Genomic DNA, 109246 nt, shown 5'->3' with positions numbered 1-109246 from the left:
ACCTGGCGAATATAATTCGCGGCTACACAAGCAAAACCCGCCTGCGCGGGTTAAATTAATTAGTTCACGGAGGTGGACTTTGCCTTTGTAGTAGCGGTTTCAACCGCCGGATATTTCTAAAACATCTTCTTAACATATACTCTAAAAATCACCCAAAAAAGCGAATCAATAAATAAATTGCCGCTGCAATTAGCTGTAATATTGTTACCGGAATACTGTATTTAAGAAATCCCTTAAATGTAATCCGTCTTCCGTACTGCTGAGCGATTCCTGCGGCAACAATATTAGAAGATGCTCCAACTAAAGTACCGTTTCCTCCTAAACTTGCACCGAACAACATTGCATAAAATAAAGGTAATACGGATGGTGGTAATTGTCCCTGAAAATCTGGTGTTAACACTTCTGTTCCCACTAAACCAACATTAACTAAATACTGTTTTAATAGCGGAATCATTGCCACTACTAAAGGAATATTAGGAACTATACTTGATAGAATTCCGGTGACAAAAACTAATACTATCGAACCAAAAATCATATTAGTTCCGATAGATGTTGCTAAGACACCTGCGAAACTTTGAATTACCCCTGTTTTTTGTAATCCTCCGATTAACACAAAAGTACTCATGAAAAATATTAAAGTACTCCAATCAACATCGCGTAAAATGTTTTCTACCGTATCAACTTTACTTTGATGAGATACAAGCATTGATAAAGCAGCACCCAATAAAGCAACAGCAGCGGGTGAAATTTTGACTGGTAAAGTATCTCCAATCACAAAAAAGAGGATTACAAAAGCAAATATCAAACCACCCATGATTAAAGCTTCTGGGTGCTTAATTTGTGGATGCGGTATGTGTTCTAAATCTTCTAACTTTGTTCGCCAAATTTTGCGGAAAAGTACGGGTAATGTCAGAGCAACTACTGCGATCGCAATTACTCCCCCCAAACTTAAACGTAATAAATAATCTGCGAAACTTAAATTAATTGCATCACCAACTAAAAATGTTACAGGGTCTCCAACTAAAGTTAATAATCCGGCAGCATTCGCCACAAATACCATTAAAATCAATAGCGGAACAAAATTAACGCTTAATTCTTTAGCTATAGGAGGAATTAAAGGTGCTAACAACATTACAGTTGTAGCGTTGGGTAAAAATGCACAAACCGGAACAGTTATGCCAATTATTCCTAATAGTAAACGTTTACCTTCTCCTTTTACTAATAATAATATCCTTGCAGCTAAATAATCAAAGACTTTTGTTGGTTGGAACGCTCTAACCAATATCATGACCCCGAAAAATAATGATATTGTGCCGTGACTTTTAGCTATGTATCCGACTGCTTCTTCTAAAGTCATTATATTAGTAAAAACTAATAGTAATGCTCCGAGTAAAGCTGCTACTGTCAAATTTATCCATTCTGTCATAATTAAACCAATGACAGCGATAAATATGGCACCGCTCAACATTGCTTGCCAATTTCCCATAACAAGCTCCTTTAAATTTAAAAGTAATAATTGCAAATTTCCCATGTCTAAATTAGGTACAAACAAACAGTATTGTTCAACCTAAAATATACGGTAATCAATTGTAGTTCTTTAGACCAAAAAACCGCAATCCCAAATCCTTCATAGCACATTGCGAATGCTTGAATTCTAAATTAAATTTTCAAAATCTTATTCTATTCAGTCAAAAAAATCATGCATGATAATTCACCAGGTAATAATTAAGTACACAAATGACGCGAGTAATATTAGCCTGGGATGACAATGAAAACGAAACATCGTTAAAATGCTGTTTATCATCAATCCCCTCGATGCCTACGAAGTTAGCTGACGGGCTAGGATTGAGAGGTATCCTTTTTACCAAGAAATTGACACTTCTTTCGTAAAATACGCCCCGTAATAGTGGTTCCTCCGCTCCAACTTGAATCAAATAAGCTGGATTAGGCTGACTTGTTTTAACAGACATTAATTATAATACAATCGATTTACTTATTTATAAAATCTATCTAAAGGGAGTTTTCTTTTTTAAGTTGAAGTAATTTGTAAAATAGTACCCTCAGACTGGAAGTCTGGGGCTATACAAACAAAACCCACCTGCGTGGGTTAATAATTCGCATTTTCATATAGGAATAATATTGCATACAATTTAAGATAAAAAGAATGAGGCTTGAAATTATGCAATTAGAAGATTACTTCAATTTTCTTGCTTCTGATGATATTCGTCTCAAAGATTCGCGGATAGGTATCGAAACTATTCTTTATGAATATATTTATCGTTCTCGAACTCCAGAAGAAATCGCTCAAACATACACATCTCTTGGTTTAGAACAAGTATACGCAACAATTTTTTATTACTTGCAAAATAAACAAACTGTGAGTCAGTATATTGCTGATTGGTTGGAATGGGGACATCAACAACGCAAAGCACAAGCATTAAATCCACCTCCAGGTATTGTTCGTTTACGGAAAATTAAACAGGAAAAGGAAGCGATTAAGCAGGGGAATTTATCCTGTGGTTTTGAATTGTGAAATAATTTTTAATTCCTCTTCTTCTTCCTGAAGAACGTAGTACAAATCCCAATTTTGTTGAAGGTTTAACCAAAAATTGGAGCTATTTCCAAAGAATTTTGATAATCGTATTGCTGTGCTAGGTGTAATACCTCGCTTTTGATTTACGAGTTCATTTATTCGCTGATAAGGAACGTGAAGTGCATCTGCGAGTTGTCGTTGAGTTATTCCCATTGGTTCGAGGAAATCTTTTAATAATATTTCACCTGGATGTGATGGGGGTCTATATTTTGGAATTTTCATCTGTTTTTATCTCTTAGCTCGTAGGTTGGGTTAGACACGAAAACCATGTAGGAATTAGTATCGATAACATTAATCGTGTCGTAACCCAACACCGCGATTGCTAATGAATGTTGTTATCAGAAAACAGAATTATTTAAAAATCAATAAGACCATGTTGGGTTACGGCGCATTTTAATTTATCGTCAATAATTAATCTCTTCGTGCGCCTAACCCAACCTACATTTTACATTCTTTAACCTTTAACCTATTACCTCTTTCCTTTCCTCTTCCCCTTCTGATAACTTCCACTATTGGGCTGATTACTAAACTCTTTTTTAGGAAACAATTTCTCTTCTAACTGTTCGTAACTACCTTCAAAATCGCATTTTCCATATAAAGGACATTCTTTACAATAAACCCTATCGGTGTAACGTTCTAAATTCTCGCGATTAAAGAAATAAGGTTTATGACTAAAGGTACTTGCTACCCATTGCCATGACATATTGTTACTTGCGGGGTCGCCATCTAATAAATGTTCTAAAAACCATTTTGCGCCAGCTTGCCAGCCAATTCGCCGCCAATGCACTATATATGCTGCAATCCACATCCGCATATGATTGTGTAAATAGCCAGTTTCGCGCAATTCTTGACTAAAGCTGTCAATACAAACTAATCCTGTAGTACCTTGTGCGATATCTTCGGGTAATTCCGCTGCATAATCGGCGACACCGTAACCCGTCTTATATTCTTCTCTATCTTCCCAGATTCCATCACCGTATTTTACATAAAGCCTTTGCCAATAATCGCGCCAGCCTAGTTCGTTAACTAACTTTGTCGCATCGTCATTATTACTAGCTCTACTTAAGGCAAAGTCTCGCACTTCTCGCAAACTAAGTACACCGTAGCGGAGATAAGCGGAAAGTTTTGTAACTCCTCCAGTTAAAAAGTTACGTGTTTTACCGTATTTTTTAGGGTCTACTTTTTGTAGTGCTTTTTCGGCAGCTTTACGTCCACCCACGGTTTTGCTGACGTGTTCATCTCGTTTTACAGTTTCGGGAAATTCTTGTTTGAGGTAAGCTATCAATTCTTCGCGGTTGTTAAAGTCGCGGCGCATTTCTTTATTCATTGGGAATTGGGAATGGGGATTAGAAATATAACCTCACCCCGCCTTCGGCACCCCTCTCCTTAGTAAGGAGAGGGGAAGGGGTGAGGTTCCTTTACTGGGAGTGTTAAAGTTGATTTACTAAAAAATTAAATGTAACTATTCTTACTTTAAAACAAGTGAATTTGAAATATCAAAATCAAATAAAAATAATTTTGCTTTTAGTTTGTAGCATATCTACAATATATTTTCTACTAGCTCGCTTGGGATTTATTTTTCCCGTTACGGATATAGCGGAAGTTTTATGTCTTAAAGGTTGTAAATCACCGCAAGCGATTCATTCTGCTATTCCTGGAAATGAGTTACTAAATTACAGTCAAACAGTTGATAAATTAATTGGAGAGAACATAGATAAAAGCAAAACTTCGATTTTAATTGAAAAATCAAAGCATCGAATCACGCTTTACTATAATCAAAAGCCGATCAAATCTTATCCTGTAGTTTTCGGTAGCAGTCCAAAAGGAGATAAGTTAAAAGAAGGTGACAGACGTACTCCTGAAGGTATTCATCGGATAAAAGATTTGTATCCTCATTCTTCATGGTCTAAATTTATGTGGTTAGATTATCCCAATGCTGCATCTTGGAGGAAGCATTTTCAAGCTAAAAACCAAGGTAAAATTTCTTGGTTTAATTCTATTGGGGGTCAAGTTGGTATTCATGGTGTACCTCAAGGAAGCGATCAAATGATAGATAATCAAGAAAACTGGACTTGGGGTTGTCCATCTTTAAAAAATCAAGATGTGGATGAGTTATATAAAGTCGTAAAAATAGGTACATTAGTAGAAGTTCTTCCTTAATGCTTGAGAAATAACACTCAATGCCCAATGCCCCATTCCCCATTCCCTATTACCAAGATAATGAGTCTTTGTATAAATCCCCATTGTCCAAAACCCGATAATTCTGACAAGATAATTTTTTGTCTGGGTTGTGGTTCTGAATTGCTGCTACAAGGACGTTACAAGGTAGTAAAATATTTAGGAGGTGGAGGTTTTGGTAAGACTTATGAGATAACTGAACGCAACACTACCCCAAAAGTTCTTAAAATTCTCCATAATAATTTTCCTAAAGCAATTGAATTATTTCAACGAGAAGCTGAAGTTTTATCTCAATTAAATTATCCCGGAATTCCTCAAGTTGAAGCTGACGGATATTTTATTTATCATCCCCGCAACAGTCAGGAAGCTTTGCACTGTTTAATCATGGGAAAAATTGAGGGGATGGATTTATATGAGTACATAAAACAACGCGAATATCGTCCTATTGATGAAAGAATGGCGATGCAATGGTTGCAAGAATTGACAGTTATTCTGCAACAGGTTCACAATCAAAACTTTTTTCATCGCGATATCAAACCACCTAACATTATGCTGCTGGCTGAAGGTGGTTTAGCACTAATTGATTTTGGTACGGCACGAGTAGTTAGCGATACTTATTGGCAAGCACAAGCTCAGGGACAGGTGACGGGAATAATTTCCGCTGGATACACACCACCGGAACAAATGAACGGTCAAGCCATGCAGCAATCGGATTTTTTCGCTTTGGGACGGACGTTCGTTTATTTACTCACCGCAAAAGACCCAAATCAATTTTATAATCCCCAAACTGATGAATTATTATGGCGCGATGCAGTACCAAATATTTCGCCAGAGTTTGCAGACTTTCTCGATTGGATGATGATGCGATCGCCTTCTCAACGCCCAGCAAACACTGAAGAAATTTTACAAAGGTTGTTGGAGATTAAGCCAATTTCATTTTTGCCTACGCTTCAAAGTACTATACCTTCCGCTTCCAATCAAACTGCGAATTTTAACGTTACTAATCCACCGAAAATAGCCCAAGTTGATAGTTCAATAACTCCAATCACAACTATTAATACTGGTTTTTTCTATCAATGGATGTTATCGAATATTGTCGGTATCGGCATTGGTTTATTTATACGTAGTATTTTTAGTGGAGCGGTGTATTCTATTTTTGGTAAGGATGTAGGTTATCACTACGCAATGTTAGCAGCAATTGTTACTTTGGTACCAGTTGAAATTATGCAATGGTTGGTGTTAAGACAGCGAATTATATTTAATTTTTGGTCTTTAATAGAAACTTTGTTTGGCTTTCTCACAGGTTTATTTATAGGAACTTTTACTGGGAGTATATTATTCGGTTCTAAGGGAGAATTGCTATGTGCGGTAATCGGAGTAATAGGAGGAACATCGATAGCTAAATGGTTAACTATACGCCGACAAATAGACAATTCCTTGGGATGGTTGATGCTATCTTTAATAGGTATTTTTGCAAGCGTGTTTTTAGGTTCTTTTATAGGCTTAATTGCTAATTTTTTGTTACACAAAGTTTGGAATCCTGATATTGCTTGGATTGTTAGCTTTGTAATTGGAGTGATAACAACTACTATTTTATCTAGCTTAATTACAGGAATTGGATTGTTAAGATTATTTCGACGGCGAATTAACTAAATATTTAGAAACAATATTATCTCCAAAAATTGCAACTTTAGCAGCATATTGTCCCGGTGCTGCATCTGCATCTATGCGAATTAAACTAGGGTGATCGTGAATGATTTTTATCTGCGGTTTAGGGTTAATTCGTCCGCTTTTAAGGCTTTTGTCATAGCCGATAATTTGCTGCAATCCGTGGGAGTCTATTCCCCAAAGATTAGCTTCTACTAAATGTGTAATTAATGCTGTTTGCGCTTCTGGTGATAAACAATGGGGTTTGAGTACTTGTGTGAGGAAGTTGTGTAAAGTTGGTGGTTGAATTAAGAGGGGTTTGCATGGGATAATTTTTTAAATTTGTAAATCAAGTTGCATAAATCAATTAAATAAATTGTAATGTTGTGTAGCGTTAATCAATAAAACTCTCAAAAAATCTGTTATTATGTAGATACATCGTATATCCTATATAGGATTCGATTGATATTTATATTTAATTTAGATTGATTATGAGTGGAAATATTGCAAAATGGGGAAATAGCCTTGCTATTAGGATTCCGCAACACATAGCGAGAGAGATTAATGTCACCGAAGGTTCGATAGTTGATTTTAGTGTGAAAGATGGGAATTTGACTATTCAACCGAAAAAGCGTAAGCGTTATTCACTTGAGGAACTTGTAAGTCAAATCACCCCAGAAAATAGTCATGGCGAAATTGATAGTGGAGTCGCAGTGGGGAACGAAGTTTGGTAACGCGCGGTAATTTTTATATTCCAAGCCGGGGAGATATTGTTTATTTGGATTTTGACCCAATAAAAGGTCACGAACAAAGAGGTCACAGACCTGCTTTTGTAATTTCACCTTATAAATATAATGAAAAAAACTCCTTGGCTTTATTTATGCCTATTACAAGTAGTCAAAAAAATTACCCTTTTGAAGTAATTCTTCCTCCTGAATTAAAGACACATGGAGTGATTCTTGCAGACCAAATCAAATGTTTGGAATGGAAAGCTCGAAAAGTAAAATTTCTTGAGTCAGTACCAGAGAATTTTATAGAAGAAGTGCAGGCTAAAATTGAGCCATTGATTTTTTGATTTTCGACTTATTCCTAACCTGCAACCACTGATACATGAGCCTTATAAATATCAACAGCTTGATAATTAATTTTCCATGTGTATTCATATCAATTTCCTTTCCATTTCGTATAGACCGCTTGGTTTCCACTTCCCAACCGGATATTCCACCAGCAGGTAATGTTAATTCTTGCAATATATTTGACTCAACTTTCACCTCAAATGGTAATATTTCAATTCCCCAAACACTAGCTGTAACTTCGGCTTTTTCCGGAAATACTTGCAACCGCAATAATAAAGGTGTTTGACTAATATTTCTGACAATCAAATCTTTATAACCATAAGCAACAGTCGCATCTTGACCTAATGTATCACTGGCGCGAAACTGATGAGTCTGCGCTGCCTGCTTTGCCGTGCGTGTAAGCTATTCATTTACCTTTACGTTTTGCATCTTGTCTTACAAGTTCTCCAAGGAAATATCGGCTTTTTTGTGACGAATTATTAATTACGGAATTATGTTAATGAGTGGGCTATTTTGAGTAAGAATTACGCAACTTTACACGAACGGTGTTAGGAGATAAGTTGAACATAACAAATTGGAAACGAGAGTGGTTTTTTAATACCCGGCAAGATATTTTGGCTGGGGCTGTGGTGGGATTGGCTTTGATTCCAGAAGCGATCGCCTTTTCGATTATCGCTGGTGTAGACCCCAAGGTGGGGCTTTATGCTTCGTTTATTATTGCGGTAACGACGGCGTTTTTGGGAGGTAGACCGGCTTCTATCTCTGCTGCTACAGGAGCGATGGCTCTGCTGATGATTGGATTAGTTAAGGATTATGGTTTGCAATTTTTGTTTGCAGCCACTTTTTTGACGGGAATCTTTCAAGTTTTATTTGGAGTGTTGAAGCTGGGACGCTATATGAGGTACGTTCCCAGAGCGGTGATGGTTGGCTATATTAATGCTTTGGCAATATTGATTTTTAAAGCTCAGTTACCCGAATTAATTAATGTTCCGGTAACGGTATACGTCTTGACGGCTTTATCTTTAGCGATTATTTACATTTTGCCTCGCTTTACTAAGGTAGTTCCTTCTCCTTTGGTGGCTTTGGTGGTAATGACGATCGCAGCAATTAGTTTAAAGCTGAACGTTCCCACGGTGGGGGATAAAGGAGAGTTACCAACTGCTTTACCTAGCTTTGCTTTACCTGAAGTGCCGTTTAATCTGGAAACATTAAATATTATTCTGCCTTATTCTGTGACTTTGGCGATCGTTGGTTTATTGGCTTCGTTTTTGACTGCTTCGTTGGTAGATGAATTTACTGATACTCCCAGCGATAAAAATCAAGAAGCCAAAGGACAAGGAATTGCAAATATGATCACGGGTTTCTTCGGAGGTATGGCTGGATGTGGGATGATTGGACAATCGGTAATTAACGTACAGTCTGGGGGAAGAGGAAGATTATCAACTCTCGCGGCTGGTATTTTCCTATTAATTGCAATTTTGGGTTTGCAAGTTTGGGTAAAGCAAATGCCGATGGCAGCGTTAGTAGCCGTGATGATTATGGTGTCAATTGGGACATTCCGCTGGTCTTCGTTTAAGAATATTCGCCGCATCCCCCGCACGGATACCGCCGTAATGTTGACTACAATGCTGGTAATTATTTTTACTAGTAACTTTGCTCTTGGTGTGGTTGTAGGGATTGTGATGAGTACTGTATTCTTTTCCCGTAAAATTGCTCAGTTGGTATTTGTAGATAAAATACTGAGTCAAGATGGCTCCCACTGCACTTATAAGGTAGCTGGACAAATATTCTTTTTATCAAGAGATGAGTTTTTAGAGTATTTTGATTTTACGGAGTTAGTCGAGCGTGTAACAATCGATCTAACTCATGCTCACCTGTGGGATCAAGGAGCAGTAGAGGTACTTGATAAAGCGATACTCAAATTTCGCCGTAATGGAGCAGAAGTAGAATTAATTGGACTCAATGAAGCTAGTGCTACTTTGCTAGATAAATTAACAGACTATCAAAAATCCACAGCCCGCTCATAAGTATGATAATTCCTATCTTACTACTCCCTACTCCCTACTCCCTACTCCCCATGCCACCAAAAAATTCTTTCATTTACAGGGGCTGGAATTACCGTGAAAAATATTTTACTTTGTACCGATGGTTCAACTTTTGCCGAAAATGTCTATAAATACGGGGCTTGGTTTTCTCGCTCCTTTAAAGCTCATATTCAAGTTTTGTCTGTCACGGATATTCGCAGCCAACAAGTAGCTTCGACGGGTAATTTAAGCGGTAGTATTGGACTTGGCGCTACCGAAAATTTACTGAATGAATTAGTAAATTTAGAACATGAAAGAGCCAAGTTAAATAATCAACGGGCAAGGTTAATTTTAGATAATGCAGCCCAGACTTTGAAAGCTGAAGGTATAGAAGATTTTAATTTAATTCATAAAACAGGATTCCTGGTGGATTGTTTGCATGAATTTGAAGACAGTTCAGATTTAATTGTTTTGGGTAAACGGGGAGAAGCAGCGGATTTTGCACGGGGACATTTAGGGGCAAATGTGGATCGGATTGTTCGTAGCAGTCGCAAGCCTTGTTTAGTTACTCCTGCTGAATTTAAACCGATTCAACGCATTTTATTAGCTTATGACGGTAGTTCAACGGGAAAAAAGATCCTGAAATTTTTAGCAAATTCCCCTAACTTTCAAAGTTTAGAAATACATCTATTAACGGTAGTGAAAGATAGTTCGGAGCAAAGTGCAACAGCGATTAATGAAGCCGAACAATCTTTAAAAAGAGCAAGATATCAGCCGATTTGCAGCTTATTAGAAGGTGAATCTGAAAAAGTCATTGCTAAGTATGTTAACGAACAAGATATTAGTCTTTTACTTATGGGAGCTTACGGACATAGCCGCATTCGTAACTTAGTAATTGGTAGTACCACTGCTCAACTACTGAGAAGTAGCAATATTCCTTTGTTATTATTCCGTTAATTTAAGTAAAATTAATAAAAATGGAACATAGATAATTAATTACGTTCACCGGAGGTTTCCCGTTCACCGCAAGGTGTCCCGTAGGGAAGGGTATTACGAATTATTTTCACCCGCTATCTAATTTCAACTTTAATAATATCAGTATCAACTTTTCCATTCATTTCGATTGGATTTATACCGTAATAACCCTTGTTATAATAATATCCGCCGTAACTGTTATCACCAGTAACACCATTGACTACCATACCCAAAACGCGCTGACCGGACTGTTGTAACAACGATTTGGCCGCACTTACGGAGCCAGTATTTGCAACGCCGGGACGTACAACTAATAACATTCCATCTGCTAGTTTACCCAAGTTTAAAGCGTCGGCAACCGCCGTTAAAGGTGGAGCATCAATAATTACAAAGTCATAATCAAGGCTAGCATCTTTTACCAAACTAGCCATGCGCTGAGATTCTAGCAAAGCTAAGGGATTAGGGGGAATTTTCCCGCAGGTCAGCACATCTAATGTTACCAGTGCTTCTGCTACGCTGCCGTGTAAAGTCGCTTGTCCCACCAATACATTGCTCAACCCAATCATGTTGGGTAGATTCCAGATTTCCTGCTGTCGGGGACGACGCATATCTGCATCTATCAATAATACTCGTCGTCCTACTTGAGCGATCGCAACTGCTAAGTTCGCTGAAACAAAGGATTTACCTTCACCCGTGATGGAACTGCTGACTACAATTACTTTTAATGCTTTATCAGATATAGTGAAACCGAGATTTGTCTGAAGTATTTCAAAAGCATTGGTCGCGGGTGAATAGGGATTGTTGAGTACGGGTAATTCTTTTTTCTCTTTGTCTTTTTCATCCACATGAGGAATAGTACCCAATAATGGATAACCCAAAAGTCTCTTGGCTTCATCCAGGGTTTTGAGGGATTTATCCATTGCTTCGAGTATCAACGCGGTTCCTACACCCAACAGTATTCCTAAGAAGCCACCTAGAGCCAGATTCAGCAAGATTTTGGGTGAAATTGCTACATCGGGAACCAAAGCTGAAGCAATCACCCTGGCATTTCCGACATTCTGCTTTTCAACTACCTGAGCTTCTTGGAATTGCTTTAATAACTGTTCGTATGTTGATTGCGCTGCTTGTAATTTCCGCTGCAATTCTCGCTGTTGTTGCTCTAATTTAGGTAAAACCCCTAACCGTGCTTGATTTGATGTCAAAGCTTTACTCAATAAGCCGACTCGATTGATTGCAGCTAAGCGGTCTACCTCAGATTTGACCAGTTCGGCTGTCAGGGCTTGCTTTAATTCACCAATTTGTAAATCTGGTTCTCTTACAGATACTCCATTACCGACAATTTGTCCAACTCGTCCTTCAAGTTGGTTTCTCAAGGCTTGCAATTTCTGAGAAAGATTAATAATTGTCGGGTGTTCGTCAGTTAAACGAGTTCGCGCTACTGCTAACTCATCTTGGGTCTTCTGGAATTCCGTAAGTACTTGCTGTACGGCTGGAGATTGACTCAAACTTGAGAGTGCTACCGCTTGCTGCGTCTGCAATTTCAATTGATTTTTTAAAGCCTCGGAGCGAGTCATCGCTTCCACTAACTGTGCCTGAGCTTGAGTAATATTCTGCGATAGACTATTGAGACTTTCTACCCCAACCCTTGCTTCTTCTTCTAAAGCAACGACACCATTTTGCTCTTTGAATTGACGCAAAGCTGCTTCTGCTTGGACTACTCTCGCTTCGATTTCTGGTAATTCTTTTTGCAAAAATTCCCGCGCTGCTCTTACTTCTGAAGTGTTGTTTTCAACATTATTTTTCAAATAATCGTTCATCAGAGAATTTATCACATTTGCTGCTTCCTTGGGGTCGGTACTTTTATAAGAAAGCTGCAAGACATCGGTACCACGGATGGTTTTAACGCTAAGTTGTTTGAGAAAAGCTTCGTAAGGGAGGGGTTCACCTTCTTTGTTTTTGAGGTCAAATTTAGTTATGGTTTCTCTAATCAGAGGATGGGATTGGATCACTTCAGCTTCCGTATCCAGGGGGTTACTCAAGTTTGTAATACCGCTGAGTTCTCCAATTTGTCCGCCTAAACCTGAAAGGGAAGAGATATTGTTACTCTTATTAAAAAGTAATTTACCTTCTGCTTGATAAACTTGTTTTTGTCTAAAGGTAACGAAAGCTGCTAATCCAATAACAGAGCCAGTTACAAGCACCGCAGGCAGCCAGCGCCTTTTGAGAATCAGCCAGTATTGTTGCAAATCAATATAGTCTTGTTCTTCTTGGTCTACTTGCATCTCATTTGTCATATAACTCACAACTCTCGCTATCGACTTATACTAAATTTTCACTTCTGATAAATTACGGCACTTTCGTGTACCTGATAATATATTCTTTTATAGACGTTTCCTGTTTATCCCTTAGATAACCATGTTCATCTGGGTATATTATTTTAATTTTAATATCTGCTACTAGCATTAATTATTTAACAGTATTCTGCCAATTTGAAAAGTCTGGAGCTATACCTATAAGTTAATATTTACCTTTCTTTTAAAAAGCATTTCAAAAAATGTTGAGAAATTGTATTGTTCCTCACAAATATTATTTCGCGATCGCAGTGTATTTTAATTCAATTGTCACGCACCAACCTTTTGCTTGTGACAATTGCGGTCATTCCTGATTGATTTTTGTTTTAAATCATATACATAGAAATAGATTATATATAAAGTTATTATCTATTCCAAAAAGAAGATGTAGTGTAATTTGGAATACATAAATTATCTCGTTTGTCTATCTACAACAGCTATAAATATTGAAATTAATATAAAAAAATATTTTTATTTGATTAAATGTATTCTATCCGATCTTGATATTTTCTTCCGGAAGTCATATTTTCTATACGTAGTAATACCATTTACTTTAGATATCGCTTGTATTTGCTTTATCTAAGATAATTTGCTGAAAAATCTAGTATAGTTCAACGCTGCGTATAACTTTAAAAAAAACAAAAAACAGAGGAACTACCGACTAATGCAGGAGGCTTTATCTCATAAGGGATCTATGAGTTTAGATTCACAAAAAGTGATCGGAGGTATTCCTAAATTACTTTTACTCACAGATATTATTGGCTTAGTTTCTTCACTAGGAGTTATTTTTTGGCTGCGTTTTAATCAATTAGTTAATTGGTTTAATCCAACTTCTTACGGTTTTATATTTTTAGTTCTCGGATCGCTATATTTAGCTGATACTTATAAACCAGAAAAGCAAATTGCCGGTTTAAGAGCGCCAGCACGGATTATCTTAAGTAATATATTCGTTGCGATCGTCAGTGCAGCAGTCATTTATATATCTGGTGCTTGGAGAAGCAACCCTTTATTATGGCGGAGCGTTTTACTACCAACTCTGGCTGTTTTTACCATTTGGGCAATAATATTACGAATTTGGACGGCTAAATTGATTCGTCAATACGCTCAACAAAGTCGTTGGTTAGTCTTAGGTGCAAATAAGAATACAATTCAATTTGCTCAAAACTTCCAAGCACATAATTCTCTAGGACGTTTGGTAGTTTTAACTGAATCGGATGATTCAGATTTTTCTAAACATTCGTTTCCATTGGAACAAAAATATACAGTAAGTACAATTGCAGATTTACCGGAGTTGAGTTTGCAGCGCTGGACTGGAGTATTGTTAGAAAGCCAAATCGAATTATCAGGTTCGTTGGTACAACAGTTGATGGCAATGCGATTGCAAGGAATTCCTGTTTACAAGCTGCCAGATATTTACGAAAATCTGTGGTACAAACTTCCTTCATCTTTGCTACAAGATACTTGGTTTACTTTCAGTACGGGTTTTAATCTGATGTCTGGTGGGATTAATACCAGAGTAAAGCGAGTCATGGATACGATCGCATCGGCATTGCTGTTGTTGATTCTGTCTCCTTTGATGTTGTTAGTAGCACTATTAATCAAATTAGATAGTCCAGGCCCGGTTTTTTATTCTCAAGAACGTACAGGATTAAATGGTAAAACATTCAAAGTCCACAAGTTCCGCTCGATGTCTCAAGACGCTGAAAAGTCTGGCGCACAATGGGCGCAGAAACGCGACTCCCGAATTACGCGGGTGGGATATTGGTTGCGATTAATGCGAATCGATGAACTTCCGCAGGTGTGGAATGTTTTGAAAGGAGAAATGAGTTTGATTGGTCCGCGTCCGGAAAGACCGCAGTTTGATGCTCAGTTAAAGGAAGCGATTCCTTATTACGAGATTCGCTATTTAGTCAAACCGGGAATAACAGGATGGGCCCAGGTACTTTATCCTTACGGTGCATCCATTGAAGATGCTTATGAAAAGTTATCTTACGACCTTTATTACATCAAGAATTATTCTATCTGGTTAGATATAGCGATATTTTTCAAAACTATTCGAGTGGTTTTATTAGGTAAGGGTAGATAAACTCAATTTTAGATTTTAGATTTCCTATAAGCTATCCCACAACTGATATTTGTCTAATTCTAATTATTTGATTACCCCGTGCTGTAGTAGGGTATATGGCCGTTCTAATGAAAACCGAGTTATTTTGTTTATCAGAAAATTCTGCATATTTTGTATTCCAATTTAAGAATAGGTAAATGAATAAGAAAGTTCTGGTAACTGGAGGAGCTGGATATATCGGCTCTCACGTTGTACGTCAACTTGGAGAAGCTGGCTACGATGTAATTATTTATGACAATTGTTCGACAGGTTCTGCTGAGTCTTTACTTTTTGGTGAATTAATTATTGGAGATTTAGCTGACACCAAACTTCTTTATCAAGTTCTTTCTCAACATAAGTTTAGTGCGGTACTTCACTTTGCGGCTAGTCTGATAGTACCAGAATCTGTTGCCCGTCCTTTAGACTATTACAGCAACAATACTCGCAACACTCTGAATTTACTTGAATGCTGTAGTTTGACAGGTATAAATAAGATAATCTTTTCCAGCACAGCCGCAGTTTATGGCGAACCGGAGCAAATTCCTGTAACGGAGTTGACACCAACGCAGCCTATTAATCCTTACGGACGCTCAAAACTGATGAGTGAATGGTTAATTCAAGATTACGCCGCTGTTTCTAATCTCAACTACGTAATATTACGCTACTTCAATGTAGCCGGAGCCGAGCCTCGCATTAGAATAGGACAAATCTCTCCGAATGCAACCCACTTAATAAAAGTTGCTTGTGATGCAGCTTTAAAACGTAGATCGGAACTATTGATTTTTGGTACCGATTTTTCAACTCCCGACGGTACAGCAATTCGAGACTATATTCACGTTGAAGATTTAGCATCAGCACATTTGGATGCTTTGCGTTACTTAGAAAAAGGCAATCAAAGCGAAATATTTAACTGCGGTTACGGAGCAGGATATAGCGTTCGTGAAGTAGTTGAACGGGTGAAAGCAATTTCTGAAACTGACTTCCCCGTTATTGAAGCTAAACGTCGTCCTGGAGATCCAGCTTGTGTAATGGCTGAATCTGATAAAATTCGTCAGGTGCTTAATTGGCAACCTAAATATAATCAGTTAGACACAATTATTGCGACTACTTTAGCTTGGGAAATGCGAAAGAAAGCCAAGCAAAATCATTTAGTCAGTCGCATATTTTAATGTGTCACCGAATTTTAGATTTTCAATTACCCGCTTACCCCATTTATTTAACACCAAAATTATTTCGACCATTCGTCAATCACGGTCAATATTGTTTTATCCCCCAATCCTTTTACTGAATTAACTACATCGCGATAATCTGTAAATTCTTGGTTTGATTTTTTTTCGCGAGCGTTTACGATCCCTTGAGAAAGCTTTTCCGCACCGGGAATTCTAGAGCGTTGCAATTTTATAAATAACTGTTCTCGATCTAAAGTATTGATCGAAGTTAAGGGATGACTTGGTTGAGGAATTCTATTTTCAAGTTGCTTTAATTCTTCGTCAGTTATTTTTCTTTGTTGAGTTATTTTTGAATTTAATTCGTTAATTTGCTTTTCAAGTCGTAATTCCAGATTTTGTACGCGAGATTCTAAGTTACTTGTATCGGTAGTTGTTTGTACTGACTTTTCAGATGATTCTTTTGGTTCTTTCCTCCTAAGAATAGCGGCTTGTTTGACAACTAAATCTTCAAGTTTGGGTGAAATTACAAATGCATTGACCATTTCACCTTTACGAGCATCTTTTTCCTTTGCTCTCACAGCAGCGTAATATTCAAAATGTCCATCAACTACGGCAAAACTTTCTATCCCTGTGGCTTTAACTACTAACGGTTTAATAATTCCTTCTGCTTCTAAAATTATCTCAGCAAGATTGTCTAAATCTGCTTCAGTAAAATTGGAACGAGGAACATCAGAAGTAATACTTTTTACGTCAAAAAGGCAATTTTAATGACCTCTATAATTCTTTAATCGTAGAAAATAGCCTGGTAATTTATTGATTATCTCATAGCCAGACGTTGTTTAGGTTTAATCAATAGTACTTCTACATTTGTATAATAAATAATATACAATTTACAGTAGATAGGGAGATGGGGAGTATATAAGGGAGCAAGATGTTCTCACTACGGAAATTAATTAGAACGAATATAGTAAATATTTTTTATTAATTAGGACTTACACAGGAATAAGGGAAAATATTGTGTTCCAGACCCTTTCGATCCACCCCCTTAAAAAGAGGGTTTTACGTAAGTCCTGTTAGTAATCTTACAGTGTAGTAAAAGCACATAACGGTTAGGATAAAAAAAAAGGAAACAAACTTAGACCCTTTGCGGTCAGGTATTGCTGACTAATATATAGGCAAAATTACCCATATGGATACGAACGAGTTAAAGTTTTTACTGAAGTTGTTAGGGTGCGAAAATTACCGCTCGACCTTGAGTGGCAATGCTTTCAAATCATTTAAGGGTAAAAACACAATTTGCCAAAATTTGGGCGATCGCGATATCATCGATTATTCTCGCGAGATTGCTACTGTCAAAATTTTACCCCCCGGTCAAGCTTTGTTGGAACTTGATGCGGCGGAGATTCCCATCGAGCAGAAAGAACTTAAGATATTGGAGAATGTCGGTAAAGCTTCAGGTAAAATAGCACCGAGTAAAATCAAATCTTCGTTGAAAGCTGCACAGAAGGAAGAGATATTAAAAAGTTTAGGCGATCGCGGATTAATTGAAACTGAAATCAAGATTAAAAAGACGAAAGCTGAAATTTGGCTGACTGAGCGAGGAATTGAATTTTTACGAGATGATTACAATCCTAAGAAGGGGACTAACCCAACTCTAAGTTTAGATTTACTAAATAATTATCTGCGCTTTTTACGGAAAACTCTACCAAGTAAGTCGGAACAAGCAAGTATTACTACGGAGTCTACTGTAGAAATTACTAATATTACTGACGAAGAAATTTTACAAATCATCCTGAAATTGGATAAAGACTTAGGTACTGAAAATTATTTGCCAATCTTCCATTTGCGGCAGAAATTACAGCCACCACTATCGCGGGATGAGTTAGATAAAGCACTTTATCGCTTGCAAGCTGACGACAAAATTGATTTAGGTACTTTGCAAGAAGCTAGCGCTTACACTCCCGAACAAATTGATACTGGGATTGTACAAAATGCTGGTGGTCCGCTGTTCTATATCTCAGTTGAATAGCTATCTTTTCTTTTAATTCGCGACTCACACCATAGTTTAATCATGACATCTATCGATAATATTATTAAGCGTGAGGTCAATCCTTTTGGTCTCATAAATCTCAAACCGGGTAACTTTTGGGGAGAAAAACAAGATTCAAGTAACAGCGTTGATTCAATTCATCAAGAAGTAATTACTGAAATCGAAGAGCTTCTCGATTTAGTTATTAAAGATAATCGTAGCCGCAGCTTACTACTTTTAGGCGATTCTGGTTCTGGTAAAAGTTATTTATTAGGTCGTCTCAAACGTATTCTTAATTCTAAAGCCTTTTTTGCTTATATTGGTCCTTGGGCTAATAGCGACTATATTTGGAGACACATTTTACGTTCTACCGTTGATAGCTTAATTCAAACACCCGAAGGACAGCAAGAATCGCAGTTACTGCTATGGCTGAAAAACTTATCAGCCTTTACGAAAAGTAACAATAGTTGGTTGTTTTTACAGAGCGATCGCCGTAAATTTATTCAACATCTGAAAAGAACTTATAACATAGCTGGACTCTACAATCCTGACTTTTTTTTTGGAGTGCTGCACGATTTAACAGATCCAGAATTATATCCTATCGCTTGCGAGTGGCTGCGGGGAGATGACTTAAGCGAAGAGTCAATGCAGGCTTTGAAAGTTAGTCGCTGTATTGATTCAGAAGACGAAGCTAAAAATATTTTAGCAAATTTTGGCAGAATTTCAGATCAAACTCAACCGATTGTTTTATGTTTTGATAATTTGGATAATATTCCTCGTTTGTCCCCTGATTATCAAGATTTTCAATCTTTATTTAATGTGAATACAACTATTCATAATAGCTATCTAAAAAATTTTTTGGTTATTATTAGCGTCATTACTGATACATTGAGAAGAAATTTAGATAGCATTCCACTAGCTGATAAACAGAGAATTGATAAAACGGTAAAATTAAAAAAAATTAATTTAGAACAAGTAGAAGCTCTTTGGACTTATCAGCTAAAACCATTACATCAACAAGCTAATTCGCAGCCGACACCAGCAATTTTTCCATTAACTCAGCAATTTTTGACAGAAAGTGTTCGTGGTGGTAAAACTCTGCCTAGAAATGCTTTAACTTTAGCAAAGAATGAGTATCAACAATACAAACTACGGCTGATAGATATTAAAGAAAGACCGTCACAAGACGGCAATGCTAAAAATGTTAAAATTGGCATTGAAATTCCCGGACAGACTAAACCCTCGATAGTTATTACTATTACAGAACCAACCACAGACGGGACAACAATTGCAGCGGAATTTGAGTTGCTATGGCAAAAAGAATATAAGAAAAATCAGGAAAAAATCAAGAAAATAACTTTATTATCAGCACCCGATTTGATTGGAAATTTAAAAGAAGCCTTAGAAGCATTACAAGTACAGGGAATTAAACAAAAGCTTATTAGTGGTAAATATGCGGGTTATTCTTTGAGCTATCAACAACCCGGAAAGCGCGAACGGATAGGAATAGTTTGGACGGAAGATTCTAATATGACCAGCTTTTTTAATATTATGAATGCTTCTCTTAAAGCAATTCAAAATCAGCTTTGTGACAAACTATATCTGATTAGAATTGGTAGCGTTGGAAATGGAAAGCTCAAAGGTTATCAACTATATCAGCAGATATTCACAGGTACAGAAAATATTCATATTAAACCAAATCTACCTTCCGTTCACGTATTAGCTACATATCATAGTTTGGTAAATGCTGCTGAAGCCCAGGAATTAGTCGTAGCCGGTAAAACTATCAAATTACAGGAATTGCAAAAGTTAATTCGGGAATCTCAACTTTTGAATAAATGTACTTTGCTACAGAATTTAGGAATTGTTGCGGAAATAGAAAATACTGTAAAGAATAGAAGAGATTTTAGATCGGTACAAAATTTCCTATTTAATCTTGTCAAAACTGAAAAATGTATGGGAGTTCCTACTTTAATTAAAAATTGTATGGCTGAGTTTCCTGATGTGAGTGAAAGTGATATCGGGTTGTTGATTGAAGATTTATATCAAGCAAAAAAAATTAAAATTATCAACCAAAAAGAGAAGTTACAAGATCGGTTGATTTTGTTGAATGTTTAGGGGTTGTTTGAATTTAATCTGGCGGTTGAAACCGCTGCTACACAAACGAAACCCGCCTGCGCGGGTTTAATTAAATCATTAGTCCACGAAGGTGGACTTTGCCTGTGTAGAAGCGGTTTCAACCGCCGTTTATTTTAAATCCCCGTATACTTAATCAATATATTATCTAAATGCACTACCTTACAGATGCTACTCAAATAAAAACCCAAATTAATCAATTTCGCTCATCTAAAATACTATGGCTGGATACAGAAGTTGCTAACTATTGGACTTCTAATCCTAAGCTATCTCTTATTCAAGTATTAGCTAACCCGAAAGATTCAACGGGTGAATCGGCTTATATTCTCGATGTGTTGGATAAACCAGATTTAGCAGCATATTTTATTAACCAAATTATGGTTAACTCCCAGATAGAAAAGGTATTTCACAATGCCAGTTTTGATTTAAAATATCTGGGAGGAAAGTTAACCCCAAATGTTACCTGCACGCTGAAAATAGCTAGAAAAATTACTCGTTATAAATTACAAACATCTAATTTAAAGCTCAAAACTTTAGCAACAGAATTGTGCAACTTTACTAATGTAGATGCCGACGGAGGAGCGAGCGATTGGGGAAAACGACCTCTTACACAAAAACAATTACATTATGCGGCGATGGATACGGTTTATCTAGCTGCGGTGCATTGCAGTTTATTAAAATTTAATTCCGAAGGTGAAAATAATATTCTTAATATGCCAGTTAATACAAATAAATTTACTAAAAAAACCGATAGTTCATCTTTAACCGTTACTAAAGTTAGAGTTGCATTTGAATGTCCGCGTCTGTTTTATCTCGGCGATAAATTCGGCGGTAATACATTATTTCTTCCCCGCGATACTGTAACTGGAATCGGTAAAATTTTCCACGATCTAGCCGATGAATTTATTAATCTGGCAATTGTTGAACCGAGATTTCAGGAATTATTTAAACCAGAAGCATCGCAGTTACAGACTGAAACTGTTGCTGACGAAATGCAGGAGATTTTTTTTAAAGCTAAATTTTCACCTTACCTGGAACAAATTGTTATAAAAGATAGCAGTAAAGCTCAACCAATGCTGCAAGTTTGGCATGGTTTGCGAGATGTAATTAAACGCTTTGCACAAATATTGCTCGTAAATAGACGCTATTGCAGTGCAGAAAGTGTAATTCGCAATACTTTTATTTCAGAAGAACGTCAATTAGAACATTATTTTGATTTACCAAATGGAACCCGACAACAAGTTAGGGGAGAATTTGACTGTTTGGTATACAATTGCGATCGCAAACGTTTATGCGTGGTGGAGTTCAAAACCTATCAACCCGTCGATCCATCAGCGCAATTAGCCCAAGTTTCTCTTTATAGTTATATGCTGCAACAAAAGCAGCAAGTACCTGTAGATTCGGCGGTTTACTGCGTGTTACCGGAGTTCAAGGAGTATTATTATGATTGGGAACAGTTGGAAAACACGATACATCAGTTGATTCCCTACAAGTTACAGCAAATGCAAGAGTGGTTAATTTCGGAACCACCTCTGGAGGTACCACCAACAAGTCAGCCTTATTTGTGCGAAATTTGTCCGCAGCAGCAGAAATGTCAAAGTTATTTCGGTGATGGGGTAGAGATCCCCCCAACCCCCCTTAAAAAAGGGGGGCTTGAAGAAGAAACGGAAGCACAAGAAGATTATCGATCAAAAAACCGCAGAGACGCAGAGGACACAGAGGAAAGAAATCAAGAGGTATTGTTTAATGCTGATGCAATTGGTGAGGAATTGGTAACTACTTTACAATCTTTTGGGATTAATGTAGATTTTATTGGAACTGTTGTAGCACCTAGTTTTATTCGAGTAAAAATCAAGCCTCAATTGGGTGTGAAAGTTATTTCTATTTTAAAATTAGCCCCAGATTTACAGGTACAAATGGGATTGGAAAATCCGCCGTTAATTGCGCCACAATCTGGATATGTCAGCGTCGATCTACCCAATCCTAACAGACACGCAGCTTTGTTTGATGATTATATAAAGTCACAAAAATTACCCGAAACAGCATCAATAAAAATTGCGATCGGTGTAGATTTAGAAGGAAAATTAGTAGAAGCCGATTTATCAGATCCCAATACCTGCCACTTTTTAGTCGGTGGTACAACCGGAAGCGGTAAAAGCGAATTTTTGCGATCGCTACTTCTAAGTTTACTAGTTCGTTATTCACCGCAACATCTGCAAATTGCTTTGGTAGATCCCAAACGAGTCACTTTTCCCGAATTTGAGAAAATGACGTGGCTGTATTCTCCGGTAGTTAAAGATAGCGATAGTGCGATCGCGCTGATGGAAGATTTGGTAAACGAGATGGAGTCTCGCTATCAGCGTTTTGAAACGGTTGGATGTGCCGATTTAGCGGCTTACAATCAACGTGCCGATAAACCTTTACCCCGCATTGTCTGCATTTTTGATGAATATGCCGATTTTATGTCTGAGAAGGAATCTCGTACAGTCCTAGAACAAAGTATAAAACGTTTGGGTGCAAAAGCGCGTGCTGCTGGGATTCACTTAATTATTGCTACTCAACGTCCCGATGCTACAGTAGTTACACCGTTAATTCGCTCGAATTTACCTGGAAGAGTTGCTTTACGTACCGCTAGCGAAGCTGATTCAAGAATTGTTTTAGGAGGTAAAGAAAATGCCGCTGCTTATCTTTTAGGTAAAGGTGATTTACTATACCAAGTAAATTCTAAATTGCATCGCTTACAAAGTTTATTCGCACAAAATATTAAGTTACCTTCAGTATAAATTTTCTTCAAGCCAGTGGGTTTATCAATAATCAACTCACTGGTATAATCTGACTGCCTTAAATAAGAAAACATTGAAAAATCTTAAATCTCGCTATAATTTTCACTCTTATAGAGATATTCACGTTAACTAACTGGGAATGCGTTAACCGAGGACTTAAAAAATGGGATATGTAATTTCGACGGCTAATATGAAGGGTGGTGTGGGAAAAACGACTCTTACGGTCAATTTAGCGACTTGTTTGGCTAAAAATCACGGTAAGCGGGTTTTGGTGCTAGATTTGGATACTCAAATCAGCGCTACTCTCAGCTTGATGTCACCGATAGAGTTTGCTAAGCTGCGAAAAAAAAGACGGACTTTAAGATATTTAATTGATGATATTGTCAAATCATCGGATAGGACAAAATTGTCAATTGAAGAAGTTATTCAAAAAGACGTTAACCAGCTTTCTGGACTTGATTTACTACCGGGAGATATCGACCTTTACGATGAATTTGTAATATCGGAAATGCTGCATCAACAAGCAGTAAATTTAGGTGAAAACAACTTTGAATCTATTTGGAATCGTTTTGAAAGGGTATTACTGGGCAAGATATTAGAACCAGTTATAAATGAATATGATTTTATTCTTCTCGATTGCGCTCCCGGCTACAATCTTTTAACTCGCAGTGCTTTAGCTACTAGTAATTATTATGTTCTTCCCGCGAAGCCGGAACCCTTGTCTGTTGTAGGTATTCAGTTGTTAGAAAGACGGATTGCTCAGTTAAAAGAAAGTCACGAGAATGAAGCGAAGATAGATATTAAAATGTTGGGAATTGTGTTTACAATGTCTAATAGCAATATGTTAACCGGGAGATATTACAAACAAGTAATTAACCGCGTTTATCAAGATTATGGTGCGGAGAAAATCTGTCAAACCCAAATTCCCGTTGATGTAAATGTTGCCAAGGCTGTTGATAGTTTTATGCCGGTGGTGTTAAATAGTCCTCAGTCGGGAGGTTCAAAAGCTTTTACTCAACTTACTCAGGAATTGTTGCAGAAATTGTAATTGGGAATGGGGAATGGGGAATTGGGCATTGGTAATTGCAATGGGAGCCGGAAAGCTCCCTTAATTTGTTATACTATGTCTAATTATATAATGTCTAATTTATGAAAATCAAAAGTCAAATCAGAAAATGGGGGAATAGTTTGGGGTTAATCGTCCCTAGTTCGATAGTCAACGATCTCAAACTGGAGGTTAACACCAATATTTTGGTAAGTCTAGAAGGCGATCGCTTGATTATAGAGCAAGATAAAACATTGCCAACTTTGGATGAAATCTTAGATAGTATTCCTGAAGATTACAGACATCCAGAAGACTTACAGGACTTTCCTCAGTCTGAACCACAGGAGAGAGAGTTAATTTGAGCGTTCAAAGAGGAGAAATTATCAGAATAAACCTTAATCCAACTTCAGGTAGGGAGCAACAAGGAAAAACCAGACCTTGCTTGGTGATTAGCAACACTAAGTTCAATCATCGGCGCAAGATGGTTATTGTTTTACCCATAACTAACACTATCAAGCCTAAAATTAAAACCTTAGTGTCATTACCAGATAATTTATCTATTACAGGATCGGTCGATACAGAACAGGTGCGAAATTTAGACCTAAACGATCAATGGTGGGAAACTACTGGTGTTGTTATTGACCAATATTTGACTGATTATATGGTGGGAATGCTTACAACTTTGCTTAGTTGTTAATAAAGAAAATTGAGAGGACATTTGACTTCTGCTACACATTTGTTAACAAACCCAAACACGGAGACGTTGCATTGCAACGTCTCTACACTGTTTTAAAATTCCCCCTTCAACGCACTAACACATCGTTCACACAACAGCGGATGTTCTTTAAATTCCCCAACTTTAGTAGAGTAATTCCAACATCGATCGCACTTTTCACCGTCTGCTTTTACGACTCCAATTTCCCAGTTATCTGTCTGCAATTTGTGCTTACATTCGACTCCAGGATTATCTAATATCTCTCCTTGAGATGTTAGGAATAAGTAACGAAGTTCGTCTGCTCCGTTGTTGCTGTCGTTCAAAGATTTGACTGCATTTCGCAATTCTTCGTCTTTAATATAAAGTAAAACTTTAGCTTCTAAAGAAGAACCAATCATTTTGTCGATTCTGGCTTCTTCCAATACCTTATTCACATCATTACGAATTTGACGAATTTTTTCCCATAATTTGACTAATTCGGGATTTTTCCATTTCTCTTCCAACTGTACCCAACCAGCTTCAAATACCGATTTGTGGGAAGTTTCGTAGGGTAAAAATTGCCAAATGTCTTCTGCCATGTGAGACAATACTGGTGCGATCGCTTTCGTTAAATTCTCCAGCGCGATCTGCATCACAGTTTGACAGCTACGACGGCGATCGCCATCTACACTACTGATATATAACCTATCTTTACCTGCATCTAAATAAAAGTTGGATAAATCGACGATGCAGAAATTCTGTACGGCTTGGAAGAAGCGCGAAAATTGGAAGGTTTCGTAAGCTTGGGTAACTTCGGTAAATACTTCTGTCATCCGATGCAGCATATATTTGTCAATTTCGGCTAAATCTCTGAAAGCCATTGTATCTGTTTGCGGATTAAAATCATGTAAGTTACCCAGCAAGAACCGCGCTGTATTGCGAATCTTGTTACGGATATCCATGATTTGCTTCAAGGTATTTTTACCAATACCAACATCGTTGGTATAGTCTACCGAAGACACCCACAACCGCAAGACATCGGCACCATAAGCGGGGTCTTGCTTTTGATTTTTTCCGCCTTCGATCACAATTCTGGGGTCAATTACGTTACCTAAAGACTTACTTTGCTTATAACCTTTCTCGTCTAAAGTGTAACCGTGAGTCAACACGATTTTATAAGGTGCAACACCGTTAACTGCGACGCTGGTAAGTAAACTAGATTGGAACCAACCCCGGTGCTGGTCGGAACCTTCTAAATACATATCTGCGGGATAGCGCAATTCTGGACGCTGCTCGACTACGGATGCCCAGGAAGAACCGGAATCAAACCACACGTCCATTGTATCCGTACCTTTACGGTATTTTTTACCGTCATTGCGGTATTGCTCTGGCATCAAATCTTCTACGGACAATTCCCACCAAGCGTCAGAACCTTTTTCCGCAATGATGGCTTGAACGTGCTTGATAATATCTTCATTCAACACCACTTCATTGCTTTCCTCGTCGTAGAATACCGGAATCGGTACACCCCAACTGCGCTGACGAGAAATACACCAATCGCTTCGATCTGCAACCATCGGAGTAATCCGGTTTTGTCCTTGTGCGGGAATCCACTGTACGGATTTGATTTGTTCGAGCGCTGTTTCGCGGAATTTCTCCACGGAAGCAAACCACTGCTCGGTAGCGCGGAAAATCGTTGGTTTTTTAGTTCTCCAATCGTAAGGATATTTATGCGCGTAGGGTTCGTGTTTTATTAATGATTTGGCTTCTGTCAAAGCATCAATTATTGCTTGATTGCCTTCACTAATTTGGTTATTTGTACCGACAACCTTTAATCCGGCAAACTTCCCGGCTTCCTCAGTAAACTGACCGTTTCCATCCACGGGAGCCAGAATCGGTAAATTATAACGCTGACCCACGATGTAATCTTCTTGACCATGACCGGGGGCAGTATGAACCAAGCCCGTACCGGATTCAGTTGTGATGTAATCACCGCCGATAATTACCGGACTTTCGCGATCGAATAACGGATGACGGTAAGTAGAGTTTTCTAAATCCTTGCCTTTAAAAGTGGCTTTGACAGTTAGTTTTGCGCCAAAGGTTTCGGAAAGACGTTCTGCTAAATCCGCAGCGACAATCAGATATTTAAAATTAACTTGCTCTAACTCAACTTCCACCACCGCATAATTAAGCTCCGGATTCACCGCTACGGCTAAATTACCGGGAATTGTCCAAGGTGTAGTTGTCCAAATTGCTACGCCTAAGCTCGGTAAAAACTCGGATAATTTCTCTTTTGCAGCATCCGCTAAATTCGTCATCGGGAAAGCAGCGTAGATACTTGGTGAAGTATGTCCTTCGGGATATTCCAACTCAGCTTCCGCTAAAGCAGTCTGAGAACTGGGACTCCAATGCACGGGTTTTAAACCGCGATAGATGTAACCCTTCAAAAACATATCGCCGAAAACAGCAATTTGTGCGGCTTCGTATTCCGGGTTAGAAGTTAAATAAGGATGCTCCCAATCGCCCCAAACACCATAACGCTTAAAGCTTTCCCGCTGTTCGTTGACGGCTTCCAGAGCAAACTCTTTTGCCTTTTGTCGCAATTTTAAAGGTGTTAAATCCTGCCTTTCTGCGGACTTCATGGTTTGCAACACCTTCAATTCAATCGGCAAACCGTGACAGTCCCAACCTGGTACATAGCTAATTTTACGACCTTGTAAAATCTTGTATCGGTTAATAATATCTTTAAGAATTTTATTTAAAGCGTGACCAATATGTAGCGAACCGTTTGCGTAAGGTGGTCCATCGTGCAAGATAAATAATTCGCCCTTGTTCTCTTGGGAAAGGCGTTGGTAAACTTGTTCATCATTCCAGAACTGTTGGATTTCGGGTTCGCGCTTCGTAGCATTTGCCCGCATATCAAACTGAGTTTTGGGTAAATTTACTGTATCCTTGTAGCTTCCTGATTCAGTCATTCGTTTTTAGATTTTAGATTTACAATTTTGGATTGTGGATTTTCTTGTTCCAAGAAGAGGTCGAGACAACTTTAGATTTTAAATGAAGATTTATCGGACAGGGATTTTCAACAATTATGCGAACGGCTAAAACGCCGATTCGACATTCTATTTGTAATTCCCATTACGGTAATCTTACCGAAAGTCTTGAACTTGAGGAAAAATAATTTAAAAAGCCATACAGATAGGAACTTTCCGCAGTCAGTAACACTACTCTGACCTACAATCTCGAACCAATTCGCAAGGCTTCGCAATTATAACCCTACTCTTCTAGAGCGTCAGCAATTTTCCATTACGCAATACCGATATAATTTCTTTCCCTACTCCCTCACATAGTTAATCTTTCACCGGGATACGAGTAAGCTTAAAATATATATCTATAAATTCGTTCTCAAACCAGCAGTATCTACCATCATGACGCAAACACTATCTACAAAAAATACCAATAAATTACAACTATCCCCCTTAGATATACCTAATCGCCTGCTTTTAGGACCCGGCCCATCTAACGCTCATCCTGACGTACTCAAAGCAATGAATACTCCTCCCGTGGGGCATCTTGACCCGGCTTTCTTAACGCTGATGGATGAGATTCAAACGTTGTTACGCTATGTATGGCAAACGGAGAACCAACTCACAATAGCCGTTAGCGGTACGGGAAGCGCGGCAATGGAAGCCACGATCGCCAATGCTGTAGAACCAGGAGATGTAGTATTAGTTGGTGTCGTCGGATACTTCGGGCTACGTTTAGTTGACATGGCTGGACGCTACGGTGCAGACGTGCGAACCATTAACAAACCTTGGGGACAAGTATTTTCCTTAGATGAACTGCAAAGCGCGATCGCAACTCATCGTCCAACTATAGTAGCGTTAGTTCACGCCGAAACTTCCACCGGCGCACGTCAACCGTTAGAAGGAGTCAGCGAACTATGCCGTCAACATGGTAGTTTACTGCTGGTAGATTCAGTCACAAGTATGGGTGGAGTCCCTTTGTACTTAGATGAATGGGGGATTGATTTAGCTTATAGCTGTAGTCAGAAAGGTTTGGGTTGTCCTCCCGGTGCTTCACCCTTTACGATGAGCGATCGTGCAATGGAAAAATTGCATTCTCGTCAAACAAAAGTCGCAAACTGGTACTTGGACATGAACCTGTTAAGCAAATATTGGGGTAAAGAACGCACATATCATCATACAGCCCCGATTAACTTATATTATGCTTTACGGGAATCCCTGCGTTTAATTGCAGAAGAAGGAGTAGAAAATAGTTGGCAAAGACATCAAAAGAATGCAGAATATTTGTGGCAAGGATTGGAAGATTTAGGGATGACCTTGCACGTTGAGAAACAGTATAGATTACCAACATTAACAACAGTGAGAATTCCTGAAGGCATTGACGGTAAAGCAGTTACAAAGGAATTACTATTAGAAGAAAACGTCGAGATTGGTGGTGGACTTGGCGAATTAGGCGGCAAAGTTTGGCGTATCGGACTAATGGGTTACAATAGCCGTCAAGAAAATGTAGATAAACTTTTAGAAGTATTGCAGAAAAAACTAAAAAACTAAAAAGTTAGGAATTAGGAATTAGGAATTAGGAATTAGGAGTTAGGAATTAGGAATTAGGAATTAGGAGTTAATAAGAATTATCTTCCCCCCATCTCCCCATCTCCCCATCTCCCCATCCCCCCATCTCCCCATCTCCCCATCTCCCCATCCCCCGGTAATTTTGCCAGACAGTCGAAGAAACCCCCATTTTAAGTACGGTTTAACAGACTGCATTCCCATTCAAAACCTGTTACATTTGTTTATGTAAGTCGAAGTAATATCACACTCAAATTATCATGAACAATATAGATCAGCGTAATAACCCAGAATTTTTTGAAAATCAAACCAAAGGTGGTAATTCCTTTTTGCAGTACATTAAAGGTTTGAGTCCGGAAATGGTGACTCAACTCTCTAGACCTGGTTCTTCAGAAGTTTTGGAAGCAATTGAGCGCACTATTTCTAGTATGTTAGGTGGTTTACCTTCCGAAGATTTTAATGTATCGATCGCAACTAATCGGGAAAATTTAGGAAAACTTTTAGCTTCAGCGATGCTTAACGGTTATCTATTACGTAACGTCGAACAGCGTATGGGGTTTGAAAAATCGTTACAATCGTTAGAAGCTGATTTTCGGGATAATGACTAAAACAATTAATATAGTCGCTCGAATTAACCTCAGTCCCCTGACTGGGGTTTTTTGTTGCTGTATTTTGAGGTTCTTACAAATTCATGTTAATTAAATAGTCGTACAAGAGGGAGTAGGGAGTAGGAAGTAGGGAGTAGGTATATACGACACCGTAAATAATCTTAGTTATAAAGTAAAATAATTCTTGCATAGTCAGAATTCCACAGCTTTTTGTCGAAACTTTAGCTTACCTTCGTGCTGAAGAACTTATTTTTACAAAAATGCGTGCTGGACATTGTAGATATAGTTAAGATTTTATCCTTCATTTATCCTTTATAATTATGTATAAGCGACTTCTGCTAATATTTAGCTTGATTTTAGGTAGTACTGGGATTGCTGCATTTTTTGCTTGGCAACAAGTAATACAATTGCCTACTTGGTATACTAATTCATCTCCAAATCAAAACGTAATTTCTGCAAAAGAACAAACCAAGAATCTTCCACAAACCGAAGATGTATTGCGTAAAATTTCAAATGGTTTGACAGCAAACACAACAGGAGAGGTACAGCTTGATGCAGATGAAATTAATTCGTTAATTGCTACTTCTCTGACTAAAAAGAATAATAATAGTCAATATGTAAGCGCAATCAAAGGTACAAATACTCAAATTAAAAACGGTAAAATATCTGTAAGTGCTGTGATTGAAACTTCATCTATCCCCACACAAGAATTATCTGCACAGAAAACAAAAGTTATTCAACTGCTACAAAACTTACCGGGTAAAGAAAAACGTCTTTATATCGGAATTGAAGGAAAACCCAGCATTCGCGATCGCGTTGTTAGCTTTGACGACGCAACTCAGGTTTCTTTAGGTAATTTTAGCTTTCCCATCGCTGAAGTTTCGCAAAATCTCGGTCTATCTCAAGACAGTTTCAATCAACTTCTTTCTCAAGAACTTAACAAGTTACCAATTAAATTTGAAAGCATAAATATTCAAGGTGAACGTCTTATAATTCGCGGTTCTAGAAACAATGGGAAGTAGGGAATGGGGAATCGGGAATGGGTAATCGGTAATATCCTGAGTCTTTCAATTGCAAAGCCTAGACTACATTCATAAAATTAAAACAGTAGTCCTATAGTTATTTTTTCCAAGGTAATTTAGTACCCATTTCTGTGAGTCCTGAGAAGACAAGATACAAAATTAACAAAGAAACGCTAATTACAAAAATAACTAAATCTCGATCCATTTTTTAAGAAATAGGGAATGGGGAATGGGGAAAGAATATATAAATTCTCACAATTGCGCGATCGCAACTAGCATATAAAGTAGCAATTATTACATTTTATTGTTGCAAGATTGGCGCTGCTTACCGATGAAATAAAACCCCCGGTAGAATGAAACATAATACTTAAATTCGATTCTCCCCAGCTATTCCAAGAGCATTATTTTGAGCCAAAAATCTTCAAAAGTGCAATTTCATACTTTAATAACGTAGTATAAAATACTTTTCCTCAAAATAGGATGTAAAAAACAAACAGATCCCTCTGTTAAAAATGGTAAAAATTTGTTAAGAATGGTGAAAGGAACTTCAACGGGAGTAAACAAATATTATGGAAAGTAAAGCTGCGAGCAAACCACCACATAAGGTAGTAATTATTGGTGGGGGTTTTGGGGGACTTTATACCGCAAAAGCATTAAATAACAAAGATATAAATGTAACTTTAATCGACAAAAGAAATTTTCACTTATTTCAACCACTTTTATATCAAGTGGCTACTGGTACTTTATCACCGGCTGATATTTCATCACCATTGCGTTCGGTACTCAAAAAGAGTAAAAACACGAAGGTACTGTTGGGAGAAGTTACGGATATAGATGCAGGTCAACAAAATGTGATTGTGAGGGGTGAAAAAATCCCCTATGATAGTTTGATTATTGCCACAGGTGCCAAACATTCCTATTTTGGTAAAGATGAGTGGGAAGAATTTGCACCAGGTTTAAAAACCGTGGAAGATGCGATTGAAATGCGTCGTCGCATATTTACGGCATTTGAAGCAGCAGAACAAGAGATAAACGAAGAGAAGCGTCGTGCTTTACTAACCTTCGTAGTAGTTGGTGGTGGTCCCACTGGAGTCGAATTAGCTGGCGCGATCGCCGAATTAGCTTACAGTATTCTTAAGGAAGACTTTCGCAATATCGACACCTCGGAAACTCAGGTGCTGCTTTTGGAAGGTTTAGATCGAGTTTTACCACCGTTTGCACCAGAATTATCCGTTAAAGCTCAAGAATCGTTGCAGAAATTGGGTGTTACTATAGTCACCAAAACTTTAGTAACGGGTATCGAAGGAGATATAGTTACCGTTAAGCAAGGTGACGAAATCAAGCAGTTTGCAGCTAAAACAGTATTATGGGCAGCAGGTGTAAAAGCTTCACCTTTAGGTAAAGTAATCGCAGAAAAAACTGGTACAGAGTGCGATCGCGCGGGAAGAGTAATTGTCGAACCAGATTTAAGCTTGAAGGGATATCCGAATATATATGTAATTGGTGATTTAGCACATTTTGCCCATCAAACAGGTAAACCATTACCCGGTGTTGCACCTGTTGCAATGCAAGAAGGTGAATATGTTGCAAAATCTATAAAACAGCAGATAAAAGGCAATACAATACCCCCATTTAATTATGTTGATAAAGGTAGTCTAGCCGTAATTGGACAACATTCTGCGGTTGTCGATTTAGGTTTCATGAAACTTACAGGTTTCCTAGCTTGGCTATTTTGGTTATTAGTTCACATTTATTATTTAGTTGAATTTGATAACAAACTTGTAGTTATGATTCAGTGGGTTTGGAATTATTTTACTCGCAATCGTGGAGCAAGATTGATTACAGGAAAAGATTTACCAGAACCAGTTGAAATTAATAGTCAAGGAGATTATTATTCATCAGAAAATGAGAAGAAACCCGTTAATGTTTAATGTATGATGGGCATGGGGGAATAAATAGTGAGGAATTAGGAGTAATTAAGGTCAAAGGTCAAAGGTTAAAGGTTATTCTCCTTGTCCCCTTGTCTCCCAATCTCCCCATCCCCCAATCTCCCCATCTCCCCATCCCCCAATCTCCCCATCCCCCAATCTCCCCATCCCCCAATCTCCCCATCCCCCAATCTCCCCTCACTTCAGCGGTAAAGTTACAATCACAGTAGTTCCAACTCCTTCTTTGCTAATCAAGCTGATTTCTCCTTGATGCAATTCTACATATTGTTCAACAATTGATAATCCTAAACCATGTCCGGGTATTTTACCTACATTGCTACCTCTTTGAAAAGAAGTAAATAAGTTTTCTTGTTCTATTTGTGGAATTCCAATACCTCGATCTTGAATGCGGAAAATAGCCTCTCCCTGTAAGCAAAATAAATCAAAGCGTATTTCTCCACCTTGCGGTGAATATTTAATTGCATTTGATAACAGATTAGTCAAAATATGTCGGAGTAATTTTTCATCCAAGCAAGGTAGTTTCGATAGTTCAATATTTTCTTCTCGCTGAATACAGCATCCTTGAACTTTAAAAATAATTTGATGTTTTTCGGTTGCTATCAATTTGAACTCTGCTACTAAATCTTCGCAAAATTTTTCCAAATCTAAAGGTGCGGGTTTAAACTGAGTTTGATTAACTTCTGCTTGACCAACTAATAAAACATCATTTAACAATTGATTAAGATGTTTTACTGAATTTTGGATATGATAAATATATTCGTCTGTTTTATTTTGTGTTAATTGCTGACTTTGATTTGCGAGTAATTCAGTTGAATTTAAAATTGCGGTTAATGGATTGCGAAACTCGTGACTCACCATTGATACAAAGCGAGATTTAAGTTTTCTCATTTCTTTTTCTTTTTGTAATTCATCACGAATTACGGTTTCTTGTTGATGCTTATTTAAAGCTATTTCAATAGTAGTAATTAATTGAGTTTCTTCAAAAGGTTTGAGTATATAACCAAACGGTTGGGTTTCTTTTGCTTTTTTGAGAGTGCTTTCGTTAGAGTAAGCAGTCAGGAAAACCACCGGAATATTAAAGCTATTTATAATTAGTTCCGCAGCTTGAATACCGTTCATATCTCCTTTAAGCATCATATCCATCAAAACCAAATCTGGCTGCAATTGTTCTACTTCGGCAATTGCTTGTTCTCCATATGCGATAATTGCCGGGACAATATAGCCAAAATTTTCTAAACAATGTTTGATATCGCAAGCAATAATTCTTTCATCTTCCACAACCAAGATTTTTTCTTTCATTTGTATTCTCCTTTTTAATGGGGGATTGAAGCAGTTATTAACTTAAAAAAATATTTAAATATGCTCTTATACCTTAATTATTTTCAGCAAATGTAATCCTAAATGAAGTACCAAATTTGGAATTATATACTATTGTCCCTTCTAATTGTTCGACTAAATTCCAAACTAACTGTAAACCCAGAGATTGTTTTTTTAATGAATCAATATTCTCTGGTACTCCTACACCATCGTCACTAACTGATAATGAGTATTTACCTGGCTGCAAAATTATAAATTCCACATATATGTTCCCTTCATCACTATCATTAAAAGCGTGTTTAATTGAATTAGAAATAAGTTCATTGATAATTAAAGCACAAGGAATAGCCGTATCAACGTTCAAAAATATTTTTTCTATATTGGTGTTTAAATTAATATTAGTAATGTTATAACAGCGAATTAAATTACGCTTTAGCTTACTAATGTACTCGGAAAATTCTATTTTAGATAAGTCGTTAGTTTGATACAAATTTTCATGAATTAAAGCCATCGCTCGGACACGAATTTGACTATCTTGAAAAATTTCTAAGGCTCGTTTATCCTTGATATATCCAGATTGTAACCGCAGCAAGCTAGAAATTATCTGCAAATTATTTTTTACCCGGTGATGAATTTCTTTAAGCAGTATTTCTTTTTCTTTTAAAGAAGCTTTGAGTTTATTTTCTACCTGTTTGCGAGCAGTAATATCGGTACTTGAACCAGCCATAAAAGTTGGTATCCCGCTTTTATCCCGAACTACTGTACCGCGAGTTAAGAAGCCTAAACTATCTCCGTTTTTGTGCAACATTCGATGTTCAATTTCGTATTTAGGAATTAACTCTTCTAAATAAGCGTTAATTTCAGCTTTTACTGAAGCTATATCATCAGAATGTACAAATTTCAACCAGTTACTAAATTGATTGGTAATTTCTTCATCTTTATAGCCAAGCATCGCTTTCAAGTTAGAATCAATATAAACTTCGTTAGTTTGAATATTCCACTCCCAAACTCCTACTTTTCCTGCACTTATCGCTCGTGCATATCTCTCTTCACTTACTCTTAAAGCTTGCTCTACCTGTTTACGTCCTAAAACATTTCCTAACATTTCTGCGACTATTTTTAGTAAGACAATACTGTATTCTGTCCATATAATTGTGCGGAAAGATTCAAAACCTAAGAAACCGATCAAATTACCGCTACAGGTAATTGGTAAAATAATTAGAGATTTAATATCTTTTTGCAAAATTTGTATTTTGACTGCTCCTTGTAACGGTAAATCTTGTATATCGTTCAACTGCAATATTTCACCGTAGCAAAGCTTTTCCATAAACAAAGTCAAATCTTCAACGTAAATATCTTTTAACTCATCAATACGGGATGGAATATTATCTGCACACCATTCGTGAGTATTATTTATTGTCTCTAAATCTTCTGTTAGTAAAAACACATAGCTACGGTCAACATCAATAAATTGACCTATAGTTTGTAATGCTTGACTTATACCATTGTCAATCTCATCAGCAGCAAGATTAATAAAATGAGTCGATATTGTAGTAATTAGTTTTTCAAATGCTACTCGAAAACGAAATTCTTCTTCGATACGCTGACGTTCAATAATTTCTTGTTGTAAGCGCAAGTTCGTATTTTTTAATTCATAAGTACGTTCTTCAACTCGTACTTCCAGCATACCTTTAGCATTGTTCAACTCTATTTCAGCTTGTTTACGTTCGGTTATATCGCGAACAATAGCTATAACATGATGTCCGATTGTACCTTGTAGTCGTGCTTCAAAACTTTTATCTCCTGATGGTACTGATAAAGAATATTCAATAGCAATTAAGGAATTAGTTTCTAATACCTGGGAGACAGCTTCTCGGAATTGACAAGCAATTGGTGGTGGTACAACTGCTTCTAATTGTTTACCTAAAAACTTCTCTACTGGTAAATACAAATCGGATAAATAATTAGTATGACAACTGAGGATAGTACCGTCACTTTTCAAGCGAAAGTAGATATCGGGAAAAGCTTGAAATAACTCCTGTAACTCGTTAGTTGTTTGTAAAAGTTGTGCTTCGGTTGCTAGATGATCGCATATTTTACGCTGTAATAGTTTATTCTTACTTGCTAAATTATCAAACTCGATTTTCAAAGAATCGTATTGTTTTTTAGTGTTGAAAAGCTCTACTTGTAATTTTGTAGCAATGATTTCTGAAGTAACTATTTCTATTAATTGTCCTGTACTATTTATAATTGGCAAAGCTTTAATATTGCGATCGCGCATTATAGATAGTGCTTGCTGATAATCATAATTAGGTTCTAAAGTAATTGCAGGCTTCATTACTTCCGTAACCTGAACTTTTTCTAAATTTACTTTAGAAGTAATCAAGGAAACTAAATCCAAAAGCGTAAACATACCCAATAATTGCAAGTTTTCTACAACAAATAATTCTTGAGGTAGTGTATGTTGTTCTTTAAATTTTTCTATTAAATTAATAATTTCTATCAAACGAGTTTCAGGAGAAACCACAAGATTAAACTCTTGAATAGCATCAGCGACTAAGAACATAGCGACAATTTATTAAAGCTACATTAGTGCTGTAGCAAATATTTTTATATATTAAATATTATTAGAGATATTTTTTTGAATTAACCTATTCTTTACGGAAAAACTACATAAATAAGATTTATACAGCAATAACACTTAATCCATTTTATTGTTGGAAATTTGCGTGACTATAACAAATTGCTATATATTAAATAATATTAGTCCTAAAGCCTAACAATCTTTCCACAACAGATCTTTGAGGGATTCATTCCTCTTTTTTGGTATACTAACTGGAAACAGCCATAAAAGTAGGATAGCCGAACGAAGTTGAATTTTAAAAAATTATTCTGAATGATTATTAGCATTGCTACCCCGATAAATTAAATAAATAACTGCTGACAGATGCGATGAAAGGTAAATATATTCTCTTCAACTGCTAGCTTAAGTTAAAAAAGAGGCTATTGCATCGTGGTTAATACTTATTACAACCCTAAGTAAGCTCGGTATTATATAATTTGGATAAAGTAGATACAAACACACAGGAAATCACTTCTTAATTACGCATTATTCACAGCAAAAAAATATTATTTGCCATGAAAGCTGTATAAAACAGTAAATTAGTAATAAGTAATAAAAAAATACGGTAATTAAACCGATGTCTAGCGAACAGGGTACGCTGAACGTCTACCATTCTACTCTCACATCTATCGTTGGAGAAGAAAATCTAATTTATGATTCGGACAACAAACACCTAGCAAAGGCTATATCACCAGGGAATCCCCCCAATTGCATCGTTTATCCCCACAGCTTACCGCAACTTGCTGAAGTTATTTCCGCAGCTTACCGCAACAAGTGGCGAGTTTTACCGATGGGTAACGGTAGTAAACTTAAATGGGGTGGTTTAACGGAAGTTGATATCGTAGTTAGTACACAACACCTCAATAAAATTGTCAATCATGCTGTAGGTGATTTGACTCTTACCGTAGAAGCAGGAGCTAAATTTGCGGATATCAAAGCACTTTTAACAAAGCATAACCAAATTCTTGCCCTCGATCCCACCTCACCAGAATTAGCAACCATCGGAGGTATTATAGCTACTGCCGATACTGGTTCTCTACGACAGCGTTATGGTAGCGTGCGAGACCAGTTGTTAGGTGTTACTTTCATTCGTGCCGATGGTCAAATTGCTAAAGCTGGAGGAAGAGTAGTTAAAAATGTTGCCGGTTACGACTTAATGAAATTATTTACCGGCTCTTACGGTACGCTAAGTGTTATCACTGAAGCAACATTTCGGCTGTATCCCATGCAGTCAGCTTCCGGAACAGCGGTATTAACAGGTAGCAAAGAAGCCATATCCCAAGCAGCCGATATAATTCGTGGTTCTGCTTTAACCCCCATCCAAGCCGATTTACTTTCCTCTCAACTAGTATCAAATATGGGGTTGGGTAAAGGATTGGGACTAATTGCTTGTTTCCAAAGTATCCCCGAAAGCGTTAAAGAACAGTTAAACCAAGTTTTACAAATAGGAGAAAAGCTAGGATTAACAGGTGCAGTGTATTCCGATACGGAAGAACAAAGCTTATGGCTATTATTACCAGAACAAATACATTTACCTGAATCAGAATCGGTAATTACCTGCAAAATAGGAGTATTACCAAACGTTGGGGTAGAAGTTTTAAATCGAACCAATTTAGGTTTAATTCACATCGCTAGCGGTTTAGGAATATTGCGTTTAGAAGAAGCAAATCAAGTATTAGAAATACGGAAATTGTGCGAACAAAACAGCGGTTTCCTAACGATATTATCAGCACCATTAGCAGTTAAACAAAAATTAGACATTTGGGGATATAGCGGTAATGCATTGGAATTAATGAAGGAAATTAAAAAACAATTTGATCGTGAAAATATTTTAAGTCCCGGAAGATTTGTGGGAGGTATTTAAGAGTTAGGAGTTATAAGTTATGAGTTAGGAATAAGAAATTAGTAGCACCGGAGTTATTAATCAGTGTCATCTATTTAATCTGTGTTCGGAGTTAGGAGTTAATAATTACCCATTACCCATTACCGATTAATCATGCTTTCAGAAAATAACGAAAAGATTGCTTCTTTAAAAAATATCCAAGGTTTTGATGAAAATCATCCACCGGAACCAAAATTAATTGATAGCTGTGTTCATTGCGGTTTTTGTCTTTCTACTTGTCCGAGTTATCGGGTACTTGGAACAGAAATGGATTCTCCACGGGGAAGAATCTATTTGATGGACGCTATTAATGAAGGTAAAATTGATTTAAATACGGCGACTACCGAACATTTTGATAGTTGTTTGGGCTGTTTGGCTTGCGTAACTGCTTGTCCATCTGGAGTAGAATACGATAAACTAATTAGCGCCACCCGTCACCAAGTTGCTCGTAATTATCCCCGCAGTTTGCCAGACAAATTATTTCGACAATTAATTTTTTCGCTGTTCCCTTATCCCCAAAGATTGCGCTTTTTATTAGTGCCACTATTTATTTATCAGAAGTTGGGATTACCAAAATTAATTCGTGCTACTGGCTTACTTGAAAAGATATCTCCCCGTTTAGCAGCGATGGAATCCATTCTCCCAGAAGTTACTGGTAAATCTTTTCAAGACAATTATCCTACCGTAATTCCAGCCCAGGGAGAAAAACGTTACCGCGTAGGAGTAATATTGGGATGCGTACAGCGGTTATTTTTCTCACCCGTGAATGAAGCCACGGTGCGAGTGTTAACCGCAAATGGTTGCGAAGTGGTAATTCCTAAATCACAAGGCTGCTGTGCTGCACTTCCCGAACATCAAGGACAAACTGCACAAGCGCATACTTTAGCAAAGCAGATGATTGATAGTTTTGCAGAGATGGATGTAGAGTATGTGATTATTAATGCTGCGGGTTGCGGTCACACTTTGAAGGAATACGGTCATATGTTGGAGAATGACCCGGAATATAAGGATAAAGCAAAGGAATTTGCCAATAAAGTCAAAGATTCTCAAGAATTTTTAGCAAATGTAGGTTTAACCGCCAAATTATCGCCTTTGACGGAAGAACCGCTGACAATGGTTTATCAAGATGCGTGTCATTTATTGCACGGGCAAAAAATCAGCGTCCAACCGCGTCAATTGTTAAAGCAGATTCCCAACATCAACTTACGCGAACCTTTGGATGCAGCTTTGTGTTGCGGTAGCGCCGGGGTTTACAATATGCTGCAACCGGAAGTTGCGGAAGAGTTGGGACAACAAAAAGCCAGGAATTTAGTAAATACGGGTGCAGAGTTGATTGCTTCGCCGAATCCTGGATGTAGTTTGCAGATTAGCAAGCATTTAGAGAAGCAGGGTAAGGAGATGAAAGTGATGCATCCAATGGAATTGTTGGATTTGGCGATAAGGGGGGTGAAGTTGGAGTAATATTCAACATCGTAGAAGCCCTCACCCTCGAAGGGTGGGGCTACAGGAACGAAGCCCACCTGCGTGGGCTGGTTATAGATAAATAATTGATGTAGAGACGTAGCAGTGCGGAGTTCTCCCAGCAGTTGGGGTTGTCCAAACAATTAATTTCCGTTTATTAAATAGTAAAGTTGAAGTAGAAGATTATGTTTCGTAGGTTAAATATTAGTTTGCCTGAAGAGACGATTCGGATGATTGATAGGCTGATTCAAGATGGCGAATTATCGGGGGAGATAGGTTGCGATCGCAATCATTTCATCAATAAAGCCGTACAGTATTATATTGAGCAAAAGATTGAGCGAAAAGCTTCAACTAATCTCAAAGAGCAGTTGAAAGAAAGAGCTATTCAAAGAGCGCAACGTGATTTGGAAATAGCCGAAGAATATTTGTAATAAGCTGTTACGTACTTAATTTGTATAATACTAGCGAGCAAGATGCTCGCACTACAATATTTTCAAGAAATGCTGAAAATCGCAAATTACTACTCAGCAGCTACCATATCCCACAGCACATCAATAGCATCACCAATATTTTCAGCATCTTGATTTTGTATCAACCATTCTTCAATTAAAGGTGTAACTTTATGAGATTTCTTACCTAACCTACCTAAAGCTTGAGCAGCAATACTACGCCAGAAGCCATACAGATCATTATCATCAAGCACTTTGATAACGGAGTTAACAACCAAATCCGAATCCTTACCCAACATCACTAAAACTTCAGCAGCACTCAAACGCACGCTATGTTCATCATCAAGGAGTTCGATAACGGAGTTAACAACCAAATCCGAATCTTTACCCAACTTCCCTAAAGCTTCAGCAGCACTCAAACGCACGCTATGTTCATCATCAAGGAGTTTGATAAGGGAGTTAACAACCAAATCCGAATCTTTACCCAACTTCCCTAAAGCTTGAGCAGCAATCGAACGCACTAAGCTACGCTCATCATTAATGAGTTTGACAAGGGAGTTAACAACCAAATCCGAATCTTTACCTAATTTCCCTAAAGCTTCAGCAGCCCTACTACGCACATTGCTATGTTCATCATCAAGGAGTTTGATAAGGGAGTTAACAACCAAATCCGAATCTTTACCCAATTTCCCTAAAGCTTGAGCAGCAATCGAACGCACATAGCTACTGTCATTATCAAGAAGTTTGACAAGGGTGTTAACAACCGTATCGGAATCATTACCCAACTCCCCTAAAGCTTCAGTAGCACCACTACGCACGAAGCTATCTTTATTAGCATTAGCAAGGAGTTTAATAAGGGCGTTAACAACCAAATCCGAATCTTTACTCAACTCCCCTAAAACTTCAGCAGCACTACTACGCACTAAGCTATCTACATTAGCAAGGAGTTCGATAAGGGCGTTAACAACCAAACCCGAATCTTTACCCAATTTAATTAAAACTCTAGCAGCCTTCAAACGCATGTAATTATTATCATCAGTAAGAAGTTTAATAAAAATAGCGATCGCTTCTTCCTTCTCTCCTAATTCTGCGCGATAATTTTGCAACCTAACTCGATCAATTTTATCAGCTTCTGCTTTGAGTAATTCTAATGCTTTTTCTTCAAAAGCAGTTTCATTAAAAGAACAAAATATTTTAAATAATTGGGTTCTAATTTTACTGCCAATTTTTTCTTCTTCACTCACCTCCAAATCAACCAAACCCCGCAAAATTTCTTCCCCTAACTTCTCATCAGCTATACTTAATCCCTTAACATCTTCAGCTAAACAATCGGCAGCAAAAAACAAATCCCGATGTAACCATTGTTCGTACTTGCTGCCATTATTCAAAATCTTCCTAATAGCCCTCGCTGCTTTCTTTGGCTTTTGCTGAGACACTAATAATAACAAAACTTCTCGCCAGTGCTGCTTGTGAAGATGTTCGCAAATATAATCTAAAATTATCTCAAAATCACCTTCATTATCTGCTTGATAGTTAATTTGCTCGGCACAAAGATATTCTTGAAAGGTTTTATGAACAAAAGCATAACAGTTATGCCCTTGCTCGTTGAGTAAACCCGTGCGCTCTTTAATTAAATCTATAAAACGTTTCGCTTCTTCCTCGGCTTTATAAAGTTCAATTCCTTTAACTAATTTAATTTCCCGCTTTAATTGATCCAGCAATTCATCGCAGTCTATTAATGTTCCACCTTCGTTATCTCCCGTATTTCCTTGAGTATGAATCCAGTAAGCGAGAGTTTCCATCAACCGTCGCAAATCATCTAATTCCAGATATTGCAAATTCTCATGATTGCTAAGTTCTTTGTTTGCATCCCAGGAAGTTATTAAGGTTTCTACTGCTTTGTCATAAAGTTTGTGTCTCTCCTTGGGTAATACAGCTTGATAGCGATGAATTAAAGCGATGATGGTTAATAATAAAGGATTTCGCGCTAATAGTTTGATGCGTTGATTATTATTTAATGCTTTTCGCAAACCTTCCTTACGTCTTTCTGCTTCGGCTTTATCTTGAAAACGGCTATCGTACCAACGGTTAACAAATTCTTCTACTTTTTCATCGTCAAACGCTAAAAGTTCGTAGTGCGGGAATTCTTCGGTACGAAAAAAGTCGCGCTTGTAACCTGCCGGACGTGATGTAATAATTGCTATATTGCGCTGAAATTGTCCGAGGAAGTTTTCAATTCTTTGTACTACTTTGTAACGCTTACTTTCTTCTGCAACTTCATCTAAGCCATCAAGCAAAATTAATGCTCTTCCGTCTTCTAACCAATACTCAAAGAAGCCTTCAGGTAAGTTTTTTACGGACATGGAATTTTCAGCAAATTGCTTGGCATAATCGAGAATGCTAATTTCACCGAGTCTCGATAAATCTCGCATTCTAATTAATATTGGCAGATAATCTACATTTGGATTTAAACCTAATTTTTCAACTTGATCTTGAGCTAGCATGACAGCAAAATAGCTCAACAAAGTAGTTTTTCCAGAACCAGGCGCACCCAACAACACAAACTTTTTATAATCACTTTGAGTTAAAAGTTTCTCAGCGATAAATTTATTACCGGAACGACTAATTAAAGCGCGTTGACGCTGTTCTAAAAATAATTCTTGCTGACGTTTCCCTATGCCAATATCTGTAATTTCATCAATAATAATGGGATAATCTTTTCTCTTTAGATCTTCCTCTACATCTGGCATCACAAAAATTTGTGCCAGCTTTTCGGACTTCTCTATTTCTTGCCCAGGTACCGCGATACCAGCAAATTTTACATCATCAAACCAGTTTGCTAACTGTTTTAAATAGTTTTCTTTGGCAACTTGAAATCTTGTATATGTATTCGTATTTTCAAAATAAGTACTTACAAATATTTCCATCCAAGACTTGACACAAGATTCGTTAATCTTCTGCATCTCAGAATGATTTCTAGCTTCTTGTGTAAAAGCTTTAGTTAAAAATTCTATATCAGGTAAACCTTCGTTTATCAAAGGTTTTTGTAATTCTTCAATTGCTTTTTCTGTAAAAAACTTATTTAAAAATTTTGCAGTTCCTTTAAAACCATCGGTTTGACAGCGATAGAATAACCCATCCTCTTGTTCGCAAGCTGTCTTTACTGAGATTTTTAGAGCTTTTTCTAAATCGGTATGATTTAATTTACTACCTGTACCAGAAAGTACTTTTTCACAAACTTTCTCGGTACCAAATTCTAACAACTTAGCAGCAATTATTTCTGTAAGCATTTCCATGTAATAACTTTGAATATTAGTCAGTAATTATACAAGGTTAAGCTTTGTGAGATAGAAATATTAGAAAAATTAAAGATATTGTAACTATATTCAACCGAAGGCAGAGCCTTCAATAACTGCATTCCTTGCCGGAGACAAGGAACGAGGAAAAAGTCTATCTTGATTACTTTATCCTTACAACGCTTTTTAATTTTTTCCTAGTATGAACATTAAAGATACTGTTACTACATTAAACCGAAGGCAGAGCCTTCAGTATCTGCATTCCTTGCCGGAGACAAGGAACGAGGAATAAATCCCAGCCTGCAAAGGCAGGCTTCGTTCCTTTAGCCCCACCCTTCGAGGGTGCGGGCGATTTAGGCAGGCGATTCCATCACCCACATCTCTCTTGTGATACGGGCATCCCTTGCCCGCATCCCCACAACTCAAACCCCTACCTTCACCTTCACATCCCTTTTCCCTTTCACCACCAACCACTTACCCCCAGAAGGCGCTAAGGTACCGCCGCGACGGGTTGGTTTAACTTCATGGTTATTAACTATACTCAAATCCAGGTTTTGCAAAACCTTTGTTAACACGAGTTTCATTTCAAACAAAGCAAACGCCATACCGATACAGCGGCGATTTCCGCCACCAAAGGGCAAATATTCATACGGTGAATACTGTTTGTCAATAAATCTTTCTGGTTTAAATTGCTTCGGCTCTGGATACAAATCCTGGCGATGATGGGTTAAATAAATACATGGCATTAACCATGTTTCTGCGGGATATTCGCAATCCATTATCTCGATCGCTGCTTTGGTAATGCGCGGGAAAGCAATTAAGGCGATGGGATATATGCGTAATGTTTCGGCGCAAACTGCGTTTAAGTAAGGTAATTTGGCAATTGAAGTTAAATCGCGATCGCTAACCGTATCTAATTCCGCTAATAGTTTTTCCCGTACTTCCGGATGATGATGAATCCAGTAAAACGCCCAAGTCAACGATGAGGCGGTGGTTTCGTGTCCCGCGACTAATAATGTCATCAATTCGTCGCGCATTTCTTGGTCTGTCATGGGTTGCCCTTGTTCGTCCCGTGCAGCCATCATTAAGGATAAAATATCTTCGCGGGATGCATCGGGATTATCTCTGCGTTCCTGTATTTCGGCATATAACAAATCATCAAGCCGTTTTCGCTGGCGCAGAAAGCTACCCCAGGGACTCCAAGCACCTAAATCTTTTTGTAAAAAAGGCACAAATACCAGCATAGCCCGCAAAGGTGAACCGGATATATCTAATATTGAAGCGATTAACTGTTTAATTTCATCGTAACGTTCCCCTTCATTAAGTCCGAATACTGCTTGTAAAATAACGCTGAGGGAAATTTCTTGCATGGAAGTACGAACATCGAAAGCTTCGCCAATTTTCCAATTACTAATAACTTTTTCGGTCATTTCACAAATTAACTCGCCGTAAGATTTCATTCTATCTCCATGAAACGGCGGCGTTAATAACTTTCGCTGGCGTTGATGTGGTGCGCCATCGAGTAAAATTAAGGATTGTTCGCCTAGTAACGATGCAACTAACTCGTTCCCCCTACCGATATCAAATTTATCCGGGTTAGCGTTGAAAATTTCCTTGATAGCTTGGGGATGGCTGACAAATACCATCGGATAATTCCCAGTCAAAAATAATTTAAAAGTGTCTCCATAAGTTTTCGCTGATTTTTCCATTAATTGCAAGGGATTGAAAACCCACTCAATTAATTGAGCAAATCTGGGGGTTTTTGGTTTTTTTACCTGTATCATTGCCATTACCAAAAATAATGCTTGTGCTATTAGAATAACGATTTTTAACTGCTATTGGTTGCATTTAATCTACTCAACTGATAGAGAAACCAGTTTTACTAAATCTACCTGCGGGTGATACGTAATTATATATTTTGCTCTTAAACTGGCTAAATTATGTCGTAATAGCAGGAGTAAAAAAATCTATCGTGGATATTTATATTCTTAATCTACTTATTATAGGTCTAGTCTTACTATTTGTAACCTTGGGTTCGGGTGTAATTGCGCGATCGCCTTTTTCTTACGCTATCATTTATCTGATAGTTGGTATTGTCATCGGACCTAACGGTTTTGGTTTAGTTGAACTGCGTAAAGAGGGCATATTTAATGCTGAATTGCTCAAACGGTTAACAGAAATGGTAGTAATTATTTCTGTGTTTGGTTGCGGTTTAAAAATTACTCGTTCTTTAAACTTAAGAGCTTGGGGTATTACCTTCAGGTTAATAGGAATATTGATGCCGATTTCAATTTTTGCAATTGCTGCTGTCGGTAGGTTTTTCCTTGGAATGGATTGGGGTGGGGCAATTTTATTAGGAGCAATTTTAGCACCTACTGACCCTGTATTAGCTTCAGCAATTCAATTGAAAGATACAAACGATAATGATGAGTTGCGTTTTGGTTTAACTAGCGAAGGTGGATTAAATGATGCATTAGCTTTTCCTTTTGTTTATTTTGGTCTTTATGCTTTAAAAGATGATAATTGGAATAATTGGATTAAATTTTGGGTCGGAGTTGATTTAATTTGGGCAATTGGATCTGGTATTATTATGGGATTCATCGTTGCTAAAGGAATTGTATGGCTTGATCAAAAAATTAAACAACGTTATTCTGTCGATAATATAATGGAAGATTTTATTGCCTTAAGTGCAATTTTACTGAGTTATTCGATGACAGAAGTTGTCAACGGTTATGGCTTTTTAGCAGTGTTTGTATCTGGTTTAACAATGCAGAAAAGTTATGATTATGACCCAGAAAAACCCTTAGCGCAATTAGAATTTATCGAACAAGTCGAAAAGCTTCTAGAAATAGGAACAATTCTATTACTAGGAACAATATTACTCTATCAACCAGTAGTAAACTTTGCATCCCAATCAATTCTAGTCATATTATTACTGTTTTTCTTAATTAGACCTTTAGGAGTTTTTATTAGCACAATCGGTAAACGTACTATAAAAAACCCGGATAATCAAAAAGTTTATCCCCAAAAACGTTTGTTGTTCGGCTGGTTTGGTATTCGCGGAGTCGGTTCTTTATACTATCTTGCCTATGCTCTTAGTAACGGTTTAAAAGGAGAATTAGGCGAACAAATTTCCTGGATAACTTATAGTACTGTTGTGGTTTCAGTACTACTACATGGAGTCAGCGCAACCCCATTAATGAATTGGTATAACAAAAATATTTCAGGTAATACCAAAACTACTGCCTTAGAAGATTAAAAAAATTATCGGATTCAGACTCTATTTTAGAAGTGGAAAGTATAGAAGGCAAATAAAGAACTTGCTTAATTGCAACTTTTAAGTCTTCGATACAAAAGGGTTTTTCAATATATCTATTACAACCTGCCATCAAAGCTTCTTCTCTATATAAATAGCTAGGCAAACTGGTGAGAACAATCACAGGAACAAAATTATTATTTGCTCGCAAATCCCTAGTAACATCAATACCATCTATTTCTGGTAACATTACTTCTAATAATACCAAGGCTGGTTGGTATTGTTCGATCATTTTTAAAGCGGTTTCCCCATTTTTAGCGGTAATGGTGGTGTAACCGAATAACTTAACTATTTCTTCACTTAACAGCAAGTTATCTGGATCATTATCAACGATTAAAACGACTGTATTTTCGGAAAACAAAGATAAGCTCTTTTTGCAATAATTGCTCAAATTTGCCAAAAATAATCTTGAAATACAGTTTGCGTGCCTTTGTAGATTAGAACCTGAAAAAAGCATAAGATACCAATCCAGTTAGTTAATGGCATGAATGAGGCAAGTATAAGCGAATGAAAACCCGCTCATTACACTGGCTCTATTTTAATTTACCTGTTTACACCATCTAATTCAACTATGAGGAAAATACAGTATCAAATATGACATTTTTCTAATTTAAAAATAGATTTGTTTATAATAAAAAAATACTTGCATTAATAAAAATTATAATAGGTAATGAATTATAGCTTTGTCTAAAATCCATTACCTATAGGCTGTTAACTAAGAATTAAACAAAAAATTACTTTCCTGTAACAGTTTCAACTAACTCTTCGGCTTTTTCAATTAGAACTGGCTGCATTTCTTTCCTATAAGCCTTGGTATTTTCTTCGTAAGCTTTCTCAGGATTTTCAGATTCTTCTATCGCTTCTTCATAAGCTTCTTGTCTTTCTTCTTCCTCAAGACCGACACCTTCACTAAAAGTATAAGCCCGGTCAATTTTCTCTTGGGGAGTTAGCTTTGTAGTGTCTGAATTAGGAAAAGCGTAACTTGGTTGTTGCACAAAAATAAATAACGTTGATACAACCATTAAAAGCATTAAGCTTAAAAGAAAACTGCGACGTAAGATTTGTTTAAGAGATGATCCAATACTTTGCATATAATTCCCTCCGATGTTGAACGTTTGTCTTTTTTGTAGTCAGTTAGAAATAATTTTTTTATATGGCATTCTAATTAAAACTTCTGACTAACAAAGTATCCTACGTTTCCTAATCGAAGAGTTTCTTCTATCAAAAGATGCATAAATCAATAAACTTAAGAATGATTTCTACAACCACTGTTGATTAATATTGAGTCCTCTGCTTTGCATCATTTCTTCAAACAAGCCAGTTGATAAAGCTTCCTCTACCGTGTAAACTCCCGGCTTGTTTAATCTACCTGCAAGTAACAGTTGAGCTATACTACCCGTACCGTAACCGGCAGCTACTGAGGTATTTTCATGCACTAAAGTCGAACAATAAATCGCTGTTTCACCATTTTTTATGCCTCTAACTTCCGAGCGAATAGCTACACCGATTCCCCTCAAATTATCAGTAACTCCGGTCATAAAATGACTAACTTGAGCTAAAAATTCTACACCACCAGGATTCTGAATCCACGATTTAGGAAATATATTTGCCGCTATCCAGGTTAAGTGATTGTAGAAATCAGGAACCGAACCAAACTTAGTAATTACACTTTTAACTGTAGGAAAAGCTTTCGGTAAAGTGAATGTTTCTGGCATATCAAACCAGTAAACACCGCTTTTTCCGTAAGGTTGAGGAAAACTAACAGTTTCTCTTCCAGTATAGGGTTTAACTTTTTCCCATTGACCATTGATCAACGCTTCAAATGGGTTTTGCAAGCCTAAAAAAGTGGTTCGCATTACCGTAACACCAGCACCACCAGAACTTGATACAACATAACTTAAATGTATTTCTTCTGGTACGTCAAATTGTTCTACACACTGACGCACCATGCTGTTAGAAATACCAGGAAAAATACCTGTATTAATGACTGCTGTCACACCTTTCTCAACAGCCCGATCGTGAAGCGCTAATACTTTACTAGTATAAGAACGATGGTCGCTAACATCTACATAGTTAACGCCTTGTTCAATGCATATTTGTAAAACGGTAGTATCTCGATAATGAAAAGGACCCGCACAATGAACAACAAGATTGGTGTTAGAAATAGCCTCACGCAGTTTTTCAGTTTCTGCTAAATCCAAAGCTAGATATTGTAAAGACTTATCCTGTTGTGTTTCTATAGCCGTCGTGCGTCCGGTAAATACAATATTCGCTTGCGTATACTTAGAGATATCTTGAGCCACGCTACTACCGATGCGTCCCCTTCCTCCTAAGATTAAAACTCGTTGTGTCATATTGTTGGATTGGCTACGCTACATCTATTGCACCATTTTTCGATATCGCTTGTCATCTGTAGTCGGGATGACATTGTGTGAATAGAAAGGTAGAGATTTAGAGAATTAATCAATAGGAGGATGCAAGCCGCTAACCGTCCACCGTCTTCTGGCAACAACAATTACAGGATTATTCATTCTAAGAGCAACAATTGTTAATCCTTCAACTTTTATGCTATCCGGACTCCAGTAAAATTATTAGACCATGCTTGTGTGCGAGGATTAAAAATTGCTACAGATTCTCCAGTTAAAGGGTCTACTGCTTCGGTAGAATCTGACTTAAATTCATTGCACGAACGACAAGCTAAACAAAGATTTTCAAATATCGTTTTTCCACCTTTTGATATTGGTGTAATATGGTCATAACTCATAGTAATTCCGCTATTTGCTTCAGTTGTCAAGCAATAACAGCAACGTCTTTTATCATTATTTAAAATTTGATTTTTTAAAGTTTCGGAAATATATGTAGACATGACATATTAAGGATTTGGCAGATGATGTCCTCGCCAGCGCAGTAATACTGCTGCCTGAGCTTTTTTTAACATAAAAAGGTCAGCTTGATGACGCAAATTCATAAGTTCAAATTTTTGGGCTTGTGTAATCGTACTGTTAGAATTTGCCTCAAGTAGAATATTATATCTTTCCATGTCAGCTATTGTTTTACAACTATTGAATATCTGCCAAAGCGTATTATCATCGAGTTTATCTAATGCCGCAATTTCAGTTTGAAACTCTTCGGGTATATCATCCCAAGATGGTGGACTACCAACTTGTAAAGCACGAAGCATGATTTCTTCAATTGGACGTTGAGTTGCACGAGCAGTATTTACTAAGCGCTGATAAAGTGTTTCTGGGATTTGTAAGGTAACGGTTTCAGAAGTCATGTTTTGTCTTAACTTAAGGTTATAAGTTGATTGTAACTATACATAATAATAAATTGCCTTTGATAATTTTTACGTTATTTCTCTGACGACTACTATAAATATCTCAGTTATAAAGTTTGTATATACACATTTAATTCCAAAAAATGAAAAAGGGCGAGCATATTTACGTTTATTTTCGCTATGAAGATTTTAAATACACTCATCATGGAATTTATATTGGTGATGAAAAGGTAATCCACTATTGGGAAAACCAAATTATATGTACTAGTTTAGATAAATTTCGTTGTCATAAAAAAATACATATAAAAAAATATGAGGAATGTTATTCTGCTGAAGTTGTAGTTAAAAGAGCTAAAAAAAGATTAAAAGAAAAGAAATATCATCTTATTTTTAATAACTGCGAGCATTTTGCTTATCGTTGTAAGACAGGTAAACACAAAAGTAAACAAGTTGAGGAAATACCTAAACGAGTTGTATCTGAAATGGATAAAATGTTGAAGCAGAAGATTACAAAAACGAATAAAGAATTAAGTAAAACTCAAAAAACAGTTAGTAAGTATATTAAACCAACAAAAATAAAACTCAAAAGAGTTAAAAAGCTTAAATTCAAAATACCGAAATTTAAATTTTAATATTGATGAAAAATGTTTAGTATTTGTGCTTAGAAAGAGCAATACCCTAATAGTTTCGGATAAAATTGTTTTCTTACAATCGTAATGTTGGGTTACGACATGATTAATAAAAATTCTCTTTATGAAGTCAAATTAATTTTCATGTCTAACCCAACCTACTACTTAGCCCACGCAGGTGGTGAGTCTAGTTGGGGGTGTCGGTTTCCGTCCCCCAAACTAGCGAACCCGGAGGGGCTTTGTAATTGTAGCCCCACCCTTCGAGGGTGCGGGTTAATTAGATTTTAAAAAGTCCTACTCTACTTGCTCTTAAACAACGATTCAAAAGTAGACGCAATAGCTTCTTTCGCATCCTTCAAACTCTGCTGCATCGGTTGCTTTGTCTGCAAAAACACCCTAGCACAATTACGTCCCGGCATCCCGGAAATTGAACCACCTGGATGGGTTCCTGCACCTGTTAAATACAGGTCATTAATTGGTGTTTTATAATTGGCAATTTCGGGTAAAGGACGGAAGAAAATCATCTGATCTAATGTCATATCAATATGATAGTAATTCCCCTTATAAGCACCCAATCTATCACCTAATTCGGCGGGACTTTCTACGGCACGGGCAATAGTAGCATTTTTCACATTTGGTGCATAATCTGCTAGTTTATCTATGACTTTATCCGCTACTTTGTTTTTCAATTCATCAGTCCAACCAGTACCATTTAAACCCGTACCTTCGGCATCTTTGATTTGATAGGGAGCAAAAAATTCAATCCACAAAGTGTGCTTTCCTGGAGGTGCTAAACTGGGGTCGCGGAAGCTCGGCATTACGACATACATTGAGGGGTCAGCATCGGGAATTTGTCCCAAGGTACACAAACTATGTGCCTGTTCTACATGAGTAACTGAATCGGCAATTAAGATAGAACCAACTAAATATTCGTCTTTGTGTTCGTGGTGTTCAAAATGCAGGGGTTCGTTTAATGCTAAGTCAATTTTTAAAATGGTTTCGTTATTATTAACGATACGACGTTCTAATCTTTCATGTAAGTCTGGGTCGGCTGCATCTGTATCGCTTTTATCTATCATTTGCATGAACAATCTTTTCGCGTCAATGTTAGAAATTACCGCTTCTTTAGCGCGATACTCCTTACCACCCGCAACGCGAACTCCCACAGCTTTACCATTATCAATCAACACTTTTTCGACGTGCTGGTCGGTTAAAATTACGCCACCTTTACTTGTGACTAAATTCACTAACGCTTGCGTTAATGCACCAGTTCCACCGCGAGGTCTAGCCATTCCCGGATTGTGACGCATCGCCATCATTATGGCACCGATCGCCAAGGTTTTTTGCGAAGGTGGCGCACCTAATTCAGCAGTAAGTCTGGCTAAAGGTGCTTTGAGGAATTCTGAATCAAACCATTCGTTAAGAATATCTTCACCACTGGTTAACATATTGCGGATAAAGTCCAGCGTTTTGTCTACCGAACCGATTACTGAAAATAAATCTTTTATCTTCCTAATATCGTAATTACCAGCGATATCCAAAATCGACTTTGGTGGTGCGTTGAACATGGGAATCATTGCTCCCAAAGCCCGCTGCCAATATTCTGTAAATTCTTTATATTTTACCGCATCGCGTTGAGAGTAACGAGCAATTTCCGCACAAGTTTTATCTACAGACTTATGTCCTAAGAAATACTTTCCATCTGGATGGGGACAAAAAACAACCGGGTCGCAGTATAAATATTCCAACCCGTATTTTTCTAATTCTAATTCTTCAACTACGGGTCCGAGGTGAATAAATTCGTGGTCGATCGCGCACAAATTAAACTTAAATCCTGGCGCTTCTTTGGGTAAAAGTTCCTCTGTAGTCGCCGCACCACCTGGGATCGAACGTTTTTCCAATAATGCTACGGTATAGCCAGCTTTCAATAAATAAGCGGCACAAACTAGTCCGTTATGTCCCGCACCGATAATTACAACATCGTACTGTTGCATAGTTAATAGTTTTAGATATCAAATAAATTGTAATATTTATATTAGTAATTACCGCAAAAAATTGCATCATACCCCAGCTATATAACTACCTAACCAAAATTATGACTTTAAGGATATATTTTCTGGTATTTTTTGCAGATGAGCTTGCGCCTGCAATATTATACTCCCTTGTTGCACTTCTATGCAGGTAATACGTATAGCAGCGTCTTTTAATTCAAAATAAGGTGATTTCCGCACTTGATTTATTTTGCCTATCAAAGCATTCATCACTTCTAAATTTATTCCTTCTGGAGTGTTGCATTTAAAGCTATCGAGTATAATTGGCTTTTCTAAAGATTCCAAACGCACATCAGCTTTCAAGTTTAAAGGTTTCTTTTCTAAACCAGAATCTAAAACTATCTTTCCTTCGATTTCAATCCTACTATTTCCTGGTAAGTGAAGCTGAAGAGTTTGTGGATACATACTGACAATCAATTTATCACTATGAAATGTTAAAAACTCATATAATAAATTGCGAACTAAATCTAATTTTAAAGCTTCATTGATATCGGCTTCTTCGACTACAATTCTAGTCTCTAGGTTTATCGGATGATCTAATTCAACTTCGCCCAATAAAACTTTAAGGGGATTAATATCAATATCATCAGTTTTTAACTGAATTTCAGAAAGGCGAATATCTTTGAATTTTAATCCTTTGCCTTCAAATGATACGCCGTCAGCGTGTCCTTGAATTGCTTTTAGTAGATCTGTTTGTACGTCTACATTTAAGTCATGCATTTGTGAGTTACCAGTAAACAGTTATCAGCGAGCAGTAAACAGTCATCACTCCGCTGATTTAAGATTATTTTTAGTTTAAAGCTTTGAATTAGAAAATAAATCTATACTACGAAGGAGAAAAATAATCTCATATCCATCCTGCGTTTCTAATACTTAGTAGTATTTATATCCCCTCTCTTTATATCTGTTGTAATAAATGCTGTTCCAATATATTTAATACTGCTTGTTCTATCGGACGCAATTGCAGTTTATCATCGTCTCGATCAATTTTTTCTATTGCAGAAAATAGCGAACCATCTTCATATGCAGCTAAAATTCCTGGATGAACGTAATATTTACGGCAAGTTGCCGGACGATTACCCAATTCTTGCGCTACATTTTTAATCGCTTGAACTATATTTTTATGAGCTTCTTTTTGCGATTCAAATTTACCAATATCATATAGTTCTTCTGCTGCTAATACAGTTCCAAACCAGGTGCGAAAATCTTTTGCAGTAAAATCTGTTGCGGTAATTTCTTTAAGATAATCATTAACATCGGCAGAATCAATTGAGTGACATTGATCGTCATCATCGATAAATTGAAATAATTCTTGTCCGGGTAATTCCTGAATTTTTTGAACAATTTTTGCTAAACGTCGGTTACATAATTCTATATCATGGTCTACACCACTTTTACCGCGAAACTTGAATCGTAACCGCGAACCGGAAATATCAACGTGACGCTGTTTCATTGTCGTTAAACCGAAAGACTTATTCCGCTGGGCATACTGTTGATTACCAATACGAATTTTAGTAATTTCTAACAACTTAGCGATCGCAGCTATTACCTTTTCTTTCGGTAAACCGTGTTTGGCTAAATCTTTTTTAACTTGTTCGCGTATTTTAGCTAAAGCCAAACCAAAAGCGATGATACGATTAAACTTAGTTTGAGAACGGATTTTCCGCCAATATGCATGATAACGGTACTGTTTGCGTCCCTTTTCATCTCTTCCCGTAGCTTGTAAATGTCCGTGAGCATGAACGCAAATCCATACTTCATCCCAAGCAGGAGGTATGACTAAGGCTTTGATTCTTTCTAATTCATCTTCACTACAAATTTTATTACCTTCAATATCGTAGTAACAAAATCCTTTACCTTTACGCTGACGCTTGATACCGGGAGTCGCATCGGTTACGTAAAGCAAACCAACAATCTCAGCAGATTCTTCTGGTTCAGCAGCAAGTGCGGCTTTAACCTCCTGTTTTACAAGTTTATTCAGCTTTAACTGCATATTCTGAACCAAGGATTGGATAATATTTGTAAATTTAGCTGGTAAAAATAAACGATAAATCTACTTGCAGAAATAAAAGCGAATCATCTGAAGTGAGGGATTGTGGGATTTTGAATAAATCTTGCTCCGATGTCCTAATTGGTGTTTTCGGGAAAGATATTTATAGAATTTTAAGAGCGTTAAAATTTATTAAACGATATAAGCTTTTACAATTTACGCACTGTACAAATTGATTATGGTATGAATTGACGAAAAAAGGTCATTCCAGATGGTTCATGCGTAGGGGTTTAGCAATGCTAAACCCCTACAATGGATGTGTTTTTCCCACACCCATATTTTGTAATTTCCGTCAATGCGTGAGTCCTAGCTTTTATAATTTCAAAGGCGATCGCACATAATTCTATGAACACTCTCGATGAAGTGCTAGAAAGCGCTTTGCAATTGTCCTACATCAGCAGGAAATACTCATAAAAATTCTGCAAAATCGCCAACATGAAAGCCGTCGAGCAGAAATCGCAGAGGATGCTCAAAAAACTTTGGCTGATTTTCATGCTGGTAATTATCAACCTCAGTCAGCCAAAAGTGTAATTACACAATTACGTCAGTCCTTGAATGACTCAGAAGCATGAGATCGCTGATTCTAACTCCGAAATTTAAAAGAGCATTTCGTAAATTTGTGAAACGAAATGCCGATCTTCAGCAACGTATTGAAGAAATACTTGATCGGATGTAAATAGACGTATTAACTGCTCGCTAACTACCCACCCCTCCCGCTTGAAATACTTTCCCAATTACTTCTTCTACGGGCGGCTCGGTAACTGTTAAATCAACTACTTCTAACTCAGTTAAAATACGCGCTACCGTACTAGTAAGTTTTTCTTGAGAAATCATAAATCCAACCATCCTACCGTCGTGCATCTTAACTTCACCGTATGTCTGCAATTTCAACGTATCTACGGGTTTAGCTAACTCCAAATTAACCACTCGATAAGGCGCAAATTTTTCTAAAAGTCCATCTAAACTACCGTCATACATCAATTGTCCCTGATGAATTAACAGTACCCGTTTACACAAAGCCGTAATATCCGCCATGTAGTGACTAGTTAGCAAAACAGTTGCTTGATAGCGCTGATTGTATTCGCGCAAAAAATCCCGCACGTTAACTTGAGCGTTGACATCCAATCCTAAAGTTGGTTCATCCAAAAATAATACCTGGGGACGATGCAAAAGTGCCGCTAATAACTCAGCTTTCATCCGTTCACCCAGAGACATTTTCCGCACGGGTTGAGTGAGTTTATCTTTAAGTGAGAGCATTTCCGTTAACTCTCCCACTCGTGTGCGAAATTCCCCATCAGAAATACTGTAGACAGCAGCGTTAATCCTTAAAGAATCAAGTGCGGGTAAATCCCATAACAACTGCTGTTTTTGTCCCATAACCAAAGTAATTTGCTGCAAAAAAGCTTCTTTACGTTGAAACGGAATATTATTAGCAACTCTGACATTACCACTACTCGGATGAATTAACCCAGTCAGCATTTTGAGAGTAGTAGTTTTCCCCGCACCATTGGCTCCCAAGAAACCCACTACCTCACCGGGGGCAATTTCAAAAGAAACATTATTGACAGCTTTAATTTTCCGGTACTTACGGCGAAAAAAATGAGAAACCGTACCTTTAATACCTGGTTCCTTAATAGCGACTGGATAAACTTTGCTCAGGTCTTGAGCAATGATAATAGACATAGATTTAGTTTTAGGTGATGCACAATATTAAGGTTAAAGGTTAAATAGGAATAGGGCATTGGGACAAGGGGACGCGGGGACAAGGGGAGAACATTTAATTATTAACTCCTAACTCCTAACTCATAACTCCTAACTCCTAACTGTTAACTGACTACCGCAAGCGTCCGGAGCGCAAAATGCTAAAGATTAACCATAGTCCTAATAAACTCGCAGCAGCAAACAAGATATTACTAATTAAAGATAGCTGGGCGGTTTGAGGGTTGCTGGAAATAATTGCTGCACCCATGATCAGCGAACCTACTAGGACACTGAAAGATAGTCTATTGGCTGCATCGTCTGTGGTGCGACGTAAACTGTCTAAACCTTTTATAGTAATATTCCACTGTAATGTTTCCGTTGTTACTCGTTCTAATAAATATTCAATTTGACGGGGAAATTGTAAGGAAAGACTTTTTAAATCTAATGCAGTTCTTAAAAGAGAGCGGACGGGTGAATCTCCTACTAGTTGTTGACGGAACAAGTCTGTAAGAAATGGTTTGATTTCTTCTAAAAAGTTGATTTCGGGATTGAATCCTCTGGCTAATCCTTCTAAGTTAGCGATGGTTTTAGCGTACAGTCCCATGTTACTGGGTAAGCGAATGTTGTTATTGCGAGCAACTTGAAAAGTTTCGTAAACGATTTCGGAGAAATTGAGTTGAGATAAGCTGAGGTTGAAATATTTTCGCAGCATCCGGTCAAAATCCCCTTCCAAGCGCGACATATCTACCCGCTTGGATGAACCCGCAAGCTGTAAAGTTAATTGGGCGCATCTTTGAGCATCCAAATCAACGATCGCAAGCAACATTTCGATTAATATTTGCTGGGTACGGGGGTCGAGTCGTCCTACCATTCCGCAATCTAAAAGGGCTACACGACCATCATTAAGATAAAATATGTTGCCGGGATGGGGGTCTGCATGAAAGAATCCATCAATATATAATTGCTGAGAAAACACCGCAAATAATAAACTGGTGACTCTTTGACGTTCGGTTTCCCGATTCGTATCCTTGTTGTCAGGATTAGGTATGGTTGCCGATAATATCGGCGCACCATTGAGCCATTCCATCACCATTAACTTTGGTGAGGTTAATTCCCAATAAATTTCGGCAATTACGATGTCTTTGGGGTCAAACCACTTACTTTGGGATAAATTGCGTCGCAACTGATCGGTAAAGCCAGCTTCTCGCGTAAAATCTAATTCCGCTTTTAATGCGCTACAAAATTCATCAGCGATCGCCTTTATATCATTAACTTGTCCAAATTCTGTCCGAGCTACTAATTCGGCAATCCCTTGAATTAAAGCAATATCTTGGTCAACGGTCAGGTCAATTCCGGGACGCTGTACCTTGATCGCCACATCATCGCCATTGACAAGAATTGCTTTGTGTGTTTGAGCGATCGAACCCGCAGCTACAGGTACGGGATTAATTGTGGCAAAGCTTTCTTCTAAAGGATTTTTTAACTGCTTGCGAATCAGTACTTCTACATCTGCCCAAGGTACGGGTGGTACATTATCCTGTAGCGTTGAAAGTTCCTCAATGTAGGACGCGCTGAGCAAATCCGGACGAGTAGAAAGTAACTGACCCAATTTAATGTAAACCGGGCCCAAATCGATCAAAATATTCTTTAATACCGCAGGAGTTGGCAACTGGGGTTCATCGGCTTTCCCAAGGGTAATCAGCCGCCGCATATAATCCCAGCCATTGCGGAACAAAACTTCAATAATTTCTCTTTGACGAGGAACGGTTTGAGTTAGAAACATTTTTAATAATTAATGAGTAGGGAGTAGGGAATAGGGAATAGGGAATAGGGGATTGGTAATACTTAGGAGTTAGGAGTGAGCAGTGATAAGTAAAAAGTAGTGAGTTAGGAATTATTAATTCTTCTTCCCATTACCGATTACCGATTACCGATTACCGATTACCCATTTCTCCTGATTGAATAGCTATACTAGTAGGAAATATAGCTTTAATACTTCTGTCAAGAGTTTGAGGTTTTACCTCTATAGGCTTGAATTTATTGTTTATATTGTGAAATTTGGGTGATTGGGTATGGATTTTTGATATTTCCTTGTTCCCAATCCCCCGGTCAATAATTACTAGGCTATAGTTACCTTAAAGTAATTCGGTGAAGCGGGAATCTGATTGTAGAGTCTTAAGTACCTGCTTAATTTCTTGGGTGCGATCTTTTTTAACTATTAAGGTGACGTTTTTGTCGCGAACGACGACGACATCCTCAAGCCCAATAGTAACAATTACATCATCTTCGTTGCTAGCATAGAGAATAGCTCCTTTAGTATCTAATCCTACATGAGTAGCTAATTCTACATTTGGCTCTGTTTCTTTTTTGAGCAGTCTTTCAATGGCGTTCCAATCTCCTAAATCGTCCCAACCAAATTCAACTGGTAGGACATATGCTAGATTGGTTTTTTCCATCAAGGCATAGTCTACGCTCAATTTGGGCAGTTGAGGATAAATATCAACACCATTTTTTTCGATGGGTTCGATAATTTCTGGAGCATGAGTATATAGTTCTTTGATTACAACCCCTGCTCGAAAAATAAACATTCCGCTATTCCAGCTAAACCGTCCCGTTTGTAAAAAAGTTTCCGCTGTTTCAAGGTTGGGCTTTTCAGTAAAGCGGTTTACGTGATAGGCTGGCAAGTTGTTAAAGCTACCAAATTTTTCACCTTGTTCTATGTAGCCGTAGCCTGTTGATGGAAATGTGGGTTTGATCCCCAAAGTGACGATCGCCGGGTTTTGTGCCGCTAATTCTGCTGCTGCACTTAATGTACTTGCAAATGCCTCTTGGTCTGCAATCCAGTGGTCGGCGGGAAAAAAACCGATAATAGCGTCTTCACCGTAACGCTTTTTAATTTCCAAACTTGCCCAGGCAACTGCCGCTGCTGTATCTCTTCCTTGTGGCTCTACAAGTAAGTTGGCTTCAGGCAATTCTGGTAATTGCTCTCTTACGCCTTCTGCTATCAAACTCGAAGTTATCACCCATAAGGAATCCCAACCATCAGTCAACGGTAGTAATCGGTCGGCAGTGGCTTGCATTAAGCTACGTGAGGTACCATCAAGATTTAAAAATTGCTTGGGTCGAGTTCGTCGAGAAAGAGGCCAAAAACGTTCGCCTTTACCACCTGCAAGAATTACGGGGAACAAACGACTAGTCATGTTGTCTTCCAAACCTAATTTACAACACTTCAAGTGTACAGTGGGCTTTTAAAGTGGCAATATTTTTGGCTTGAATTAAGATCGCGTTTAGGGATTGGTTAGTGGGGAGTTTATTGTGGTCAAACAAGTAGAAAGTTGGGACAATCAAGAAATTTACGAACGGGAGCAACTGTTACAAAACCAGGCTCCTGTAGACAATCCGCTCATTAAGGTTGAGCCAGCATCCGGGAAAAAAACAAGTTCTATTCCCAGTCAGCTTTATTATCGTCTGGGTTTGACAATGCCCAGATGGCTGTTCTGGATTTTGACAGTTGTATTAGGGATTACTTTATCGGGATTACTGGTATCAAGTTTGGCGCTTTGGACTCCGTTATGGAGTGGAGCAGATAAAACTGAAGATGAATTGGGATGGGCTGCGCTCGATACTGAAGATGCGCCGTTAACTGGGGATTTATGGAGCAATATTTCCCTATACCAACTCAAAAAACCGATGAATATTTTGGTTTTGGGAGTAGAACCCATAGCCGGTACAATTGAAGGTTCACCGGAAAGTTTCGCCGGAAAAAGCGATACCATGCTGTTGGTAAGGGTCAATCCGGACGATAAGACTATTCGGGTACTTTCGATCCCCAAAGGTACGATGATCTCAATCCCCGAAGAAGGTTTAAATAAGGTATCTCAGGCTAACGCTTCAGGTGGTCCGGTTTTAGCTGCGCGGGTGGTAAGTCGTAGTTTGAGTAATGCGCCCATTCACCGCTATATTCGGATTTCTACCGCTGGTATGAAGCAGTTAGTAGACCAGTTGGGAGGAGTCGAAGTATTTGTCCCTAAACCGATGCAGTACCAAGATTCCGCACAAAAGCTATCGATTAATTTGGTTAGCGGTTGGCAAACTTTGGATGGGGAACAAGCAGAACAATATGTCCGCTTTCAGGAAAAAGGTGGTGGGGATTTAGGAAGAGTACAGCGACAGCAAACAATGTTACTCGCTTTACGCGAACGTCTTTGGAGTCCCAAGGTTTTACCTCGACTACCGCAATTAACTCGGGTAATGCGAAAATATTTTGATACTAACTTGAAGTTGGAAGAAATGATGGCATTGGTCAACTTCACTTTAAAGGTCGAGCGAAACGATTTTCAAATGACTTTATTGCCGGGAATATTCAGCCGATTGAGTGCAGACCCCGATAGTTACTGGCTAGATTTAAATGGACAAGCCAAATTACTTTCCGATTACGCTGGAGTAAATTTAGCCAGCCTCAAACAAACTGACAAGCCAATAACCAGCTTAAAAATTGCCGTTCAAAATACTGGCGATCGCCCACAACAAACTCAAAAAGCAATTGAAATCCTCAAAAAACAAGGCTTTACAAAAGTTTATGCTCTACCTAATTGGTCAGACGAACGAGCGAAGTCCGAAATCATAGTCCAAAAAGGTAATAAGCAAGCAGCACAAGAATTACAGCAAATTTTAAGCATTAATCATATTGATATATCCGCCACTGGCGATATAGAATCTGACCTAACAATTCGTATTGGGAAAGATTGGAAGTAGCGAACAAAGTGAGGAGTTAGGAGTTAGGAGTTAGGAGTTAAGAGTTAAAAAAAATATTTACCTATTCCCTACTCCCTATTCCCTACTCCCTACTATTAGATAGCTACTTTTGAAGATTAAAATTATGAAAAAAATGCTTTTGCGCTTATTCGGTTTAGTTTTCGCTTTGTGTTTAGCGTGGTTGTGGGTGTTGCTTGATGCTCATCAGGCTTTCGCTCAAATAGACACAATTAATTACAGCAGTACAAACTTAGAAAACCGCGATTTCTCCAATAAAGAATTGATCGGAGTTAATTTTATTGCTGCCGAAATGCGAGGGGCTAATTTTCAAGGTGCCAATTTAACAAATGCTATGTTCACTAAAGGTAATTTACTTAAAGCGAACTTAGAAGGTGCAAACCTTACAGGAGCCTTAGTAGACCAGGTAACAATGGATAACGCCAACTTAAGAAACGCTAATTTTACATACGCAACCATGAGTCGCAGTCGCTTTTTTGACGCGGATATTACTGGTGCCGATTTTACCGATGCCATCATTGATCGCTATCAGGTGAAATTGATGTGCGATCGCGCTTCAGGAGTAAATCCAGATACTGGAGTTGAGACGCGGTATAGTCTTGGATGTAGGTAATTGGTAATTGGTAATTGGTAATTGGTAGGAGTTGGGATTTTAGAATGTAGTGGGTGAGAGCGAGACGCTCCCAAGAAAAAATCTCGCTTTCCACTCTCTCCCATTACCCATTACCCATTACCCATTACCTTTTAATAAATTTGTCAAAATTTGCCTGACATATAACTCCATATTAGGTTTAATATTTTCAGATGTCTGACCTTGGAGATTCGGGTACTATTTGTGACGAAACAACAGGATAAACCGTCTCGTTCGTTTGCTGGTATTGCTGGTATTGTTGCTATTGCCACTCTAATTAGCAAAGTTTTTGGTTTGGTGCGGCAGCTGGTTATGTCTGCCGCTTTTGGTTTGGGCCCAGCTTTTGCGGGTTTTCAATACGCTTATACGATTCCAGGGTTTCTACTGATATTGTTGGGCGGTATCAATGGTCCTTTTTACAGCGCTGTGGTCAGTGTTTTAGCAAAACGCGATAAGGAAGAAGCGGCTCCGTTGGTGGAAACGATTACTACATTGATTGGTGGAATACTAATTGTTGTCTCGATTGTTTTGGTGATTGCTGCACCTCTATGTGTTGATATTTTTGCACCGGGATTGCAGGAACCGGGAAAGGAATTGGTTCGAGAAATTGCGATTCGTCAGTTGCGAGTCATGGCTCCGATGGCGGTTTTGGCGGGTTTAATTGGTATTGGTTTCGGCGTTCTCAATGCTGCTAATGTATTTTGGCTACCTTCCATTAGTCCTTTATTTTCTAGTATTGCGGTTGTCGTTGCTGTCGGTATTCTCTACCTGCAAATTGGTAACAAAATTAGTACTCCAGAATATGCGATGTTGGGGGGAACCGTCTTAGCAGGGGGAACCTTAGCGGGAGCGCTTTTGCAGTGGTTTGTGCAGTTAGCAGCCCAAACAAAAGCGGGAATGGGCAGAATTCGGTTGAGATTCGACTTTAATCAACCAGCAGTGAAGGAAATCCTCAAGATTATGTTACCTGCAACCTTTTCTTCTGGAATGCTGCAAATTAACCTTTATACTGATTTATTTTTCGCTTCATTTATTAGTACTCAGGTTGCACCCGCTTTAGCTAATGCTGGATTATTAGTACAAACACCTTTGGGAATTATTTCTGGAGTAATTTTAGTTCCCCTACTACCAATATTTGCTCGTCTTACAGACCCGCAAGATTGGGGAGATTTAAAATTACGCATTCGTCAGGGATTGTTCCTTTCAGCTTTTACAATGCTACCCTTGGGTGCTTTGATGGTGGCTTTGGCAAATCCAATTGTGAAGATAGTCTATCAACGCGGTGCTTTTAATGCAGAAGATTCAGCTTTAGTTGCTACTTTATTAGTTGCTAACGGTATCGGGATGTTTGTTTATTTAGGACGCGATGTTTTGGTGCGAGTATTTTATGCTTTGGGTGATGGAGATACACCATTTCGCATCAGTATGGTCAACATTTTTCTTAATGCTTTATTAGACTTTATATTTATTAGAGTTATTGATTTAGGCGCACCGGGTTTAGTATTAGCAACAGTGGGAGTTAATTGCAGTTCAGTATTAATGTTGTTATTCCTATTGAATCGTAAATTAAATGGTTTGCCTCTTGTCGAATGGGTTTTACCAATATTAGGATTAACTGCGGGTAGCTTAGTAGCTGGTGCAGCAGCTTACAGCACTTCTTTGGGTTTAGAACAGTTGCTCGGTTCGGGAAACTTGTTAATTGAGCTTGTGCAATTATCAATATCTGGTTTTGTGGGATTGGCGATTTTCGGAGTTATTGCTTCGATGATGAAATTGCCGGAAGTGAATCTTTTTGTTAGTCGAATGCGACAGAAAATTTTGAAGAGGTAGGAGTTAGATGTAGGGTGTGTTACGGTACGTAATTATATCCGGGAAAACAATACTTTAGTTAAGCCGTAACGCACCATTCAATTAAGTAAAATCGAACGGGCAAGGATGCCCATATTTATCAGATTTTAAAATTAATTATTATATTTAATTTAACTGCAAAATGCTGTAATCAACGCTTTCTATTAATTCATGTTCAATCAACCCAGCCCACTACAATTTATTCAAGATGAATTAGTAACAAAACGCGGAATACGTCTATTTGTCAAACGCGATGATTTGATTCATCCACAGGTTTCGGGAAATAAGTGGCGTAAATTAAAATACAATCTACAAGCAGCACAACAGCAGCAACAAAAACGCTTACTTACTTTCGGTGGTGCTTATTCTAATCATATTGCCGCGATCGCAGCGGCGGGTAAAATATTTGGGTTTGAGACGATTGGTGTGATTCGAGGGGAATTAGTAGAGCCGTTAAATCCAACTTTGCATTTAGCGCAACAACAGGGGATGCGGTTGCTGTTTGTGGAAAGACGAGCATATCGGGAAGAGAAAGCGGAAATAGCCGCACGGTTACAGGGTGAGTTGGGACGGTGTTATGTAATACCCGAAGGCGGAAGTAATGCTTTAGCAGTGAAAGGTTGTGCAGAGATAGTTACAGAAGTACGCGAACAACTTGATGGTGTACCGGATTATTTTTGTGTAAGTTGCGGTACGGGTGGAACTGCTGCGGGTTTGGTAACTGGTATGGCTGGAATGTCTCTTTTAAAGGTTTTTCCTGCGTTGAAGGGCGATTTTATTAAAGATGAAATTAATAATTTGATATGGGAATGTGTAGGTAAAAAATATGAAAATTGGCAGTTAGTCACAGATTATCACTTCGGTGGTTATACAAAATGGAATCAGGAATTGATAGATTTTATCAACGCTTTTTACGAAAAATTTCGGTTAAAAATTGACCCTATTTATACAGGTAAATTATTTTATGGGGTATGGGATGAAATTGAAAAAGGTAAATTTAAAGATAATAGTACGATTGTAGTAATTCATAGCGGTGGTTTGCAGGGAATTCAAGGATTTAATCAAAGATTTGGGCAAATATTAAATAATTCGGAATAGGAAATGTAGCATCCACCCATACCGCCGACACCCTAGAAGGGTGCGACTACACTTACGAAGCCCACCTACGTGGGCTGAAGAAATTAGCCCACGTAGGTGGGCTTTGTTCTTGTAGCCCCACTCTTCTAGAGTGAGGGCTTCCGTAAAGTAAATGTTATTTTAGCCTTGAATATGGGAATTATAAAACTATTCCTTTTTAATAAAAAATAAAAAATGCCGAGAAATTTTACACAATTATATTTACATTCTGTTTGGGCAACTTGGGATAGATTACCTTTGGTAACGGCAGATATTCAAGATGTTATTTATGCTGCGATCGCTAAACAATGTAGAGATTTAGGATGCACTGTAATTGCTGTCGGAGGTATTGCAAATCACGTACATCTTCTCACGAATTTTCCGCCTAATTTAACAATATCTGAATTAATTGGAAAGGTAAAAGGAAGTTCTTCTCATCTTATTACTCATGAAGTTAAACCAGATAGCTTTTTTAAATGGCAAGGTGCTTACGGTGCATTTACTGTTAGTCGTAATGGTGTTGAAGCAGTAACAAATTATATCGAAAATCAAGCAATACATCATAGACAAGAAACTGTAATTTCGGAGTGGGAAATGTAGCATCCATCCAATCCGCCGACACCCTAGAAGGGTGCGGCTACACTTACGAAGCCCACCTGCGTGGGCTGAAGAAATCAAGCGTGGGTTTTGGTTTGTAACGATAGCCCCACGCCGACACCCTAGAAGGGTGCGGCTATGCCTACGAAGCCCACCTGCGTGGGCTGAAGAAATCAAGCGTGGGTTTTGGATTGTAACGATAGCCCCACTCTTCTAGAGTGAAGGCTTCCTACCATCTAAATTTGTTCCGATATCATCTATTGGTTTAGATTTATCAGTGCGGCCCAGACCGTACCGTAAAACCCAGCATTTCTTATATTTTATGATGAGATATTATTGTTAACTTCAGGATTTTTACTTAATCCATGATGAAGAATTGAGAGGTTACGATTAAGAAAGAGAACAATTAAGAAAGCATAAATAAAGAAACAATCAATCAACATAGTTATGAAACAAATTATCAGAAAAGCTGTTATCCTACTCACGGTATACTACGCTCACATGGTGGAATATCGCGCCGAATCAATTTTATGGGTTTTGACGGGTTCGCTACCTATAATAATGATGGGAGTTTGGACGGAAGCAGCGCAAGGAGGACAATTTGGTTTGTCTCCAACACAATTTGCTCGTTATTTTCTCGCTGTATTTTTAGTCAGACAGTTAACAGTTGTTTGGGTCATTTGGGAGTTTGAAAAAGAAGTTGTAGAAGGTAAACTTTCACCCCGTTTGTTGCAACCTTTAGATCCAGTATGGCATCATGTAACATCTCATATTGCGGAAAGAGTTGCTCGCACACCCTTTGCAATTTTTTTGATAATTCTCTTTTTCGTACTTTATCCCCAAGCTTTTTGGGTACCAAGTTTCACTCAAATAATATTGTTCTTCATAGCTTCAGCAATGGCATTTGCTCTGCGCTTCGTCATTCAATACACCTTTGCCATGTTCGCATTTTGGACGGAAAGAGCATATGCTTTACACGATTTTTGGTTTTTATTCTATCTATTTTTATCAGGAACGATCGCACCCTTAGAAGTATTCCCCGAACAAGTTCGACAAATAGTATTACTAACACCATTCCCCTATTTAATTAACTTTCCCGTCAGTATTTTAGTAGGTTTACCAACTGATATCCCCAGAGGATTTTTAACAACAGCAGGCTGGTTTATCCTATTTTTAGGAATTAATCGAATTATGTGGAGACAAGGATTGAAAAAGTATTCCGGAATGGGAGCTTGAGAAAGTTAGGAATTAGGAGTTAGGAGTTAGGAGTTTTAATTATTCTTCATTCCTAAGTTTTGACTTCCAATTCATAATCTAAAACAAAAGCATCCGTTGTTAAAATCTAAAATCTAAAATCTAAAATCTAAAATTAAATAACTCCTCACTCTTAACTCTTAAAAAATCCGCTACTGCATGATTAAATGCTTCCGGTTGAGTCATGAAACACCAATGGTTTCCGGGTAATTGGGATATTTGTAAGTTTTTTAAATAGGTTTTATAAGGCTTTAATTGCCAATTTTGACGATTAACTCCTTTTTCTGGCTGTACGAAGAGAGTGGGAGTATTGATTGGTTCTGTTAATCCGGGTACCCGCATCACTTCGTCAAAAATACCGTCTCGTGCAGCTATAGTAAACTTACTACCCCAACTACCATCAGCCTTTTGTTCGATGCTGGCTTGAAAAACTTGTTGTTGTAAAGGTGTCCAATCTTGATATTGATTTAACTGACGTGCTTGTTTTTCGGCTGATTCATAACTATCAAAAGGTCCCATTCCTTTAAGAAACGGTAAAACACGGTATAAAATTGGGAAACTTAATTTGAAAAAATCGGGCATTTTCCAAATAAAAATTGGATCTATTAGTACCATACTTTTCAAACGTTGGGGACTCTGTGTTGCCCAAATACAGGCTAATTTACCGCTCCATGAATGTCCAATAACATGAGCGCTTGTCCATCCCAAATTGTCCATCAAAGCTTCTAAATCGGCGATCGCACTTGTAAACCTATAGTCTTCCGGTTTGCTGCTCTCACCATGACCGCGCATATCTGGAGCAATTATATGATAATCTGCTGCTAAGCGATCGCCCAAACTAGACCAAACAAGGGCATTGTCAGCTAAACCGTGGAGTAATAATAAAGGTTCTTTTCCTTGGTTCCATTCTAAGTAAGAAAGTTTGATATTGGGTAAAGATAAGGTTTTACGAATAAACATCACGAATTACTTCCTAATTGTTAGTTGTTCACCGTTCATTGTTAACAAATTTGCTTTTCTATCTACTACCAAACGTCTGTTTTCTAACCAAGGTAAACCGATTAGTATTTCGTTTATTTGTTCACCACCTAATACAGGAATGGTCAATTCTTGATTATCAAATACTACAGTACCTTGATAAAAATAAAAGTCCCCTAATCCCCGTGCTGTTTGCCTTTTTTGTTCTCGAATAAATGTCCATTCTAAACATTCTATATCTTGAACGTTCATTACTAACCAGTCAGTACATCCCGTATCAAGCAAAGCATTTTCTATTAAATCAGAACCATCAGCAGCTAATAAACTAACCTCGAAAAACAATTCCCCATTTTCGCCAAAAACACCTTGAATCATATTCTGCCAACAGCCCCAGTTTCATTTAGACGCATTTCCATAATTCTGGCATCGGGGTGCTTTTGTCTAATTTTTTGAAAAGCAGTTTCAGCATCAGGATCTATAGCGTACTCTCCACTTTTTGGTTCAATCATAATAGCCCAGTCATAGTGATTTTTAATCAATTCTGGGCTTACTCGCTCAAAAATCTGTTTACAGCGCCGAGAAAAATCTTCTTTCTCCGCTTTTGCTCTGGCTTTCTCTTCCTCACTAAGCTGCGGACGCTTGTATTTTCCGTGTTCTTCGAGTACTTCAAAAATTCTTTTACCGCGAGGTACTTTTATATGAAGTCGATCGCTCATGTTTAAAACTCTCCCGATTCAAGCTTAATAACTTCATTTTACAGTCACCGATAACTTAAATCTATTTAATTGACTTTTTTAATTAAGGTTCGTAGTAAAAACTTTAGTTTTCTAAGGGCTTAAGCCTTTGCTACGAACTTTTATGTCTTTATCAATGTAAAATTAATTAGAAAATATTCAGTAATTTACACTTAATAATGGCGAACCAAAATAGAGACAGTCGCCTGCGAGAACATCTAGCAAACGAACGCACTTTTTTAGCTTGGTTGCGAACATCAATTTCTTTGATTGGTTTTGGTTTAGCTATTGCTAGATTTAGTTTATTTTTACGTCAATTACAAACTACAACTGCTCCACAAACAGTAGAGAATAATCCTATATTCAATTCCGAAAATTTAGGTTTAAGTTTGGTAATTGTTGGTATTATAGTTATTGCTTTAGCAGCTTGGCGTTACAATCGAGTATTTCGGCAAATTGAACGAGCAGATTACCGACCAAGCCGTGTATTTATTTGGTTTTTGAGTATTATTGTAATGCTGCTTGGTGTATTAAGTATTCCTTTACTTGTAACCCGTCAAAAATTAATTTATCCAAATAAAAAGCTTAATAAACCTCTCTCTTCTCTTCCTCAGCGTCCTCAGCGTCTCTGCGGTTAATAAATCTTCCTTTACCTTTTCGAGCGATCGCCATTAATTTTACGCTATATTCATAATAATGAGAATTAGCAAAATACGTAACAACCTCCGCCAATCTTTCGCTGTATTTCGCTACAGTGGACGAGCGGTAAATTTAGTTTGGACTACTAACCGCAATCTTACAATTATTCTGGCAATTTTAACTTTAGTTGCAGGACTTTTACCTGCTGCTGTTGCCTATATTGGAAAATTAATTGTTGATGCTGTAGTCGCAACCCAAATATCTTCTCTACAAGATAATTCAAGCAATTCCGTAGCTTTAATCTACGTGGGATTTGAAGCTATTGCTGTTTCTTTACTTGCTCTGAGTCAGCGCGGACTTAGTATTGCTCAGTCACTGTTGCGGGTATTACTCGGACAGCGAGTAAACGAACTCATTTTAGAAAAAGCGTTAAGTTTGGAATTACCTCAGTTTGAGGATTCAGAATTTTACGACAAAATGACTAATGCGCGACGCGAAGCTTCTAGTCGTCCGCTTTCTTTAGTTAACCGTACTTTTGGTTTGGCGCAAAGTGCTTTATCTCTGATTACTTACGGTGCTTTGCTGGTAAATTTTTCTTTATGGGCTGTAGCGGTATTAATTATAGCTGCTGTACCTGCGTTTATTGCGGAGACACGCTTTGCCGGACAAGCTTTTCGTTTGTTTCGCTGGCGAGCGCCGGAAACCCGTCAGCAGCAGTATTTAGAGACGCTAGCTGCGAGAGAAGATTTTGCCAAGGAGGTGAAACTCTACCAGCTTGGTGATATGTTATTGAGTCGTTACCGTAGCTTATTTCATCAACTATACGGAGAAGACCGCGATTTAACAATCAAGCGCGGATTTTGGAGTTATTTATTAGGCTTGCTGAGTACTGCAACTTTTTACCTTGCTTATGCATGGATTGTTGTAGAAACAGTTGCGGGTCGAATTTCTTTGGGAGATATGACGATGTATCTAACCGTATTTCGTCAGGGACAAACCACTTTTTCCGGTGCATTAACTTCCATCGGTGGAATGTATGAAGATAACCTGTATCTTTCCAATCTTTACGAATTTTTAGAAGAAGAAGTACCGATAAAATACGGTACAGCTATTAAAGGTACAAATCCACAGGATGGAATTCGTTTTGAGAACGTTTCTTTTAGCTATCCCGGAAGTATGACACCGGCTTTAAAAAATATTTCGCTGCATTTAAAACCGGGTGAAAAATTAGCAATTGTTGGTGAAAATGGTTCGGGAAAGACAACTTTAATTAAACTGCTGACTCGACTTTATACTCCAGAATCGGGCAGGATTCTATTAGATGGATTGAATTTAGAAGAGTGGGATTTAGATACATTGCGGCGAAGAATTGGAGTAATTTTTCAAAATTTCGTGCGCTACCAATTTACAGTTGGTGAAAATATTGGTGTCGGCGATGTGGAAAAATTGTCAGATGAAAAAGCCTGGGAAATTGCCGCCGAAAAAGGGATGGCACTACCTTTTATCGACCGATTACCTAATAACTTTACAACACAATTAGGACGTTGGTTTAAGTCAGGACAAGAACTTTCCGGCGGACAGTGGCAAAAAATCGCTCTTTCGCGGGCTTTTATGCGGGATAGCGCCGATATTCTGGTTTTAGATGAACCGACTTCAGCAATAGATTCTCAAGCTGAATACGAAATTTTTGACCGTTTTCGCAGCTTGACCAAAGATAAAATGGTGTTTTTAATTTCTCATCGTTTTTCAACAGTGCGGATGGCTGACAAAATCGTCGTCATCGAACAAGGTGAAGTCCTAGAAACCGGAACCCACGAAGAGTTATTGCAAGCAAAGGGAAGGTATGCGACGCTGTTTTCCTTGCAAGCACAGGGCTATAAGTGATGGGGAGAGGGGGGGATGGGAAGATGGGGGGATAGGGGGAATTTTAACTTTTAACCCACATTCCGCAAAATCCAAAATCCAAAATTGATTGACCTTCCCCTGAACGTAACAATTGGTTACAATACTGATGCGTGCTTTACCGGGAGCGATCGGCAATGGATTTGATATTGGAACCAACAATTCCCGTAAAAATTGAGAAAATGAAGCAGCGGGTACGATGGCAAGATGAAAGCATTGTACAGCGGGGAATCGATCAAACCAGCATGGTTCTCGATGACGGTAAGGAGGATAGTGAAGAATTCTCTTTTATGGTTATCGGTGATACTGGTACAACTTGCCAAGATGGATATCATCCCCAGCGAGAAATTGCTAAGTTGATGCTTCAGCACCGTCATGAGTGCAATTTTGTTTTGCATACTGGCGATGTAATTTATACCGTAGGCTCTCGCGAATATTACCCATCAAATTTTATCGAACCTTATCGCGAATTTTTACGGGGTGGTGAAAATCCTCAAAATATTGCTTATGACGATATGGTGTTTGATACTCCAATTTTGACAACTTTGGGAAATCACGATTATTACGACGTACCTTTGCTGTATCGGGTTTTAACAGGTCCCACGCTCCAGTTACGACGCTTGTTACGCTACAAAGATTTTGAAATTGGTTGGCATGGTTCCGAACAAGGTGATGCTTATGCTAAGGCATTTCTGGATTATTTAGCGCGGTTTAATTCTCCACAAAAGCTAGAGTCTCACTTAGACGAACATTACACTGCAAAAACCAATAACGGACGTTGTTTGCGTTACGAACCGGGACATTTTACCCGTTTACCAAATCGTTATTATACGTTTTGTTACGGTGGTATTGACTTTTTTGCTCTTGATTCAAATACTATCAACGAACCATCGCCGATACCGGAAACACCACAGGGAGATATTCGCAGAAAAGCTTTGATGCAGCGTCGCGATGAAATAGATGTTGAAGAACAGGAGATTTTGTCAGAATACGATAAACTCGACCTAGATAATCCCAAAGATGCCGAACAAAGTGACTTTCTCGAAGCAAGGTTAAGTCAAATCAACGAAATAAAAGTTGATATCGAAAAACAGCTAGCATCGCATCATCCCCAAGTTGATTTTGAGCAACTCGAATGGTTTAAGAATCGGTTAATTGAATCGTGGAATAATTCTGAAGTTCGCGCTCGCATTGTTTACTTTCACCATCCGCCTTACGTTACGGAGGCGAGTAAGTGGCATCAAGCACAAACTCTAGCTGTTCGTCGTCGCTTGCGGTGGGTATTTGACGAAGTTGCTCAAACCATCGGGGAATTGAAAGGCGATCGCCCCATCGTCAACTTAATCTTAAACGGACACGCCCATTGTTTAGAGCATCTTTGCACCACTGACACCGGACACGCAGACTCACGCATTAACTGTATTATCAGCGGTGGTAGCGGTCATTATCCTCGTCGTCAGCGAGATACAGGACCGGAATTAATGGAAACTTTTGACTATATTTCCGGTAGTCCCATCCGTAAAGTTGCGGATTCTTTATTATTTGTGGGTCGCAAAGGTTACGAATCTTTAAAACGCTCTCCTTATTCGGGGATACGAATCGATGTTAAAGCCGGAAATCCTGTTAAGTTTGTTGTCAAACCATTCGTAGCCGAGCGTTTTGGACACCAATGGAATTATCCTGAGATTGAACCGTTTTTAATAGGTTAAAGGTCAAAGGTTAGATTTTAGATACTTCGGCAAGTTTAGTGCTGAGCGACTTGTACCGAGCAACTTGTACCGAGCAACTTGTACCGAGCGAAGTCGAGGTAAGTCGAGGTAAGTCGAGGTAAGCCGAAGCATCAGCACAAGTTTTGGATTTTGGATTGATATTTAAGAGTTAGGAGTTAGAAATTAATAATTTTAAATTCCTAATGCCTAATTCCCATTGATAATTGATAATTGTTTAAAATGAATCGTAATAATAAATTAGATTTTTTGCGTTTTGCTGGAATTCTTTTGGTGATACTGTTCGGGTTGCTATTTTATCCCGTGAATATGGCGATCGCCAATACATCTACCCATTACCAACACAAAGCTGCTAGTTCTGATGGTATCGGTAAAGTTTATATGGGTCGAGAAATTTCTCAGGTAATGGGACATAAGGGTGCGATGTGGTTGGAAAGACCGACTCGTGAAGCTCAAGAACAACCCAGTAAAATAGTCAGCGCTCTTGAACTCAAAGATACCGATGTAGTGGCGGATATTGGTGCTGGTACTGGATACATGAGTTTTCGTATTGCTCCTAAAGTATCGGATGGTAAGGTGTTTGCTGTAGATATTCAGCCGGAAATGTTAGATATTATTGAATTTTATAAAAAACGAACAAAAATTCACAACATCGAACCTATTTTAGCAACATCTACTAACCCGAATTTACCATCAAAAAGCGTTGATTTAGCATTGATGGTGGATGCTTATCATGAGTTTGAATATCCTAAAGAAGTTATGCAAGGGGTTGTCAAATCTCTTAAACCCGGAGGTAAAGCAGTACTGGTAGAATATCGCGGGGAAAATCCTTTTATAGCTATCAAACGTTTACATAAAATGACTCAAAAGCAAGTTAAAAAAGAAATGAAAGCCGTAGGATTAAAATGGGTTGAAACTAAAGAATTGCTTCCGCAGCAGCATTTGATGATATTTGAAAAATAGGGAATAGGGAATAGTTAGGAGTTAGGAGTTAAGAGTTAGGAGTTGGGAGTTAGGAGTTATGAATTAAGAGTTAGGAGTTAGGAGTTATGAATTAAGAGTTAGGAGTTAGGAGTTATGAATTAAGAGTTAGGAGTTATGATGGTTCTTCAATACGTAGTATGTAAAAAAATATAAAAAATCTTTAAACTCCTTGCATAGCAACGACTATTTAGCTCAAAGACTAAGTTTGTTTACTAATGTCGTCTTTTTGCCCTACTCCCTATTCCCTCTTCTACTATTTAATTAACATAAACTTGTACGGAAGAGCCGTTATGATTTAATTAATTTTGCACAAGAATCACTTATATCATGTCAATTAATTTTAGTCGTCGTAAATTCATTTGGTATAGTTCGGCAGTTTTTAGCAGTAGTTTACTATTAAAAGCTTGTAGTAACAACCAAACTTCGACACCTACAAGTGCGGGTGGTGAGTCAGATTTTAAAGTTGCGATCGCGCTTCCGGGAGTGATTACCGATGGAACCTGGAATCAGTCCGGTTATGAAGGTTTGCAATTAGCAAAGCAAAATTTGGGTGCGGAAACTGCTTTTGTAGAAAAAGTTTCTCAGGCTGACCAAACAGAAATTTTAACAGATTTTGCTCGTAAAAATTATAATCTCATATTTGCCCACGGTGGACAATTTGATGCAGCAATTCAACAAGTAGCACCCCAGTTTCCCAATACGTTTTTTATTGCTGTGAACGGTGCTATTCAGGGAGAAAATATTGCTGCTTTACGAATAAATCACCAGCAAGCTAGTTATTTGTGTGGAATTATTGCCGCTTCAATGACGAAATCTAATCAAATAGCTTATATTGCCGGACAAAAATTTGCAGCAACTGAAGAAGAATTACGCGGTTTAGAATTAGGGGCAAAGTCAGTTAATCCCAATATCAAGGTTACTTCTACTTTTACAGGTGATTGGAATGATATTGCTCAGGCAAAAGAAGCTACTCTGGCTTTAATTTCTGCTGGCAATGATGTGGTTTTTCAATGGTTGGATAATGCCTCACCTGCTGTCTTACAAACTGCTAGCGAAAAAGGTGTTTATGCTTTTGGAAATACAAAAGACCAGTTGGAATTAGCACCAAAGGCAGTATTAACTAGTGCTGTCAAACGGATGGATTTAGCTATAGCTTATATCACGGAATTAGCTAAGAATAAACAGTTAAAAGGCGAAGTTTATAAAATTGGTTTAGAAAAACCAGATATTCTCAGCTTAGGTAAATTTGGTGATATGGTGCCAGAAGATATTCAAAAAAAGGCATTAGATGCAAAGCAAGAAATAATAGATAATAAAATAAAAATTAGTGGGTAAAATAAAATATAAAACCTCACCCTCAGTCCCTCTCCTTATTAAGGAGAGGGAAGCCGGAGGCAGGGTGAGGTCGTATTTTGGATTATAATCAATGGGTAAAATAAAATATAAAACCTCACCCTCAATCTTTCTTATTATTAAGGAGAGGGATTGAGTAAGCAGGGTTAATTCGTATTTTGGATTATAAAATGGCATTTTTACGCTTAGAAAATATTACAAAATCCTTTGGTTCTTTTGTTGCAAATGATAACATCAGTTTTACAATAGAACCGGGAAAAATTCACGCTATTTTAGGCGAAAATGGTGCGGGTAAAACCACTTTAATGAAAATTATCAGCGGTCTTTATCAACCCGATCGCGGGCAAATTTATTTGCAAAATCAACCAGTAAATATTACATCTACTAATGCTGCAATTAAACTCGGTATTGGCATGATTCACCAACATTTTATGCTAGTACCGCAGTTGAGTGTCACAGAAAATATTATCCTTGGAACCGATAAAAATTTTCGCTTAAATATCAAGCAAAAGCAACAGCAAATAGCCGCTTTATCGCAATCTTACGGATTAGAAATTAACCCGCAAACAAAAGTTATTGATTTACCCGTCGGGACGCAACAAAGAGTAGAAATCCTCAAGGTTCTTTATCGTCAAGCCAAGTTATTAATTCTCGATGAACCAACTGCTGTTTTAACACCATTGGAAGTTACATCTTTAATTACAATTCTCCGCAAACTTGCAACTGCTGGAAATACAATTATTTTTATTAGTCATAAACTAGAAGAAGTAATGCATCTTTGTGATACGGTGACGGTGTTACGACGGGGAAAAGTAGTAGCAAATCGGAAAATTCCAGAAACCACTCCCCATGAATTAGCAGCATTAATGGTGGGAAGAGAAGTTAATTTGCAATTAAATAAATCCCTCATAACCCCTGGAAACGTGGTTTTATCGGTACACAATTTGCAAGTAGCAGACGATAGAGGTGTAACAGCAGTACGGAATATATCTTTTGAATTACGGGAACGAGAAATTTTAGGTATCGCTGGGGTGGATGGAAACGGACAGCGAGAATTAGCGGATGCTTTAGCGAAAGTCAGAAGTGTCAAGAAAGGGGGAATTAAAATTGCTAAGTTATCAAAAACGGGTTATATTCCCGAAGATAGGCAGAAAATGGGTTTAATATTGCAGTTTACTATTGCTCAAAACTTGATTTTAAAAGCTTTTAAACAGTTACCGTTTTGTCGTCACTTCTTATTACAAACCCAAGTGATTAAAAATAATGCAATATCTGTAATAGAAAAATTTGATATTCGAGCAACGGGAATTAATGAAAAAGTCAGTCAGCTTTCCGGGGGAAATCAACAAAAGGTAGTTTTAGCGCGGGAATTAGCAGGTAATCCGGTATTAATTGTAGCCATGCAGCCCACGCGGGGATTAGATGTAGGAGCCACCGAAACAGTACAGCAGCGGTTGTTAGCGGAAAAAGAACGAGGAGCAGCGGTTGTATATATTTCTACCGAACTAGAAGAAGTGATGGCAATTAGCGATCGCATTGCGGTGATCTATCGGGGTGAATTTGTCAGTGTATTGGATGCGAACACAGCGACGGTAGAAGAAGTTGGTTTGTTGATGGGAGGAGAAAGGGGACATAGGGAGATAGGGTGATGGGGTGATGGGGAGATGGGAGAATTTTTCAGGTAAAGTAATTAAGCCAGATAAAAGCTGGAATATTGGGAGACTGTTCGATGACGGCTACTATTGGCAAGAAACAACTGTCGAGAATAGTTTTAAAAGGTTTCAAGTCTATTGTCGAATGTGACCTTGAACTCTCCAAAATAAATGTTTTGATTGGTGCTAATGGAGCGGGAAAATCTAATTTTATCGGCTTTTTTCGCATGATACAGCAGTTACTTGAGCAGAATCTTCAAGTTTTTGTTAGCCGTCAGGGTAGTCCTGATGCACTATTACACTTCGGACGAAAAACAACGGAACAGCTAGAGTTTCGGCTATATTTTGGTAATAACGGCTATTTCGCAGCGTTAGCAGCAACTCAAGATAATCGCTTGATGTTTGTTGAGGAGTTTTTTTGGTGGAATTTAGCGGCAGAATATGAACTAGGAAAAGGTCATTTTGAGACAAAGGCTTTTTCTCTTACTGGGACAAAAATTCATGAGAATATTTTGTCTGCTATGCAGGGATGGAGGGTTTATCATTTTCATGACACTAGCGATAGTGCTTATGTAAAGCAGCGTCACGGTATTAATGACAATAATTACCTGCGTCCTGATGCGCGAAATCTTGCAGCTTTTCTTTATCTATTGCGCGAGAATTACTCTTCATCCTATCAGAAAATAGTCAAAACTATTCGGCTTGTTGCACCGTTCTTTGGAGACTTTTACCTACGTCCATTACCACAAAATAACGAATTTATAGAACTCGAATGGTTTGAGCGGGGACATGATATTCCCTTCAAAGCACATTTGCTTTCCGACGGTACGCTGCGTTTTATTTGTCTGACAACGGTTTTTTTACAACCCGAAGGGCTTCAACCGGAGACAATTTTGGTTGATGAGCCGGAACTTGGTCTTCATCCCTATGCTATTACGGTTTTGGCTTCCTTAATACGAACTGTTTCTAAACAGGTGATTGTTTCCACCCAGTCAGTGGAATTGCTCAACGAATTTGAGGCTTCAGATGTAATTGTTGTTGACCGCTCGGAAGGGTGTTCTTCACTTCGTAGATTAGAAACGCAAGAGTTAGAAAAATGGCTGGAAGACTATAGTTTGGGTGAGCTTTGGAAGAAAAACATTCTCGGAGGTAGACCTTCAAGATGATTCGTGTTCATGTTTTTGTTGAAGGACAAACCGAAGAAACTTTTGTCCGAGAACTGCTCTATGAATATTTTATAGATAAAAACATATATCTCAATCCGATTTTGGTAAGAACTAGTAAAACCGGAAAAGGTGGTGTAGTCAGTTACGCGAAAATCAAGCCCCAAGTAAATTGTAAATGTCTGGAAGATGCAAAAGCATTTGTCACCACAATGTTTGATATGTACGCTTTACCTAATGACTTTCCCGGAAGCAGTTCGCTACCAAAAACCAATGAACCTTTACACAAAGCAGAATATTTAGAACGGGAAATGGGTAAGGATATCGGACATGATAATTTTATTCCAAATTTGCTAGTTCATGAGTTTGAAGGTTTGTTGTACAGCAATCTACAGACTTTTGCTGATTGGTTCGATGAAGTTGCTGTTAGTATTTTGCAAGCCGAACGTAACGCTTTTACTTCACCCGAACATATTAACAATAATCCGCTGACCGCACCATCAAAAAGGATTCGTAATTGTTGTAAGGGATACGATAAACCGCTGCATGGTTCGTTACTTGCTATTGATATTGGGCTAGATAATATACGTCAAGAATGCCAGCATTTTAACCAGTGGTTGCTGCGACTTGAAAGTATAGCTACAGCGATTTGAGTAATTACAACTTACCTACAATTTATCAATCAAAATCGCTACAGACATTAAGATAAATCTAAACTCGGATTCAGCAATCCCCAAATCCAAAATCCAAAATTGATGAACCGTATTAAATCCCAACTACCAATCCTCTCACCGATAATTGCGATCGCATCGGCTTTACTTGTCGGTGCAATTCTGATTATCATTGCTGGTGTAAATCCCATCGCAGCATATGCAGCGCTTTTTCAAGAGTCGCTATTTGATTATTTTGGTTTTGGCAATACTCTCACCAGGATGACTCCTTTATTATTTACGAGTTTAGGAGTATTGATAGCGTTAAAAGCCGGACAATTTAATATCGGTGGGGAAGGACAAATTTATTTAGGTGCTTTGGGTAGTACAATGGTTGGGTTATACGTGCAGGTACCAGCATTTATTCATGTACCCTTGGGGTTATTTGTCGGATTTTTATTTGGTGCGGTTTGGGGTTGGATTCCTGGTTATTTAAAGGCAATTCGGGGTGTAAATGAGGTAATTACCACGTTGTTGCTTAATTATATTGCGATAAATTTGGTTAGTTATTTGGTGCAGAATCCCCTCAAAGCAGCAAATGCACCCAGTCCTTATTCACCATTAATTGCGAAATCGGCTCAACTGCCTATTTTACCGGGAAATTTGACCCATAGCGGTATTTTGTTGGGGTTACTAGTTGCGGGAATTTTATGGGTGTTGTTGCAGCATACTCCTTTGGGTTATCAAATAACAGCGGTAGGATTGAACCCGATCGCTTCTGCTTATGCTGGTATATCCGTACAGCGAACCATTATGCTGGTAATGGCTTTAGCGGGTGGATTAGCTGGAATGGCTGGTAGTTGTGAAGTCATGGGGTTGAAATATCGGTTATTTGAACAAGTTTCACCAGGTTACGGATTTGATGCGATCGCCATTGCATTTCTCAGTCGTGGTAGCGTGTTGGGTGTGCTTTTAACTTCTTTGTTTTTTGCAGCATTACGGAGTGGTGCGAATGTAATGCAGCGTAGCGCCGGGGTTCCGGTAACGGTAGTGTTTGCGATTCAGGGTTTGACGGTGTTGTTTATTGCCATTGGTTTAGCATTGGAATCGAAAAGATCGTAATGACTAATTTAACTTTCTTCACAGATTACCTTGCAGCTAGTATACGTTTAGCGGTTCCCCTTGCTTTTGCTGCTTTGGGTGGAATGTATTCGGAGCGCGGAGGAGTATTAAATATTGCTTTGGAAGGAATGTTATTAACTGGCGCTTTTACTAGTGCTGCTGCTACTTTTTACACTGGTAATCCTTGGCTGGGTGTTTTATCTGCTGTAGTTGCTGGCGGTATGGTGGGATTACTTCATGCTTTTTTATGCGTGAGTTTGCAGGTTAATCAGTTGGTGTCAGGATTGGCGATTAACTTGGTTGCTGCTGGGTTAACATCATTTTTGGCTCGGTTAGTATTTAATGGTGGTAGCGCCCAAAAATTAGCGGGAATTGCAGCAATCAGGATTCCTGGATTTGCTAACATACCCTTGATTGGCGAACTTTTATTTCAACAAGATATTGTAGTATATTTACTGATATTTTTAATTGTTTTTAGTACGTATTTTTTGTTTCATACCAGCCCTGGTTTAACATTGCGTGCGATGGGGGAATATCCCCAGGCTGCGGATACTGCGGGAATTTCAGTATCAAAAGTACGTTATTTAGCTGTAGTGGTGAGTGGTTGTCTTGCCAGTTTGGGAGGAGCTTACTTGAGTTTAGTACAGGTAAAATATTTTGCTGAAGGAATGACTGCGGGAAAAGGATTTATTGCGATCGCGGCTTTAATTTTTGGAAAATGGCATCCTGTAGGTAGCTCCTTAGCGAGTTTGTTGTTTGGTGCAACCGAAGCTTTACAGTTGCGAATTCAGGCTTTAGGAATAAACATACCTTATCAATTTCTGATTATGCTACCTTATGTAGTTGCATTATTAGCCCTAGTTGGTTTAATTAGAAAATCCCCACCCCCCGCAGCTTTGGGTATTCCTTATCAGCAACAGAAATAACTTAAATAGCATTGGGAATTGGGCATTGGGAATTGGGAATTGTCTCCCCATCCCCCCATCCCCCCATCCCCCCATCCCCTTGTCCCCTTGTCCTCTTGTCCCCCCACTCACTCAGCGGGAATTGCGATCGCAGTTTTAGCGTTACTATCCCAAACTACCCAGTTGAATTCTTTATCTAAATTTTCGGCAGTATCAGCAACTTTGAAATAAAGTTTTTCACCTTTTCTTTCAATTGCAAAGTCTGCATTTTGGGCGTAAACCACTTTAAAACCCTTATCCCGCAAGCAAAACATTACCCAAGCTTTGAGTGATTGTCTCGATGGGTCGTAGGAAACCATCGGTCTTTTAAACGCTTCTTCCACAGTTTGATATATTTGTGACATTCTTTTTAATCAATTATTAATTATCAATTATCAATAGGCATCAGACATTGGGAATTGGGTATAAATCATTGGGAATAGTTAGGAGCAACTAAGATTAAAATTCTCCTTGTCCCCCCATCCCCCCATCCCCCCATCTCCCCATCTCCCCATCTCCCCCTCTCCCAATCTCTCACTCCGGATTACAGCGAATCTCAACAATAAATCCATCTGGGTCGTAAAAGTAAACTCCTCTTCCGGTCGGACGGGTAACGGGTTCTTGAGCAATTGTAATTTCATGCTGTCTGAGTACTTCGACTGCATTATCAAATAATTCGGGAGCAATATCAAATGCGAGATGATTAGCACGAGTAAAACCAATTTCGGGATTTGGATCTGGTGGTGATAAATCCGGTTCCCAAAATAAATCTAATATAGTACCGTCGGGAGTCATGAAATTCGCGACTTTTCCCCGTGAGACTAAGTTAACTAAAGTAGTGGGGACTTCATCACCTGTAAGTTCGTGCAAACCCAAGATATTTCCATAAAAATGCCGAGAAGCCTGCATATCTTGGACGTTGAGAGCAATATGATGCACTCGACGCAGACTTCCTGGAGATATAGCGCTATTTAAAGATTGAGGACTAGATATCATAATCAATTATCAGTTATCAATTACCAATTATCATATCTTAGAGCCTTGCTATGCTATGCGTTCGTTCCGAAAAGATACGTATAATGGGATTTATTTTTATCGATAATTGATAATTGTTCATTGTTCATTGATAAGAGATGTTAAAACGGATGAGAATGCTAATTAATTAGCACTCATGTTTGTTTAGTATCTATATTTTAGGAACAGGGTTTGCAGTGTCACAGGAATTTAGTTCGCCAATTTCACCACCATTACTAATTGAGGGTAGCAATGACGACCTCGGTTTGGAATCGAAACTTCTAGAGTTGCCGCTTTACGAGTTTTCCGTAGAAAGTAGCTTTACTGGTAAAGAATTAGCTGAAGTTTTTGAAAAATATCCCTTGCTACCGGGAGCGATTTTATTAGACAAGGGTAAATATGCTGGGATGATTTCCCGTAGACAATTATTGGAATTTTTGATTCGTCCTTTTGGACAAGATGTATTTTTCTGTCAACCGCTGAGTATATTGTATAGCTATGCTCGCACACCGATTCTAGAGCTAGGCGAAACTACATCGATTTTGTGTGCAATGCAATTTACGTTACGGCGATCGCCAGAATTTTTGTCGGAACCGATAGTGGTCAAAACTGCATCCGATGAGTACAGGTTGCTGGATATGCAGGAATTAAATATTGCTTCTTGGCAAATTCGCGGTATCGAAACTCAGATCAGATATGAACGCAGCCAAGCTCAAATTATTCAAAATGATAAAATGGCTAGTTTGGGACGTTTAGTTGATGGAGTGGCCCACGAAATTTTAGACCCTGTAAACTTTATTTGGGGTAATGTAACTCACGTTTCAAATTACAGCAAAGATTTAATTAAGTTAATAGAAATGTACGATAAAAATACAACAAATACTCCAGATGATGTGTTGTATTTAAAGCAAGATATTGAATTCGATTATTTAGAATCCGATTTATCACAAGCACTTGCAAGTATTCGGACTGGTGCAGAAAGATTAAAAAAACTTGTTACTGGATTACAAAATTTTTGTCATATTGATGCAATTTATGCTAAACCTGTAGATTTACACGCTAATTTAGATAGTACTCTATTATTAATTGGTAGCCGTTTAAAAGGAGAAATTAACATTGTCAAAAAATTCGGTCATCTTCCTCCTGTCTATTGTTTTATCGGACAATTGAATCAGGTATTTATGAATATATTAAGTAGAGCCGTAGATACTTTGCTTGATGAAGCTGTTCGACAGCAGTTTGATATACAATCATCCAGCGACGCTGCACAAAAACCCACTATTGAAATAGTTACGCAAGTTATTTCCCAAGAATCAACCTTACCTGGTTCACACGATTCTCGCTGGGTATCAATTCGTATTACAGATAATGGTCCAGGAATGTCACCTGAATTCCAACAGCAAATTCAAGAGTCTTTTTCTGTAGATAAAAGGGCTGAGAAGGAAACAAGTTTAGCTGTAAGTTATCGCATTATTACAGCAAGACATGGTGGTAAATTAAATTTTTATTCTCAGCCAGATAAAGGAACTGAATTTGAAATACTTTTACCTTTGGTTTAATCTGATAAATTAGAGATAGTAAATTTGAAATATTTGATCTAATAACATCTGACGGTAAAGATACAAACTCGTTTCTGTGCTTACCTTTAATCTCGTTAAATCTCGTCAATTTGGGTCAATATATCTAGCATCAATCAGTCCTTTTTTAATTGCAGTAATTGCAGCTTGGGTTCGATCGCGTACATCTAATTTTTGCAAAATTGCATGAATGTGAACCCGCACAGTACCAGAAGTAATCAGAAGATTTTTTCCGATTTCTTGATTAGATTTGCCTGCTACTAATAATGTTAATATCTCTCGTTCTCTTTTAGTCAAAGAATTATTCTCAGATAAAGATGAAGCGACGAGGTTTGAATTTGATTGATCAGCTTGAAAAGCCGCTTGAATTTCTACAGTAGCTGTGCTATCCCACCAAGAAGCGCCACAAGCTACCGAACGAATAGCCAAAATCAGATTTTCGGCTGGAATTCCTTTGACACAATAACCATTAGCTTTAGCTTCAATTAATTGAGCAATTAAAGTTTTTTGAGAATGGGAAGTTAAAACCAATACTGGTAAACTCGGACGACGTTGTTTAATTTGACGACAAGCTTCTACACCACCAATTCCGGGTAATCCCACATCTAAAATTACTATATCTAGTGGTAGTTGAGAAGCTAATTCAATCGCAATTTCTCCATCTTCAGCTTCGGCAACAATTTCTAAACCTGCTTCTTGATGCAGTCGCGTAGAAATCCCTAATCGAAATAGTTCGTCATCTTCTATAAGTAAAATTTTTAATGGTTTTGGTGTCATACTTTAATTGTGAACAAAAGCAGGTAAACTAAACCCGAAAATAGCCCCACTCTTTTTACCTCTTTCTACCCAAATTTTACCGTTATGTGCTTCAATTATTTGCCGACTTAAATAAAGTCCCAAACCCGCACCTTTAGCTTGACGGTGAGTATGTCCTTGGTAAAACCTTTCAAACAATAACGGTAACTCCTCTTGTGTAATTCCTTGCCCTTGATCAATAATTTTGACGGTATGATTAATCCCATTAGGAATAAACACAACTTCTACTTTACCACCCCGTAGTGAGTGATTAATCCCGTTAGCAATTAAGTTGACAAAAACGCGCTGTAGTTGTAGGGCATCTCCATTCACTATCGCTCGCGAACGAAACTCAGAATCAGCAAACCCAAAATGAATGTATACTTGACGAGACGAAGCTAAATCAATAAGAGTCGAAATTGCTGAGTTTGCTACCGTAACTAAATCTATAGATGAACAACGTAGCTGTAAACCTTGGGTATCATTGCGGTAAACATCGAGCAACGTTTGCACTAACTCTAAAGTATTTTGATGCGATCGCCTCATTACCTGCAAAACTTTTTGTTGAGTAGCAGTTATTGCACCAAATTTTTCTGACTCAAAAGCCTTGAGTGTTTCAAGCGCTCCTAAAAGCGGTGTTTGCAAATCGTGGGTAAGAGTGGAAGCAAAGTCTTCCCGTAGCGAAGCCATTTTTTCTTGCGCTAATATTTGCATTTTTTGACGCGCTATAGCTTCTTCATAAGAGCGATTGCGGTTACTCAACCATCCGGTGACAATCAATGCTGCGACGACAATTAAGCGGTTGGCGACTGTTGGTAAAGTAATGGTTTCCACACCGGGAATTATTAAGTTGAGGATTGTAAAGGCGATCGCGCTTGTTGTTACCCAAAAAGTAGTTTTCTGACTCAAGCGCGAGTTTGCTAAAAGTACTGCACCAATATATAGATATCCAAATACATAAATAGGTGGTGTGAAATATTCCAAAATCACGACCAAAATAAATATGGCGACAATTAGCCACTGACGGGATGAATACGACTGGATCAACGGTTGAAGCCGGTTAATTTGTTTATTTAGCATTTTTTTATTCGGTTTGTTAAAAATATTTGTTTTTATAGGACTAATGATGCTTTCAGATAAATTATATTTTTTCAAATATCTATCTTTGGGATATTGTTTTATTATAATTATCTGAATCATAACAGGGGAAATTGTTTCTGTCTTATTAATAAGTAATCTTTATATTAATTCTATTGTTTTTTATTCAGAAATGGATTATTTTTAAAAGCCTATTTTTTTTAAAAGCTGAGTTTATCGGTGATTACTATTTATATATATCATCCGATATATAACTGTCTTAAACGTTTATAAACGCTTGCATAGTTTGACAACTAAAAAGCTAAACTTTGTTTTATACATTTTGCATATTGTTATTGCTAGCAAAAGCCAAGATAATAAAAATGTAATTTGAATAAAAGGTGTATAAAAGTTCGGTGTAACATTACTTTAGCTAAGGCGAGGCTGTCTGAGATTTAGCTGTTACTTACTGTTAAAAAGCAACGAAAAGTATTTAATAGTAATCAAAAAAGTTGTTCGCAACATAAAATTTGGGCTTAAATTATATGGAAAACCTTCCCGCGATCATTGCTGCTTCAACTTTTATCGGTGTAATTGTCATTATCATGTCGGAACAATTAGACCTCACAGTTGCGGCTTTTTTAGGAGCATTGATTTTAGTATTTACTCATATCATGACCCTGCAAGAAGCTGTGGGTTATATCAGTTATAGCTATGCTACTTTAGCGCTCTTTTTTGGAGTCATGGTTATGATCAGAAGCTTTGAGCCAACTAAAATCTTTGAATATTTAGCTACAAAGATGGTGCTTTTAGCTAAAGGGAGTGGCAAGCTTTTGCTTTTAGGAATTGTAGCCATTACCACCCCAATTTGCGCCGTTTTACCTAATGCTACGACAGTAATGTTACTTGCCCCTTTAATTCCACCTATTGCTGAAGAAATAGGAGTCGATTTTGTCCCTCTACTGATTCTGATGGTATTCGTTGCCAACAGTGCAGGATTGTTAACTTTAGTGGGAGACCCAGCTACTTTTATTGTCGGTGATTCTATTAATATTAGCTTTATTGACTATCTTTCACGCTTAAGTTGGGGAGGTGTAATCGCCATTATTGCAATTTTAATTCTCACCCCCTTTCTATTCTCGGAAATCTGGCAGACAAAGTTTGAAAATTTAGATCAGTTACCCCATCCGAAAATAAACCATCCTCGAATTTTACTTTTAGGGGGAATTATTTTTGCCTTTGTATTGCTGTTTTTTATAATTGGTGAATCTTTACCAGTTCCTATTTCTCCGGCTGCGGTAGCTTTATTGGGAGCAGGATTAGCTCTTGCTCTTGCTCATAAAAGTAAGGTTGATACCATTAATAATATTCTCCGCGATGTTGACTGGAGTACTTTGATATTTTTTATGTCAACTTTTGTATTAATTGGAGGTTTAGAAAAAACTGGAGTTCTTGCAAATTTATCAGGTTTACTCGCAATTGTCTTACAAAAAAATATAGCTTTAGGAGCAATTACTTTAGTTTTTGCTGTTGGTATTTTATCTAGTATTGTTCCCAACATTCCCTTAGTTGTAGCTATGGTTCCGTTACTAAAAATGTATTTAGTCAACGTAGGATTAGTTAGTTCAGAAGTTCTCAATGCTAATTTTTCTGGAGAATTCCCCCCAGAAGTTTTGCCCTTATTCTATGCCATGATGTTTGGCGCAACATTAGGAGGAAACGGTACTCTAATTGGAGCTTCATCTAATATAGTAGCTGCCGGAATTGCCGAACAACATGGTAGAAAATTATCATTTAAAACCTTTACTAAATATGGTTTACCTGTTATGGCAGTGCAATTGATTGTCACAGCTTTATATATCAAATTTGCATTTTTGTAATCCAGGAACAACAGTGGAAAAGATTTTCTGAAATTCATGAAAATAATTTAAACAACGCAGTTTCTTACTCAAACTTATGTTATTAGGATTTATCCAAATTGCCATTGTCTTGGCTCTTTTAGTGGCAATAACTCCGCTGCTTGGCGGTTATATGGCACGAGTATTTCTGGGTCAAAGAACTTTTTTAGACCCGGTAATCACACCCCTGGAACGTTTAATTTACGCTTTGTCGGGAGTGCGTCAAAGCTCGATGACAGGTTGGCAATACATCCGCGCTATTATTTTCAGCAATTTAATTATGGGCGGGTTCGTATTTTTGGTATTCATGTTTCAAGGGATATTACCGCTTAATCCTACAGGTTTAAATGCCCCAAGTTGGGATTTAGCTTTGCATACGGCAATTTCCTTTGTAACTAATACCAATCAACAGCATTACTCTGGGGAAACCACCTACAGCTACTTTAGCCAAATGCTAGCGCTAGGGTTTTTGATGTTTATCTCTGCGGGAACGGGTATTGCTGTGGCGATCGCTTTTATTCGCGGCTTGACTGGTAGGGATCTAGGTAATTTTTACGTCGATTTAACTCAGTCGATTACCCGGATTTTATTACCTATTTCTCTAGTCGGGGCTGTAGTTCTCTTAGCTGCGGGTATACCGGAAACCTTAGCTGGACCTGCCACCGCACAAACTTTAGAAGGTGCAACCCAGTATATCGCTCGCGGTCCGGTTGCCCATTTTGAGATTATTAAAGAATTGGGTGAAAACGGCGGCGGATTCTTTGGGATTAACTCAGCACATCCTTTTGAAAACCCAAATAATTTTACTAATTTGTTAGAAACGGTAATTATGATGGCGATTCCCGCCTCACTAATTTACACCTACGGCGTAATTGCGGGGAATACAAAACAAGCTTGGTTGTTATTTTGGATGGTATTTGTAATTTTCGTAGCTTTAATTGCCGTAGCTGCAATTGGTGAATATCAAGGAAACCCGATAGTTAACTCAATTTTAGGTACAAACGCACCCAATTTAGAAGGAAAAGAAGTTCGTTTCGGTGCGTTTTTAACTGCACTTTGGGCGGTAGCGACAACGGGGACAATGTGCGGTGCAGTCAACGGAATGCATGATTCCCTAATGCCCAATGGTGGGATGGTGACAATGTTTAATATGTTCCTCCAAATTGTTTGGGGAGGACAGGGAACCGGAACCGCTTACTTATTTATCTTCCTAATTTTGACAGTGTTTCTTACCGGGTTAATGGTAGGAAGAACCCCAGAATTTTTAGGACGCAAAATCGAAAAAGGCGAAATTGTTTTCGCTAGCGTGATTTTACTTGTTCATCCCATCATGATTTTAATTCCCGGTGCGATCGTCATGGCGTTTCCAGAAACACTTTCCGGAATTAGCAATCCAGGATTTCACGGTTATTCCCAGGTAATTTACGAATACGCATCCGCCGCAGCCAACAACGGTTCTGGTTTTGAAGGCTTAGGCGATGGAAGCGTGTGGTGGAACCTGAGTACAAGCGTAGCTTTAATTGCCGGACGTTATCTACCGCTAATTGCACTTTTGCTATTAGCAGAAGGTATGGCGCACAAACAGCCCGTTCCCGAAACTACAGGAACTTTGCGAACCGATACAGGAATGTTTACCGGAATCACAGCAGGAGTAATTCTAATTTTGGGCGCATTAACCTTTTTACCAGTATTCGCCCTCGGACCGATCGCCGAAGCTTTCCAAATTGCCAGAATTGCTTCGGGAGCAGCTTGAGAACGGGGATGGGGAGAAATTAAAAGTACTTTAAGCTTTATTTTCCAGTTCCCCATCTCCTTTTAATTTCATATCCACCGAGTAATACTACCGCCATTAGAAAAGGTAATAAATAATAAACTGCTCGAAATGCTAATAACGAACCCAAAGCCGCAGCAGAGTTAATTGATTTTGGTAGTAACAATAAAATAACTGTTTCAAATACACCCAAACCACCAGGCACATGGCTAATGATAGTAGCAATCATCGCTAATAAATAAATACCAAAAAAGCCAGGATAAGTTAAAGGGTTATTGTTTGGAAGCAAAATATAAAGTACTGCCGCAGCAAATGACCAGTCAAAAAAAGAAACAATTATTTGGGCAACAGATGAATTTAAACTTGGGATGGCAAAAGTTTTACCTCTAATTCTTAATGGTTGTTTTCTTACAGCGCAAAGTATTAAGTATGAAATTACAATGAATAAAAAAATCAATCCTATGGGATAGGCTGAGACGAAAGGTAATTTTAGTAATCTGGGTAAAGTTAAAGGTTTTATCAGAAAAGTGACTCCACCGACAGCAAATAATCCCAGCCAAAAACATAGATTTTCAAAAGCAAGAACTAAAGCAATTGTTCGCGCTGGTACTCCCCAGTGAGAATAAAAACGATAGCGAATTGCACCACCAGATAAAGCCTCAAAACCAACAATGTTACTGATAGCATTACAGATAAAACCTACTAATAGAATTTTTCCCGCACTTAAAGAGTATTTGAGGTAATGAAAAGCAATAAAATCGTAGCAGGCAAATGCGAAATAGCTCAAAGTCATAAAGGCGATCGCCAAACTTAATCTATACTGCGGAATTGCTTTTAAACTCTGTATTACTTCTTTTAATTGGTAACTCCTTAGTTCACCGCTCAATGCCCACAAACATATTACTAAAATTACCAAACCGAAAAAGGGAAGCAGACGATTAATTAGTTTTTCATTTACCATAATCTTACAGAACATTACTTCTAAATCTGTTGCATTTACTACGTAGTGTTACAAACAATAAACAACGCTGTTTAGTTGTGTCAAAAATCTTTTTACCAGTATTGATTTTCAACTCCTTACTCCTAAATTCTAACTACTAATAAATAACCACTAAATCCTAACCATGAAAGTCAAACAAACACCAGCAAAAACACCACAACCCGAACCTTCCCAAAGAGGAAATGCGCCTAAAGCCGATAGGAACAAAATTTACCAACGCGCTTTTAAACAGGCTTTTGTTAAACTCAATCCGCGCAATACCATCAAAAATCCGGTAATGTTTGTGGTATGGATTGGTACAATTATTACCGCAGTTTTAACTATTAACCCCTATGTGTTTGGTGCAGTTGCGGGGGGGGATCAACGTTTATTTAACGGCTTAATTACGGTGATTCTCTTCTTTACAGTTGTTTTTGCTAATTTCGCCGAAGCTGTCGCGGAAGGACGCGGTAAAGCTCAAGCTGATGCTCTACGTTCTACTAAAGGAGACACCATTGCTCGCAAACTCTTACCAGATGGTGGGATTGAGGAAGTAAGTTCTACCAATTTGCACAAGGGAGACAGAATTAAAGTCATTGCTGGTGATGTCATTCCGGCAGATGGGGAAGTTATCGATGGTGTGGCTTCTGTTGATGAGTCTGCAATTACTGGCGAGTCTGCACCTGTATTAAAAGAACCCGGTTCTGATGTCGCAAGTTCGGTAACGGGCGGTACTACTATTGTTTCCGATGAGTTAATTATTACTGTTACTTCCGACCCTGGTAAAGGCTTTATCGATAGAATGATTTCGCTGGTTGAGGGTGCGGAACGTTCTAAAACTCCCAACGAAATCGCTTTGACGGTGTTGTTAGCGGTGTTAACCCTGATATTTTTAATTGTAATCGCCACAATTCCCACTCCGGCAATTTACGTAAAAAGTCCTGTAAGTATTGCAATTTTAATTGCTCTGTTAGTTGCTTTGATACCTACTACCATCGGGGGATTATTAAGTGCGATTGGTATCGCCGGTATGGATCGGGTCGCTCAATTTAACGTTGTGGCGACATCAGGACGAGCGGTAGAAGCTTGCGGCGATATCAATACTTTGGTGCTGGATAAAACCGGAACGATTACATTAGGAAACCGCTTGGCTGAGGAATTTATCCCAGTTAATGGACACTCGGTTGAGGAAGTCGCATCGGCATCTTTAGCCGCTAGTTTATTTGATATAACCCCCGAAGGCAAATCGATTCTACGTTTGGCGGAAAAGTTAGGGGGAGATATTGATTTCGATCGCAAACAATCTGAAGGTGTGGAATTTTCCGCACGCACCCGCATGAGCGGTACCAATTTACCCAACGGTGAGGAAGTGCGTAAAGGTGCGGTAGATGCAATTCGCGGTTTTGTGCGATCGCGCAACGGACAACCCCCTGCTGACTTGGATGCAGCTTATGAAAGAGTATCTAATTTAGGAGGTACGCCTTTAGCAGTATGTCGGGGTAGCGAAACCTATGGCGTTATTTATCTCAAAGATATTGTCAAACCGGGTATCAAAGAACGTTTCGACCAATTGCGACGTATGGGGGTACGAACCGTGATGTTAACGGGAGACAATCGGATTACAGCTTCGGTAATTGCCAGAGAAGCGGGGGTAGATGATTTCATTGCGGAAGCGACACCAGAGGACAAAATTGCCGTAATTCAAGCCGAACAAGCTAAAGGTAAATTAGTCGCGATGACAGGAGATGGTACCAACGATGCGCCAGCTTTAGCCCAAGCAAATGTAGGGGTAGCGATGAATTCGGGTACTCAAGCGGCGAAAGAAGCGGCAAATATGGTAGACCTAGATTCAGACCCCACAAAGTTAATTGACTTGGTAACTATTGGTAAGCAGTTATTAATTACTCGTGGAGCGCTAACAACTTTTTCGATCGCAAATGATATTGCAAAATACTTCGCAATTATTCCAGCGATGTTTGCGGCTGCGGGAATTGGGGCTTTAAATATTATGGGTTTAACCAGCGCTCAATCAGCAGTTTTATCAGCATTAATTTATAACGCTTTGATTATTCCGGCGTTAATTCCTTTAGCTTTAAAAGGTGTAGAATTTCGTCCGTTAACTGCTAATCAACTTTTGCGTCGCAATATTTTTATTTACGGTTTGGGTGGTGTAATTGCGCCTTTTGTAGCAGTGAAAATAATTGATGTTTTGATTACGGCTGTTGGTTTAGCGTAAATCAATTTTGGATTTTAGATTTTAGATTTTGGATTGAAATCCTTTACCTTTGCGTGACTCCGCGTTAAAAAATATATTCTTCTCGTACCAAAACAAATCAGATGAAATACCAGGAAATATCATGAAACAAATTAATTTAGAACAAAGAATATCTTTTAATAATTCTTCACAGCAAATTCAGGGAAAGATTGTTCCCACTCAACGTTTGTACGAAAAGTCGCGGAATGTTAATACGAAGAAAGCACTTACTACAAACCAATTTGATTTTATCAGTTTTATTTGGTCCGAATGGCGACGACAAAAATTTCCTTTATGGATATTTTTGGGGTTATGTTTAAATTTAATCGTTGCTCCTGCTGTTTACGCTGCTACTCCCAATATTGAGCGCACTACTGCTTATGCTTTGGGTGTTTTAGGTTTAGTAACTTTAGGGCTTGGTATTTATTTGTTTACTGTTATTTTACAACCGGAGCGTTTCTAAATCATGGCTAGAGAATTTATAATTGCATTACGCAATACGTTTTCACTTTGGCTTTTGACTGCTTTGATTTACCCATTTTTAATTATCTTTTTTGGTCAAGTTGCTTTTCCCGCTCAAGCCAATGGTAGCTTAATAACTAATAATCAAGGACAAGTAATTGGTAGTGCTTTAATCGGACAAAGTTTTAACTCAGAGCGTTATTTTTGGAGTCGTCCTAGCACTACTAATTACAGCGAAGGAAAAGACGCTGCACCTACGGGAGTATCTGGCGCAAGTAATCTTGCTCCCAGCAATCCAGACTTAATTACTCGCATTCAAAAAGAAACTCAAAGATTGCAACAAGCAGGAATTAAACCTACAGCCGACTTAGTTTATACTTCTGGTTCCAGTCTCGACCCTCACATTACCCCAGAAGCGGCTCAAGCACAATTAGAACGAGTTGCAAAAAACCGAAATATTCCTGTAGAAAAAATTCAACCGTTGATTTCTCAAAACACCGACGGCAGATTTATCGGAATATTTGGTGAACCGGGAGTTAATGTTTTGAAATTGAATTTATCGTTGGATAAATTGCAAAATCCTTCTGGTTAATGGATAAAAATTTACCTGGCGACTGAAGTCGCGGCTACACAGGCAAAGTCCACCTCCGTGGACTAATTAATTTGTAACCCGCGCAGGCGGGTTTTGATTGTGTAGTAGCGACTTCAGTCGCCACTTTTCAGACTACAAAATTAAGATTTTTATTTTAGTTAATCCTGTCATGTTTGAATCGAACGAAGCTGTATCTAATCAACACATATCTAATCAATACCAACGTCCGAAACGTCGGGGTAAACATAAGATTTTTATCGGTATGGCTCCCGGAGTTGGTAAAACTTACCGAATGTTAGAAGAAGCCCACAGCTTGAAACAACAAGGAATTGATGTTGTTGTAGGACTTTTAGAAACCCACGGACGTGTAGATACAGCCGAAAAATCCCAAAATTTGGAAATAATCCCTCGCAAACAGATTTTACTACAAGGGCGTTCAGCTATGCTGCCTCTATCGCTTTCGGAAATGGACACCGATGCGATAATTGCTCGCAAACCACAGTTAGCATTAATCGACGAATTAGCACATACAAATGTCCCTGGTTCCGTTTATGAAAAACGCTATCAAGATGTAGAACAAATTCTAGAGACGGGTATTGATGTCTATTCCACACTCAATATTCAACACTTAGAAAGTCTTAATGACTTAGTATTAAAAATTTCTGGTGTTGTAGTCCGCGAACGCATTCCAGACAGTGTTTTAGAAGCAGCAGATGAAGTCATTGTTGTCGATGTTACTCCCGAAACTTTACAGGAACGGTTGCAAGAAGGAAAAATATATGCAGCAGCAAAAATAGACAAATCTCTACAAAACTTCTTTAAAAAAAGCAATTTAATTGCATTACGGGAATTAGCTTTACGAGAAATTGCTGATAACATTGAAGAAGAAAAAATTGAAGAGAATAATCTAAATTACTGCAATATACAAGAAAGAATATTGGTTTGCGTTTCTACCTATCCAAATTCAATTCAACTACTGCGACGTGGCGCACGTATTGCCAATTACATGAATGCGAAATTATATATATTATTTGTAAATAATACTGGACGTTTTCTTTCTCGTCAAGAAACGTTACACGTTGAGACTTGCCAACGTTTATCTGAAGAATTTGGTGGTGAATTTTTACAAATTAACTCTTCAAACCTGTCAAAAACTATTATTGATGTGGCTCGCAAAGAACGCATTACTCAAATTGTGATTGGTGAAACTCGTCATTCTCGTTGGGAGATTTTATTTAAAGGCTCAATAGTACAAAAGTTAATGGAAGCCCTCACTAGTGTTGATTTGCATATTATTGCTACTTAATTATGGAAATTGGGGATTGGGAATTACAAATAATGAGAATGCTGTCATATCCTATTTTTAATGCCTAATAATTGCAAATTACTAACTTTCACTAACTTGCTTAATTTCTACTTGAGGCTGATTTACTGTTGTTAGCTGTTCCGATTTACTTTGAATTTCTGGCTGAAATACTGCTTGTCGCACATCTTGATCCATTGTAAACAGAATTAAAAGAGTTGATGCCGAAATTGACATCCCCGTGAGCATCGCTACCAGCGATATCGTATGTTTGGGACGGAGATTAAATAGTGAAAGTCGTTCTTTGCGGATTTTTCTTTTAAGGCGATCGCCCAAAGTGGAGATTGTACCCCCCGTCATCAAAATCGCTAATATAATATAGGCTGTAGTCATATTTAACTATTAAAATAGCTCTAACTTTAGTCTACTACTTTTTATTTATCTAAGTTTTGATAGTTTGCAGTCATTCATTTGTAGGGTGTGTGACTAGGCTGTTGACTCTGTAGTTTTTTTGGGCTAAAAGTTCATACAGTTTTTGTGTTGGCTTTTGACGGTCGGCAGAGCCGACTGTCATGGGTTCCCAGCCGGAGGCTGGGAACCAGTTAATGCATGAGCCAAAAACGGGTAAATTCTATCAAAGTCAACACCCTAGTGTGTGACGTTTTAATAAATTTTGTGAGTGGTTGTAAGTTTGTTCGCGTCACGCACCATCTGTAAGCCAGTAGGTTGGATTAGTTACGAAAACCAAATTTAACTATTAACGAGAATCTATATTAATCAATTAGAGTAACCCAACATGGCGATTGTGGATAAACAACAGTATCGTGACTCCTAATCTAATATGGAATAGGATTGAATACCGACAATTAAATGTTGGGTTACGGCGCTTCGATTAATTTTTCGTTCAAACCTATTTCCTTCATGCGCCTAACCCAACCTACCAACTACCACCAGTTAAGAACTATTTTCTTCGTGCGTCTAACCCAACCTACCAACTACCAACGAATTTTACCTTTAACCTTTAACCTTTAACCTTGAAGCAACCTTTCCCCTCGTTGATAAATTTCTCTTGCATAATCAGTCCAGGTACCTTGTCCCCAATAACGAAAACAGCTTGTTTGCAATAAGAAATTATCTAATAAAGCTTTGCGGTATTCGGTTTGTTGAGTAGTAGATTCATCGGCTTGCAATAACGAATCAAATCTCTGATGAAACAACACGCTAAGTTGATTCATGGGATTTAATACATTTTCATATCCCTTTACCCAACTGATATTGTTTGTCCAAGAAGCACCATCCATATGAAAGTTGGGGTTTTCTTGTTTCAACTGTTCTATAACTTGCTCTACATTTTGAGAATCCGATACTCGTTCCCAAATTAAATATTGTCCCACTGGCTGACAAGCTGGGTAATCTTCAGGTTTTGCACCAGCATTTTCAATTAATTCTAAATATTCAGTTCCGTTAACTCCAACAACCCCTTTTGTTCCTCCACCGTTTTGCTTCATATCGTGCCAAGCTTGCTTATATCCGGGAGGAAATTCGTTCATCATTACTCCACCGTTTTCACCGTCACCAATTTGAGTAACTATTGGTGGAAAACTCCCATTACCTTGCGAGCTTAAAGATTTCGCTTCGTAATAAGGCTGCATTTGAGCAACTAATTTAGTATCTGAACCTTGAGTTTTAATCAAAGCGGTAATACTTACGGTTTCACCTTGAGAATTTCGAGCTACAAGTTTATGTGGTATATGCTTATTTTTTAGTGCTTCGCCGTTAAGTGTTTGTACTGAATGCTCCTGCACCATCAACCACTTGTAACCGCATTCTTTGAGCGCTTTGACATATTCATATAAAGTATCGGGATGGTTAGGGAGGTGCATTTCAGGAGGCGAAAAACCTTTAACTCGCGCTAGTGCATCCCAACCGAAAATTGCTGCAAAATAATGCTGCCATGCCTGGATGTGTAATTTTATATCCGGTATCGGCGTAGAAGGAACTACAGCATGACCCCACATTGTACCCAACCATTCCACATAAGGTTGATATGTAGAATCGCAGGTGATACGTTTGAGATTATCTATGATATCTCTGCGCCCCATCTGTTGAAATCCCCACAGAAGATTGCCAGAGTAATCCAACATGACGCGGGGATTGCAACCTTGGCTAACTAATTCGGGGATAATATCACCCATACGGCTGTAACAATTAGCAAAAGGTGCCGCATTATGATTGTCACCTTCACCTTGGTGTTCAAACATATATTGCAGATGACTGATATATTCGCCGTTTGCACCAGCAGGAATTGTCGGTTGGTGCATATGTAGCGCTACAGCGAAAGTAGCAGTGATATCTTCTAAGCGGAGATTTGTTGTAGGTAGGAAGACGGGTGAATTTTGGTTTACGACTTCTAGAACCTGTTTTTCCGAGCCAGAAATATTTGGTAAGCCGTCAATAGTTTCTGGTAAAGCGGGTAGGGTTGTTAGAGTAGGCATTCAGTTATCAATTAACAATTATCAATTATCAATTATCCCTTGCGATGAGGTGCGGGTGTAAATTAATTATCAATTATTAATTATCAGACAGTAGGTTGGCTTCACGGCGCATTTATAATAATTATTCTCAATACCGAAATTCATATAGCGTCGTAACCCAACATTATCCCAAACGGATAAATAAACAAGATGTTGGGTTACGACACGGTAAAAAAGATTCTTGTTAAAAGTCAAATTGATTGTCGTGTCTAACCCAACCTACCAACTTTCTAAGACTAAAGATAGAGCTAATTAGATAAGTTAATCTTTTAAAATATATTTAGATAACTAATATACAAATCAAATTTAAGGAGATAATCATTTATGCAACCTTGGATGCTTTGGCTTGGTGCTTTTTCATCACTTGTAGGGTTATGGGTAATAGCCAATCTAATGTATTAATAAATATTTTTGAATTATAAAATTGTTTGTTGATGCATGAAGAGATTTTTAAACTAACGAGCGCGATTTTATCATCTATTACTTTGATCGGCTCTTAGTAAGGGTGCATTGATCCCTACAAGTCATTCACACAAACCGGATTTATCTCACGTTATGGGGTGCGATCGCAAATGATTGCTTGCTGCTAAAGTACTCACTATATTTGCTTAGCTACTTTCAAATTGCTGGCAAATTATTTAGTTAGTTTTGTTGATTTTTTTCTGAGCAACTAAGTAAATGCCAAGTGCAGATAAACCTAAGAGAAAACCTGGTTCGGGAACTTGTTTAGATAGGGAGACTTTATTGATTCGAGCAAAAATAGCAGCGGTAGTCTTTTCTCCTTCAAGTACCCGGAATTCGCTGACATTTGTTTTACCGTTATCTTGAATAAAGCCAGTTAAAGATAAAGTATATGTATTACCACCATATACAAAACTAGGTTTAGCGTTATTCTTAGTCACAAATACAAAATCCGCATTTAATTCTGGATTGTCTGAAAGATTGGGAACATTTTCTAGGTAAAATTCGTAATCATAGTTAAAATCTTGGTTTACTTCAGGTGGTTTGTTAAAAGATAGTTTGAGATTTAAAGGTACAGATTCTACGCTTGTATCCAAAAGTACCGTGCCGTTACGATACGTTAAATATCCAATCTTAAACAAAGAACCTGTATCGGCAGAAAAAGAACTTCCTTCAAATACAAGCTGATTAGCTGACGCATTTTTAAACCGAGTTGGATCTCCCCAACTAAATGCATTTGTTCCTACACCACTATAAACAGGTTTAGTATTTATTCCTGGCTGCGGTTGTTTCCAAATACCGCTAACCTCACCCGAAAAAACAGCAGCTTCAACTTGATTAGGAACGCCGATCGCACTCAAAATTCCAACTGCAAGCGACAATAAATTTGTGTTAAAAAATGAGCTTAATTTCATACTTATATTTGGACTCCTATAAGGGAGCAAATGATATATAACCAACTTGTCTACGTTAGTAAAGACACGTAGATTTAGCTAATAATTATCAAAGTATTTACACAATCTTCATATTCACGATGAAAGTATTGTAAATATTTTTATTTAGGGAACTTTATTAAAAACTATCTGTCTTTACTAAATCTACACAGATGCTTAAAACGGAATCGAATACAGAATATAAACCAGTGCAGTTTAGGGGGATAGAGAAAATGAGTAAATTCAATTAATAATCATAGTGTTGTTTGAGTGCATAACATAATTAAGTGATATTTTCATATGTATGTGACTAAGATGACTGATTCATGAGCAATAAACAGTCGATACTTATGTATTTACACTTAATGATAGTATGTTAAATCCGCAGCTTTTGTCAAATTTGATTCTGATTATAAATAAAAAATCAGGTGTATTCTTGGTAAGAACCGCGATACACCCGATAGGGAAGTTAGGAATTAAGAGGAGAAATTAAAAACTTTTTTCTCCCAATCTATTTTAAGGTGCCAGAGCGTTACCGCGAATTAAACTACCAATAGTTTTGGCGGTAATTTTCATTTGAGTGAAGGGATTAGCTGGAACAACTGTCTTGTAGAGATAGCTGTCAAAAGTCAACCGTTGAACATCAAGGTCGCTACACATTTCTACAAATGCTTCGCGGGTTGCATCGGAACGGTAAAATACGTTTTGCAAGATGTCGAGTACTTTGTAGGTAAGACCGTATTTTTTATCCCAGCGCTTCAAATAGACTTTTAAATCGGCTTCCGTGGGGATAGACTGTCCGCTATTAGAGATTTCTACGATGGTTTCAGCACACATCCGTCCGGATTTTGCCGCAAAGTAAATTCCTTCTCCCGAAGACTTGGTGACGTAACCAGCTGCATCACCTACTAATGCAATGCGTCCGACAACGCGACGGGGACGGGGGTGTTCGGGTATAGGGTGCGCTTCAACTTTGATGATTTTACCACCAGCAAGTTTTCTGGCAGCACGAGCGCGTATACCAGCTTGCAATTGCTTAATGCTGGCTTTATTAACGTGCATCGTACCCGTACCCACAGCTACGTGGTCGTATTTAGGGAAAACCCAAGCGTAGAAATCGGTAGAGACATCATTCCCGACATACATTTCTGCCAAATCATTGTAGTATGCCATCTTGTCTTCAGGAAGACGGATGCGCTCTTGAAAGGCGATCGCGTAGTTATAATCCCCAGCATCCATTTCCTTAGCAATACGGGAATTTGCACCATCAGCGCCGATAATTAAATCAACTTTCAGTGTTTTCGCAATACCTTGCGCTCCACCTTCTGTATGGTCAACGTAATGGATAGTATAAGGATCTGTATTATTTTTGGGAAAATCTAATTTATGAACCGTGGCATTAATTAAATGAGCGCCTAATTTAGCCGCCCGATCTCGCATGAAGCCATCTAAAACTTCACGACGACACATTCCTATATATTCATCTTGTTTTATTAGATTGATATCAACCTCGCGATTCGAGGGAGAAATCATCTTCATTTTCCGTACTCGGCGATCAATAATCTCAGCCGGTAGGTCAAACTCAGCTACCATACACAGCGGTATCGCACCACCGCAAGGTTTAGCATTGTCTAACTTACGTTCAAATAAATAGGTTTCAATCCCTGCCTTCGCTAAAGTTTCGGCAGCAGACGAACCCGCAGGACCAGAGCCAACAACAGCAACCCTAAGTGTCAAAGGTCTTCTCCCATACTTGACTTACCTCCTCGGCATCCTACCACGGAGTTTCGACCGATTTTCCGCTTTACCCCCACTATTTAATTGAAATGCAACATTCCTTAATGTTTCGATACTTTTTTTATGGAATGTTGCCAAAATTCGGTTTAACATTATAGCAAGTCTTAGGAGTACGCTGCATCGAAGTCGCTAATTTAAAAGTAGGTAACTAAAGAACACATTCTCTGAACTGCATAGGGAAATTTCAAAATTTGGCTGACTGTTAGTCATAAATGTATAATTTATACAGTTTCTAAAAGTTTTCCTGGCGAGGCTGAGAATGCTACGAAGTATAAAAACGGGACTAGATAAAACGTCTTTAAGTACTTAAGAACGCGATGAGAAAGCTGCCACTTAGACGGTAGCATTATCAAAGTAATTATATTTTCGTGTTTAACTGATGTTTTTGTGTCCAACTCTCTATTTTTTTACCAATAGGTAAGGATAGAATAAATGATTCTTGCATCAAAACTAAAGTCTACAATATTTTCAATTGATATTTGATTAATAATTCTTGAATGTGACTTAGTTTGATTGGGATATAATAGGTCAAAATTCTGGTGGGGATTTGGAAGCTGTGCGCGATGATTTAAAAGGCTTAGCCATTACTCAAAAAGAACTGCAAAAGTTGACGAATTTGCCTGTTCGTGATGAATTAATCGTTATTTTTCAACCGTTAAAATTATCAATCAAGCAGTTTCTTCAAAGAGTCAAAGGTCCAGAAGGTGCAACTGCAATTTTTGTCGGATTATCAATAATACTTAGCTGTTATATTGTATTTGATTTAGTTATTAAGATGTTTGCTCAATGGGTACCGCTTCCTTCTTGGTTAGCACTCATTCAACTTTGCTTTATTGGCGGTGCTGTTACTCAGTTGTTATTTTACATTATTTGGAAAAGAAGAATTGCAACTGTTAAAAATAATTTGACATATTCTTTAAATACTCTTTTACATGAAGTTGATAGATTTAATGCCGTAGTCAAAGCGATCAATATTAACGATCGAATTGAAGAAGCAGGAAATCAAGTTACTATTAAAGAAAGAAAACGAGTTATCGAAGCTCTTAAATACACCAGAGCAGATTTAGTTCGTGCTTTGAAAACCGAAAGAATTTTAAGAGAAAATAATAATTTTATTGTAAATAATTCTGAATTACTTGCGAATAATTTAGCAACGTTAACCCAAATGCAAGTCAGCGAACAAGCTTCTGAACATGGTAGGTTGTTGAATGAAGCATTGGAGATTGCATTAGACGTGCAGCAGGAAATGAAAAGATTACAGAGCCAATAAAAACCTTATCTAATAATACTTTTGAGCTTAACCCGGTAATATGTTCCAATACTACTAATAAATACCGTTAACCGGATAGCCGTAATTCCACTACACAGTACTATTTACTATTTTCAGCGGTATATTCACAAAAAATCTTCAATCCCACCTTGAAAGGCTTTCAACTGTATTAGATTCAATCAAAAAACGTTATGTTTATATAGTCAAACATTGTAAAAGCCAGCAACCTAGATATGGCAGCCTTAAAACCACAATACAGTAAAGAAGAATTTGGACGAGTGGGGGATGAAATTTATACACGCGATATTTATCCACAACTCCAAGCAGATAGTCAAGGTAAGATAGTCGCCATCGACATTACTACAGGTGCATGGGAAATAGATAATGATGAAATTTCAGTATGTAATCGTCTTGAGAAACGTTATCCAAGCGCACAAATTTGGATTGTAAAAGTAGGTTCTAAGTATGTTCGTCGGTTTGGTGCAAGTCGCACTCAAAAAGCAAAAACAAGATGATAATAGGGAAAGTTAATTCTGACTACGAGCCAATTATTCCAATTGCAATTTGCGATAAACAAGGAAAGGTACACAAACGAGATGCAGTGATAGATACAGGTTTCGATGGGTGGCTTTGCTTACCTCCAGATTTGATTGCTGAACTACAACTAAACTGGAAAAGACGCGGAAGAGCATTACTAGCAGATGGTAGCGAAAGTATTTTTGATATATATGAAGCAACGGTAGTTTGGGATGGACAGTTTTTAACAATTCCAATTGATGAGGCTGAGTGCGATCCACTCGTTGGGATGTCATTGATGGAAGGTTACGAGTTGCAAATCCAGGTTATTGATGGGGGTATTGTAAAGTTGATCGAATTGCCGATACAGTCTTGAAATTTATTTTAAATTTATTCCAAGGCGGATATTTGAGCAACTACCCCTCCTCATCCAACCTATCCCGCGCCGCCCAAATCGCCTCACGCACCTCACCCGCGCAATCTTCACCCGTCACCTCAGTTAATTGGAAGCATAAGCATATAAAAACGGCAATATTATCCTTCCACCGACAGCGGTTTGCGTCGCACGTCCGGTTCTGAGGTGGCGGGGTGCGATATAGCCTTGCTACCCGACTACAGTCTCGCCATGACCATAGTCAGAAACCCAGGGATTAATTTGAAATTCTGTATTTAAAAAATCAATAAAACATTGAACTTTTATAGGAGTAAATCGAGTTCTCCTATACATAGCATAAATTGGTAGAGGGGTAGGCTCATAATCTGGCAAGATAGATTTCAATTTATCGGTATTAATCACATCTCCAAATAACCAAACTGGCGAAACAGCAATGCCAATCCCCGCTAAAACCGCTTCCCTAATTGCTGTAGAATTATTTGCTTGAAAGTTTCCGTTAACTCGTACTTTAATCGTTTCGGTCTGTCTTTGAAAATACCATTCATTGCCAGTTAACAACTGAGTATAAACAATACAATTATGTTGTATTAAATCTGATGGTGTTTGGGGTTCACCAGCTTGTTGAAAATAATCATTTGTAGCGACTGTAATTCGGCGAGTAATGCCGATTCTTTTACTGATTAAAGCTGTATCTCTCACATCTCCAATTCTAATTGCTACATCCACCCCTGTTTCAACTAAATCGATAAATTGGTCGCTCATAGTTAAATCGATTTTTATTTCTGGATATCGCATCAAAAAACTTTTCATTAAGGGCATAATGACGAAATGTCCAAAAGAAACCGGACAATTAACCCGTAACAAACCACTAGGTTTGACTCTTTTCCCCACACTCGCTTCTGCGACTGTAACTGCTTCGATAACCTGACGACAATGTTCGTAAAACCTCTCTCCCTCATCGGTTAAACGCAGACTGCGGGTTGAACGTATCAACAACTGTATATCTAAATATTCCTCCAAGGCAGCTATTTGCTTGCTAATGGTAGGTTGTGTCGTGCCTATTTCCCGTGCAACTGCCGAGAAACTACCCGTTTCCACCACACGCACAAAGGTTGTCATACATTCGATTTTGTCCATAATTTAACGAGTTTGTGGACACTAGGGTAATTTGTACCTACATTCATTCCAAATTAGCATAAATCATATTCCAATTTACCTACTTCTCAAACTCAGCCACATAAATGATGATGAATATATCGAAGCGGAAAGAACACAAAAACACCGCAAATCAAGTAAATCAAGTAAATTATCAAGGGGAATCGAATTATGGATATCAATACAACCACAGCTTTAGTAACTGGTGCAAATCGCGGAATCGGTAAAGCATTCGTTGAAGCATTACATCAAGCAGGTGCAAAACGTATATATGCAACAGCACGCAATCTGGAATCGTTACAAGATGTAATTGCAATTGCGCCAGAAAAAATTATTCCTGTAGCCTTAGATATAACTAATCCCGACCAAATCATCCAAGTCGCACAGCAAATACAAGATGTAAATTTACTCATCAACAATGCAGGGGTTTTAGGTAGCGGTGGATTTTTTGCTCCAAATAGCATAGAAACTGCTCAGTGGGAGATGTCCACGAATTATTTCGGCACGTTGTACATGATTCGCGCTTTTGCACCGATTCTCAAACAAAATGGTGGAGGTGCAATTATCAACTTGCTTTCGATTTCTTCGGTTGTCAATGTACCCGTATTTGCATCCTACAGCGCTTCCAAGGCTGCATTATACTCCCTTACCCAAGGTGTACGCGCCGAGCTTGCTCAACAAGGAACCTTAGTTGTAGGAGTATTCCCCGGACCTGTAGATACTGCGATGTCAGAAGGTGTTCCTTTAGACAAATTTCCACCTATCCAAATTGCCCAAGCAGCATTACAAGGGGTCGAACAAGGTAACGAAGATGTCTATCCTGATTCCGTATCACAAGAGGTTTTTGCAGGTATTCAGCAAGACCCAAAAGCTGTAGAAAAGCAATTTGCGGGTATGTTACCACAGTAATTTTACCAAAAATATTATACCTACCTGTAGAGGCGTGATGTATAACGCCTCTACCCAGAAAACAAGTCAAGTATGGCAATTAATTAGGAGAAAATCATGAATTTACAAGCTGCTCTCGATGCATTCCGTGCTGAATTTATCAATAAATTTCCTGCCGAAAAAGCTGCAATTATGCAGCGTGCTACCGATGCACTCGCAAAAGAATTTATCGAAAGAGAAACTTTAAAAGTCGGAGATATTGCCGGAGATTTTACACTCACAAATGCCATTGGCAAACCAATTAATCTTGCAGAACAACTCGCCAAAGGACCAGTAATTCTGACATTCTATCGGGGTGGTTGGTGTCCTTATTGTAATTTAGAATTACGTGCCTATCAGCAATTGCTACCACAAATTCAAGCTAGTGGTGCTTCCTTAATTGCTGTTTCTCCCCAAATTCCTGATGCATCTTTAAGTACAGTCGAGAAAAACAATTTGGAATTTGATGTTTTGAGCGATGTTGGTTCAAAAGTTGCCCAAGCTTATGGAATAGCTTTTAGTTTACCGGATGAATTGAGAAAGTTATATGCAGAATTAGGACATGCATTACCAGATATTAATGGTACAGATGATTGGGTTTTACCAGTACCAGCAACCTTTGTAATTAATCAACAGCGAAAAGTGATTTTGGCACATATCGATGTAGATTATCGTAATCGCTTAGAACCAGAAGCCGCGATCGCAATTCTCCAACAACAAATTAGTCTTTTGGCTTAGAAAATATTTGAAAGACGATAAAATCCAATTTTAATCTTGAATATCTAGAAAGAAAATCATGAGCAAACTTTTTGAAGAATTTCAACAACGAGGGGTAAATTTTCGCAATCGGATTGGTGTTTCTCCGATGTGTCAATATTCGAGTCAAGATGGTTTTGCTAATGATTGGCATTTGGTGCATTTGGCTAGTCGTGCGGTTGGTGGTGCGGGATTGGTATTTACCGAAGCCGCAGCAGTGGAACCAAGCGGAAGAATTTCCCCCGGTGACTTGGGGATTTGGTCAGATGACCACATCGAAATGTTAGCTAAAATTGCCACATTGATTCGCCAAGCTGGTGCAGTTGCAGGGGTACAACTGGCTCATGCTGGACGCAAAGCTAGCTGTGCTGTTCCTTGGGAGGGAGGTAATCCTTTGCCAGAAACCGCAGGAGGGTGGCGACCAGTAGTAGCTCCCAGCGGCATTACATTTAATGATATTAGTCCGATTCCTGTGGCAATGACGGTTGCAGATATCGAGCATCTGAAACAAGCTTTTGGAGCATCAGCCCAGCGAGCAGTGACAGCAGGTTTCCAAGTCATTGAAATCCACGCAGCCCACGGATACTTATTACATGAATTTCTCTCTCCTTTAAGCAATCATCGCTGCGATGATTATGGTGGTAGTTTTGAGAATCGCATTCGGTTACTCGTGGAAATTGTTGAGGTGGTGCGGAGTATAATTCCCGACCAATTACCTTTGTGGGTGAGAATTTCTGCAACCGATTGGGTGGAAGGAGGATGGGATATTGAACAAAGTATTAGCCTCAGTCAAAAGCTGAAAAGCCTTGGTGTTGATTTAATTGATTGTTCTTCCGGGGGATTGCTTCCTGGTGTCAAGATTCCCGTTGGTGCTGGATATCAAACCCCATTAAGCGATCGCATTCGTCATCAAGCAAATATACCTACAGCCGCAGTCGGAATGATTACAAGTCCAGAGCAAGCCGAGCATATTATCCGTACAGAACAAGCTGATATGGTGTTACTAGGGCGCGAACTACTACGAGACCCTTATTGGTCGCATCGAGCCGCGAAAGTCTTACGGGCAGAGAATCACGTCTATCCCAACCAATATTCAAGAGCCTGGTAGTTATTTATTTTAAGGATATTTCTACAATGTCAATGCCATCTTTGCTATTTTTGGCGATCGCGTTTTTCATGGGGGTGATTACTTCTATTTATTTACCGATGAATGGTGTGGTGGGTAAATACGTTGGTTCAGCTTTACTTGCGAATATTCCATTTTATCTTTTGGGTGCGATTACCACGATTTGTTTATTTTCCTTCACAGGGAATTTTAGTGCGGTTGGTAGACTGCGAGATGTTCCTAACTATTTGTATTTGAGCGGTTTTATCAGTGCTTTTTTGGTATTGGGTTCTACTTTTTTGATTCCAAAATTGGGAGCAGGACCATTTTTTATTCTCTTCGTCGCCGGACAAATTATTATGGCTTTGGTTGTCAGTCATTTTGGTTGGTTAGCATCTCCCCAAGACCCAATTACAGTTAGGAAAATATTGGGAGTATTTATACTATTTTTCGGTGTAATGATGACAACGTGGAGGTGAATTTAATTCCTCAATATTTAAAATTATTGTATGTGTTTAGTCGCGCTATTTTCGTAGAAGAGGTTAGGCGAAATGACAATGAGGGCGCAAGCGATTAAATAAATTTTTTCTGGTAACGGTTGCGCTCACCGGACGCAGATCCTTTTCAACCCAACCAACTATCTTGATACGTTTCGGTGCAGGGGATGTTAGCGGTCATTTAGTGACTCAATTCCTTGTTCTTTAAGCTTAACTAATCCATCTTTCATCGCTTTGACTTGTTCTGCTGAATGTCCTTGCCAGATTGAAACTTCACCGACAACCTTAAAGGCGTGTATGGAGCGATAAGACATTGTTGGATTCCCTGGGAACTTTCTGTCGGTTAAATCGGGGTCGTTCTCAATTGAACCTGTTGGTTCGACCAAGTAAATTCTTTCGCGACCTTCTCCAAGCGCAAGCTCAGCACCCCAAATGGCAGCATCCAGAGTTGCTGCCAAGAAGATGTATTTTGCTTTTTTATTTTGCCCGAAGTTTGAATTAAACCCAGCTTCTATTAAATCCCCTAGCTTAAGGTCAGCCTTTGTTCCATGAAAGAACGTCTGAGAAAAAGGGGTTGCGCTTGGTTCATTTAGTTTTTTCATACTTCCTCACGTTATCTGCGTACCTTATCACGGTACCTTTAACCAGTTTTCCGAAGTCCGGCTGCAATGACCGCTAACGTTGCCCATCACCCGCCGCAGATAGCCTCTGCATCATAGCCGATCAACTTTCGACGGTCGGTGTGCATGGGCATTGTTATGCGGCGATCGCTGGTGGTTTTTCGACTAAATTCATATCACAAGGCGAGGCAGCATAAATAAGTTGATCGACCCATTGTTCATTTTCGTAGAGAAAGCCGTGACGAATACACTCTTCTTGCATCCCGACACTTTCAGCTAGAGCAATGGAGGCATAATTATCAACATTGATGACGGCTTCAATACGGTGATAGCCAAGTGACTCAAATCCTGCAACTAGAGCGGCTTGAACTGCCTCTCTCCCAATACCTTTTCTCCAGTGTTGATTGTGGATTGCGTATCCGATCTCTGCCCATTGATAATTTTCTCGTTTGATCGTTGACAGATCAATGTTTCCGAAATGCTCTTCCGTATTGCGATCAAAAATTCCAAATATAAAGAAGAGATCAGACAAGGCTTCTTGCTGATGTCGCTGGCATAGATTCGTGAACCATACATGATCGCAATGTTCCAAGCTCACTAACCCATCATCATACTGATGCTGACTTTCCATTCGTCCAGCAAATCCAGCATACCAATGCTCGTAATCCGTGAGTTGCTGAGGTCGAAGGATTAGCCGTTCAGTTGTAATTGTTAATGTCCAGGAAGTTTCAGTCATCATCCCCACCGATTCAGCACGTAAACTTGGTTGATTTTATCTTGATACTGAGCGCTAATGTCCATCACCAAGAACTTGAGCAGCATAACTATTTATTATACCGAACGTTTCCATATAATCCCCTTCTATAAGGTATTTATACTGAACTATTCTGTTTAATCCCCCCATTTCCAGCATTATACCGAAACTTTCCTTATAATCAACCTTTTTAGACGGTTTATAAAGAAAATATTCAGTATAAATCCCCATACAGGGTTATTCAAAAGAACTATTCCGTATAAACTCCCTATTTGCTTGCTTAAACAGAATTTTCAGTGAAGTATCGGGGTTATCCCTTTATCTCTTGCCAAACAATTAATCGAAACCGATAAAATATATTTTTCCTGGTAAAGTTGCCCATCAACCACCGGAAGAAATCTCTGCTTTAAAACCGATCAACTCTCGATGGTCGGTGTGTATGTACATTATCAGCAAGTTCACGCTTTAAAGGGCGCGGGGCGCATTCATCAAGCAGGATTCGCATAGGCTGTCAACATTTCTTTTGCTAATTCAAGAGATGCGATCGCCTGCTCTCGACTGACACTGGGAAAATGGTCTAGAAATACCTCTAGTGGATCACCAGCCTCAAGATAATCAAGTAGGGTTCTCATGGGAACACGAGTTCCTACAAAAACAGGGGCTAGCAACTGTTCGCTAATAACTGCCCAAATATGGACAAAGCTACCGAAA

At 38.3% G+C, this 109246-nt stretch carries 94 protein-coding genes and 1 riboswitch; of the genes, 54 read left to right on the top strand and 40 right to left on the bottom strand.

Annotated elements, in window-relative coordinates:
- Positions 1–148: 148 nt before the first annotated feature.
- Positions 149–1486 carry an ArsB/NhaD family transporter gene (locus VB797_RS08950; RefSeq protein ID WP_323237328.1) on the bottom strand — a complete coding sequence of 446 codons (1338 nt, stop codon included), beginning with the start codon at positions 1484–1486 and terminating at the stop codon, positions 149–151.
- A gap of 315 nt (positions 1487–1801) precedes the next feature.
- Positions 1802–1961, bottom strand: a riboswitch (cyclic di-AMP (ydaO/yuaA leader).
- Positions 1962–2179: 218 nt separating this feature from the next.
- On the opposite strand from VB797_RS08950, the gene VB797_RS08945 reads away from it, so the two are divergent.
- Positions 2180–2533 (top strand): DUF433 domain-containing protein, encoded by a 354-nt coding sequence (locus tag VB797_RS08945; protein ID WP_323237349.1) that lies wholly within the window; start codon positions 2180–2182, stop codon positions 2531–2533.
- On the opposite strand, the gene VB797_RS08940 is transcribed toward VB797_RS08945, so the two are convergent.
- Together VB797_RS08940 and VB797_RS08935 are read right to left on the bottom strand one after the other, a co-directional pair.
- Complete coding sequence (locus VB797_RS08940; RefSeq protein WP_323237327.1) at positions 2510–2815, bottom strand: HigA family addiction module antitoxin; 306 nt, start codon at positions 2813–2815, stop codon at positions 2510–2512. The two genes, VB797_RS08945 and VB797_RS08940, sit on opposite strands and share 24 nt — an antisense overlap.
- A 247-nt stretch (positions 2816–3062) precedes the next feature.
- Positions 3063–3920 carry an FAD-binding domain-containing protein gene (locus tag VB797_RS08935; protein ID WP_323237326.1) on the bottom strand — a complete coding sequence of 286 codons (858 nt, stop codon included), beginning with the start codon at positions 3918–3920 and terminating at the stop codon, positions 3063–3065.
- Between the two features lie 155 nt (positions 3921–4075).
- Here VB797_RS08935 and VB797_RS08930 point away from each other — a divergent pair, with 155 nt between their 5' ends.
- Positions 4076–4753 carry a L,D-transpeptidase gene (locus tag VB797_RS08930; RefSeq protein WP_323237325.1) on the top strand — a complete coding sequence of 226 codons (678 nt, stop codon included), beginning with the start codon at positions 4076–4078 and terminating at the stop codon, positions 4751–4753.
- Positions 4754–4813: 60 nt separating this feature from the next.
- Positions 4814–6424, top strand: a complete 1611-nt coding sequence (locus VB797_RS08925) for a serine/threonine-protein kinase (RefSeq protein WP_323237324.1) — start codon at positions 4814–4816, stop codon at positions 6422–6424.
- Here VB797_RS08925 and VB797_RS08920 read toward each other — a convergent pair.
- Complete coding sequence (locus tag VB797_RS08920) at positions 6401–6727, bottom strand: Ldh family oxidoreductase (protein WP_323237348.1); 327 nt, start codon at positions 6725–6727, stop codon at positions 6401–6403. The genes VB797_RS08925 and VB797_RS08920 overlap by 24 nt on opposite strands.
- A 182-nt stretch (positions 6728–6909) precedes the next feature.
- On the opposite strand from VB797_RS08920, the gene VB797_RS08915 reads away from it, so the two are divergent.
- Together VB797_RS08915 and VB797_RS08910 are read left to right on the top strand one after the other, a co-directional pair.
- Entirely contained in the window at positions 6910–7152 is a 243-nt protein-coding gene (locus tag VB797_RS08915; protein ID WP_323237323.1) for an AbrB/MazE/SpoVT family DNA-binding domain-containing protein, read from the top strand.
- 44 nt (positions 7153–7196) lie between these two features.
- Positions 7197–7493, top strand: coding sequence for a type II toxin-antitoxin system PemK/MazF family toxin (locus VB797_RS08910; RefSeq protein WP_323237322.1), 297 nt, complete (start codon positions 7197–7199; stop codon positions 7491–7493).
- Here VB797_RS08910 and VB797_RS08905 read toward each other — a convergent pair.
- Positions 7468–7800 carry a hypothetical protein gene (locus VB797_RS08905; RefSeq protein WP_323237321.1) on the bottom strand — a complete coding sequence of 111 codons (333 nt, stop codon included), beginning with the start codon at positions 7798–7800 and terminating at the stop codon, positions 7468–7470. The two genes, VB797_RS08910 and VB797_RS08905, sit on opposite strands and share 26 nt — an antisense overlap.
- A 254-nt stretch (positions 7801–8054) precedes the next feature.
- Here VB797_RS08905 and VB797_RS08900 point away from each other — a divergent pair, with 254 nt between their 5' ends.
- Positions 8055–9521, top strand: coding sequence for a SulP family inorganic anion transporter (locus tag VB797_RS08900; RefSeq protein WP_323237320.1), 1467 nt, complete (start codon positions 8055–8057; stop codon positions 9519–9521).
- 93 nt (positions 9522–9614) lie between these two features.
- Positions 9615–10475, top strand: coding sequence for a universal stress protein (locus VB797_RS08895; RefSeq protein ID WP_323237319.1), 861 nt, complete (start codon positions 9615–9617; stop codon positions 10473–10475).
- A 113-nt stretch (positions 10476–10588) separates the two neighbouring features.
- Here VB797_RS08895 and VB797_RS08890 read toward each other — a convergent pair whose 3' ends face one another.
- Positions 10589–12775, bottom strand: coding sequence for a GumC family protein (locus tag VB797_RS08890; RefSeq protein ID WP_323237318.1), 2187 nt, complete (start codon positions 12773–12775; stop codon positions 10589–10591).
- Positions 12776–13538: 763 nt separating this feature from the next.
- Here VB797_RS08890 and VB797_RS08885 point away from each other — a divergent pair.
- Both VB797_RS08885 and galE read left to right on the top strand, forming a co-directional pair.
- Positions 13539–14930: a sugar transferase gene (locus VB797_RS08885; protein ID WP_323237317.1), complete on the top strand. Its 1392-nt coding sequence runs from the start codon at positions 13539–13541 to the stop codon at positions 14928–14930.
- A 176-nt stretch (positions 14931–15106) separates the two neighbouring features.
- On the top strand, positions 15107–16117 hold the full coding sequence (gene galE, locus VB797_RS08880) for a UDP-glucose 4-epimerase GalE (RefSeq protein ID WP_323237316.1): 1011 nt from the start codon (positions 15107–15109) through the stop codon (positions 16115–16117).
- 59 nt (positions 16118–16176) lie between these two features.
- Here the strand turns inward: galE and VB797_RS08875 are convergent, their stop codons facing one another.
- Positions 16177–16695, bottom strand: a complete 519-nt coding sequence (locus VB797_RS08875) for a hypothetical protein (RefSeq protein ID WP_323237315.1) — start codon at positions 16693–16695, stop codon at positions 16177–16179.
- A gap of 611 nt (positions 16696–17306) precedes the next feature.
- Here VB797_RS08875 and VB797_RS08870 point away from each other — a divergent pair.
- From VB797_RS08870 to VB797_RS08845, 6 genes are all read left to right on the top strand, one after another.
- Positions 17307–18146 carry a transcription factor RcaD gene (locus tag VB797_RS08870; RefSeq protein ID WP_323237314.1) on the top strand — a complete coding sequence of 280 codons (840 nt, stop codon included), beginning with the start codon at positions 17307–17309 and terminating at the stop codon, positions 18144–18146.
- Positions 18147–18188: 42 nt separating this feature from the next.
- Positions 18189–20264 carry an ATP-binding protein gene (locus tag VB797_RS08865; RefSeq protein ID WP_323237313.1) on the top strand — a complete coding sequence of 692 codons (2076 nt, stop codon included), beginning with the start codon at positions 18189–18191 and terminating at the stop codon, positions 20262–20264.
- Between the two features lie 170 nt (positions 20265–20434).
- Entirely contained in the window at positions 20435–23065 is a 2631-nt protein-coding gene (locus VB797_RS08860; RefSeq protein ID WP_323237312.1) for a DNA translocase FtsK, read from the top strand.
- Positions 23066–23228: 163 nt separating this feature from the next.
- A complete protein-coding gene (locus VB797_RS08855; protein ID WP_323237311.1) occupies positions 23229–24113 on the top strand; it encodes a ParA family protein in 885 nt (294 codons plus the stop codon).
- Positions 24114–24214: 101 nt separating this feature from the next.
- The gene (locus VB797_RS08850) at positions 24215–24472 is read left to right on the top strand and encodes a hypothetical protein (protein ID WP_323237310.1); all 258 of its coding nucleotides are present in this window, start codon (positions 24215–24217) and stop codon (positions 24470–24472) included.
- A complete protein-coding gene (locus tag VB797_RS08845) occupies positions 24469–24807 on the top strand; it encodes a type II toxin-antitoxin system PemK/MazF family toxin (protein ID WP_323237309.1) in 339 nt (112 codons plus the stop codon). Before VB797_RS08850 ends, VB797_RS08845 begins: the two co-directional genes overlap by 4 nt.
- 92 nt (positions 24808–24899) lie before the next feature.
- On the opposite strand, the gene ileS is transcribed toward VB797_RS08845, so the two are convergent.
- On the bottom strand, positions 24900–27779 hold the full coding sequence (gene ileS, locus VB797_RS08840) for an isoleucine--tRNA ligase (RefSeq protein ID WP_323237308.1): 2880 nt from the start codon (positions 27777–27779) through the stop codon (positions 24900–24902).
- 453 nt (positions 27780–28232) lie between these two features.
- Between ileS and VB797_RS08835 the strand changes: the two genes are divergently transcribed.
- From VB797_RS08835 to VB797_RS08820, 4 genes are all read left to right on the top strand, one after another.
- Positions 28233–29381: an alanine--glyoxylate aminotransferase family protein gene (locus VB797_RS08835; protein WP_323237307.1), complete on the top strand. Its 1149-nt coding sequence runs from the start codon at positions 28233–28235 to the stop codon at positions 29379–29381.
- A 275-nt stretch (positions 29382–29656) separates the two neighbouring features.
- Positions 29657–30004 (top strand): DUF760 domain-containing protein, encoded by a 348-nt coding sequence (locus VB797_RS08830; protein ID WP_323237306.1) that lies wholly within the window; start codon positions 29657–29659, stop codon positions 30002–30004.
- Between the two features lie 320 nt (positions 30005–30324).
- Positions 30325–31026 carry a hypothetical protein gene (locus VB797_RS08825; protein WP_323237305.1) on the top strand — a complete coding sequence of 234 codons (702 nt, stop codon included), beginning with the start codon at positions 30325–30327 and terminating at the stop codon, positions 31024–31026.
- A gap of 569 nt (positions 31027–31595) precedes the next feature.
- Positions 31596–32957 carry an NAD(P)/FAD-dependent oxidoreductase gene (locus VB797_RS08820; RefSeq protein ID WP_323237304.1) on the top strand — a complete coding sequence of 454 codons (1362 nt, stop codon included), beginning with the start codon at positions 31596–31598 and terminating at the stop codon, positions 32955–32957.
- 195 nt (positions 32958–33152) lie between these two features.
- Here VB797_RS08820 and VB797_RS08815 read toward each other — a convergent pair whose 3' ends face one another.
- Positions 33153–34274: an ATP-binding protein gene (locus VB797_RS08815; RefSeq protein ID WP_323237303.1), complete on the bottom strand. Its 1122-nt coding sequence runs from the start codon at positions 34272–34274 to the stop codon at positions 33153–33155.
- A 73-nt stretch (positions 34275–34347) separates the two neighbouring features.
- Positions 34348–36858 (bottom strand): histidine kinase dimerization/phosphoacceptor domain -containing protein, encoded by a 2511-nt coding sequence (locus VB797_RS08810; protein ID WP_323237302.1) that lies wholly within the window; start codon positions 36856–36858, stop codon positions 34348–34350.
- A 634-nt stretch (positions 36859–37492) separates the two neighbouring features.
- On the opposite strand from VB797_RS08810, the gene VB797_RS08805 reads away from it, so the two are divergent.
- The 3 genes from VB797_RS08805 to VB797_RS08795 all read left to right on the top strand — a co-directional run bounded on the left by VB797_RS08805 (position 37493) and on the right by VB797_RS08795 (position 40689).
- Entirely contained in the window at positions 37493–38779 is a 1287-nt protein-coding gene (locus tag VB797_RS08805) for an FAD-binding oxidoreductase (protein ID WP_323237301.1), read from the top strand.
- Positions 38780–38908: 129 nt separating this feature from the next.
- A complete protein-coding gene (locus tag VB797_RS08800) occupies positions 38909–40258 on the top strand; it encodes a (Fe-S)-binding protein (protein WP_323237347.1) in 1350 nt (449 codons plus the stop codon).
- A gap of 185 nt (positions 40259–40443) precedes the next feature.
- The gene (locus tag VB797_RS08795; protein ID WP_323237300.1) at positions 40444–40689 is read left to right on the top strand and encodes a hypothetical protein; all 246 of its coding nucleotides are present in this window, start codon (positions 40444–40446) and stop codon (positions 40687–40689) included.
- Between the two features lie 89 nt (positions 40690–40778).
- Here VB797_RS08795 and VB797_RS08790 read toward each other — a convergent pair whose 3' ends face one another.
- Together VB797_RS08790 and VB797_RS08785 are read right to left on the bottom strand one after the other, a co-directional pair.
- Complete coding sequence (locus VB797_RS08790) at positions 40779–44003, bottom strand: NACHT domain-containing protein (RefSeq protein WP_323237299.1); 3225 nt, start codon at positions 44001–44003, stop codon at positions 40779–40781.
- 422 nt (positions 44004–44425) lie between these two features.
- Entirely contained in the window at positions 44426–45787 is a 1362-nt protein-coding gene (locus VB797_RS08785; RefSeq protein ID WP_323237298.1) for a cytochrome P450, read from the bottom strand.
- Between the two features lie 185 nt (positions 45788–45972).
- Here VB797_RS08785 and VB797_RS08780 point away from each other — a divergent pair, with 185 nt between their 5' ends.
- Complete coding sequence (locus VB797_RS08780; RefSeq protein WP_323237346.1) at positions 45973–47262, top strand: sodium:proton antiporter; 1290 nt, start codon at positions 45973–45975, stop codon at positions 47260–47262.
- On the opposite strand, the gene VB797_RS08775 is transcribed toward VB797_RS08780, so the two are convergent.
- The 5 genes from VB797_RS08775 to VB797_RS08755 all read right to left on the bottom strand — a co-directional run bounded on the left by VB797_RS08775 (position 47243) and on the right by VB797_RS08755 (position 50596).
- Positions 47243–47776: a response regulator gene (locus VB797_RS08775; RefSeq protein WP_323237297.1), complete on the bottom strand. Its 534-nt coding sequence runs from the start codon at positions 47774–47776 to the stop codon at positions 47243–47245. The genes VB797_RS08780 and VB797_RS08775 overlap by 20 nt on opposite strands.
- Before the next feature lie 277 nt (positions 47777–48053).
- On the bottom strand, positions 48054–48410 hold the full coding sequence (locus VB797_RS08770; RefSeq protein ID WP_323237296.1) for a hypothetical protein: 357 nt from the start codon (positions 48408–48410) through the stop codon (positions 48054–48056).
- 168 nt (positions 48411–48578) lie between these two features.
- A complete protein-coding gene (locus VB797_RS08765; RefSeq protein WP_323237295.1) occupies positions 48579–49673 on the bottom strand; it encodes a saccharopine dehydrogenase family protein in 1095 nt (364 codons plus the stop codon).
- 209 nt (positions 49674–49882) lie between these two features.
- Positions 49883–50185 carry an HNH endonuclease gene (locus VB797_RS08760; protein ID WP_323237294.1) on the bottom strand — a complete coding sequence of 101 codons (303 nt, stop codon included), beginning with the start codon at positions 50183–50185 and terminating at the stop codon, positions 49883–49885.
- 6 nt (positions 50186–50191) lie between these two features.
- Positions 50192–50596, bottom strand: coding sequence for a hypothetical protein (locus VB797_RS08755; protein ID WP_323237293.1), 405 nt, complete (start codon positions 50594–50596; stop codon positions 50192–50194).
- A 143-nt stretch (positions 50597–50739) separates the two neighbouring features.
- Here VB797_RS08755 and VB797_RS08750 point away from each other — a divergent pair, with 143 nt between their 5' ends.
- Positions 50740–51228, top strand: coding sequence for a lecithin retinol acyltransferase family protein (locus VB797_RS08750; protein ID WP_323237292.1), 489 nt, complete (start codon positions 50740–50742; stop codon positions 51226–51228).
- Positions 51229–51524: 296 nt separating this feature from the next.
- On the opposite strand, the gene crtO is transcribed toward VB797_RS08750, so the two are convergent.
- The 6 genes from crtO to VB797_RS08720 all read right to left on the bottom strand — a co-directional run bounded on the left by crtO (position 51525) and on the right by VB797_RS08720 (position 60227).
- Positions 51525–53219, bottom strand: coding sequence for a beta-carotene ketolase CrtO (crtO, locus tag VB797_RS08745; RefSeq protein WP_323237291.1), 1695 nt, complete (start codon positions 53217–53219; stop codon positions 51525–51527).
- A gap of 99 nt (positions 53220–53318) precedes the next feature.
- Positions 53319–53996, bottom strand: coding sequence for a DUF2993 domain-containing protein (locus tag VB797_RS08740; RefSeq protein ID WP_323237290.1), 678 nt, complete (start codon positions 53994–53996; stop codon positions 53319–53321).
- Between the two features lie 178 nt (positions 53997–54174).
- Positions 54175–55269, bottom strand: coding sequence for a DNA topoisomerase IB (locus VB797_RS08735; protein ID WP_323237289.1), 1095 nt, complete (start codon positions 55267–55269; stop codon positions 54175–54177).
- A gap of 753 nt (positions 55270–56022) precedes the next feature.
- Positions 56023–57009, bottom strand: coding sequence for an ATP-binding cassette domain-containing protein (locus tag VB797_RS08730; RefSeq protein ID WP_323237288.1), 987 nt, complete (start codon positions 57007–57009; stop codon positions 56023–56025).
- A 151-nt stretch (positions 57010–57160) separates the two neighbouring features.
- On the bottom strand, positions 57161–58810 hold the full coding sequence (locus tag VB797_RS08725) for an AarF/ABC1/UbiB kinase family protein (RefSeq protein WP_323237287.1): 1650 nt from the start codon (positions 58808–58810) through the stop codon (positions 57161–57163).
- 352 nt (positions 58811–59162) lie between these two features.
- Positions 59163–60227, bottom strand: coding sequence for a mannose-1-phosphate guanylyltransferase (locus VB797_RS08720; protein ID WP_323237286.1), 1065 nt, complete (start codon positions 60225–60227; stop codon positions 59163–59165).
- 115 nt (positions 60228–60342) lie between these two features.
- Here VB797_RS08720 and VB797_RS08715 point away from each other — a divergent pair, with 115 nt between their 5' ends.
- From VB797_RS08715 to VB797_RS08690, 6 genes are all read left to right on the top strand, one after another.
- The gene (locus VB797_RS08715; RefSeq protein WP_323237285.1) at positions 60343–61782 is read left to right on the top strand and encodes an LCP family protein; all 1440 of its coding nucleotides are present in this window, start codon (positions 60343–60345) and stop codon (positions 61780–61782) included.
- Between the two features lie 124 nt (positions 61783–61906).
- The gene (locus VB797_RS08710; protein ID WP_323237284.1) at positions 61907–62413 is read left to right on the top strand and encodes a pentapeptide repeat-containing protein; all 507 of its coding nucleotides are present in this window, start codon (positions 61907–61909) and stop codon (positions 62411–62413) included.
- A 222-nt stretch (positions 62414–62635) separates the two neighbouring features.
- Positions 62636–64261: a murein biosynthesis integral membrane protein MurJ gene (gene murJ / locus VB797_RS08705; protein WP_323237283.1), complete on the top strand. Its 1626-nt coding sequence runs from the start codon at positions 62636–62638 to the stop codon at positions 64259–64261.
- Positions 64262–64450: 189 nt separating this feature from the next.
- Positions 64451–65377 (top strand): 1-aminocyclopropane-1-carboxylate deaminase/D-cysteine desulfhydrase, encoded by a 927-nt coding sequence (locus VB797_RS08700; RefSeq protein ID WP_323237282.1) that lies wholly within the window; start codon positions 64451–64453, stop codon positions 65375–65377.
- Between the two features lie 213 nt (positions 65378–65590).
- Positions 65591–65995: an IS200/IS605 family transposase gene (gene tnpA, locus VB797_RS08695; protein ID WP_323237281.1), complete on the top strand. Its 405-nt coding sequence runs from the start codon at positions 65591–65593 to the stop codon at positions 65993–65995.
- A gap of 444 nt (positions 65996–66439) precedes the next feature.
- Entirely contained in the window at positions 66440–67228 is a 789-nt protein-coding gene (locus VB797_RS08690; protein ID WP_323237280.1) for an ABC transporter permease, read from the top strand.
- Between the two features lie 120 nt (positions 67229–67348).
- Here VB797_RS08690 and VB797_RS08685 read toward each other — a convergent pair whose 3' ends face one another.
- Genes VB797_RS08685 through VB797_RS08675 form a run of 3 tightly spaced genes read right to left on the bottom strand, consistent with a single transcriptional unit; the run spans position 67349 to position 68940 of the window.
- On the bottom strand, positions 67349–68206 hold the full coding sequence (locus VB797_RS08685) for an alpha/beta hydrolase (protein WP_323237279.1): 858 nt from the start codon (positions 68204–68206) through the stop codon (positions 67349–67351).
- A gap of 6 nt (positions 68207–68212) precedes the next feature.
- Positions 68213–68599, bottom strand: a complete 387-nt coding sequence (locus tag VB797_RS08680) for an aspartyl protease (protein WP_323237278.1) — start codon at positions 68597–68599, stop codon at positions 68213–68215.
- Positions 68596–68940, bottom strand: a complete 345-nt coding sequence (locus tag VB797_RS08675; protein WP_323237277.1) for a hypothetical protein — start codon at positions 68938–68940, stop codon at positions 68596–68598. The genes VB797_RS08680 and VB797_RS08675 overlap by 4 nt, the downstream gene beginning before the upstream one ends.
- 197 nt (positions 68941–69137) lie before the next feature.
- On the opposite strand from VB797_RS08675, the gene VB797_RS08670 reads away from it, so the two are divergent.
- The 10 genes from VB797_RS08670 (at position 69138) to VB797_RS08625 (ending at position 81076) form a co-directional block, all read left to right on the top strand.
- The gene (locus VB797_RS08670; RefSeq protein WP_323237276.1) at positions 69138–69596 is read left to right on the top strand and encodes a YidH family protein; all 459 of its coding nucleotides are present in this window, start codon (positions 69138–69140) and stop codon (positions 69594–69596) included.
- 58 nt (positions 69597–69654) lie between these two features.
- On the top strand, positions 69655–71481 hold the full coding sequence (locus VB797_RS08665; RefSeq protein WP_323237275.1) for an ABC transporter ATP-binding protein: 1827 nt from the start codon (positions 69655–69657) through the stop codon (positions 71479–71481).
- Positions 71482–71636: 155 nt separating this feature from the next.
- Positions 71637–73208 (top strand): metallophosphoesterase family protein, encoded by a 1572-nt coding sequence (locus VB797_RS08660; protein ID WP_323237274.1) that lies wholly within the window; start codon positions 71637–71639, stop codon positions 73206–73208.
- Positions 73209–73448: 240 nt separating this feature from the next.
- Positions 73449–74189 carry a class I SAM-dependent methyltransferase gene (locus VB797_RS08655; RefSeq protein ID WP_323237273.1) on the top strand — a complete coding sequence of 247 codons (741 nt, stop codon included), beginning with the start codon at positions 73449–73451 and terminating at the stop codon, positions 74187–74189.
- A 348-nt stretch (positions 74190–74537) separates the two neighbouring features.
- A complete protein-coding gene (locus VB797_RS08650) occupies positions 74538–75545 on the top strand; it encodes a BMP family protein (protein ID WP_323237272.1) in 1008 nt (335 codons plus the stop codon).
- 188 nt (positions 75546–75733) lie between these two features.
- The gene (locus VB797_RS08645; protein WP_323237271.1) at positions 75734–77212 is read left to right on the top strand and encodes an ABC transporter ATP-binding protein; all 1479 of its coding nucleotides are present in this window, start codon (positions 75734–75736) and stop codon (positions 77210–77212) included.
- Between the two features lie 80 nt (positions 77213–77292).
- Positions 77293–78381, top strand: coding sequence for an AAA family ATPase (locus VB797_RS08640; RefSeq protein ID WP_323237270.1), 1089 nt, complete (start codon positions 77293–77295; stop codon positions 78379–78381).
- Positions 78378–79031 carry a DUF4276 family protein gene (locus VB797_RS08635; protein WP_323237269.1) on the top strand — a complete coding sequence of 218 codons (654 nt, stop codon included), beginning with the start codon at positions 78378–78380 and terminating at the stop codon, positions 79029–79031. The genes VB797_RS08640 and VB797_RS08635 overlap by 4 nt, the downstream gene beginning before the upstream one ends.
- 102 nt (positions 79032–79133) lie before the next feature.
- Complete coding sequence (locus VB797_RS08630; RefSeq protein ID WP_323237268.1) at positions 79134–80150, top strand: ABC transporter permease; 1017 nt, start codon at positions 79134–79136, stop codon at positions 80148–80150.
- Positions 80150–81076: an ABC transporter permease gene (locus VB797_RS08625; protein ID WP_323237267.1), complete on the top strand. Its 927-nt coding sequence runs from the start codon at positions 80150–80152 to the stop codon at positions 81074–81076. The genes VB797_RS08630 and VB797_RS08625 overlap by 1 nt, the downstream gene beginning before the upstream one ends.
- 107 nt (positions 81077–81183) lie before the next feature.
- Here the strand turns inward: VB797_RS08625 and VB797_RS08620 are convergent, their stop codons facing one another.
- Together VB797_RS08620 and VB797_RS08615 are read right to left on the bottom strand one after the other, a co-directional pair.
- A complete protein-coding gene (locus tag VB797_RS08620; protein ID WP_323237266.1) occupies positions 81184–81459 on the bottom strand; it encodes a hypothetical protein in 276 nt (91 codons plus the stop codon).
- A 169-nt stretch (positions 81460–81628) separates the two neighbouring features.
- Positions 81629–82090, bottom strand: a complete 462-nt coding sequence (locus VB797_RS08615; protein WP_323237265.1) for a VOC family protein — start codon at positions 82088–82090, stop codon at positions 81629–81631.
- A gap of 215 nt (positions 82091–82305) precedes the next feature.
- Between VB797_RS08615 and VB797_RS08610 the strand changes: the two genes are divergently transcribed.
- Positions 82306–83667 carry an ATP-binding protein gene (locus VB797_RS08610; protein ID WP_323237264.1) on the top strand — a complete coding sequence of 454 codons (1362 nt, stop codon included), beginning with the start codon at positions 82306–82308 and terminating at the stop codon, positions 83665–83667.
- A gap of 105 nt (positions 83668–83772) precedes the next feature.
- On the opposite strand, the gene VB797_RS08605 is transcribed toward VB797_RS08610, so the two are convergent.
- Together VB797_RS08605 and VB797_RS08600 are read right to left on the bottom strand one after the other, a co-directional pair.
- On the bottom strand, positions 83773–84462 hold the full coding sequence (locus tag VB797_RS08605; protein WP_323237263.1) for a response regulator transcription factor: 690 nt from the start codon (positions 84460–84462) through the stop codon (positions 83773–83775).
- 3 nt (positions 84463–84465) lie between these two features.
- Positions 84466–85560 (bottom strand): HAMP domain-containing sensor histidine kinase, encoded by a 1095-nt coding sequence (locus VB797_RS08600; protein ID WP_323237262.1) that lies wholly within the window; start codon positions 85558–85560, stop codon positions 84466–84468.
- A 542-nt stretch (positions 85561–86102) separates the two neighbouring features.
- On the opposite strand from VB797_RS08600, the gene VB797_RS08595 reads away from it, so the two are divergent.
- Positions 86103–87437 (top strand): ArsB/NhaD family transporter, encoded by a 1335-nt coding sequence (locus tag VB797_RS08595; protein ID WP_323237261.1) that lies wholly within the window; start codon positions 86103–86105, stop codon positions 87435–87437.
- A 76-nt stretch (positions 87438–87513) separates the two neighbouring features.
- A complete protein-coding gene (gene kdpA, locus VB797_RS08590) occupies positions 87514–89208 on the top strand; it encodes a potassium-transporting ATPase subunit KdpA (protein ID WP_323237260.1) in 1695 nt (564 codons plus the stop codon).
- Positions 89209–89245: 37 nt separating this feature from the next.
- Here kdpA and VB797_RS08585 read toward each other — a convergent pair whose 3' ends face one another.
- Positions 89246–90187, bottom strand: a complete 942-nt coding sequence (locus VB797_RS08585; protein WP_323237259.1) for a lysylphosphatidylglycerol synthase domain-containing protein — start codon at positions 90185–90187, stop codon at positions 89246–89248.
- A 163-nt stretch (positions 90188–90350) separates the two neighbouring features.
- Between VB797_RS08585 and kdpB the strand changes: the two genes are divergently transcribed.
- From kdpB to VB797_RS08565, 4 genes are all read left to right on the top strand, one after another.
- Positions 90351–92441 carry a potassium-transporting ATPase subunit KdpB gene (gene kdpB, locus VB797_RS08580; protein WP_323237258.1) on the top strand — a complete coding sequence of 697 codons (2091 nt, stop codon included), beginning with the start codon at positions 90351–90353 and terminating at the stop codon, positions 92439–92441.
- A gap of 121 nt (positions 92442–92562) precedes the next feature.
- Positions 92563–92922, top strand: a complete 360-nt coding sequence (gene kdpF, locus VB797_RS08575; RefSeq protein ID WP_323237257.1) for a K(+)-transporting ATPase subunit F — start codon at positions 92563–92565, stop codon at positions 92920–92922.
- A gap of 3 nt (positions 92923–92925) precedes the next feature.
- Positions 92926–93513, top strand: coding sequence for a K(+)-transporting ATPase subunit C (gene kdpC / locus VB797_RS08570; protein WP_323237256.1), 588 nt, complete (start codon positions 92926–92928; stop codon positions 93511–93513).
- Between the two features lie 169 nt (positions 93514–93682).
- A complete protein-coding gene (locus VB797_RS08565) occupies positions 93683–94819 on the top strand; it encodes a sensor histidine kinase KdpD (RefSeq protein WP_323237255.1) in 1137 nt (378 codons plus the stop codon).
- Between the two features lie 81 nt (positions 94820–94900).
- On the opposite strand, the gene VB797_RS08560 is transcribed toward VB797_RS08565, so the two are convergent.
- The 4 genes from VB797_RS08560 to chlP form a co-directional block, all read right to left on the bottom strand.
- A complete protein-coding gene (locus tag VB797_RS08560) occupies positions 94901–95209 on the bottom strand; it encodes a DUF3084 domain-containing protein (RefSeq protein WP_323237254.1) in 309 nt (102 codons plus the stop codon).
- A 635-nt stretch (positions 95210–95844) separates the two neighbouring features.
- The gene (locus tag VB797_RS08555; protein WP_323237253.1) at positions 95845–97311 is read right to left on the bottom strand and encodes a glycosyl hydrolase family 57; all 1467 of its coding nucleotides are present in this window, start codon (positions 97309–97311) and stop codon (positions 95845–95847) included.
- A gap of 677 nt (positions 97312–97988) precedes the next feature.
- Positions 97989–98726 (bottom strand): choice-of-anchor K domain-containing protein, encoded by a 738-nt coding sequence (locus tag VB797_RS08550; RefSeq protein ID WP_323237252.1) that lies wholly within the window; start codon positions 98724–98726, stop codon positions 97989–97991.
- Between the two features lie 534 nt (positions 98727–99260).
- Positions 99261–100481: a geranylgeranyl reductase gene (gene chlP, locus VB797_RS08545; protein ID WP_323237251.1), complete on the bottom strand. Its 1221-nt coding sequence runs from the start codon at positions 100479–100481 to the stop codon at positions 99261–99263.
- 616 nt (positions 100482–101097) lie between these two features.
- Here chlP and VB797_RS08540 point away from each other — a divergent pair.
- The 3 genes from VB797_RS08540 to VB797_RS08530 all read left to right on the top strand — a co-directional run bounded on the left by VB797_RS08540 (position 101098) and on the right by VB797_RS08530 (position 102703).
- Complete coding sequence (locus tag VB797_RS08540; protein WP_323237250.1) at positions 101098–101811, top strand: hypothetical protein; 714 nt, start codon at positions 101098–101100, stop codon at positions 101809–101811.
- Between the two features lie 233 nt (positions 101812–102044).
- A complete protein-coding gene (locus VB797_RS08535) occupies positions 102045–102326 on the top strand; it encodes a hypothetical protein (protein ID WP_323237249.1) in 282 nt (93 codons plus the stop codon).
- Positions 102323–102703, top strand: a complete 381-nt coding sequence (locus VB797_RS08530; protein WP_323237248.1) for a clan AA aspartic protease — start codon at positions 102323–102325, stop codon at positions 102701–102703. The genes VB797_RS08535 and VB797_RS08530 overlap by 4 nt, the downstream gene beginning before the upstream one ends.
- Positions 102704–102931: 228 nt before the next feature.
- Here the strand turns inward: VB797_RS08530 and VB797_RS08525 are convergent, their stop codons facing one another.
- Positions 102932–103840, bottom strand: a complete 909-nt coding sequence (locus VB797_RS08525; RefSeq protein ID WP_323237247.1) for a LysR family transcriptional regulator — start codon at positions 103838–103840, stop codon at positions 102932–102934.
- Positions 103841–104047: 207 nt separating this feature from the next.
- Between VB797_RS08525 and VB797_RS08520 the strand changes: the two genes are divergently transcribed.
- The 4 genes from VB797_RS08520 (at position 104048) to VB797_RS08505 (ending at position 107143) form a co-directional block, all read left to right on the top strand.
- Positions 104048–104785 (top strand): SDR family oxidoreductase, encoded by a 738-nt coding sequence (locus VB797_RS08520; RefSeq protein ID WP_323237246.1) that lies wholly within the window; start codon positions 104048–104050, stop codon positions 104783–104785.
- Between the two features lie 96 nt (positions 104786–104881).
- On the top strand, positions 104882–105541 hold the full coding sequence (locus VB797_RS08515) for a peroxiredoxin-like family protein (RefSeq protein WP_323237245.1): 660 nt from the start codon (positions 104882–104884) through the stop codon (positions 105539–105541).
- A 58-nt stretch (positions 105542–105599) separates the two neighbouring features.
- Positions 105600–106667 (top strand): NADH:flavin oxidoreductase/NADH oxidase, encoded by a 1068-nt coding sequence (locus tag VB797_RS08510; protein WP_323237244.1) that lies wholly within the window; start codon positions 105600–105602, stop codon positions 106665–106667.
- Positions 106668–106693: 26 nt separating this feature from the next.
- The gene (locus tag VB797_RS08505) at positions 106694–107143 is read left to right on the top strand and encodes a DMT family transporter (protein WP_323237243.1); all 450 of its coding nucleotides are present in this window, start codon (positions 106694–106696) and stop codon (positions 107141–107143) included.
- 188 nt (positions 107144–107331) lie between these two features.
- Here VB797_RS08505 and arr read toward each other — a convergent pair whose 3' ends face one another.
- The 4 genes from arr to VB797_RS08485 all read right to left on the bottom strand — a co-directional run bounded on the left by arr (position 107332) and on the right by VB797_RS08485 (position 109227).
- Entirely contained in the window at positions 107332–107763 is a 432-nt protein-coding gene (gene arr / locus VB797_RS08500; RefSeq protein WP_323237242.1) for an NAD(+)--rifampin ADP-ribosyltransferase, read from the bottom strand.
- Between the two features lie 154 nt (positions 107764–107917).
- Positions 107918–108520, bottom strand: a complete 603-nt coding sequence (locus VB797_RS08495) for a GNAT family protein (RefSeq protein ID WP_323237241.1) — start codon at positions 108518–108520, stop codon at positions 107918–107920.
- 51 nt (positions 108521–108571) lie between these two features.
- The gene (locus tag VB797_RS08490) at positions 108572–108766 is read right to left on the bottom strand and encodes a hypothetical protein (protein WP_323237240.1); all 195 of its coding nucleotides are present in this window, start codon (positions 108764–108766) and stop codon (positions 108572–108574) included.
- Positions 108767–109023: 257 nt separating this feature from the next.
- Positions 109024–109227, bottom strand: a complete 204-nt coding sequence (locus VB797_RS08485) for a DUF433 domain-containing protein (protein WP_323237345.1) — start codon at positions 109225–109227, stop codon at positions 109024–109026.
- Positions 109228–109246: the final 19 nt, after the last annotated feature.

The sequence above is a fragment of the Rivularia sp. UHCC 0363 genome (assembly GCF_034931125.1).
Lineage (GTDB): Bacteria > Cyanobacteriota > Cyanobacteriia > Cyanobacteriales > Nostocaceae > Rivularia.
The sequence above is the reverse complement of the archived record's forward strand: the minus strand, read 5'-3'. Positions and strand labels throughout refer to the sequence as shown.

Excerpts from the sequence above, each read along its gene's own strand:
- VB797_RS08950 (WP_323237328.1), bottom strand. The coding sequence starts at position 1,486 with ATGGGAAATTGGCAAGCAATGTTGAGCGGTGCCATATTTATCGCTGTC.
- VB797_RS08945 (WP_323237349.1), top strand. The coding sequence starts at position 2,180 with ATGCAATTAGAAGATTACTTCAATTTTCTTGCTTCTGATGATATTCGT.
- VB797_RS08940 (WP_323237327.1), bottom strand. The coding sequence starts at position 2,815 with ATGAAAATTCCAAAATATAGACCCCCATCACATCCAGGTGAAATATTA.
- VB797_RS08935 (WP_323237326.1), bottom strand. The coding sequence starts at position 3,920 with ATGAATAAAGAAATGCGCCGCGACTTTAACAACCGCGAAGAATTGATA.
- VB797_RS08925 (WP_323237324.1), top strand. The coding sequence starts at position 4,814 with ATGAGTCTTTGTATAAATCCCCATTGTCCAAAACCCGATAATTCTGAC.
- VB797_RS08915 (WP_323237323.1), top strand. The coding sequence starts at position 6,910 with ATGAGTGGAAATATTGCAAAATGGGGAAATAGCCTTGCTATTAGGATT.
- VB797_RS08890 (WP_323237318.1), bottom strand. The coding sequence starts at position 12,775 with ATGCAAGTAGACCAAGAAGAACAAGACTATATTGATTTGCAACAATAC.
- VB797_RS08885 (WP_323237317.1), top strand. The coding sequence starts at position 13,539 with ATGAGTTTAGATTCACAAAAAGTGATCGGAGGTATTCCTAAATTACTT.
- galE (WP_323237316.1), top strand. The coding sequence starts at position 15,107 with ATGAATAAGAAAGTTCTGGTAACTGGAGGAGCTGGATATATCGGCTCT.
- VB797_RS08870 (WP_323237314.1), top strand. The coding sequence starts at position 17,307 with ATGGATACGAACGAGTTAAAGTTTTTACTGAAGTTGTTAGGGTGCGAA.
- VB797_RS08865 (WP_323237313.1), top strand. The coding sequence starts at position 18,189 with ATGACATCTATCGATAATATTATTAAGCGTGAGGTCAATCCTTTTGGT.
- VB797_RS08860 (WP_323237312.1), top strand. The coding sequence starts at position 20,435 with ATGCACTACCTTACAGATGCTACTCAAATAAAAACCCAAATTAATCAA.
- VB797_RS08855 (WP_323237311.1), top strand. The coding sequence starts at position 23,229 with ATGGGATATGTAATTTCGACGGCTAATATGAAGGGTGGTGTGGGAAAA.
- VB797_RS08850 (WP_323237310.1), top strand. The coding sequence starts at position 24,215 with ATGAAAATCAAAAGTCAAATCAGAAAATGGGGGAATAGTTTGGGGTTA.
- ileS (WP_323237308.1), bottom strand. The coding sequence starts at position 27,779 with ATGACTGAATCAGGAAGCTACAAGGATACAGTAAATTTACCCAAAACT.
- VB797_RS08835 (WP_323237307.1), top strand. The coding sequence starts at position 28,233 with ATGACGCAAACACTATCTACAAAAAATACCAATAAATTACAACTATCC.
- VB797_RS08830 (WP_323237306.1), top strand. The coding sequence starts at position 29,657 with ATGAACAATATAGATCAGCGTAATAACCCAGAATTTTTTGAAAATCAA.
- VB797_RS08825 (WP_323237305.1), top strand. The coding sequence starts at position 30,325 with ATGTATAAGCGACTTCTGCTAATATTTAGCTTGATTTTAGGTAGTACT.
- VB797_RS08820 (WP_323237304.1), top strand. The coding sequence starts at position 31,596 with ATGGAAAGTAAAGCTGCGAGCAAACCACCACATAAGGTAGTAATTATT.
- VB797_RS08815 (WP_323237303.1), bottom strand. The coding sequence starts at position 34,274 with ATGAAAGAAAAAATCTTGGTTGTGGAAGATGAAAGAATTATTGCTTGC.
- VB797_RS08810 (WP_323237302.1), bottom strand. The coding sequence starts at position 36,858 with ATGTTCTTAGTCGCTGATGCTATTCAAGAGTTTAATCTTGTGGTTTCT.
- VB797_RS08805 (WP_323237301.1), top strand. The coding sequence starts at position 37,493 with ATGTCTAGCGAACAGGGTACGCTGAACGTCTACCATTCTACTCTCACA.
- VB797_RS08795 (WP_323237300.1), top strand. The coding sequence starts at position 40,444 with ATGTTTCGTAGGTTAAATATTAGTTTGCCTGAAGAGACGATTCGGATG.
- VB797_RS08790 (WP_323237299.1), bottom strand. The coding sequence starts at position 44,003 with ATGGAAATGCTTACAGAAATAATTGCTGCTAAGTTGTTAGAATTTGGT.
- VB797_RS08785 (WP_323237298.1), bottom strand. The coding sequence starts at position 45,787 with ATGATACAGGTAAAAAAACCAAAAACCCCCAGATTTGCTCAATTAATT.
- VB797_RS08775 (WP_323237297.1), bottom strand. The coding sequence starts at position 47,776 with ATGCTTTTTTCAGGTTCTAATCTACAAAGGCACGCAAACTGTATTTCA.
- VB797_RS08770 (WP_323237296.1), bottom strand. The coding sequence starts at position 48,410 with ATGCAAAGTATTGGATCATCTCTTAAACAAATCTTACGTCGCAGTTTT.
- VB797_RS08765 (WP_323237295.1), bottom strand. The coding sequence starts at position 49,673 with ATGACACAACGAGTTTTAATCTTAGGAGGAAGGGGACGCATCGGTAGT.
- VB797_RS08760 (WP_323237294.1), bottom strand. The coding sequence starts at position 50,185 with ATGTCTACATATATTTCCGAAACTTTAAAAAATCAAATTTTAAATAAT.
- VB797_RS08755 (WP_323237293.1), bottom strand. The coding sequence starts at position 50,596 with ATGACTTCTGAAACCGTTACCTTACAAATCCCAGAAACACTTTATCAG.
- VB797_RS08750 (WP_323237292.1), top strand. The coding sequence starts at position 50,740 with ATGAAAAAGGGCGAGCATATTTACGTTTATTTTCGCTATGAAGATTTT.
- crtO (WP_323237291.1), bottom strand. The coding sequence starts at position 53,219 with ATGCAACAGTACGATGTTGTAATTATCGGTGCGGGACATAACGGACTA.
- VB797_RS08740 (WP_323237290.1), bottom strand. The coding sequence starts at position 53,996 with ATGCATGACTTAAATGTAGACGTACAAACAGATCTACTAAAAGCAATT.
- VB797_RS08735 (WP_323237289.1), bottom strand. The coding sequence starts at position 55,269 with ATGCAGTTAAAGCTGAATAAACTTGTAAAACAGGAGGTTAAAGCCGCA.
- VB797_RS08730 (WP_323237288.1), bottom strand. The coding sequence starts at position 57,009 with ATGTCTATTATCATTGCTCAAGACCTGAGCAAAGTTTATCCAGTCGCT.
- VB797_RS08725 (WP_323237287.1), bottom strand. The coding sequence starts at position 58,810 with ATGTTTCTAACTCAAACCGTTCCTCGTCAAAGAGAAATTATTGAAGTT.
- VB797_RS08720 (WP_323237286.1), bottom strand. The coding sequence starts at position 60,227 with ATGACTAGTCGTTTGTTCCCCGTAATTCTTGCAGGTGGTAAAGGCGAA.
- VB797_RS08710 (WP_323237284.1), top strand. The coding sequence starts at position 61,907 with ATGAAAAAAATGCTTTTGCGCTTATTCGGTTTAGTTTTCGCTTTGTGT.
- VB797_RS08700 (WP_323237282.1), top strand. The coding sequence starts at position 64,451 with ATGTTCAATCAACCCAGCCCACTACAATTTATTCAAGATGAATTAGTA.
- tnpA (WP_323237281.1), top strand. The coding sequence starts at position 65,591 with ATGCCGAGAAATTTTACACAATTATATTTACATTCTGTTTGGGCAACT.
- VB797_RS08690 (WP_323237280.1), top strand. The coding sequence starts at position 66,440 with ATGAAACAAATTATCAGAAAAGCTGTTATCCTACTCACGGTATACTAC.
- VB797_RS08685 (WP_323237279.1), bottom strand. The coding sequence starts at position 68,206 with ATGTTTATTCGTAAAACCTTATCTTTACCCAATATCAAACTTTCTTAC.
- VB797_RS08680 (WP_323237278.1), bottom strand. The coding sequence starts at position 68,599 with ATGATTCAAGGTGTTTTTGGCGAAAATGGGGAATTGTTTTTCGAGGTT.
- VB797_RS08675 (WP_323237277.1), bottom strand. The coding sequence starts at position 68,940 with ATGAGCGATCGACTTCATATAAAAGTACCTCGCGGTAAAAGAATTTTT.
- VB797_RS08670 (WP_323237276.1), top strand. The coding sequence starts at position 69,138 with ATGGCGAACCAAAATAGAGACAGTCGCCTGCGAGAACATCTAGCAAAC.
- VB797_RS08665 (WP_323237275.1), top strand. The coding sequence starts at position 69,655 with ATGAGAATTAGCAAAATACGTAACAACCTCCGCCAATCTTTCGCTGTA.
- VB797_RS08660 (WP_323237274.1), top strand. The coding sequence starts at position 71,637 with ATGGATTTGATATTGGAACCAACAATTCCCGTAAAAATTGAGAAAATG.
- VB797_RS08655 (WP_323237273.1), top strand. The coding sequence starts at position 73,449 with ATGAATCGTAATAATAAATTAGATTTTTTGCGTTTTGCTGGAATTCTT.
- VB797_RS08650 (WP_323237272.1), top strand. The coding sequence starts at position 74,538 with ATGTCAATTAATTTTAGTCGTCGTAAATTCATTTGGTATAGTTCGGCA.
- VB797_RS08645 (WP_323237271.1), top strand. The coding sequence starts at position 75,734 with ATGGCATTTTTACGCTTAGAAAATATTACAAAATCCTTTGGTTCTTTT.
- VB797_RS08640 (WP_323237270.1), top strand. The coding sequence starts at position 77,293 with ATGACGGCTACTATTGGCAAGAAACAACTGTCGAGAATAGTTTTAAAA.
- VB797_RS08635 (WP_323237269.1), top strand. The coding sequence starts at position 78,378 with ATGATTCGTGTTCATGTTTTTGTTGAAGGACAAACCGAAGAAACTTTT.
- VB797_RS08630 (WP_323237268.1), top strand. The coding sequence starts at position 79,134 with ATGAACCGTATTAAATCCCAACTACCAATCCTCTCACCGATAATTGCG.
- VB797_RS08625 (WP_323237267.1), top strand. The coding sequence starts at position 80,150 with ATGACTAATTTAACTTTCTTCACAGATTACCTTGCAGCTAGTATACGT.
- VB797_RS08620 (WP_323237266.1), bottom strand. The coding sequence starts at position 81,459 with ATGTCACAAATATATCAAACTGTGGAAGAAGCGTTTAAAAGACCGATG.
- VB797_RS08615 (WP_323237265.1), bottom strand. The coding sequence starts at position 82,090 with ATGATATCTAGTCCTCAATCTTTAAATAGCGCTATATCTCCAGGAAGT.
- VB797_RS08605 (WP_323237263.1), bottom strand. The coding sequence starts at position 84,462 with ATGACACCAAAACCATTAAAAATTTTACTTATAGAAGATGACGAACTA.
- VB797_RS08600 (WP_323237262.1), bottom strand. The coding sequence starts at position 85,560 with ATGCTAAATAAACAAATTAACCGGCTTCAACCGTTGATCCAGTCGTAT.
- VB797_RS08595 (WP_323237261.1), top strand. The coding sequence starts at position 86,103 with ATGGAAAACCTTCCCGCGATCATTGCTGCTTCAACTTTTATCGGTGTA.
- kdpA (WP_323237260.1), top strand. The coding sequence starts at position 87,514 with ATGTTATTAGGATTTATCCAAATTGCCATTGTCTTGGCTCTTTTAGTG.
- VB797_RS08585 (WP_323237259.1), bottom strand. The coding sequence starts at position 90,187 with ATGGTAAATGAAAAACTAATTAATCGTCTGCTTCCCTTTTTCGGTTTG.
- kdpB (WP_323237258.1), top strand. The coding sequence starts at position 90,351 with ATGAAAGTCAAACAAACACCAGCAAAAACACCACAACCCGAACCTTCC.
- kdpF (WP_323237257.1), top strand. The coding sequence starts at position 92,563 with ATGAAACAAATTAATTTAGAACAAAGAATATCTTTTAATAATTCTTCA.
- kdpC (WP_323237256.1), top strand. The coding sequence starts at position 92,926 with ATGGCTAGAGAATTTATAATTGCATTACGCAATACGTTTTCACTTTGG.
- VB797_RS08565 (WP_323237255.1), top strand. The coding sequence starts at position 93,683 with ATGTTTGAATCGAACGAAGCTGTATCTAATCAACACATATCTAATCAA.
- VB797_RS08560 (WP_323237254.1), bottom strand. The coding sequence starts at position 95,209 with ATGACTACAGCCTATATTATATTAGCGATTTTGATGACGGGGGGTACA.
- VB797_RS08555 (WP_323237253.1), bottom strand. The coding sequence starts at position 97,311 with ATGCCTACTCTAACAACCCTACCCGCTTTACCAGAAACTATTGACGGC.
- VB797_RS08550 (WP_323237252.1), bottom strand. The coding sequence starts at position 98,726 with ATGAAATTAAGCTCATTTTTTAACACAAATTTATTGTCGCTTGCAGTT.
- VB797_RS08535 (WP_323237249.1), top strand. The coding sequence starts at position 102,045 with ATGGCAGCCTTAAAACCACAATACAGTAAAGAAGAATTTGGACGAGTG.
- VB797_RS08530 (WP_323237248.1), top strand. The coding sequence starts at position 102,323 with ATGATAATAGGGAAAGTTAATTCTGACTACGAGCCAATTATTCCAATT.
- VB797_RS08525 (WP_323237247.1), bottom strand. The coding sequence starts at position 103,840 with ATGACAACCTTTGTGCGTGTGGTGGAAACGGGTAGTTTCTCGGCAGTT.
- VB797_RS08520 (WP_323237246.1), top strand. The coding sequence starts at position 104,048 with ATGGATATCAATACAACCACAGCTTTAGTAACTGGTGCAAATCGCGGA.
- VB797_RS08515 (WP_323237245.1), top strand. The coding sequence starts at position 104,882 with ATGAATTTACAAGCTGCTCTCGATGCATTCCGTGCTGAATTTATCAAT.
- VB797_RS08510 (WP_323237244.1), top strand. The coding sequence starts at position 105,600 with ATGAGCAAACTTTTTGAAGAATTTCAACAACGAGGGGTAAATTTTCGC.
- VB797_RS08505 (WP_323237243.1), top strand. The coding sequence starts at position 106,694 with ATGTCAATGCCATCTTTGCTATTTTTGGCGATCGCGTTTTTCATGGGG.
- arr (WP_323237242.1), bottom strand. The coding sequence starts at position 107,763 with ATGAAAAAACTAAATGAACCAAGCGCAACCCCTTTTTCTCAGACGTTC.
- VB797_RS08495 (WP_323237241.1), bottom strand. The coding sequence starts at position 108,520 with ATGATGACTGAAACTTCCTGGACATTAACAATTACAACTGAACGGCTA.
- VB797_RS08490 (WP_323237240.1), bottom strand. The coding sequence starts at position 108,766 with ATGGGGATTTATACTGAATATTTTCTTTATAAACCGTCTAAAAAGGTT.